We start from the raw sequence: 115,343 nt of genomic DNA, 5'->3' as shown, positions 1-115,343 counted from the left end.
GGCTTCTCGCCGCACTTCCGCCTGTTCGCGCTCGTGACGGCCGTCCGCTCGCCGTCCCGGGGCGAGGACGACGCGTGCGAGCGGCGGGCCCTCCTCGAGCAGCTCCTCGTCTGGGCCGACCTTGTCCGCGCGCTGCCGGGCGCCGGCTTCCGCGCGGCGGGGCTGCGCGTGGCGCTCTCCGACACGGCCCTCGTGCGGGCGTGCCTCGGCGCGCGCGGCGTCGACGCGGACGCGATGGCGCAGCGGGCGAAGGCGCACGAGCCCGGGTCGACGGAGGCCGCCCTGCGCGAGGCGTCGGTCGACCTGCCGCGCGCCGCGGCGGATCTCGTGGGCGCCGCGCGGTCGCTCGGCCTCGGCCCGGAGCTCGTCGCGCGGGCCGAGCGCTGGGTCGCCGAGGTGGCCGAGCCGCTCGCGCGCGCGCGGCCCGAGGTCGAGGTCGTCCACGATCTCGCGCGCCTGCAGGGGCTCGGGTACTACGCCGGGCCGTTCATCCAGCTCGTCGTGCGCCGGGACGACGGCCTCGAGCTGCCGCTCGGCGACGGCGGCGCGGTCCCTTGGCTCGGCGCGCTCCTCTCGAACCGCCGCGAGCGGATGATCGCGACCGGCCTCGGGACCGAGCTGCTCGTGAAGCTCTTCGATCGACCGACGCCGCGAGCCGGCGAGGCTCGACCGACGCCGCGAGCCGGCGAGGCTCGACCGGACACCCGACAGGAAGAACAGACGCCATGATCCTCGAGACCCCCTCCCTCACGCTCCGCCCCTTCACGCCGGCCGACGCCGACGCGCTCACGAAGAACGCGAACGACCGCCGCGTCTGGGCGAACCTCCGGGATCGCTTCCCGCACCCGTACACGCGCGCGGACGCCGAGGCCTGGATCGCGCACTGCGCGCAGGCCCAGCCCGCCGAGGCCCTGGCGATCGTCGTCGACGGCGAGGCGGCCGGCGCGATCGGGCTCGAGCGCTTCGGCGACGTGCACCGCTGCACCGCCGAGATCGGCTACTGGCTCGGCGCGGCGTACTGGGGGCGCGGGCTCGCCACCGAGGCGGTGCGCGCGCTGACGCGGGTCGGCTTCGAGCAGCTCGGCCTCGAGCGCATCCAGGCGGGGATCTTCGACTGGAACGGCGCGTCCTCCCGCGTCCTCGAGAAGGCGGGCTACGCGTTCGAGGCGCGGATGCGGCGCCACGTGGTGAAGGACGGGCGGGTGGGCGACGTGCTCCTCTACGCGCGCGTCCGGGAGGATGCCGGCGCGGCGCAGGACGGCGCGCGGCGGTGAAGCCGGGTTAGACTCCCCCCCGATGGTCTTCCGCGAGCCCGCCTTCCAGCGCGCCTCGGGCAGCGTCGTCCACGGCCCGTTCCCCATCCGCACAACGCGCCTCGTCGCCTCGATCCTGCTGCTCCTCGGCGCGATCGTCGTCTCGATGCTCGCGCTCTCCAAAGATCACCTCGCCTGCACGCCCGGCGCGCGGTGCGTCCTGACGCGCGCGATCCCCCCCAGGACGACCGGGTTCCCCGCGTCCTCGCTGCGCGACGTGCGCGTCGACATCAAGCGGGGGTCGAAGGGAGGCAGCCACGGCGTGGTCGTCCTCGTCGTGGACGGCGGCCACCAGCTCTCGTTGCAGCAGGTGAGCCCCGAGCGGGCCGCCGAGGTCGCGGCCGCCGTCCGCGCGGGCCTCGCGGGCGCGCGGCCGATCGACGTCACGCTGCGCGGCCCGTGGTGGGTCCTGCCGCTCGGGCTCGGGCTGCTCGCGATGGGGCTCACGATGGCGTACTCGTCCACGAAGGGCCTCGGGCGGTTCCACCTCGAGGTCACGCGCGGCGGCGCCGCGCTCCGCGTCCGGCGGCTCGTGCTCGCGATCCCGATCTCGTCGCGCGAGGTCTCCCTCGAGGGCGTCGCCGACGTGCGCGTCGAGGGCGGCAAGCTCGGCGAGATGTGGCTCGGCAAGGGAGAGGCGCCCACGCCGGCCGGGCGCCTCGTCCTCGTCGATCGATCCGGCGCGACGCGGCCGCTCACCGCGGCCGTCTTCCCCGGCCAGGCCGTGCACCTGCGCGCGGCCTCCGAGCTGCTGCGGATCCTCGGCCTCGAGCGCCAGCGCCACGGCGTCGAGGAGCAGCTCGCGTCGCTGCCGCGCGCGACGACGCCGATCGGGACGCGCATCGGGGCGGCGTGGATCGGCATGACCGTCGGCGCGCTCGCCGGCCTCGGGCTCCTCGGGCTCGCGGGCGTCGCGCTGGGCCTGCTCCGCACGAGCGATCCGATCGAGGCGTGGCTCTTCGCCGTCGGCGGCGGGGGCGGCTCGATCGCGGGAGTCGCCCTCGCCCTCTATCTCACACGGAGCCGGCCCCCACGCTGATCGCCCGTCATCGCAGCTCGGCTTTCGACGTCTGTCCACCGCGAGCCCGCGCTAGACTCGCCCCGCATGGATGTCGTCTCATCCTGTCCTCTCCGCGTCGCGTCGAGCCTCTGGCAGCCGCAGGCGGGCGCGTGGGCGCTCACGATCGTCTGCAAGGCGACCTACACGCTCGCGCCGGGCGAGTCGCCGCTCGCGCTGGAGCAGGACGAGCCCACGAGCGCGGACGTCTACTGGGAAGACGACGATCACCGCAGCCTGGCCCTCGGGAGCGATCTGGCCCCCTTCAAGCGGCGCGCCGACGTGCTCGTCGTCGGGCACGCCCACGCGCCCGGCCGGCTCCCGGTCACGTCGCTCCTCGCGCGGCTCGCGGTGGGCGCGCTCGACAAGTCGATCGCGGTGTTCGGCGATCGCGCGCTCACCGCCGACGGCGCGCCGGGCGAGCCCGCGCCGTTCGTGAAGATGTCGCTCCGGTGGGAGCGCGCCGCCGGCGGGGCCGGCACAGCGAACCCGGTCGGCGTACCGCCGGGCGCGGCGGCCGCGCCCAACCTCGAGCTGCCGGGCGCCCACGTCGCGGGCCGCCGCGACGTCATCGAGCCGGCGGGCTTCGGGCCGATCGCGCCGAGCTGGCCAGGCAGGGCGCACAAGCTGGGCTGGCACGCGGCGACGTGGGATCACGCGCGCTGGAGCGAGCAGCCGCTGCCCAACGACATCGACGCCGGCTACTTCAACGCGGCGCCGCCCGATCAGCAGATCGACGAGATATGCCCCGACGAGCGGATCGCGCTGGAGAACCTGCACCCGGTGCACCCGCGGCTCATCACGAGCCTCCGGGCCGCGGTGCCGCGCGCCGTCGTCGAATGGGCCGGCGGCCCCGCCCAGGAGAGGAAGCTCCGGTGTGACACGCTGTGCATCGACACCGACCGGGGGATCTGCTCGCTGACGTGGCGGGGGTACGTCCTCCTGGACCACCCGCAGCAGGCGGGCCGGGTGGTGATCACGCTCGCGGAGGAGCCGCGAGCGCAGGCGATCGCCGCGGTGCCCGGAGAGCTCGACGTCGCCGGTACGCTCCCCTCGTCGCTCGCGCAGATGCCGCGCGAGGCGCTCCCGTTCTCGGAGACCACCGAGATCCCGACCTCCGTGCCCCACGCCGCGCCGCCGCGCGAGGTGCTCCCGTTCGCCGGGACCACGGCGACCCCGACCCCCGTGCCTGACGCCGCGCCGCCGCGCGAGGTGCTCCCGTTCGCCGGGATCACGGCGACCCCGACCCCCGTGCCTCACGTCGTGCCGGCGCGCGAGGTGCTCCCGTTCACCGGGACCGCGGAGATCCCGACCCCCGTGCCTGACGCCGCGCCGCCGCGCGAGGTGCTCCCGTTCGCCGGGATCACGTGGACCCCGCTCCCCGTGCCTGACGCCGCGCCGCCGCACGAGGTGCTCCCGTTCGCCGGGATCACGTGGACCCCGCTCCCCGTGCCTGACGCCGCGCCGCCGCGCGAGGTGCTCCCGTTCGCCGGGACCACGGAGATCCCGCCCCTCTCGCCGCCGCCCGCCGAGCTCGGCGCGCCGCGCGTGCCGTCGTCGCCCCTGTGGCCGGAGCCCCCCTCGCACGATCCCGTGGGCGCGGAGGCCGTCGCGCCGAGCGTGCCTCCCCCCGTCGCGGAGCCGCCGCGGATCGGCCCGCTGGCGGCGATCGAGGCGCCGCCGCCCCCGGAGCCGCGGGAGGCGCACGCCCCGGAGGAGCCCGCGCCCGCCACACAGAGGGCTGCGCCGGCGGCGGCAGCGGACGTGCGGGAGCCGACGACGGAGGAGCTCTCCGTCGAGGCGTGCGCCGCGCTCGACGCATCGATGGCGCTGCGCCCGCACGACAAGGATCTCCTCCTGCGCGAGGGTCGGCTCGATGAGGCCGCGTGGGCGCGGCTCCGCGCCGCCTGGGCGGCGGAGATCAAGCGCGAGCTGCGGCGAGGCCGGAACGAGCTGCTCCGCAGCTACGACGCGGCCTACGTGGCGCAGCTGGAGAGAGAGCGCGGGCCCATCACCGCCGACGAGCTCGCGCGCATCACCGTGGGCGCGGAGCGCGGCGATCTCGCGGAGGCGCTTCGCGACATCGGGCTGCCGGACGAGAGCGCGATTCGCATCCAGCGGACGTGGATCGCCAGGATCGCGCGCGACGCGGCGCTCGGCGACGAGGTGCGCAAGGCGGTGACGAGGGCGCGCGCAGGGTGAGCGGGAGCCCGCGCGCACGGGCGCGTCCGGGCATTCCGCGTGCGCTCGCGCGCTTGCGACCCTAGCGCGGCTCACGTAGCATCGTCCCCCCTGCCCGTCGCGCGTCGGCGGTCCCCGGCGAACCCCAGGATGAGATGAGGTCATGACCACCCCCTCTTCACACCTCTTGTCGGTCCAGGTCGCCTCCGGCGACTCGCTCGATGTGCGACAGTTCCAGATCACCGAGCAGCTCTCGAAGCTGTTCTCGGTGTCCGTCCTCGCGCACAGCGCCAACCCGGACATCGATTTCGAAGCGATCGTGGGGTATCCCGCGTCGTTCACCGCGCACTTCGGCGCGGAGGTGCCTGCCTCGCGGACGTGGTCCGGCGTCTGCACGTCGCTGCAGCAGGTCGCGGTCGAGCCGGACGGGCTCTCCACGTACCAGATCGACATCGCCCCGTCCCTCTGGTTCCTCACGCAGCGCCGGCGCAACCGCATCTTCCAGCACCTGTCGGAGCTCGGGATCGTGGAGAAGATCCTGGACGAGTGGGGCGTCCCGTTCGACAGGCGCATCTCGCTCGAGCACAAGAAGCGCAAGTACCGCGTTCAGTACGGGGAGAGCGATTTCGCCTTCATCTCGCGGATGCTCGAGGACGCGGGCATCAGCTTCTACTTCGACGCCGCTTCCGGCGACAGCAAGCTGGTGCTCTGCGATACCCCGCAGGGCAACGAGACGCGCCGGCCGATCCGGTTCATCGATGCGCCGGGCGGCCGCGACCTGGAGCACGTCACCGCGGTGCGCGTCGGCCGCAAGGTCCGGCCGGGGAAGTACACGCTGCGCGATCAGGATTACCGCAGACCGCCGACGTACCGTCTGATGCAGTCCGGGACGGGCGGCAACGCGCCGGAGCAGGGGCTCGAGCGATATCACTACGTGCCCGGCGCGTTCCTGTTCGAGAGCGCGAAGGGGGACGACACGCCGGCCGCCGACGACAAGGGAAAGTACCGCACGGACGAGCGGGTCGGGACGGAGCTCGCGCAGAGGCGGCTCGACGCCAAGCGCGTGACGGCGCGGACCATCCAGTTCGAGACGAACTGCCTCGACGTCGCGCCGGGCGTGGTCGTCACCTTCCTCGATCACCCGAAGAGCGAGGTCTCGGCCGGCAAGCGCCTCCTCGTCACCTCGGCGGAGATCTCCGGCACCTACGGCGGGGAGTGGTCGCACGCGTGCCGGGCCGTCAGCGCGGACATGCCGTATTACCCGGCGCTCTCCACGCCCAAGCCGAAGAGCCAGGGCGTCGAGACGGCCACCATCGTCGGGCCGCCCGGCGAGACGATCCACGTGGACGAGTTCGGGCGCGTGCGCGCGCAGTTCCACTGGGACCTGGAGGGGTCGATGGACGACGCCTCCTCGTGCTGGATCCCCGTCTCCCAGACGGGGGCGGGCGGCGGCTTCGGCCACGTGAACCTCCCGCGGGTGGGCCAGGAGGTGATCATCGACTTTCTGGGAGGCGACCCGGACAGGCCTGTCGTCGTCGGCCGCGTCTACACGAACCTGCAGAAGGTGCCTTATTCGCTCCCCGCGATGAAGACGCAGAGCGGGTGGAGGAGCCAGACGATCGGCGGGGCGGGCTACAACGAGATCATGTTCGAGGACGCGCCCGGCCGCGAGCTCATGCGCGTCCAGGCCGAGCGGGACGCGACGACGCTGGTCAAGCACGACGAGTCCGTCACCGTCTGCAACGACCGCACGACGACCATCGGGAACAACGACGCCCTGACGGTCGGCAACGACCGCACCCACACGATCGGCAACAACGAGTCCATCCAGATCGGCAACTCGCAGACGGTCCTCATCGGCGTCAACCAGTCGATCACCGTAGGCGCGGATCAGACGATCACGCTCCCGGCCGGCAACCAGACCGAGACCATCACCGGCAACCGGACCTTCACGCTCACGGGCGATCTCACCGAGACGATCACCGGCAACAGCGCGCTCACGCAGGTGGGCAACCAGACAGAGCAGGTGACGGGCGACTCGTCGCGCACGCAGACAGGCAGCCAGTCGGTCACGCTGATCGGGGACCGCACGCACATCCAGCTCGGCAGCCAGACCGAGCTGCAGGCGGGGAGCCAGAGCTCGCTCCAGCTCGGCGACCGGACCGACGTGCAGATCGGCGGCCGCAGGGATTTCCAGCTCGGCAGCCGGCTCGACGTGCAGCTCGGCGGCACGACCCGCCTCGAGATCGGCGCCCTGAGCGACACGGTCATCGGCACGCGCACCGAGGGGACGAGCGCCGACTCCACCGAGAACGTCGGCGCGGCAAAGAACGTCAACGCCGCCACCTGGACCGTGACCACCGGCGCGGCGAAGATCGAGGGCGGAGCGTCGTTCGAGGCGAGCGGCGCCGCGGTCAAGGTGACCGGGGGCGCCATCAACATCGAGGCCGGTGGCGAGACCGTCATCAAGGGCAGCATCATCCGCCTCAACTGAGAGCACCGTGATTCCAGCGAGGACCCGATGAGCGCTCACGATCCGGAAGGCTCCGCCCCGCCCGCCGCCGCGCCCGACGCGGACGCGGGCGCCGCGCCGAGCACCCTCGCCCTCGCGCACGGCCACTCCCTGGTCGTCGAGGGGGGACAGGAGCACAACCGCCTCCAGCTCGTGGACCCGAGCGGCGCCGCCCACCTGGAGATCTCCATCGGTCCGGAGGGCATTCGCCTCGTCGTGCGCGGGGCCGGCCTGTCGCTGGCGACGACGGGCGCGCTGGCGATCGAGGCCGACAGCCTGTCGCTCCACGGCAAGAACGGCATCTCGCTCACGACGGAGGGGGACGCCCGCGTCGAGGCCGCCGGCCGCCTCGAGACCGTCGGCCGCAGCCAGCTCATCCGCTCGGCGCGCGGCAACGTGCGCGTCCAGGCCAACGACGACGTCGAGGTCGTTGGCGAGCGCGTCCGGCTGGGCTCCTGACGGGACGAGGCGAATGGAGCTCGAGAACCACACCCGATTTCCCGCGCGGCTGTTCCGCACGGCCATCGACGACGATCGCATCGCGGCGTCGCTCGTGACGAAGATCACCTACGACATCCGGGGGACCGAGCTCGTGCCCAGCGAGTCGCAGCCCTGGCGGATCTCGGCGGAGCCGTGGGAGAGCGAGTACGGCGTCATCGACACCGATCAGCTCTTTTACCGCGGCGGGGTCGATCTCTTCCTCTTCGGCCACGCGCGCCCCGAGAAGCCCGGGACGACGCAGTTCACCCTGTCCATCCTCGTGGGCCGCGAGTGGAGGCGGGAGGTCGTCGTCTCCGGCGTGCGGGTGTGGCGAAAGGGCGTGTCCGGTCTCTCTCCGACGTCACCGCTGCCGATCGAGGCCATCCCGCTCACGATGGCCTACGCGTACGGCGGCAGGGACGAGTGGGATGGGCTGGACGTGCCCTATCCCCTCAACCCGGACGGGATAGGCTGTTATTTCTGGCCGCACAGCGCCGAGGACAGGCCGCTCCCGAACCTGGAGGAGCCCGACCAGCTCATCTCGTCGTGGGACGACAGGCCGCTGCCCGCGGGCGTGGGCCCCTGCCCGCCCATGAGCGGCATCCGCCTCGCGCGCCTCGCCGGGCCGTCGCTGCACGCGCACGCGGCGGGCGCGCCCGACGCCGCGGCCGCGGGGCCGCCCCTCCAGTTCGACGCCACCTTCTTCAACGCGGCCCACCCGCGCATGATCGTGCCCTCGATCGAGCCGGGCACGCGCATCGCCGTCGACGGCGTGACGGGCGGGGCGCCGCTCGTCCTCGACCTGCCGGAGGCCCGGCCGCGCGCCCGGGTGCGCTTCGAGGACGAGGTGGACGAGCGCCCGCTCGCCATCGACCAGGTCGGCATCGAGGCCGACAAGGGGCGCGTCTTCGTCAGCTATCGATTCCCGTTCCGGTACGTCGTGGTCCCCGAGCAGATCCGCGAGGCGCACCTCTTTCTCTGAGGCCGATCATGTACTGCAACGTCCTCGTCCACGTGAACCCGATGATCGGCCTGGACCCGCACACGGCGCTCCCGCCGCCGGTCGGCCTGCCGATCATCCCGATCCACGCCCACATCACCGGCGCGTTCAACCACCTGGGCATCTGGGGCTTCGCCACGGCGAAGGACAGCTCCATCGTCCTGTGCGACGGCAACAAGACGATGCAGCGGGGGACGGACATCGGCTTCTTCGTCATCCACGTCCCGATACCGCTCATCCCTCACTTCCTGCTCCCCATCTGGAACACGCTCACCGGCTCCAAATCGGAGTTCGGCGTCAACGCCGTGCTCGTGGAGGAAGCGCCGGTCGCGGTGGCGGTCGCCAAGATCGTCAACCTCAACCTCAACTGCTTCGGGTACACGTCGCCGCTGCCGGGCGTGGGGGTCGTGATCACGTGGACCAGCGTCCAGGCGGCCATGTCGCTCGCCGACTTCCTGGCGGGGCTCGCCGCGGCGGTCGTCGACTGGGCGCTCCAGGCCCTCGTGAACAAGCTGACGGCGACCAAGGCGTTCGGCCGGTTCGTCGACCGGATCACCGGCCCGCTGTGGCGCCGCATCGCGCCCGGGCTCGTGGAGCGCCTGCCGGCGGGCACGATGCTCGGCTCGGCCTTTCACGCGACCGGCTGGAACCGGTCCGCCGCCTACTTCGCAGGCAACATCCCCGCCGCGGCGATCAGCATCCTGGGGCACGGCTCCCCGCTCGGGTACTCGGCCCCGTGGACCCCGGGCGGCGGCCTCAACATCGGCGGCACCTCGCATTTCGACCCGTCCGGGTGGGCGCACAGCGCTGTGTACGACTACTTCAACAGCCCCTCGGTGCCCCAGTATCCGTCCGCGCCGGCGGGGCCCGTGCCCGTGCCCGCGCCGGGCCCCGCGCCGACCCCTCCGGCGCCCTCCGCGACGCCCTCGCCCACCACCACGACGCCTGCGCCCACCGCGCCGGCGCCGCCCACAACGACCCCTGCGCCGACCCCGGGCCCGGCGCCCACGCCGACAGGTGGGCGATGAAGGAATCGTTCTCCAGCCCCGGCCCCACGGCGCGCCAGCTCTCGGCGAAGGATCCCGAGGGCGGGCAGATCCTCTCCGTTGTCTGCAAGCGGACGTACAGCGTCGACGGCCGCGGCCGCCTCTCGCGCGCGCCCGAGCAGGTCCCGCTGTTCGAGGACTTCATCCTCGACCCGGCCGCGCCCGCGGTCATCGTCCACGACACCGACCTCGTCGCCTTCAAGCCCCTCACCGACGTGCTCGTGCTGGGCCACGCGTACGCGCCCGGCCCTTCCTCCTCCGTCCTCACGGCGGTGCGCGTCGGCGAGCGCTCCAGGCAGGTGCTCGTCGTCGGCGACAGGCGCGTTGCGCTGTCGCACGCAGGGCGCCTCCTGTTCTCGGATCCGGCGCCGTTCGAGCGGATGCCGCTCGGCTACGACCGGGCTTACGGCGGCATCGACGCCGTGGCCGAGGCGCGGCTCGGCGATCCCACCGCGGCGATCAAGGCGTGCATGCCGCGCGAGGCGCAGGGCCCCGGCGCGAGCGAGTACAGCTATCCGCGCAACTTCGCGGGGAAGGGCTACCTGATCGAGGCCACGCCCGACGCGGTGGAGGCCCTGGTCCTGCCCAACCTGGAGGACCCCGAAGACCGGCTCACGCCGGAGCGGCTCGTCGTGGGCAGCACCCGGGCGTGGCCCAGGATGCCGCTCCCCGCTTCGTACGGCGCGCTGGACTACGGGTGGTTCCCTCGCCTCGCGTACATGGGGGTCGTGCCGCTCCACGATGACGAGCACGCCGTGTTCCAGGAGGTGCGGCGCGGCTTCGCGCCCGCGTCCGTCCTGAAGGAGACCTTCCTGAGCGCGGACCCCGACGTCGACTTCCGCTTCACGTGCTGCGGATCGCTGGGGTTACAGCTCCCGCACCTCGCGGGCGACGAGGAGCTCGTCCTCTACAACCTGCACCCGCGGCACCCGAAATGGGAGATCCGGCTCCCCGGCGAGCGGCCCGAGATCGCCACGGATGGCCGCAACGGCAAGATGAACAAGGCCGATCCGGTGATCCAGACGGTCACGATCGAGCCCGATCTCGATCGCGTCACCGTCGTGTGGCGGGGCGCTGCCAGGGCGATCCGCCCTTACATGCCGGCGGAGCTGGAGAAGATGCCGCTCCGCGTGGCGTGGTGAGCGTGGCCGTCGCGCGCCCGCGGCGAGGAGCCGCTCCGCGCGGCGGTGCGAGGGTGGCCGTCGCGCGTCCGCGGTGAGACGCCGCTCCGCGTGGCGTGGTGAGGGTGGCCGTCGCGCGCCCGCGGCGAAGAGCAGGCGGGTGCGCGCCTCACGCCGGGTGCAACGGTGCTCCGGCCTCCGCGGCCGCAGCCTCGCGTCCGGCCGGCTCCACGAGCGGGAGCGTGAAGCAGAACCGGGCGCCCTGCCCGGCCTGGCTCTCCACCCAGATGCGGCCTCCGTGCGCGTCGACGATCCCCTTGGCGATGTAGAGCCCGAGCCCCGTGCCCTTCTTCCCGGGCGCATCGTCCTTCCAGAACCGCTCGAAGATGCGCGCGGCGTGCTCGGCGGGGATGCCGGGCCCCGTATCGGCGACGGCGAAGCGGGCCATCGTCCCCGCCCGGTCCACGGTCAGGGTCACGCGACCGCCCTGGGGCGTGAACTTCAGCGCGTTCCCGAGGAGGTTCGACAGCACCTGGAGCACGCGCTCCCGCTCGGCGTGGATCGCGAGGCCGGGGTCCTCCACGCGCTGCTCGAACCGGATCTGCCTCGACTCGGCGAGCGGCCCGATGACCTCCAGCGTCTCGCGCAAGAGGTCGTCCACCGCGCACGGCGCCGGCGTCACGGTGAACCTGCTGGCCTCGATCGTCGTCACGTCGAGCATGGTCCGGATGAGGCGCTCCATCCGCTGGGCGACGTGCTCGATCGACTCCGCGTGATGCCGTACCTTCTCGGAATCGCTCGTCTTTCGCAGCAGGGCGGCCTTCAGCGTGATGGCGCCGAGCGGGTTGCGCAGGTCGTGGGCCACGATGCCCATGAGCTCGTCGCGGCCCGCCACCGCCTTGCGCGCGGCCTCGCGCGCCGCCCGGACCTGGCCGTACGAGCCGCCGAGGAGCTTCGTGAAGTACCAGGCGACCGCGAGGCCGGCGAGCACCAGCGCGCCGAGCAGGGTGTACAGCCGCACCTCGAGCTCGACGCGGTCCGCTCTCGCCCTGGCGTAGTGCTGCGTGAGCGCGGCCTCCTTGTGCTCAACGATACGAGCGAGCGACGCGTCGAGCTCGCGGCGGAGCGGCAGCAGCTCCGCGTCGAGCCGGCGCACGAGCGGCCGCGCGTCCTCGGATCGCGATTGCCGCCGGGCCTCGAACAGCTCTTCACGGACCCGCATGAAGGTCCTGGCCCTCTGCTCGACCTCCCCGACGAGCTGGAGGGCCGTCGGGCTGAGCGTCTCGTCGCGGAGCGCGCGGACGTTCTCGTCGAAGCGCGCCATCGATTCCTCGGCGTGTTTCAGGAACTTCTCGTCTCCGGAGATCAGGTAGGCCCTGCCGTTGACCACGGCGAGCTCGCAGTTCCACCGGAGCCGCTCCACGAGCGTGATCTCGTGCTCCTCGGCGCGGAGCCAGGCGATCTGAGCGTCCGCCACGGACGAGAACCGTCGCATCGAGAACGCCATGCCGGCCGTCAGGAGCACGGTCAGGAGGGCGTAGCCCACCCTCGCCTTGGCCTCGAAGCGCGACCGCGTCGGCATGACCCTTCGCGGAGGCCCCCTCTCAAGAACCAGGCCGCGCAGCGCGAAGGGCAAGACGCCCCCCGGACCGATGGCGGGACGGTGTCTGGCGCGCCAGCGGCGGACGGGAGCGAAGCCGGCGCCGAGGACACCTCGTGACCTCCCGAGGCGCGGGCGCCTCGTTCGCTGCCCTCTGTGCTGGATCGACACAGCGGGCGCGATGAGCCTGCCCGCGATGGGGCGTCCGCTGCGCGCCCCGCGGACGGGGCGTCGGCGTCATCGCGCCGCGCGCGCCGCCCGCGCGGGCGGCCGCGTTCGGCGCACGAGCTCAGCCCACCTCGAACTGCCCGAGGGGGTGTGCCACGCCGTTGATCATCGCGTCGATGCGGTGGCGACCGGGATAGTGGCGACGGGTCGTCATCTCCTCGAAGGAGACCTTGCCCGCTATCTCGGCCCGACCCGAGGGCGGGAGGATGAGCTTCCGCAGCTTGAAGACCCTCGGCCGGGTCGCCCCGTTTGCCTTCACGAAGTGCACGGCGCAGTCGACGAGCAGCTCCTGGTCGCGCGGCGCCGTCGACGTCAGCTCGAACGAGAAGCGGAGCTCTCCGCCGAGCTTCACCGGTCGTGGCGCCAGAGACACCCTCGCGATCTCGACCCTCGGCTCCTCCCCGAAGCCGAGCGCGTCGAGCGCGCCGCGATCGCCCTTCTTGACGAGCGAGCGCAGCGCGTGGCCCACGATCCATCGCCGCCCCGGCGGCGCATCGTCGAGCCACCGCCGGCAGAGGCTCGCCGCGATCGTCGGGTGGTCCTTGCTGATGTCATTGATGTTGTTGGCGACGGAGCGCTGCACGTACCGTTCTGGATCGTCCTTGAGGAGCTCGAGCAAGTCGATGACCGGGCCTGGGTCCTGCTGGAAGGCGCGGAGCCGCGGGGCCCACGGCAGCCGTGGGCGCGTCCCCTCGGAGACCAGCCGCCGCACGTGGACGTTCGGGTCGGCGGCCCACGCGCGGAGCCTGCGGATCGTGGCGTCGGCGTGTCGCGTCAGGAACGCGCGGATGCTGAACTCCGCGGAGAACCGCTTCGTCAGCTCGTATTGAGCGGTCATCGCTTCCTCGAAGTGATCGAGCCCGCGCTTCGCGACGTAGAACACGTGCGGCATGTACAGCAGCGGTTCGAGGCCGAACACGTCGCTCCGGGCCAGCTCGGGCCCGAGGGAGGCGACGATCACCTGCGCCGCCCTCGGAAAGGGTTGCGGCAGGTGATGGTGCATGACGTCCGCGATGTGGGACGCGCGGCCCGTGAGCTCCAGGTCGGCGAGGCCAGCGAGGCAGTCGCGGGCGAAGCCTCGCTCGTCGAGGCGCGGATGCGCCGAGCGAAGAGCGCGGGCGATCGAGCGGACGCTCCCCTCGTCGAAGAGGTTCTTCAGCCTGTCAGCCATGGGCCCCCGCCGGCGAGGGCGCCCAGGTCTTCGTTGCGTTGGACATGGGCGTTGACTAGCGTGAGACCCTGACAAAATTTGTCATCATATGTCCCGCGCCCTGCGCGTCATGGAGCTCTCCGACCTGCTTCGCGCGCGGGGAGCGACGACGGTCGGCGAGCTGGCCGCCACGCTCGGGGTCAGCGCCCGTACGGTGCGCAGGGATCTCGCGACGCTGAGGGAGCGCGGCGTCCACATCGAGGGCGAGGCCGGCCCCGGCGGGGGGATCCGGCTCGATACGGACCGGGGCGTCACCGCCGTGCACCTCTCGGTGGCCGAGATCGTGACGCTCTGGCTCGCCGCGCGCCTCTCTCAGGCCGCGAGCGATCTGCCGTGGAGCAGCGCCGCGAGCTCTGCCCTGGCCAAGCTGCTCAGCAGCCTTCCTCCCGAGCGAGCGCGGGAGCTGCGCGCCCTGTGCCGGAGGGTCATCGTCGGCGAGCCCGCGAGCGGGCCCGTGCTCGCCGGAGCCGGCGCGCCCCCCGCGGAGCTGGTGAGGCTCTTCGAGGAGTCGTTCTCCTCCGGTGTCGGCCTCGGGTTCGACTACCGCGATCGCGAGGGGAAGCCGTCGAAGCGGCGCGTGGAACCGCACGGTCTCCTGGTCCAGAGTCCTGTCTGGTACGTGCTCGCCCTGGACACGGGGAAGAACGAGCCGCGCATGTTCAGGATGGATCGCATCTCGAGGCCACGCGTCCTGCGGGAGATCGGCTTTCGTCCGAACGCCGACGTCATCTGGGCGCTCTTGCCGAAGGAGTGCGCCTGGCGGCCCCTCCTCGGCGATCGTCCATGAACGCCGGAGGGAGGCGCACGTCGATGGGCTCGCGGGCGAGCCATCAGGGGCGCCATTGCGCGGCCCCTCCACGCGTGTGGCGTCTCATCCGGCCGCTCAGGCCCTGCTGCGCGAGCCCTCCGGCGCCCGGGAGCAGGGCGGCCCGGCCGGTCGTCGCGTCGAGGGGCGCGCGAGGTGATGGCAAGCCTACTTTCCCTGGTGTAAGGGTGCGCGTCATGGCCGACCGAGCCGCGAACCGGGTGCGGGAGCAGCGCACCGGCGAGGCGAACGTCGCCGACGTCCGCCGGGTCGGGCACGCCGGGCCGATCGTGCTCATCGCCCTGTGTCTCTTGCTCGCGGCGTGCCTCGTCTGGGGCGCCGGGTGCAAGGGCTCGGAGCCGGCGCGCGGCCACCAGGGCGAGGACAGGCTCATCGTGTTCGCGGCCGCCTCGCTCCGCGACGTGTTCACCGCGCTCGGCGAGGACTTCGAGCGCGCGCACGCAGGCGTGGAGGTCACGTTCAACTTCGCCGGCACGCAGGAGCTCCGCGCGCAGCTCGAGCACGGCGCCGCGGCCGACGTGTTCGCCTCGGCGGATCAGCGCCACATGGACGAGCTGGTGAGGGCCGGGCGCGCGGCGGGCCCCGTCGTCTTCGCCCGCAACGAGCCCGTGATCGTCGTCGCGCGCGAGAGCGCCGGGGCGATCCGTGGGCTCGCGGATCTCCCCGCGGCGTCCCGGGTCGTCCTCGGCGCGCCGGAGGTCCCGATCGGCCGCTACACGCTGGCGATCCTCGATCGCGCCGCCGCGTCCCTCGGCGCCGACTTCCGCGCGCGCGTGGAGGCCCGGGTCGTCTCGCGCGAGCTCAACGTGCGCCAGGTGCTCACGAAGGTGCGCCTCGGCGAGGCGCAGGCCGGCGTCGTCTACCGGACGGACGCGCAGGCGGCGCAGGACGGCGTGGCGATCGTGCCGATCCCGCCCGACCTCAACGTCGTCGCCGAGTACCCGATCGCGATCGTCGCCGGGGCCGCGCACCCCGGCCTCGCGCGCGCGTGGGTCGACTTCGTCCTGTCGGAGGCCGGGCAGCGCGCGCTGCGGGGCGCCGGGTTCGTGGCGCCTTCCGGCGGGGGCGGCCCGGGCCCGTGAGCGCGCGCCTCCGCGCGGAGCGGGTCGTGCTGGCCTCCGTCGGCGCGGTCCTCGTGGCGTTCCTGGCCGTCCCGGTGCTGGCGCTGTTCGCGACGGCCACGGCGGCGGACGTCGAGCACGGGCTCCGCCACCCGCTCGTGGGGCCCGCGCTGCGCCTCAGCCTGCTCACGACCCTGGCGAGCCTCGCCCTCGTCGTCGTCCTCGGGACGCCGCTCGCCTGGACGCTCGCGCGGGCGGGCGGCCGGCTCGCGCGGGCGGTCGAGACGGCGGTGCAGCTCCCGATCGTGATCCCGCCCGCCGTGGCGGGGGTCGCCCTGCTCCTCGCGTTCGGGCGGCGCGGGCTCCTGGCCGGGTGGCTCTACCCCGAGGGGTGGTCGGTGACGTTCACGACCGCCGCCGTCGTCATCGCCGAGGTGTTCGTCTCGGCGCCGTTCTTCGTGCAGGCGGCGGTCAGCGCGTTCCGGCGGATCGACGCGAAGCTGCTCGTCGTGGCGCGGACCTTCGGCGCGTCGCCGCTGCGGGTGTTCTTCCGCGTGGCGCTGCCGCTCGCGGCGCCGGGGCTCGTCGCGGGGGCCGCGATGAGCTGGGCCCGTTCCCTTGGCGAGTTCGGCGCGACGCTCATGTTCGCCGGCAACCTGCAGGGCACGACGCAGACGCTGCCGCTCGCCATCTACACGGCGCTCGAGTCCGACCTGCGCGCCGCGCAGGCGCTGTCGATGGTGCTCGTCGTCGTGGCGTTCGCGCTGCTGCTGTTCGTGCGGGCGGTGGCGCGCCGCTCCGCCGAGCCCCCCGGGGCGGCGCCGTGACGGCCGCGGCGAGCCTTCGCGCGCGCGTGGCCGCGCGCATCGGGCGTTTGCGCCTCGACGTGGAGCTCGAGACCGCGGGCGGAACGCTGGCGCTCGTGGGGCCCAACGGCTCCGGCAAGACGAGCCTCCTCTCGCTGCTCCTCGGCGTGCTCCCCGCGGAGCGAGGGCGGGTGGAGGTCGGCGGCGCGGTGCTCCTCGACACCGAGGCCGGGGTCGACGTGCCCGTCGAGGAGCGCGGGATCGGCTATGTGCCGCAGGATTACGCGCTGTTCCCGCACCTGAGCGTCCGCGAGAACGTCGCGTTCGCGGTGAGGAGCGCGGCCTCGCGGCGGAGCGTGGTGGGCCGCGCGGCCCGCGTGGCCAGCGCCGAGCGCGTCGACGCGATGCTGAACGAGCTCGGCATCGCGGCGCTGGCCCGCCGCCGGACGCAGGCGCTCTCCGGGGGCGAGCAGCAGCGCGTGGCGCTCGCGCGCGCGCTCTCCGTGAGCCCGCGCGCGCTGCTGCTCGACGAGCCGCTCGCCGCGCTCGACATCCATTCCCGCCGCGAGGTCCGGACGTTCCTCGCGGGCTACCTGCGGGCGCTCGCGCTGCCGACGATCGTCGTCACGCACGACGCCGCGGACGCGCGGCTGCTCGGGCACCGCGTCGCCGTGCTCGAGGCCGGGCGCGTGACGCAGACCGGGACGTGGGAGGAGCTCGCGGCCCGGCCGGCGTCGCGGTTCGTCGAGGAGCTCGTCGCGTCGGAGCGCGGCGGCGGGGAATAGCAGCAGGGGTGGTCACCGGCCGGCGAGGCGCGCCGCGAGCTGGCCCAGCGCCTCCGGCGTACCGCGGACCGTGGCGGAGATCTCCTCGCCGTACTCCTCCCGGACCACCTGGAGCCGGTCGCGCAGCTCGGCCAGCACGCCGCGGCGACCATGGGGGATCGAGACGGTCTGCTCGACGAGGTGCTGCGCGAAGAAGGCGTCGATCCGCGCCCGGAGCGCGTCGACGTCCCGGCGATCGAGGGCGCTCATCAGGAGCGCCCCCGGGAGCTCGCCGGCGAGCGCGTCGCGCTCCTCGCGCCCCAGGCGGTCTGCCTTGTTGAGCACGAGCAGCGCCTTCGTCTCCGCCGCGCCGATGTCCGCGAGGACCTGCTCGGTCACGCGGATCTGCGCGCGGAACGCCGGATCGGCGGCGTCGACGACGTGGAGCAGGAGCCACGCTTCGCGGGCCTCGGAGAGCGTGGCGTGGAACGAGGCGACGAGCGCATGGGGCAATCGGTGGATGAAGCCCACCGTATCGGCGACGAGCACGGCCGGCGTCGCCGGCGGCGCCAGCGGGCGCACCGTCGTCCCGAGCGTCGCGAAGAGCCTGTCCTCGACGAGGACCTCGCTGCCCGTGAGCTGGCGCATGATCGACGATTTCCCCGCGTTCGTGTAGCCGACGAGCGCCACCCGGAAGCTGTCGGCGCGGGCGAGGCGGCGCTGCGCGGCGTTCGCCTCGAGCTGCTCGAGCTCCCTGCGCGCCGCCGCCATCCGGTTCCTCGTGCGCTGCTTCGCGAGCTCGACGTTCGTGTGGCCGCGGGAGGCGCGGCCGCCGCCGCCCTCGCGGTCGCCGAGCGCGTGGTCGTCGCGGATCCGCGGGAGCTCGTACTCGAGTCGGGCGAGCTCCACCTCGAGCCTCGCCTCGCGGGTGCGGGCTCTCGACGCGAACACGCGCAGGATGACGGCGGTCCGATCGAGGATCTCGACGCCGAGCGCCGCCTGCAGGTTCCGCATCTGGCCGGGGCTGAGCTCGTCGTCGGCGACCACGACGAGCTGCTCCGCCCGAGGGGGCGCGGCGCGGTCGGCCCGGCGCGCGTCAGGTCCTCTCGGGATCTCGCCCGTGCCCCCGGTGAGGGCCGCGAGCTCCCGGAGCTTCCCCTCGCCGAGGTACGCGGGGGACGAGCGGACGCTCCTCTTCTGGACGACCTCCGCGACGACGGCGATATCGAGGCCGAGCAAGAGCTGCTTGAGCTCCGAGATCGACCGATGGACCTCGGCCTCCGCGGCCTCGGGGGGCTGAACGGCGATGACGATCGCCTTGCAGACAGGGGGATTGCGACGCTCGCTGTCCGAGCGCTTCGGTGCAGGCATGACACGACCTCCGGCGAACACGTCCGAGGAGGTCGTCGAGCGCTGAGCAGGAGCAGATCGCGCCGAGGGCTACCCGGTGGCGTCCCCCCGCGTCCGCGCGCGCATCACGCCCCCGACCTCCGACAAGGGTTCAGGGACGGCTCGACAGCGCGACAGACCGGCGCGCCGGCGCGGGATGCGCGGGGCGCGACGGGAACGCGCTGTCCTGCTCAGCGAGGCCGGAAGAAGGCGAAGGCGGCAGCCATGGGTCGAGCCTATCCTGGTCCGTGGCGGCTGGCAACCAGCGAGCGAGGTCACCTCACCAGCTGGGGAGCCCCATGTCGAGAGGACTGATCACAACCACGTAGTGCGAAGGACGATGTGCCTCGGGCGGCGAGCACACCGAGATGCGGGACGCATCGGGACCAGAAGTTGACGGCCGGTCGGGTCCAATTAGCGCGGTCCGCTCCGAGGCCCTCGTCAGTCCGTCTCTCCTGCTCGCTCCAGCACCGCACGCCAGGCAGGCGCGGCCAGACGAAACCCGAACGTTTGCAGGCGCTCCAGTTCGGGACCGACCCTGTCGAGGAGCCCGCGCTCCTTTGCGACAAGGAGCACGCCAACCGTTCCGGTGAGATGCAAGCCGAGGGAGGCAGCGACTTTTCGGGCATGGCCATCGTCCAGCAGGACCAGCGATCCGGGGAGCGACCGTGAGAGCGCGATGCCCTCCGTTTCCCCTGCGCCAAGACCGTCGATCCCCTGGAGCGCATGAGCAGGGGGCGATCGCAGCTCGATCCAATCCAGGGTGGTCACGTCGGGCAGGTCCCTGCCCAGGCGAAGCCCCACATTCAGCTCTGCAACGACGGCGGGTGGAACGAGCACGTGCCGGTAGAGTTGATGCAAAATGTCGAGATGCCCGAGTCGGTGGAGGTAGCTCAGCGGACCCGTGTCACTGATCACCGCGACCGGATGCGTCATCTTGCCGCCGCCCTGGCAGCATCGACATCGGCCGGGTCGAACGCGGCGGTCGAGATGCCGACCTCTGCCAGCCGGGCGGCGAACTGAAACCGCTCCACACACGCGATCTCGGCGGCCTTGGCCAGCGACACGCGACCTTCCTCGTAGAGCCGGACCGCGGCGGCGAAGGCGATCTCGGACGCCAGCCGTTCCGCCGGCACCTGAAGCGCTCCGCAGAGGTCGTCGGGTACGGTCAGGGCGACGATGGTCATACCTCCTAGGTACCGCCGGAAGCACGCGCTGTCGAGGTTGGCTCGGACGCTACGGCCAGCTCCGCGGCGATGCGATCGTGGGCGAACGCAGCAGCTCCGTCCGCCGCTCCTCGGCTCGCCCTGGCCGCTATCCTCGCTCTAGCCCGCGCGCGCGTAGCGGCCCGGAGGCTGCCCCACGTGTCGGCTGAACGCGGTGCTGAAGGTGCTCGCCGAGCCGTAGCCGACGCGCTCGGCGACCTCGGCGATCCCGAGATCGTGGCGGCGGAGCAGATCCCTCGCGACGGCCATGCGCCAGGCGAGCAGGTATTCCATCGGCGGCAGGCCCACGGTGCGGGTGAAGCGCTCGAAGAACGCCGAGCGCGAGAGGCCCGCGGTCTTCGCGAGCTCGGGCACCGTCCACGAGCGCGCGAGCTGACCGTGCATCTGTCGTATCGCCGGCGCGAGCCGCGCATCGGCCAGCCCGCGCAGGAGCCCCGGAGGCGCGTCGTCCCCCGGAGCGAGCCGCAGCGCCTCGATGAGCAGCACCTCCACGAGCCGCGTGAGCACGAGATCGCGACCCGCCCTCTTCTCGTTCGACTCCTCGCCGACGAGCCCCACGAGCACCGAGAGCCGCTCGACGCCGCGCACGTGAACGAGCGCCGGCAGCAGCGACACGAGCAGGGCCGCGTCAGGCGAATCGAAGACGAAATAGCCGCCGAGCAGCCGCGCGTCGGGGCGCCCACCGCGCGTGCCGTGGCGGACTTCATCCGTCGGCGCGGACGTCGCCTTCGGATCGACGCGCGCTGGCCTCACCGGCTCGAAGCCCGACAGGGTGAAGCCCGGCGTCGCCGGCAGGAGCACGAAGTCGCCCGCCTCGAGCGTCACGGCGCGCTCGCCGTCGACGGCGAGGCGACAGCTGCCCTCCAGCACGGCGCAGAAGCTCGGCTGGCCGAAGTCCGAGTAGCGAACCCCCCAGCGGCCGGCGCCGCTGATGCGCTTCGAGAACACGGCGCGCGGCTGGAGCAGCGCGATGACCTCCGAGAGCGGGTCGCTCATGCCTGGACTCTAGCAAACAAAATGTGGACTACCAATGATAGATAGTCCAGCACACCACCGCTATGTTCCCCCCATGAACGCCGCGCTCACCGCGGCGATGAACTGCCGCTGACGGCAAGTTCCCATGGAGGAATGCGATGAAGACCGTGCTCATCACTGGTTGCTCTTCCGGCTATGGCCTCGAGACGGCGCGCCACTTCCACGCGCAGGGCTGGAACGTGGTGGCCACCATGCGAACGCCGCGCGAGGACGTGCTGCCTCGGTCGGACCGGCTGCGCGTCGTCGCGCTCGACGTGACGAGGCCGGAGAGCATCGCGGCCGCGCTGGAAGCGAGCGGTCCTGTCGACGTCCTCGTGAACAACGCCGGCATCGGGCTCCTGGGCGCCTTCGAGGCCACGCCGATGACCACGGTGCGCGAGGTGTTCGAGACCAACACCTTCGGCGTGATGGCCATGACGCAGGCCGTGCTGCCCCGGTTCCGCGCGCGGCGATCGGGCGTGGTGGTGAACGTGACCTCGAGCGCGACGCTCGCGCCGATGCCGCTCGTCGCCGTGTACACCGCGAGCAAGACGGCCATCGAGGGGTTCACCGCGTCGCTCGCGTTCGAGCTCGCGGACTTCGACGTGCGGGTGAAGCTCGTCGAGCCGGGCTACGGCCCGACGACGCGCTTCACGAGCAACGGGGGCTCCCGCATGGCGGGGCTGATCCCCGAGGCGTACGCGCCCTACGCGCAGCGCATCTTCGCCGCCTTCGAGCGGCCAGCGCTCGTGACCCGCGAGTCCGACGTGGCCGAGGCGGTGTGGCGCGCCGCGAACGACGCCTCGGGGCAGCTCCGCTTCCCGGCCGGCCCCGACGCGGTGGCGCTGGCTCGGGCGAGCTGAGCCCGGGCCCCCTCCGCTCGTCGAGGCAGCCGCTGGTCCCCTGTCAGCCCGCGCGCGCCGGCTGCCGGACCGAGTATTCGGTGCCCGAGCGGAAGGGCACCGTCATCGACGCGAAGCCGTGGCGCGGATCGCGCACGTAGGCGACGTAGTCGCGGTAATCGGCCCTGAAGACGCCGACGTTGTCGGTCACCACCACGGCGCCGGGACGCAGGGCCGGGGCGACGAGCTTCAGCACGTCGAGGGCCCGCAGGGGCATCCCGTCGTTGAGCATGAAATCCACCTCGCCGAGGTCGGCCCGCAGCGTCTCCGTCGCGTCCCCCACGCGGATCTCGGCGAAGGCCGCGAGCCCCGCCTCCTCCAGGTTCGCCTGCGCGCGCCGCGCCTTCTCCGGCACGAGCTCGGTGCCGATGACGCGGCCGCCGCCGTTGTCGCGCACCGCCGCCGCCAGCCACAGCGTGGAGACGCCAAAGGACGTGCCGAACTCGACGATCGTCCTGGCGCCGAGCGCCCGCGCCGTCAGGTAGCAGAAGGCGCCCTGGTCGCGCCCTATCGCGATGTACTTGTCGGCAAAGTCGAGCTCCGACCCCGGGGCATCGACGCGGCGGCCGAGGAGCATCCGCGGCAGTTGCGGCAGGAAGTGGAGGAGGACGCCCGGCACCTGCCTGTCGGCCTCGTCGTGGAGGCGCCGCAGCACGGCGCGCACCCGCCCATCGGGCAGGACGGCGAAGGGATCGGACTTCATTGTCGGCCTCCGGTCGAGGACACACACGCTCGAAGCATTCGCTCACCCTCCTCACAGGCATTGCCCCCTGCGCTGAACACCGGGGAAGCGGTGGAACGCTGGGGCCACGGAGGAGAACCTAGCGACGAGCGCCGCTGTCCGCATTGCGCAATCAGGACAAATTGTTTATCAAAACGGCCATGGCGGCGACGCGGCGGAGCTCGAGCGGGACACGGGTTGCGCATGCGATGGGCTGGACGATTCGCGGAGACGCCCAGGTGACGAGCGAGCCTCGTGGCGCGGTGGCGTCGTTCGAGTCGCTCGCGCGCCGCTTCGTGCTCGATGCGCCTGGGCGCTGGAAGACGGCTGTCGCGCGGCCGGCGAACGCGATCGGGCTCAGCATGGCGAGCGGCGAGATCGAGAGCGAGCCTCACGCGCACCGCGAATCGCAGCTCGTCTACATGGTGCGCGGCGAGATGATCTGTGAGGCGTCGAGCGCCCTCTGGATCGTGCCGCCGCAATCGGCGCTGTGGATCCCCGGTTCGGTGACGCATCGGCTGCGCGCGCGCGCGCCGCTCGAGGGCTACGGCGTCTTCCTCGATCCCGGCGCGGCGCCGAACCTCCCGCAGGATTGCTGCGCTGTGTCGGTGACGCCGCTCTTCCGCGAGCTCTTGCTGCGCCTGGCGACGCGCCCCGCGCACTACGATCTCGAAGGACCGGACGCGCGCCTCGTGAGCGTGCTCCTCGACGAGCTCGCGGCGGTCTCGATCGAGAACCACCGCCTGCCGATGCCGACCGATCCGCGGCTCCGTCGCCTGGCGGACGCGATGACCGCCGATCCGGCGATCGGCGTGACGGCGAGGACGTGGGCGAAGCGAGTCGGCGTCAGCGAGCGCACCTTGAACCGTCTCCTCGTCGAGGAGACGGGCTTGAGCTTCGGCCGCTGGCGCCAGCGGCTCCACATCGTCCTCGCCATCCAGAAGCTCTCCCGCGGCGCGACGGTGCAGAGCGTGGCGCTGGATCTCGGCTACGAGAGCGCGAGCAGCTTCGTGACCATGTTTCGCAAGGCGCTCGGGACGTCGCCCGCGCGCTACATGGCGGGCCGCCTGGCCGCGCTTGCTTGACGGCGGCGGGCCCGGTACGCATTCACCGAGGGCCCTGGAGCGGTCCCTCTCTTGCGAAGGCCCCTCCCGCGCGAACGTAGCAGTGCTCCCGTGCCCCCGAAGGAGACGACCATGCCGAGCAACACCGAGATGAGACACCTGCGCCGCTGCGTCGAGCTCGCGGCGCTGGCGCTGGAGACCGGCAACGAGCCGTTCGGCTCCGTGCTCGTCGCGGCGGACGGGACGGTCCTCGCCGAGGATCACAACCGCGTGGGCGGCGGCGATCCGACCTGCCATCCGGAATTCGCGCTGGCGCGCTGGGCGGCCGCGAACCTCGCCCCCGACGAGCGGGCCGCGGCGACGGTCTTCACCTCGACCGAGCACTGTCCCATGTGCGCCGCGGCCCATGGCTGGGTCCGGCTCGGCCGCATCGTGTACGCGAGCTCCTCGGCACAGCTGGCCGGCTGGCTCGCCGAGCTGGGCCTTCCGCCGCCTCCGGTGCGGTGCCTGCCGATCCGCGAGATCGTCCCGGGCCTGCCCGTGGAAGGCCCCATCCAGAGCCTCGAGGAGGAGGTCCGCGCGCTGTTTCGACGCTTCCATTCCGCGCGCTGAAGCGGGTGGCCGTACCGGCGGGAGGACGCCCCTGGAAGGGGTCTTTGGTCCTTCTCAGCGCTCGCTGCGCTCTCGCGTGGCGCCCCTCGGGGAGCGCGCGCGGTCCGCGGCGCGCTGCAGGAGCGGGCTCACCTCTCGCGCGCTCTCGATCAGCGCTCGCACGACGGGCGCGCCGCCGTCCTCCGCGCGCCATGCGACGACCTCGCTCAGATCGATGTGGAGATCTTCGACGGGCCGCCACAGCAACGAGGTCTGCGAGGCCATCTCCCAGAACTTCTCCGAGAGGAAGGTGACCGCGTCGCCGATCACGCAGAGCGCCATGAGCGCCTCCAGGTCGAGCACCTCCGCCGTCACGTGCAGCGTCACGCCCTGCGCGCGCGCCGCCGTGATGATGTCCGCGTGGAGCCTCGGATAGAGCTGACGCGGCTGGAGCAGCACGCGCTCGCTCTCGAGGTCTCGGAGCCGGATCTTCTTGCGCCGCGCGAGCCGGTGCTCGGCGGAGAGGAGCAGCCCGAGTCGATCGCGGGTCATCTCGAGGTGGCCGAGTGCGTCGTCATCGGGCGCGTAGGCCCCATAGCCGAAGGCGATTGTCCCCTGCCGCAGCGCCGTCCACTGCTCCAGGCTGCTCATGGGGACGAGCTGCAGGCCGACGCGGGGCGTTCGCCGACGAAACGCCGCGACGAGGGGCAGGAACGAGCCCATGAAGGTCGTGCCCGTCTCGAAGCCGATGACCGCGGTTCCGAGCCTGCCTTCCGCGATCCCCCTGGCTTCGTCGACGGCCGCGTCGACGCTCGCGAGGATGCTCCTGGCCCTCTCCGCGAAGGCCTTCCCGGCGGCCGTCAGCTTGATCCCGCGCCCCTCGGGCGCGAAGAGCTCGACGTCCATCTCCTCCTCGAGGTCCTTCATCTGCCGGCTCAATGGAGACTGCGAGACGTGGAGCCTGGTGGCGGCCCGGCGGAAGCTCTGCTCCTCGGCGATCGTGACGAAGTAGCGGAGGTGTCGGAGTTCCATGGTCTCAACCGTTGCCCTGGAGGCATCAACTCCGTGCGATCCATGCCTTGGACGGCTCGGTCCGCGAAACCTGCGCGCGACCGACTTTCATTTCTACTCGCTGAGCCAGGTACGGATGAGCCGCTGGTCACGCGGGCGGATCGTGCTGGTCGGCGACGCTGGCTACGCCGTCTCTCTGGGCACGGGGCAGGCCACCTCGGTCGCGATGGTCGGCGCTTACGTTCTGGCCAGTGAGCTCGCCCTGCACAAGGAGGATCTGGTCGGCGGCATCGCCGCGTACGAGGACGTCCTGCGCGCCAATGTGACGCGCAATCAGGACATCGCGCTGGAGCAAAGCGCGCAGGCTGACGAACGGACGGGCGAGGGGCAGCCCGCCCCCGTCGGCAGCATCCCGGACTTCGGGGCGCTGACGCTGCCGTTCGATCTCAAAAGGTACGATGGCGGCGCTGGCGGTGCCCCTCCGTAGCGGCGGGGGCCGGGGGCTTGCGATCCTCCTGGACGTCACAAGGAAAGAATGGAGAGCCCCCGCACGGCGCTCTCGGAGGAGAACATGAGCAAGACCGAACACCTACAGCGTGATCTCGAAGGCAGGGTCGCGATCGTCACCGGCGCGGCGAGCGGCATCGGTCGGGCCACGGCGCTCTTGCTGGAGGCGCGCGGCGCCGCGGTCGTGGCCGAGGACATCAACCCGGCGGTCAACGAGCTGGACCGGGGCGGCGGCCGCATCGCGCCGTTCGTCGGGGATGTCGCCAAGGAAGACACGGCCCGGCGCGCTGTCGCGCTCGCTGTCGAGCGCTTCGGGAGGCTCGACATCCTCGTCAACAATGCAGCGCGCATCATCAACAAGCTCGTTGTCGACATGACGCTGGACGAATGGAATTCGATCCTGAACGTGAACATCACCGGGGTGTTCCTGCACTCGCGCGAGGCGCTTCGGGCGATGATCCCGAACAGGCGCGGGGCGATCGTCAACATCGGCTCTTACGCCTGCTTCTTCGGGTTCCCGCAGATCGCGGCCTATGCGGCGTCGAAGGGCGCGCTGGCGCAGCTGACGCGGGTCCTGGCGCTGGAGGCCATCGACCATGGCGTCCGCGTCAACGCCGTCGGGTCGGGCGACGTCGTGACGAACCTGCTCAACGACATCCGGCCCGACGGCCGCGAGTTCTTGCGCGATCACGGCAGGGGCGCCCCCATCCGTCGCGCGGCCGCGCCCGAGGAGATCGCCGAGGTCGTCGCGTTCCTTGCGTCCGACAAGGCGAGCTTCATGGTCGGCTCCATCGTGATGGCCGACGGCGGATACTCCGTCGCCATCCAGCCGGGGGATTGAGCGCCGGCGCCCCGGCTGGCCAGCGAGCGCGCGCGCTGCCCGGCGTGGCGTCGTCGCGCGGCGCCCTCGGGCCGCCCGGGCAACTCGGGCCGCCCGGGCAACTCGGGCCGCCCGGACGCGCCCATCAAGCGTCCGCGCCACGACGGCCCGGTCGCGCCGCGCACGAGGCGGGCGTCACCCCACGTGGCGCGCGAGGTTCTCCAGCGACGCTCGAAGGCCGGCGTCGTGGTCGGCCTGGCTGATGCCGGGCGGGACGTTCTCCGCGGTGGTGGTGATGCGGGTCCCTGCGGGCAGCGGTTCGAACGACCAGGTCATCACCATCTCGCCCGCGAACGAGGCGTCCGACGACTCGAACACGACCGACTGGACGATGCGCTTGCCCGGCTCCAGCGCGAGGAAGCGCCCGGTGCTCACGTCAGTCCGCCCGGTGGTCTTGCCGCCGCCGACGGGCGCTGCCTCCTCGTAGGTCAGCTCGATGCGGTAGCGACCGCCCTCGCGGAAGTCGTAGTCGAGGACGCGACCGGTCATGCCGTCAGGCGGGAGCCACGCCATGAGCGCGTCGGGGTCGGCGAAGGCACGGTAGACCGCGTCGGGCTGAGCAGCGACGACGAGCGACGCGGTATCGGTCCGGCCCCTGGCGCCTGGGTCTCGCACCGGCACAAGCTACCATGCCGCCGGTCCTCTGGGCGCAGCGAAGGAGCTGGGCAGAGCGAAGGAGCGGCTGGCAGGGCCCCCCCGCCGAGCTGGCACCGCATCGGGTCGGCACCGCGTCGGGCCGGCACCGCATCGGGTCGAGGGGGGCGCATCGGGTCGAAGGGGGCGCATCGGGTCGGTGGGGGCCTCGGCCCGGCCTGATTCTGTGACGGCCGCGGGAGACGCCCCGTAACTCTGAGTATGAGCCCTTCTCATCCTCCGGCCGCCCCGGTCCAGCACGGCGCCTGGACATCCATGTATGCAACCGCCGTTCATGTCCTCCCTGGCATGCTCCGGTACCTCGGCGTCGCCGAGGAGGACCTCGCCGACCTGTGCCAGGAGGTCTTGCTGGGCGCCTACCGCAGCTTCCCCCGGTACGACCCTACGCGCCCTGGCAGCGCGCGCGCCACGGCCCTGCTGGGCTCGCCAGACCCCCTGGAATTCGCCGCGGCGCCTGGGCAGGCCCCCGTCGGCGCGGACAGCGCGCCGAGCGACGCACCTCGGCGCCTGCGCGGCACCTTCGCGGGCATGCCCGATCCACCTCGACCGGAGCGCCTCGGCGCGCACTGGCGGGCGGAGGCCTCGTGGCTCTTCGGGATCGCCTGGCGGCAGGTCCGCCATCACCTCGAGCGCGCCTACCGGCGCCGCGAGGTGCCGGTAGGGCTCGCCGACGCCGCCTGCTTCCAGGGGACCGACGTCGCCCCGAGCAGCGAGCATCGCATCGCCGCGAAGGAGCGGCTCGCGCTCGCGATCCGCCTCCTGTCCGAGGTCGCGCCCGAGCGCCGCGCCATCCTCGTCCTGGCCGACGCGTACGACGTCCCGGTGCGCGACATCGCGCGCGCCCTGGAGATCAACGAGAACACCGCCGCGAGCCGGCTGCGCCTCGCGCGCCGGGACTACCGCGCCGCCGAGAAGCGGCTGCGCCCCGAGGAGCGGCGGGCGCTCCGGTCCAGCGTCCTCGTGCTCCCGCTGTTCTCCGCGACCTCGTTGCGCGCGGTCTCCGAGACGATCCTGCCCGCGAGCGGCGCGGCCGCGCCAGGGTCGGCCGCGCCGGGCTCGGCCGCGCCGAGCTCGGACGCGCCGAGCTCCCGAGCGCGCCTCGAGAGGGCACGGTGGCGAGCGCGCCTCGCGCGCATCGCGCGCCCGTTCGCCCGGGCCGGCCGTCCGGCGCTCGGGTGGGGCCCCGGGTGGGGAGCGGCAGGCGTCGCCGGCGGCGTGCTCCTGGCCACGGCGCTCGCTCCAGCGCCCGTGACCTGGGCTCGCCACCTCGGGGCGGTCGCGATCCCCCTCCTCGTCGCGCGGAGCGTACACCCGGCCCCGACGCCGGAGTCGCGACCCCGGGGCGTTCTCGGTGAGGCGCCGCGCTCCGGCGACGCCGCGCCCTCCGGCGACGCCGCGCCCTCCGGCGACGCCGCGCCCTCCGGCGACGCCGCGCCCTCCGGCGACGCCGCGCTCTTCGGCGATGCCCGGGGCCTTCGAGCGTCCGCGGCGCGGACGAACGATGGGCCAGGCCAGCGCGAGCCCGCCGCCTCGGGGCGCGCCCCGGCGTCCCCAGACGAAGGCCAGGATCGGCTCGACGAGGAGCTCGCGCTGCTCGATGCGGCCAAGGAGGCGCTGTTGCACGGCGAGCGCGGCGCCGCCCTCGGGCACGTCGATGCGCACGCGCGGCGGTTTCCACGGAGCCGGCTGACGTTGCTGCGCGAGCGGCTCCGGTCGAGGGCGGAGGCGCTGCCGGCGACGGCGACCCGCGGCGCGGCGGGGCACGAGCAGCGATGAGCGCAGGGCCGTCGCTTCACGCGCGCGTCGCGTCGCCCCGCCCGCGGTGGGGGAAGCAGCCGCGGCGCGCAGCGTTCGCCTCGATGGTCGCGGCCCTTGCTGCGCAGCTCGCGGCCGCGCCGGCCCGGGCCGATCCGGGACCGCGCCGGGCCCGCGTGCGGCTCGAGCTCACGCGCGGCCCGGGCACCGAGCGCTGCCCCGACGCGCAGTTCCTGCGCGCGGCGACCGCCCGGCGCATGGGCTTCGACCCCTTCGACGCGGCGGCGCCGCTCACGATGGCGGTGTCGATAGAACAAGGGCAGGGCGAGCTCATCGCGTCGATCTACCTCCGCGATCGCCGTGGCCTTGTGCTCTGGGCCGACGGCTACAGGACCCGCGACGACTGCAAGGCGCTGGTCTCGACGGCGGCCCTGTCGATCGCCGTGCAGCTCGACGCCACGGCCGAGCTCCCGCCGCCGCAGGCAGCACCGGGCCCGCAGGAGGAACCCGCGACGGCGGCGGAGGCGCCGTGCTCCCCCGAGCGCCCGTGCGCGGGGCAGCCGGCGCCGCTGCCGGGCGAGGCGCCGGGCGGGCGCCCGCCGGGCGAGGCGCCGGGCGGGCGCCGATCGGGCGAGGCGCCGCGCGTGCGCCCGCCGGGCGGGCGCCGGTCGGGCGAGGCGCCGCGCGTGCGCCCTTCGGGCGAGGTGCCGCCCCCGAGCAGCGCGGGGCAAGGTGCGGCGGAGCGCTTCCGCTGGACCGTCGGCGCCGGCGCCGCCATGGCGCTGGGGCTGACGCCCGGCGTTGCGGTCGGACCGACGTTGGCGGTCACAGGACGCTGGCCGGCATGGTCGGTCGCGCTGGAGGCCCGCGGGCTCTCGTCGCTTTCGACCAGCGTGGAGGACGTGCGTGTGGCGACATCGGCGCTCACCGCGAGCGCGGCCTTGTGCCTTCACCGGCATGTTCTCTTCGCGTGCGGGGTCGGAGAGCTCGGCATGCTCCGTGCGGTGCCCGAGGTTCCATTGAACCCGGCATCGCTGCTGGGTCTTCACGCCGGAATCGGCGCGCGAGCGGGCGTCACGTGGCCGTTTTCAGCGAGCCTCTCCGGGTACGGAACCACCGAGGCGGTTCAGCGCCTCGTCGACTGGTCACTCCTCCGCCATCGCGGCATCACCGAATCGGAAGACCAGGTCTGGAGCGCTCGTGCGATCGGTGTGGCGTTCGGGATCGGTCTACAACTGAACCTGTGAGGGGATCCGGCAGCAAGGACATCTGCCTCCCCAAGGCAAAAAAACAATGAGAAATCTTTCGCAACCCACGGAATGCCCAAGGCTTACGGCGCTCGCCGGGAGACGCCCGTCTTGCGCTGAAGTTCATCGTTCGAGTAGGGTTCTACGCATGCGCGTGTCATGCGTTGCCCTTGCAGGAGCGATGGCGCTGTTGAGCGCTGGCTGCACCCAGGAACCGGGTATCATCTATGGCCCGTGTACGCCTGAAGAGATTGCCAACCATCGCCGCGGCTGCGAGCCGGACGCCGGCCAGGGCGGCGAGGGCGGCTCCGGCGGCGACGGCGGCCAGGGCGGCGACGGTGGCCAGGGCGGCGCCGGGGGCGAGGCGCACAGCGCGCTGTGCTCCGGCCAGTGCGTCTCCCCCGCCCCGCTCGGCTGGTCCGGCCCGGCGCTCCTCTGGTTCGGCCCGCCGGAGGCCACCCCCGACTGCCCCGCCGAGGCGCCGACGATCGGGTACGAGGGCTTCGCCGGCCTCGAGCAGGCGCCGATGACGTGCGCGACCTGCGCGTGCGACCCGCCCCAGGTCTCGTGCGCGCTCCCCACCGCGTGGGCCGCGTCGTCGTCGTCCTCGTGCCCCGGCGGCGAGCCCGACGCCGTCGCGACGTCGTTCGCCGCGCCCGACGCGTGGGACGGCGCCTGCACCGCGGAGAGCGCGATCCCCGCCGATCAGCGCTGCGACGGCGAGCCCTGCGTGCAGTCGCTGACGATCGCGGCGCCCTCGCTCGCGGCCGGCGCGTGTACGCCGCGCATCGACGTCCCGCAGCCCATCCCCCAGGAGTCGCCCCTGTGGGCGACGCGCGCGAAGGCCTGCGTCGCCGGGGCGCACACCGCGTGCGCCGACGCGACGACGTGCGCGCCGGCAGCGCCGCCGGGGTTCCTGACCTGCGTCTATCACGAGGGCGACGCCGGCTGTCCGGAGGGCTACGCCCAGCGGCATGTCTTCCACAAGGGCGTGCTCGACGGCCGCGATTGCACCCCCTGCAGCTGCGGCGAGCCGACCGGCGCCTCGTGCACGATCATGGCCTCCGTGTACCGCGACGCGGCGTGCACCGACCTTGTCGCGTCGACCCTCGTCAGCTCGAGTATCCCGTTCTGCGGGGTGACGCCGCCCGGCGTCGCCCTGGGGAGCAAGTCGGCCGCTGTCGTGGCGGTGGAGCCGGGCGCGTGCGCACCGCAAGGCGGCGCGCCCGTCGGCGAGCTCCACCCGGCCGAGCCGTCCACGTTCTGCTGCATCGCCTGAGCTCGCCGGAGCCGCGCCGCGCTCGGCCGGGTGGGCCTCGATGCTCACGCGCTCGACCAGCCCCGGACATCGGGTCTCACTCTACGCCGATTACAGGATGTTCAACCACGGCGGCGAGCGCGCTCTTCATCGTCGGCGCGGCAGCGGGGTGGCACGAAGGCAGCGGCCATGTAAGCTGTTTACAATGACACAAGACAATGAAGACGAAGACACTCCGCCGACGATCGCCCGGCTCCTGCGGTGGGGCGAGGGGTTCTTTGAAGGTATCGCGTGCCTTGAAGGGCTCCTGAGCTGGATCAGATCCGGCTCCCCTTCCATAGCGGATCTGGCAGTGGACCCTTCGGTGCTGAGCAGTCGCGTGGAGGCATTCGAGACCGCACTATCAGAACTGAAGGAAGGCGTTGCAAGCGAAGAAATGGAAGGAGGACCTCCCGTAGGCGACGACGACATCGCTCGGGCGCATCGCCTCACGACGCTGCTGAAGACCTGGACACCAGGCAGCGATCTACCATCAGAGGTCGCGACGCTCGCCGAACAGCTCATCACCAAGTTCGGCGACCATCCAGAACAAACAAATCCTGCTTAGCCGCCGATCATCTCCTGCCACCCACGTACACACAGTATGCACGCCCTGTGCTGCGCATGACGAAGCACCCGTCACCGTTCAATGGATAGTGGTACACGCAAACTTCCTTTGGCTTCTTTATGCACCCAGAAAGGTCGCCGCTACCTGCATTTCGCTTGTACGGATGCCTGTACATTGGTCGACACGAAACGCCCGCTTCGGCACACCTGATCATGCATTCCACACGATCCAGCTTCCTGCAGTTCACTAGCCATCTCAGTTCCTGGGCATCCGCTGCGACCGTCTCCTCCGTCGTAGTTGTGGGCGACGCTTCCTCTTCCGTCGTGTCCAGGGTCGACTCTTCCGCGCTTGCGATGTCCACCGCTTCCGCCTCTGGAGCGACGCTGCAAGCAGCGTAGAACAAGACCGCCAGCGGCGCCAAGCCCACGATGACAATAGCCGACCTCATGTCCCCTCCCATCCGTTTCCTCGCGGCGCACCACAGACCATCGACACATGCGGATCACACATGGTTCGACCATGCGAAGAGCAGACCAGACGCGAATTGGCAAACCCGTCAGCGTTGGCCAACAGTCATGTTGGAGACCGTCAAGGATAGTTGAACGGGAACATCCCACCCCGGCGGCTAAAGGGCGCAGGGGGTAGGTCGTGCGCCCGGCGCGTCCGTTGGCAACGGAACGTCTCTCAGTGGACGTGTTCGTCATCCGACCGGCAGCCGACGAGCGGCCGCATGGGCGAGAGCGCCGCGCCGCAGCGAAGCGGCGCCGAGCTAGCCGACAGGGCGTCCTATGAGCAGGTGCCGATGACGTGCGCGATCTGCGCGTGCGACCCGCCCGAGGTCTCGTGCGCGATCCCCACCGCGTGGGCCGCGTCGTCGTCCTCGTGCCCCGGCGGCGAGCCCGACGCCGTCGCGACGTCGTTCGCCGCGCCCGACGCGTGGGACGGCGCCTGCACCGCCGAGAGCGCGATCCCCGCCGATCTGCGCTGCGCCGGCGAGCCCTGCGTGCAGTCGCTGACGATCGCGGCGCCCTCGATCGCGGCCGGCGCGTGTACGCCGCGCATCGACGTCCCGCAGCCCATCCCCCAGGAGTCGCCCCTGTGGGCCACGCGCGCGAAGGCCTGCGTCGCCGGGTCGCCGGGTCGCCGGGGCGCACACCGCCTGCGCCGGAGCCGCCGCCGCGCTCGCCCGGGTGGGCCGCGATGCCCACGCGCTCGACCAGCCCCGGACATCGGGTCTCGAGCGACGCCAATTACGGGGTATTCAACCACGGCGGCGAGCGCACTCTTCACCGTCGGCGCGGCAGCGGGGTGGCACGAAGGCAAAGCATGCCCGCGCGACCCGAGCCGGCCCGGATCCGCCCGCGCAAGTCCGTGCTCATTGGCGACGCCCCTCCAGGGCTGCCTTGATGCCAGCGTGAAAGGCAGGGGACGCAGGGTTTTCTTCGAAGTTGACGGTCCTCAAGGTGGTGTTCCTCGCTATCGCGGTCCGCAGCGCCTCCGCACCGACGTCCCCGATGGCGTTGTTGCGCAGCCGAAGAATCTTGAGCGAGACGTTGTTGCGAAGAGCGTCGCCGACGCTCGCTGCGCCGATGTCACAGATCTGGTTGTGGTTGAGGCTGAGCGCGATCAGCGAGCTGTTGGACGCGAGCGCCTCTCCAATGGCCGCGGCGCCAGCGTCGCCGATCTGGTTGCGCCCGAGCCCCAGCTCGACCAATGAGGTGGACGAGCGGAGAGCCTCGCCGATCGCCTTGGCCCCGACATCGCCCACTCGGTTTTCGTTCAGACACAGCGTCGCGAGAGAAGCGTTCCTTCTCAGGACATCTCCAAGAGCCTCGCCGCCGACGTCCCCGATCTCGTTGTTGAACAGCCACAGCTCCTTGAGCGCGGTGTTGGCGAGGAGGGCGTCCCCGATGGCCTTGCAGCCAAGGTCTGTGATTTGGCAGCCGCCCATCCTCAGGATAGTGGTCTTGCTCGTCTCGAGGGCCTTCGCGATAGCCTCCACCTGGGTTTGCCGAAGCGCGCCGTCGACCGTGACCTCGACCTGTCCGGCGCGGAGCCGCCTCACGGCTTCCTCTGCGCCGACGGTCACGGCGTCTCTCCTGCAGACGACATTGATGAATGGGAGCGTCGCGCCATCGCCCGCAGGCTCGTCGATGTCGGAGAGCTCGACGAGCCCGTACGGACCGAACTCCCGCTTCACCGACTCGGCGTCGTAGAAGTACATCGGAAGACCGGGCAGGCGCTCGTACCAGTCATCGCCGAGCCGGGGCCCATGTCCGTACATTGGCGCCTTCTTTGAGATGATCGTGAAGATCATGTGCCCACCGGGCGCCAGCTGGCGGTAGCAGTCTCGAATGAGCTTCGCGCGACCGCGGGCATCCAGGAGGTAGACGAGCCCGTAGCAAAAGATGCCGTCGTACTGCCGGCCGTCGAAGGGCATGTCGGTGACTGATCCGTGGACGATGGGGATCTCGAGACCGAGTCGCGAGCGGGCGAGCTCGATCGCCGTCTCGGAGATCTCGATCCCCGCCACGGACATCCCGCGCTCGAGGAACGGCCTCGCGTTCCTGCCGTAGCCGATGCCGGGTATCAGGACACTCTTGACACCGGCTCGAGTGAACGTGTCGCGCGCAAGAGCAGCAGACATCGTCGGCTCCAGTCCCCACATCAGCTGCTTCTCGGCGAACGCGGTTTCCCAGAATGTGGTCACGATGGTTTGGCTCCTGCTCGTTGTGAACGACTCATGGCCTTTGGCGCACCTCCACGATGAACTTCTCCTCGACGCGCGCGCTCGTTCAGGGAGCGCACTGTCGTACGACCGGGAGCGAGCAGCGTGGCCCCGAGGAGAGCGCCCGCCCGAAGTGAGCCCCGCCGCGAGAGGTCCCCGTCGCCGTGCACGCCCTCGTCGCGCTGCGCCGCGACTGCCGGAGGGACGACGCCCACGACGAGGCGCTCGCCTTCCAAACTGGTTCTATCCATGCGTCCTCCCCCCACGACGAGCGCGACTACGAGCATCCACCCGAGTCCGCACGTCCTCGCCCAGGGCCGCGAGCGTCACCTCGCCGAGGCGCGAGAGGAGCAGCGACTCCGCAGCCTCGAACGACTTTCCAAGAGCCTCATTGACCGCCTCCTCGACGGCGCAGCCGGGCGTCTCCGTCCGGTTCCCGATGGCAAGCAGCGAGGGCGAGCCGAGCGCAGTGTAGATGTCGCGCAGGGTCACCTTCGCGAGATCGCACGACAGGGACCACCCCCCTCCATGTCCCTTCTCCGATCGGACGTATCCCTGCTCCCGGAGACCGGCCATGACGCGCCGGATCACCACGGGATTTGTGTCCATGGCTTTCGCCATCTGCTCGGACGTCAAGGGCCCCTCGTGCTGGGCCATGTGCAGCAGGACGTGAAGCACCCCGGAGAGTCGGCTGTCTCGTCTCACGCAACTTATGATGTTACGTTAGCGGAGGGTTGTCAAGGAGCACGGCCGCGGGAGCTCGGCCGTCGACCGGCGCCCAAGCGCTTCGGTGGCCTTCTCGAGGGGGGCGCACGGCCCCCGTCCCCTCGCTACGCGCCCGTCCGCCGGAGCTAGACACCCCCGGGGCGCTGGCTTTCGCGAGGAGCTCGAGGCGAGGTCGGCGGCGCCCCTCCGCGGCCGCGCGGCCGTGGCGTACGCGCCGGGGGGACCGCGACGAGCCGGAGACGAACCTGCATCCGGATCTGCTCGGGCCGTACGGAGATCTCCTTGTGCACGCGGCATCCCGGAATCAGCTGTGGATCACGACGCACTCCCGTCCGCTGGCAGAGCGGATCCGGAAGGCGACGCCCGGCGGTCTCATCGAGCTTGGCGAGAGAGGTGGAGAGACGGTGCTGGCGCGCGGCGCGGCGGAGGAGGAACGACGTCCGCCCCCGCGTGAGCCGTACGAGCGGAGCCGGCGCCGGATGGGTGCTCTAGGGTTCCCGCACGGGCTCGTCGTCTTCGTCGTCGCCGAAGAGCACGCCGACCAGCAGCGGAGTCGCCTCGAACGGCTCGGCCCGGACCTGCTCGCCGCGCTCGGCGGCGAGGATCTCGACGTAACCTTCCTGCGCCCAGCGATAGACAGCCAGGGTCTCTTCCTCGGGGTCGATGATCCAATAGTGCGGAACCTGGTGCCGGTGATAGACGCGCTTCTTCTTGATGAGATCGTTCCGCTTGTTCGTCGAGAGGATCTCGCAGATCCAATCGGGGCGCACCATGATCGGGATACCGCGCGGGCGCTCCGGGACGCGGTCTCGTCGCCAGCCGACCACGTCGGGGCGGACGGTGTTCGCGGCGTCGAGGTGGACATCGACCTCCGTGGCGAACCACCATCCCCCGGGCCTGCGCCCGCCGGGGCGCTGATCGTAGGGGTCGACGTAGGCGGAGAGCTTGCGCTGCACGGCCCCGTGCTCGCCGGTCGCGGCCCCCTTCTCGACGATGGTGCCCTCGATGAGCTCGTGGCGCCGCTCCTCCTCCGGGATCGCAAGGAGGTCCTCCAAGGTCGCGGGACGGGCGGCCTTCGGCGCGGATGGGGTCATGCCCGACGGTAGCAAATCCCCTCGGGCGGCGCCTTGTGCGACGAGCTGCCCGCTCTGCCCGCGGCACCGGCGCAGCGTGCGGCTTCGGTCGGGCCACCGCGCTCTTGCTGGAGGCGCGCGGCGCCGCGTCGTGGCAGAGGGCATCACCCCGGCGGTCAGCGAAGCTGGCCGCAGGAGCTCGGGCGGGCGGAGCTAAGGGGTCGTGGCTGCGGCGGGCGCGGCCGCCGCGGTCGCGGGCGTGGCGGGCGCGGGCGCCGCGGTCGTGGGTGCGACGGTCGCGGTCGCGGGCGCCGCCGCCGGCTTGCCGCTGGCCTCCGCCTGCTTGCCGCTGGCCTGTGCGGCCTCGGCGGCCTTGCGGGCCTTCTCGCGCCGCGCCGCCGCGCGCCGGCGCCGCTCGTAGGCGCTCGTCACCTCGCGGGCGATCTCGGGGTGGCGCCGGAAGACGTGGGCCGCTGTCTTCCGGATGGCGCCGACCCGCGCGACCATCAGGTGCAGCAGCTGGTTGCGGGTCGCGGCCGCGCCGGCCGAGGCGCCGGCCTCGGGGGCCGCCTCCAGCGCGCGCCGTTGCAGGTCCTCCGCGAGCTTCCTGGCCTCGGCGATGAGGCGCACGTCGAACGCCTCGTCCGCCTCGACGAGGCGGTCCTTGAGCGACTCCGCGAGCCCCGCGTAGTCGCGGAGCGCCTGCGACAGGGCGCTCGAGCGCTGGCCGTCCTGCGCGTGGAACTCCCGGATGCGCGCGAGCTGCGCGTCGGCCGGCTCGTCGACGTCGTCGTCGAGAAGGAACTCGAGCGCCGATTCGAGCTCATCGACCACGAACCGGGCGCGCTCGCCGAGATCGGCCACGGCCGGATCGACGATGAGCAGCAGCCGCGTCTGCGCCTCCTGCACGGCGTGAACGATGGAGAGCAGCTCCTCGCTGCTCGAGGCGGGCAGGCGGCTCTTGACCCGCTTGAGGCCCGGCCGATCGCCCTCGGGCTCCCAGTACTTCTTCACGAACGCCGCGGCGGCGACCGCCTCGCGCACGGCGATGTCGTACGGAATGTTCAGCGGGTTGTCGGTCCGCCCCAGCTCCGCGGCGGCCTTGACCCAGCGTTCGAAGTCCTTTGCTTGCTTTGCCATCCGGCTCATTGAGATTCCCCCGCTCTTCGGGCTCCAACCTGCTCGAATCCACGAAGCTGAGCGGGCCGCTCAGCACACAGCTGCACGAACTCCAGCTATTCCCGAAGAACGAGGAATTCACTCCTCACTTAGCCGAGCCAAGAACTCATCGAAGCGAGCTCCATATTGAACCTCATCATCCAGGCCGACGAATGGAACTCGAACGATCGTCGCCGGATCGGTCCGACGATCGAACGCGAACGCTTCTCCGCCGCCATCCGAGCCGAAGGCAAGCAAGTGTGGCGCAAATTCGGCGATATGGTATTGCTCATTCAGGTCAACGATGCTCGCCACGGGCCAGAGAACGAGATATCGACCATTTTCCCCAACCTGCCCCTCGGCGCCGTCAGAGCGCCGCATGAACTCGATATACCCTGGCGGGAGACTCACCTTCGACCGCGCCACCAGATCGCGCACATCCTCAGCCGATGCGGGCAGATTCCGCCTGAGTCGCGCGGTCAGCAAATCGACGTCAATCATTTGACAGCTCCCCCTTCTACGTGGATTCGCATGCGGTTCCAGAACGTCGTGAGCGGCGCATGTTCAACCTGCGTAACCGCGATCTTGTTCGACAAATCCGTGGGACTTCCGCCGAATTTGACCGGAGTAATCTCATGAATTTGCAAACCTTTCAGCGTGGAATCCGCGGCGTGCAGAGCTTGGTTCGTGGCGTTTGCTGCACTGCGAGCCGCGGCATACTCGGCGCCACTGAGCAGTCGGAATGGACCGGAAGGGCGCGGTGCGCCAGCAGGATATCCTGTCCAATCGATAATTGAGAAGGACCCCTCCGGGAGCGCCTTGGCGCCCCCCCTTGCGGCTCGCACCCCGACGGTCGATTCCTCCGCAAGCGCCCCCAGCCCTCGTCCCATCCCGAAGACGGTGGCGGCTGCGACGAGCACCGTCTTCGTCCCCGCCGCGCCCGATGCCCTGTAATCGCCCCGGTCGATCGCGAGGGCCGTATCCGCAGCGCCCCGCCCGATCTGGTAGAGCGGGTTCACCGTGTTGAGCGCAGCGAGCAGCCCGCCCTCCTCGTACCCCTCCCACGCCGCGCTGCCGAGCTCGTAGCCGCTGTAGATCCCGAACGTGAGCGCATTCAGCGCCAGCGACCGCGCGATCTCTACCGCCAGCTCGCCTGCCCCCTCCGCGGCGCCCAGCAAGCTCTGACCAACCACGGTGCCAGCGCCCGTGTGCTCCGGCGCGGTCGTCACAGGCTGCGGCACATGCCCAGAGGCGCTCCCAGTCGTGCTGACATCGACCGGCGGCGCCGCCGCGCCGACCTCCGCGGCCTCGCGCGGGCCTTCTACCTGGCTGGGCGCTGTCTTGAGGCATTCGAGCCCCATACAACCGGATTCGATGATCCGCTGGACCTCGGGATCCTCGGCGTACTCTGGATCGACGGGAAGCGGGTATTCAGCCTCGAACCCGCTCGGGTCCACGAAGTTGAGCGGACTGTTGAGCACGTAGCTGTACGGGTTCCAGCTCTGCCCGAAGAACGGGAAGGAGACCAACGGATCGGTCGTCAAGAACCGCCCGGTCTTGGGGTCGAAGAGCCGCCCTCTCATGTTCACGAGCCCGAGATCGTCCTCGCTCTCGTGCCCGGTGAACCCCAGCGTCGTCTCGCTGGAGAACGACGCCGGCGCGCGCTCCCCCCACACCGGGTTCCTGCGCTGGCCGAACGGATCGTAGCTCCGCCGCTCGATCACGTCGCCGTCCTCGTCGGTGAGCGCGTCGACGGAGCCGAGGTGATCAACATGCACGTAGCGCGTGCCGTCGTCTGGGCCTCCCCGGGTCACGATCGCCACCACGCGCTCCGGCGAGTGGACGTAGTACCGATGCGCTACGGTGCCCGACGCCGCCTCGCTGACCCGCTCGTACAGGTCGCCGAAGTAGAGCGTCTCCTGTTCCGGCGTCGTCTTGCGGATCCGCTGCTGGTCGCCGTCGTACGCGAACGTGACGGTGCTCGTGCCCTGCGCGATGTGCTCCGGCAGGTCGAACGGCGTATAGCGCACCGTCGTGCCGCCGGCGCGCGCGATCTGATTGCCGACGGCGTCGTAAGAGAAGCTGTCCGTGCCCGCGCCGGTGACCGCGTGCGGGTGCAGCGGGTCGTCATACGAGAGGGTACCGATGTCGGACTTGAAGGTGAGATTGCCGTTCGGGTGATAGTCGAAGCGGAGCGCGCAGGGCGCCGCGGCGCTCTCGACGTCGCTGAAGTACGCACAGGTCAGCCGCTGGAGCCGGTCGTATCGGAAGCGCTCCGTCGTGTTCTCTGGTTGCAGCGCGTCGGTGCGGCGCGTGAGGCTCAGGAGGTCGTCATAACCATAATCCAGGGCTTGCACCTCGCCCGCGCCGCTCTGCGTCACGATGTGCCTGAGGCGCTGCTTGTCGGCGAAATAGCTTCGCTCCGTGACGGCGCGGTTGCCGAACACCTCCTCCCGGAACCGGCCCGCCGTATCCACATCCGTCAAGCGCCAGTACGCGAGGCTCGTTCCGCGGTTGCTCACGGCGAGCACATGGCCGTGCGCGTCGCGCTCGTGGGCCACCACCAACGGCGCCGCGCCGGCCGGCGCCGGGTACGTGATCGTCTCGACGCGGCCGAGATCGTCGTAGCCCAGCCTGGCCTGTAGGGCAGCGCGCTCGCCGTCGACGCGGAGCGCGATCGTCTCGAGCTGGCTGAAGCGGGTGTACCCGTAGGTCTTTTCGCCGTCGGGGCTCGTGAGCACGTGGAGCTTGCCGATGCCGTACGGCGCGGTGTCCCAGGTCCATGTGGTCGTCGTGCGTTCGGCACCGTCCTGGTCCACGCGCGAGCGGGGTCGACCGAGCGCGTCGTACGCCCATGTGATCTCGCGTCCGAGCGCGTCGGTGGACGAGATCAGGTCGCCGAAACCGTCGTGCGTCGAGACCGTCGTGCCCCGATCGGGATCGTCGTGCTGCCGGACGCGGCCGAACGCATCGCGCGTCATGCGCGTCACCGCGCCGCCCGGATCGGTGGCCGCGTGCAGCAGGCCGAACGGGCCGTAGGTATAGCGGGTGACCCCGCTGGCCGCGTCGATGATGGTCTTCACGCGCCCCAGCGGATCCTGCTCGGTCACGGTCACGTGCTCGAGGGGGTCGGTGACGCGCACGTGCAGGCCGTCGTACTCCGTCGTCGTTACCGCGTCCCACGGCGTCGTGTGTCGCACCTCGCGGCCTACCGCGTCGTGTTCATAGCGATCGTACAGGACCTCGCGCTCGGGCGTGTCCTCGCGGACCGGCACCGAGCGCCGCTCGATGCGCTCTCCCAGCGCATCGAACGCAATCTGCTGCACGAGGCGCTTCGCCTCGCCCGAGCCTCGCGACGGATCGGGCCCGTACCACCACCACCGGATCGGGCGGCCGAGGCTATCGTATTCGACCGTGCCGTCGGCGCCGCCGGTCGTGGTGCTCCGCTGCAACACCCGCCACGCATCCTGCTCCGGACCGCCGTCCTTGGTGCGGGAGAGCGTGACCGTCGTCGTCGTGCCGTCCGGGCGCGTCTCGATGCCGAGGCGCCCGAAGCCATCGTACGACCACGTCGTCACGAGCTGATTCGGGTCGACCCGCTTGAGGAGCAGGCCGAGCGCATCGTCGAACTCCACGAGCGTTGTGTGCCCGGCCGCGTTGATGATCTCCTCGGGGAACATACCCTCCGCGTCGTACGGCGTGCTGGAAGTCCGACGATGCCCGAAGGCGTCCTCCGCCGTGACGCCGGTGATGTTCCCGAAGTCGTCGCGCGTGTAGGTGAGCTTCAGCTTCGTGTCCGGCAGCCCGTCGTCGCTCTCGGTCGCTTCGGTCTCCACTTCGCCGTAGATCGTCGTCGTTCGCGTGAGGCTCCGGCACTGTGACATCCCCGCCGCCGCGCTGCACTCGTCCTGGGTCTGGAGCTGGCCGAGGACCCAGCGGTCGGTGTCGTTCTTGAACGTGCGCGTGACCTTGAGCGTCAGGACGACGCCGTCCGTCGAGACCTCCTCAGCGCGCACGTTGCCGAACGTATCGAAGTCCGTCACCTTCGAGACCGAATCGCGCAGCAGCGTCGCGCCGTCGCCGCCACGCTCGATTTCCCGCACGTACGCATCGATCGAGGGCGGGTCGCCGCTCGGGGGCGGATAGACCCCTTGCGCTCGCCTCACACGGCGCTCGGTGGGCAGCGTGAAGTACGTCGCGCCGTCGTTCGTCGGAACGAGCGTCCGCGTCACGTCGACGAACGAGAGCTCGATCAGCTCCGGCCTGGGCTGGCTCGGCAATCCCGGCGCCCAGCGCCACGTCTTCTGTATGCGCCCCGCGAAGGGAAAGACCTCCAGCTCGTCGTCGAACGTGACGTGGTCGTACACATCGATCGTCACGGCGCCCGTATCGAGGTCGGTGACGATCCGCTCCCCGAACCCGAGGAAACCGCGGCCCAGCCGGTGGTAGCGCCCGTCGCGGTAGCCGACCTCGAAGCGCCGCGGCCGGTCCGCGCCGTTGTTGAGCGCATATGCACTGACCACCCGACGCGGGCCGGCGACGCAGCGCCGCGGGTAGCCGCAGTCGTCCGCCGCGCCGGACCGCGCGAGGTAGAGCGCGCTCCTCCGGCCTGGCTCTTCCGTCGCGCTGCCGCTCGTGACCGACGCGTCGGTCAGGTGGCCGTACGAGATGCTCACGTTGGGCACGAAGCCCGGCTCGGTCGGGTCGTGCGCGTTCATCCCGTCGGAGACCGCGACCAGGAGATCCTGATCGGCCGAGAGGTTCTGGAAGATGGTGAACACGCCGCCGAGCGACAGGATCACGTCCTGCGCGCCGTCCCCGTTCACGTCTCCCGTGCGCGGCCCGCGTGGGTCGGCGAGGGTCACGGCATCGTCGAGGCTGGCAAGGCTGGCCTCGAACGGCAGCCCCGGGTCGACGAGCTTGAAGTGCGGCCCCGCGTGGTCGCCCGTCGCCAGCAGGACGGCCCATGACGGAAGCACATCGGAGCCGCCCAACAGCATGCCTGGAGGGACGGGCATCAAGAGATCCTGCCGCCCGTCGCCGTTGAAGTCGAGCGGCACGGCGAACCGGAAGAACGCGTCTTGATCCCGGAGACCCAGCAGATCGCCGAAGCTGAACGCATCCACGGTCCGGAGCGGCGACAGCACGAACGTCGGTCCCGTGTTCAGGTACGTGTAGAGCTGCCCGCCGCTGAAGCCGGATTCGACGGCGTCGGGCAGGCCATCGCCGTTCACGTCGAGAAACGCGACGCGGCCCCCGGGCCACACGACGGGCAGCTCGGTGTCGATCACCTCCCAGCGGCCGTCGCCCCGGCGCATGATCGCGTCGTAGCTCGATCCGACGACGACCGTCCCGTCATCGAACCGCACCAGGGAGGGCACGATGAGGTCGATCGTGCCGTCGGCGTCGAGGTCGAGCGTGTGGAGCTCCGTGTTGCAGAGATGGCCGGTGAGCAGCTCGATCGACTCCCCCGTGGGATCGAACCCCGCGGGCGTCGCGCCGCGCGCAGGCCTCCACCGGTGGACGGTCCACGCGGCAGCGATCGGTATCGGCGCGGTTCCTTCGCGGTCGTGGTCCTCGCACTGGATCAGATCCGTCGCGCCATCGCCGTCAACGTCGGCGAGGTGCATCGACGCGCCGGGGGTGCTCAGAGCCGGCGGCGCGGGCGTGACCCCGAGCGGGAACGGCCGGCGGATGCCCGTGTCGTGAACCGCGAAGGTCCTGTCCGGTTGGGACAGGAGCACATGCCACGTGGTCTTGGCGCCGTAGACGTCATGGAGCAGCACGTCCGCCCGGGCGTCGTCGTTGTAATCCAGGACCGTCCCGAGCTCGGGCTGAAGGAGGGCCGGATCGGAGGGTCCAGGCGGATCGGCGATGATGGGCCATTCCTCGAGGAACGCGATCTCCGCTGGTGCCAGGTAGGGCGGAGACGCGCGCGGCCCGAGGTTTTGCGCCACCCGCCACGCGGTGATCGGATTCGCCGGTGTGCTGAGCGCCGGGTCGACGTCCGGGATCACGAGGTCGTCGAGGCCGTCGCCGTCGATGTCGAACACCATCGGGCTCGCCCGCTCGGAGACCGGCTTTTGGACGTCCGTCGCGATCCGCTCGAACCCCGGCTTCGCGTGGCTGTACTGGAAGCGCGTCGGAGGCTTGCAGACCCCATCGCTCGCGCACTCCTCGACCTGTGTCAGGAGCGTCCGGCTCGTCGTCGGGCTGAGCTCGTAGCGGAGCCCGTAGCTCCGGACCAGGGTATCGCCCCGTCCGAGCATCTGTATCTCGTCCAGCCGAAGCGACCGCTGGAGCGCCATGCCGCCCGAGTAACCGGTGCGTATGGCCGCCGGCGCCCTCGTTGCATACACGAAGCGCACCGCGCGGGAGGGCTCGAGCGACGGCGTGCCCTCGAAGCTCGTGTAGCGGATCTCATCCACCGCGTACTCGGCGGCAGCGCCGTCCTCCGCCTCGGCGACGCAATAGGCGTACGTCATGGCATTGCCGCGGCCGTCGCGCGCCTTATTCGCGAGCCACGCGCGCGGCGCGCCGCCGCGCGCGAGCGGCCTGCTGCCCTCGGTGCGCCCGTACTCGATGACGCGGCCGGACGGCAGAAACGCCTCGAAGAAGAGCGCCTCGGCGGGCGCGCCGCCCTCCGGGGGGTAGTGCCCGATCACCTTGACGAAGCTGTCCGGGAGCGTCCGGTACTCGATGAGCCCCGGCGCCTCTCCCACGGGGACGAGGCGCTGGTCGTCGAGGCAGAGCTTGTCCTCGCCGTCGTACCGCACGCCGCGAATCTCCCCGTCCTGCGCGAGGCTCTTCGGACATCGCGTGATCGCGGACAGCCCTGCGATCGAGAAGCCGGCGCCGAGCACGCCGTCGCCGCCGTCGCTGCGGTAGACGAGCTGGAGCCCAGGACCCATGCCCGCGCGCGGTGGCGGGGCGGCCAGGTCCATGGTGTACACGGCCTCCCCGGTGCTCGTGACGGAGAACGTCCCCGAGATGGTGCCGGCGGCGACGGTCTCGACCGCCGGCGCCGGGCGGGACCTGGCAGGTCGGTGCCCGCGCTCGGTCCTGCAGGCGATGAAGCCATGTGGCGGCTCCGCGGGCTCGTCGAAGATGCACTGGCATCCGCCCTGCGCGAGGACGCAGGCGAGGAACATCCAGAGCGGGATCAACGCCCGGAGCATACATCGCCGATCTGGCGCCATCGCAGCCTCCCCGGCGCACAGCAGTGCCACGACGATGCATCGCGGGTCAAGCGCTGAGCTCGCGCTGAACCGGCCCGTCCATACCGAGCTCGGGCCATTCATGAAGCATTCGTGTCGGTCCGGCGCGCACGCGGCAGGCGCCACGGCTGTGCCTCGCCGAGGTGCGATTGGCCGCCCGGGATGGAGCCGCAGCGCGGAGAGGACGAGGCGTGTGTGAAAGCGCTCGGCTCGGGCGGCGTGCACACGGCCCCGACGACCATGAGCGCGGGATTCGACAGAGGCCGATGCAGCCCGAGCTTGGAGGGCTCGATCCGGTGCGGGAGGTCTACGTGCACCCGATCCGCGCGCCGGACTTCCCGCTGCCGGTCACGAGCTTGGCAAGCTGCGCCTCGTGATTGAGATTGTTCGTGTTCGGTTCTCGGCGGCGAGGAAATCCTGTCAGGATTTCTGGCGCGCGGGGCTACGAGGTCGCGGCGGGCGCGGGCGCGGCGGTCGTTTGCGCCGCGGTTGCGGGCGCGGCGGGCGTGGGCGCCGCCCCCGCCGCCGGCTTGCCGCTGGCCTCCGCCGGCTTGCCGCTGGCCTGTCCGGCCTCGGCGGCCTTGCGGGCCTTCTCGCGCCGCGCCGCCGCGCGCCGGCGCCGCTCGTAGGCGCTCGTCACCTCGCGGGCCACCTCGGGGTGGCGCCGGAAGACGTGGGCCGCGGTCTTCCGGATGGCGCCGACCCGCGCGACCATCAGGTGCAGCAGCTGGTTGCGGGTCGCGGCCGCGGCGGCCGAGGCGCCGGCTTCGGGCGCCGCCTCCAGCGCGCGCCGTTGCAGGTCCTCCGCGAGCTTCCTGGCCTCGGCGATGAGGCCCACGTCGAACGCCTCGTCCGCCTCGACGAGGCGGTCCTTGAGCGACTCCGCGAGCCCCGCGTAGTCGCGGAGCGCCTGCGACAGGGCGCTCGAGCGCTGGCCGTCCTGCGCGTGGAACTCCCGGATGCGCGCCAGCTGCGCGTCGGCGGGCTCGTCGACGTCGTCGTCGAGAAGGAACTCGAGCGCCGACTCGAGCTCATCGACCACGAACCGGGCGCGCTCGCCGAGATCGGCCACGGCCGGATCGACGATGAGCAGCAACCGCGTCTGCGCCTCCTGCACGGCGTGAACGATGGAGAGCAGCTCCTCGCTGCTCGAGGCGGGCAGGCGGCTCTTGACCCGCTTGAGGCCCGGGCGATCGCCCTCGGGCTCCCAGTACTTCTTCACGAACGCCGCGGCGGCGACCGCCTCGCGCACGGCGATGTCGTACGGAATGTTCAGCGGGTTGTCGGTCCGCCCCAGCTCCGCGGCGGCCTGCTGCTCGTCGCCCCCGGCCTGCAGGCGCCGGTCCCCGAGCTCGAGGCCGTCGACGGTGTGGAGCCCCTGGCTGAGCGGACGCTGCGGCCGGTGGCCCACGCAGTACGTGGACCGAGCAGCGGGCGGCGTGGCTGGACATCGCGCCAGGCCTGGGTTGATCAGTTCGGCCGCCTGGACCGCACGCATCCAACCGGAACACTCGCGTCCGTTGCGACCCGATACGTGCCTGGTGTACCTCTGGCAAGGCTGGCAAGTCCCGCCAACTGCTGCTGGAGCTTCGCTCGATGACGGAAGAGATCCTCACTCTGCCAGAGGTCGGACAACTGCTGAAGGTTGCGGGGAAGACCGTCTATACGACGACCCAGAAGGGGGAGGCCGCCGATCGCCAGGGCCCCGAGGGCCCGGCCTGGCCGTTGCCCGTCGAGCTCGTGCGCCGGGCGACGGATCGCGTCGTCGACGGGCTCCTCGCGCGCCGCGAGCCGACGCTGGTGCTCGCGTGGCCCGGCGCGCTCGCGCGCTACGGCCTCGCCGGTGCGCTCCAGCGCATCGTCGACGGCGCCGAGCGCGGTGACGCGCCCGCGGTCCTCCTCGTGGTGCCGTCGCACGCCGACGGCATCGCCCCCTCCATCAACGGCCGGCTGCCCGTTCCCGCGCCGCTGCCGAGCCAGCGGCTCGTCATGCCCGACGCCTGGCTGGCGAACGCCCACAGAGCCGAGAGTTCCCCATGATCGACGAGATAACTCTCACCGATTTCCTCTCGTTCGGACCTGGTGCTCACACGCTGAAGCTGCAATCCCTCAACGTGCTGATCGGCCCCAACGGGTCCGGCAAGTCGAACCTGATCGAGGCGTTCTCGGTGCTGCGCGCGGTTCCGAAGGACTTGCCGCTGCCGATCCGCCAGGGGGGCGGCGTCGACGAGTGGATCTGGCGTGGAGGTGCTCACGAGCAGGCTGACTCCGCGGCCATCGAGATCCTCTTCGCGCCCAAGGCGGTCGCGTCCAGGGCAGTTCGGTACCGTGTCGCGTTCGGGAGCGAGGGAGGGAGCTTCGTCGTGCTCGACGAGCGTATCGAGAACCGCGACGGGTCGCCCAGGCCCTACTTCTACTTCGGCTACGAGAACGGACGCCCCATGCTGAACAGCGCGAAGACGAAGACGAAGACGCGCGCCCTCGAGCGGGCCGACATCGACCGTACGCAGTCGATCTTGTCGCAGCGTCGCGATCCCGAGAACTATCCGGAGGTCGCGGCGACGGGAGATCGGCTCAAGCAGATCCTCATCTACCGAGCCTGGAGCTTCGGGCCGCAGAGCGCGATTCGCGCGTCGTGCGGCGCCGACGTGCAGACCGACCGGCTCCTGGAGGACTTCTCGAACCTGCCTGCCCGGCTGGCTGTCCTGAAGCGCACCCCTGCGACGAAGAAGCGGCTGCTGGAGTTGCTCTCGGAGGTGGCTCCCGGCTTCACCGACGTGGAGGTCATCCCCGAGGGCGGACAGCTCCGGCTTTACCTCACCGAGGGTGAGCGCAACGTGCCTGCGCACCGGCTGTCGGACGGGACGCTGCGGTTCCTGTCGCTGCTGGCGATCCTCCTCGATCCTGGCCCCGCGCGCCTGGTCCTCATCGAGGAGCCGGAGCTCGGCCTCCACCCCGACGTGCTGCCGGCGCTGCGTGATCTGCTCGTCGAGGCGAGCTCTCGCTTCCAGCTCGTCGTCACCACGCATTCCACGCAGCTCGTCGACGCGATGACGGAGCACGCCGCCGCGGTCGTCGTCTGTGAAAAGGACGGGAGCACCTCGACGATGACTCGCCTCGACGCTGACAAGATCGCGCGCTGGAAGGAGTTCGGCTCGCTCGGTCCGCTCTGGCTCTCCGGGCGCATCGGAGGGACGCGATGGTGAAGAGCAGCCATCCCACCCCGCGGCGCGCTCGCGAGCTGTACGTCGAAGGCGGCGGCGACAGGAACCCGAGCCTCGCGAGCGAGTGCAGGAGGGCCTTCAGCAAGCTCTTCGAGCGCGCGGGCGTCACGCAGAGGCCAAGGGTCATCGCGTGTGGCGGCCGCGGGCTCGCCTACAAGCAGTTCTGTGACGCGCACGCGTCGTCGGAGGCCGACACCTGGCTGCTCGTCGACGCGGAGGAGCTCCCGAAGGCGCGGTCGCCGTGGGACCACGTGAAGTCACGAACGGGCGATGGCTGGGATCGCCCAGCCAACGCGAGCGACGACCAGCTCCACCTGATGACCGTCTGCATGGAGACGTGGCTCGCCGCCGACGTCGCTGCGATGAAGGACGTCTTCGGACCGAAGCTGGATGACAGCAAGCTCCTGGCGCTCGATCGGCTGGAGAACATGGACAAGAAAGCGATTCACGAGGCGCTCGCAGCGGCCGCCAGGCCCACAAAGGCCGGCGCGTACGCCAAGGGCTCGCACTCCTTCAAGGTACTCGAGAGGGTCTCACCCGAAGCGCTCCGCAAGCTATCGTGGGGCAAGCGCTTCCTCGACGCGATGGGAGCGACGAAGTGACCGCGAACGTGGTGTTGATGGGCGAGGCGACGATCTACATCGTGCCTCTTCTCGGAGGTGTGGACCTGGGTCGATCCGGCAGTCAGGAGATCGCGGGCGTCGCGGGCGCGGCGGTCGTGGGCGCGGCGGCGGTGGTGGGCGCGGCGGCGGTGGTGGGCGCGGGCGTCGCCGCCGGCTTGCCGCTGGCCTCCGCCGGCTTGCCGCTGGCCTGTCCGGCCTCGGCGGCCTTGCGGGCCTTCTCGCGCCGCGCCGCCGCGCGCCGGCGCCGCTCGTAGGCGCTCGTCACCTCGCGGGCCACCTCGGGGTGGCGCCGGAAGACGTGGGCCGCTGTCTTCCGGATGGCGCCGACCCGCGCGACCATCAGGTGCAGCAGCTGGTTGCGGGTCGCGGCCGCGGCGGCCGAGGCGCCGGCTTCGGGCGCCGCCTCCAGCGCCCGCCGTTGCAGGTCCTCCGCGAGCTTCCTGGCCTCGGCGATGAGGCCCACGTCGAACGCCTCGTCCGCCTCGACGAGGCGGTCCTTGAGCGACTCCGCGAGCCCCGCGTAGTCGCGGAGCGCCTGCGACAGGGCGCTCGAGCGCTGGCCGTCCTGCGCGTGGAACTCCCGGATGCGCGCGAGCTGCGCGTCGGCGGGCTCGTCGACGTCGTCGTCGAGAAGGAACTCGAGCGCCGACTCGAGCTCATCGACCACGAACCGGGCGCGCTCGCCGACATCGGCCACCGCCGGATCGACGATGAGCAGCAGCCGCGTCTGCGCCTCCTGCACGGCGTGAACGATGGAGAGCAGCTCCTCGCTGCTCGAGGCGGGCAGGCGGCTCTTGACCCGCTTCAGGCCCGGCCGCTCGCCCTCGGGCTCCCAGTGCTTCTTCACGAACGCCGCGGCGGCGACCGCCTCGCGCACGGCGATGTCGTACGGAATGTTCAGCGGGTTGTCGGTCCGCCCCAGCTCCGCGGCGGCCTTGACCCAGCGTTCGAAGTCCTTTGCTTGCTTTGCCATGATGACGTTGACCCCTCCTCCTGCGATCCGCGCCCGCAGGGGCACGACGCAAAGCGGCAAGGATGGGCTCGGTCGGAGAGATGGCCAGCACGGAGCAGGGTCTGGACGGAGGTGGGGGGAGCCGGGAGGTGAGGCGGCGGGGTGGGATGTCCAGATGGGCGGGGGGGATGTCCAGATGAGCCCTCCCCCTGTCCAGATGGGCGGACGGCGTGTCCAGATGGGCCTGCCCCCTGTCCAGATGGGCGGACGGCGTGTCCAGATGGGCCTGCCCCCTGTCCAGATGGGCGGCGGGATGTCCAGATGAGCCCTCCCCCTGTCCAGATGGGCGGCGGGATGTCCAGATGAGCCCTCCCCCTGTCCAGATGGGCGGGCGAGATGTCCAGATGAGCCCTCCCCCGTCCAGATGGACGGGCGGGCACGAGCGACGGGGCGGCGTCGGGTACCGTCAGCGCGACGATGGCCATGCCTTTCCGGTATTGCCCAAGGGCACCGGTGTCGCGGTGAGCTCCGAGGCCACGGCCGGCCCCGCGATGTAGTCCCAGGTGGCGCGCTGGGGCGCCGGGTTCGAACGCTCACGTAGCAAGACCCGGAGGCCGCTCTCGTCGATGACCTCGCTACGGCTCGCGCTCACCGGGACTAACGCCGCAGAGGCGGACGCGTCCTGGTCCTGCGTCACGAGGTCGCGAACAGCGCATCAAACTCCTGTGGCTGCATGCCGAAGAGCATCAAGGCGCGTTCGTGAATCAGCTTGGTTCGCTGCTCGAGCATCGCGAGAAACTGGCCTGGCTGAAGCAGTTTCCACGTGAGCAATCGCTCTTTAAGGTCATCATCCGAATACGGCGGCTGGTCGCCAGGCTTCTTGAACCACTCATGCGGCGCTGTATCGGACTTGTTAAGATTGTCCTTACCGCGCAGGAAGTGGAAGTTCGCATAGTGGTTCGTCTTCTCTGACGGCGTGCCCCTCGCCTCGAGGGTGGCTCTCGGGAAGATATGATCACGCTGAAGGTTCTCCGGGTTATTGTCCAACGTGATACCCCCGTGCGCAATATTCAGCGTCAGATCGAGATGGCGCGAGAGAAGATCTTCGAGCGAGCTGATACCGTAGTGCTTTGCGACTAGCTGTGTAAGCTGCACCAGTGGAAATGCCCTTCCCCTCACGCACTCCTTTCTCGCGAACGCTCCCATTCGAGCCTCGGCGCCCGCGAAAATGCCGCTCATGAGGGCTACATAGACGGCCGCCACGAGGCGCCGCTTCTCGGCGGGGCTCGGCGTAGGGTTCACGATGAAGTAGAGTACGAACGGAAGCAATGAGTTGTGGCCGCCTCGGAAGAAGCGTTCCGAAGTGATCTTGCAGTCGTCCATCAGGAGGAGAGTCAGCGACTTCCACGCGCGCTGAACGTCAGGCAAAAGCTGCGGAAGGTCGGCTGCCAGCTTCTCGACGCGCCCCCGGTCCACAACGAGACGATCGAACCGAGTCTCGGACCCCTTGGCGAGCAAGAGGCTCTTCAGCACATCGTCGCGCGTGATGTTGAACGGCCGTGCAGCATTGATCTCCTTCACGGTTCGATACAATTCAGGCTGGATGTCGTTCCACTTCAGATCCAGCAAGCTCATGAGCAAGTCGGATTTCTGCAGCACGAGCCCGCCTGAGTTGACGCGAACGAAGACTTCGAGGATTTCCTCGATCGGCATCGCCTCACCGGAATCTTCGTCGATGAGGTGGACCTGGAGAGCCGTTTTGCTGGCGAGGACCGTCGCGCATTGCAGGTAGCTGGTCGTCATGCGCGTCGTCTGCGCTGCGTTCAGGCCGAGCTCCACTGCTCGCTGCGTCGCGATGACGCCGGCCCGCGCAGGCGCCAGCTTCGTAAGGTCCTGGAACTTCACGAAAACTGCGCGCTCGGTAGCGGCGCTTCTCTCTCCGGACGACCGCGGCCACGCATTCAGATCTTTCGCCTCCTTTTCGGTCAGGAAGCGGCAGTCCCAGTAGGCATCCCCCGGGTCCTTGTCGCCCCTCTCACCGCTGAGCACATCCACGAACAGCTTCTTGCCGCCGTAGGTGCCAGTGATCGCGACGAACAGGCTCGTGAGGCGCTGTTGGCCGTCGAGAACCAGGTACCGCTCGGTCGAGTCATCGCTGTCGAAGTCGACGGTGATGCCGGCATCAGGATGCACATCCTTCTGGAACCGGCGGAACCGCTGCATCGTCGCGGTTTTCCACAGGAGCGCCGTCCCAAGAGGAAAGCCACGCAGCATGCTGTCGATGAGCTTCGTGATCCGGTCGTCCTTCCACACGAAGGGCCGCTGCATCGCCGGCAGGACGATCTTTCCGGCATCGATCTGCGCCATCACACCATTCAGCGTCGGATCAAACATGTTGTCGCCTCGTCGGTTAGGAACCCGACGGTACCACGGGAGGCTGAACAGCTGGACCGGCATGATGCCCCCGGCCAGAAGCTCGCTCCCGCTGAGCATCCACAGCGGTGGGCGACGGGGCTCCAGGAACCGGCGCGGCTCGCACCCTGGCCTCCGCCCTGCCCTCACGTCCGACACTGTCCTTGTGCTCCCGGATGAATCGAGCTACCGTCCTTCCTTGTAGCGTTGCCAACCTTCACGTTACGCTCGCAACCGATGGAGTGCGTTCACATCTTGCCCGAGGAGCCGGTCGCCATGGGGGATGAGGTCCGCATCGTCGAGGTTGCTCGGCTGATGGGAAACGTTGAAGAGGCAGTCTACGCGATGGCCCAGGACGCGGAGCTGCCGTGCATCAAGGTGCACGGGCAGTGGCGCGTCGACCTGTACGACTTCGACACGCGCCCCGCGTCGCAGGTTGCAGGCTCTGCCGGCTCGAACGAGTCGACACGAAAAGCGAAGGAGCCGGGAGGTCGTCGATGAACGAGGCGGACACGTGTCGGAAGTACGTGGTGCCGAAGCTCCAAGCCGCAGGCTGGGAGAACGAGCCGCACTCCCTCACCGAGCAGAAGTCCTTCACGGACGGGCGCATCGTCGTCGTCGGGAATAAGGCGCGACGGCAGCCGCAGAAGCGCGCGGACTACCTCCTGCGGTACACGCGCGACTTCCCGATCGCTGTCGTCGAGGCGAAGGCCGCGTACAAGTCGCCCGGTCATGGACTCCAGCAAGCAAAGGACTATGCGACGATCCTCGGCCTGAAGTTCGCCTACGCGACGAACGGCCACGGCATCGTCGAGTTCGACTTCCTGACGGGACACGAGCGCGAGCTCGACGAGTTCCCTTCGCCCGCGGACCTCTGGGCACGTCTACGCGGCGGTGAGAGGTTGAGCGATGAGGCTGCAGAACGTCTCCTCACGCCCGGCTACAGCGTGCTCGGAAAGTCTCCGCGCTATTACCAGGAAATCGCCATCAACCGCGCCGTGCAAGCCATCGTCCAGGGCAAGCGCCGCATGCTGCTCACGATGGCGACCGGCACGGGCAAGACGTTCGTAGCGTTCCAGATTTGCTGGAAGCTCTGGTCCGCGCGCTGGAACCGCACGGGCGATCACCGCAAGCCCCGTATCCTCTTCCTCGCCGATCGGAACATCCTCGTCGACGACCCCTACGCGAAGATGTTCGCGCCGTTCGGCGACGCGCGCGCGAAGATCGAGGGCGGCAACGCGGTGAAGAGCCGCGAGATGTACTTCTCGATCTACCAGGCGCTCGCCGCCGACGAGCGGCGCCCAGGGCTCTACAAGGAGTACGCGAAGGACTTCTTCGACCTGATCATCGTCGACGAGTGCCATCGAGGGAGCGCGCGCGACGAGAGCAGCTGGCGGGAAATCCTCGAGTACTTCGAGCCGGCCTACCAGCTCGGCATGACGGCGACGCCGCTTCGTGAAGACAACCGGGACACCTACGCCTACTTCGGCGATCCGATCTTCCAGTACAGCCTCAAGCAAGGTATCGAGGATGGCTTCCTCGCGCCCTACCGGGTGCACCGGGTGATCACGACGTACGACGCGGCGGGCTGGCGACCCAACGCCGGCGAGACGGACCGCCTTGGCCGGCAAATCCCCGACCGCGAGTACACGACCAAGGACTTCGAGCGCGTCGTCGCGCTTCGCGCGCGTACCGCAGCCATCGCTAACCACCTGACGGATTTACTCAAGAACACCGACCGCTTCGGCAAGACCATCGTCTTCTGCGTCGACCAGGAGCACGCCGACGAGATGCGTCGGCTGCTGTCGAACCTGAACGCCGACCTCGTGCAAAAGCATCCCGACTACGTATGCCGGGTGACATCCGACGAGGGAGACGTCGGACGCGGACACCTGAGTCGCTTCCAGGAACTAGAGAAGCAGACGCCCGCAATCCTCACGACCTCACAGCTACTCACGACAGGAGTCGACGCTCCCACTGTGAAGAACGTTGCGCTCGTTCGCGTGATCGGCTCGATGAGCGAGTTCAAGCAGATCATTGGGCGCGGCACGCGTGTCCGTGACGACTACGGAAAGCTGTTCTTCAACATCCTCGACTACACGGGCTCGGCGACGACACTCTTCGCCGACCCAGACTTCGACGGCGAGCCCGCTCGCGTCAGCGAGGAGGAGATCGACGACAAGGGCAAGCCCAAGCCGGAGCCCTACAAGGTCAAGGAGCCCGAGACGATGAAGGCCTCGGAGCCTCCGGGGCCGCCGTACGGCGCTGAGGGTGCCGATGGCGACGAGGAGGCGGCGCCGCGCAAGTACTACTTCGACGGCGGCCAGGTGCAGATCGCGGCGCACTTTGTCTACGAGCTTGACCCCGAAGGCAAGCAGCTCCGCGTCGTGAAATTCACGGACTACACGGCCGAGCGCATACGTACCCTGTTCCCGACGGCTACGGAACTTCGCGATGCGTGGGCTGCCCCCGAGAAGCGAGCGGACATCATCGAGCGTCTCGCCGAGCGCGGCATCGACTTCGACGAGCTCACGAAGGTGACGTCACAGCCGGACGCCGACCCGTTCGATCTGCTGTGTCACGTTGCGTACAGCGCTCCGCTTCGAACGCGACGCGAACGTGCCGGTCGGGTGCGGAAGGAGCGGCGCGAGTTCCTCGAGAAGCACTCCGGCGTCGCCAGACAGATCCTTGAGGAGCTTCTCGAGAAATACGCCGAGCACGGGACGGCACAGTTCGTGCTCCCCGACGTGCTGCAGGTTCCTCCCATCTCCGACCACGGCAACATCATCGAGATCGCCAGGCATTTCGGCGGCGCGGAGAAGCTCCGCGAGGCGATTCATGAGTTGCAAACCATTCTTTATGCGGCCTAGTGGCCTCCCACGAGAAACCAGCTGATGGCGAAGACGAAGACCAAGACGAGCAACGGGAACGGCACCGCTGCGAACGGCACTGCCACGGTGACGACGGCACAGCGACTCGGAACGATCCTCAAGTCCTCCCGCGACATCATGCGCAAGGACAAGGGGTTGAGCGGCGATATCGACCGCATCCCGGTCCTCACGTGGATCATGTTCCTCAAGTTTCTCGACGACATGGAGTCGATGCGTGAGGAGGAGGCGAAGCTCTCGGGAAAGAGATTCAAACCTGCGATCGAGTCTCCGTACCGCTGGCGCGACTGGGCGGCGAAGGAAGATGGGATAACGGGCGACGAGCTGATCGCCTTCATTAACCAGGAGGAGTGCCGCAGACCGGATGGCTCAAAGGGCGCGGGGCTCTTCGCGTACCTGCGCGGGCTTCGTGGAGCAGAGGGCGGCGACCGCCGTGACGTCATCGCGACCGTGTTCAAGGGCACGGTCAACCGGATGATCAACGGCTACCTGCTGCGCGATGTCATGAACAAGGTGAATGGTATCCACTTCACCTCGTCGGAGGAGATCCACACCCTCGGCAACTTCTATGAGTCGATGCTCAAGGAGATGCGTGACGCTGCGGGTGATTCGGGCGAGTTCTACACGCCGCGCGCCGTGGTCCGCTTCATGGTCGAGGTTGTCGACCCGAAGATCGGCGAGACCGTACTCGACCCTGCGTGCGGTACCGGCGGCTTCTTAGTCGAGGCGTTCTCGCACATGGAGAAGCAGTGCAAGACGGTTCAACAGCGCCGCCAGCTCCAGCAGAGCAGCATCTTCGGCAACGAGGCGAAGCCACTTCCCTACCTGCTGGCGCAAATGAACCTCCTCCTTCACGGACTCGAATCGCCGCGACTTGAGCCAGGCAACAGCCTCGCCGTGGCGCTGCGCGAGATCGGGGACAGGGATCGCGTCGACGTCATCCTCACGAACCCTCCGTTCGGTGGCGAGGAGGAGCGCGGCATCCTGTCGAACTTCCCGGAGGACAAGCAGACCGCGGAGACCGCGCTGCTCTTTCTTCAGCTCATCATGCGGAAGCTCCGTCGAGCGCCGAAGCCGGGTCGTGCGGCAGTGGTCGTGCCAAACGGTGTCCTCTTCGCGGACGGGATTGCGGCTCGAATAAAGGAGGAACTGCTGCTGGACTTCAACCTTCACACGATCGTCCGACTTCCCAACGGTGTATTCGCCCCGTACACGGGCATTCCCACAAACATCTTGTTCTTCGATCGTTCGGGCACCACGAAGGACATTTGGTATTACCAACAACCACTACCAAAGGGCCGTCGGAGCTATACGAAGACCGCGCCGCTTCAGTTCGATGAATTTCGCGACTGCCTGGCGTGGTGGATAGATCGCGAAGAGGGAGAGAACGCATGGCGAGTAGCCGCCGACGACGTGCGCGCGAACGGATGCAACCTCGACATTTCCAACCCCAGTGCTCTGCGAACGCTTGAGCAGCTTCCGGTACGTGAGCTCATTCACCGAGCAAAAGAGCACCATGCTCGGGCTGAGCAACTACTAAACGAGATCGCCGAAGAAATTGTGGGCGGGTCTGGCGGGTTCCATGAAGCCTGAGAGCTTTCCTGTCCGACCGTTGTCGGACGTACTGCGGCTAAAGTCTCCCAGTGTCGTGGTGGACGCGATAAAAAGTTACTCATTCGCCGGCGTGAGAAGCTTCGGTGGAGGAGTGTTTGCCGCGGCAGAGAGGCTCGGTTCGACCTTCTCCTACAAGAAGCTAGGCCAGGTGCGCAGCGGGGATTTCGTGTATCCCAAGTTGATGGCATGGGAGGGGGCCCTCGGCGTTGTCCCGTCCACATGTGATGGGCTAATGGTTTCTCCCGAGTTTTGCGTGTTCGAAATCGACCGAACGCGCGTATTGTCCGAGTGGCTTGCCTATTACTTTCAGCAACCGACGGTGTGGCCGAAGCTGGCGGGAGGCAGCACCGGGACGAACGTTCGGCGGCGTCGCATCTATCCTTCCGACTTTCTGAAGTTCGAGATCCCTCTGCCGGAGCTCGATCGGCAGAGGGCGATCGTCGAGCGTATCAGCACTCTACTCGCGAAGCTCCAAGAGGCGCAGCGGTCGCAGATACGTGCGCACGACGCAACAGCGGCGTTCCTTCCGTCTCTGCTCAATGAACTGCTCGGCGACGTCTACGCATCACAATCGGGTCAGCTCCGAGCGGAAGTGCGTCGGCTCGGCGATGTCGTGACGGACGTCGCCGACGGTCCGCACGTCACACCGCAGTACCAGGAACGAGGCGTTCCCTTCGTCACGGTGCTGAACATTACGAGCGGTCGGGTTGATTTCGCGGGCGCGAAGTTTATAAGCGAGGAAGATCATCACCTCTACATGCGACGAGCGCGTGCAGAGCCGGGCGACGTTCTTCTCAGCAAAGACGGAACGATCGGCGTCCCGTGCTTCGTTGATCGACCCGAGCCGTTCAGCTTTTTCGTGTCCGTCGCGCTAATCAAGCCGGTACGGGGTGTGCTCGACGGTGAGTACCTGTCCTGGGTGCTGCGCGCTCCAGCGCAACAGGCTCGGATGGTCGAGCGGTCTCGCGGAGACATGATCCGGCACCTTGTTCTTCGTGAGATCAGGGAGCTGCGTGTGCCTGTGCCGCCCATCGCCGAGCAGCGTCGGTTTGTCCATCGCTTCCGTTCTCTAGGCCAGAAAGTGGCGAGCCTACGCTTAGAGCAGGCGACGATGGACGAGTACCTCCGAAGCGCGTCGCGAAGCGTTCTGGGTGCCGCGTTCAGTGGCACCCTGTAGAACGTTCGTCGCCTCGGTCAGTCCCCGGCTACGGAAGGGAGACCGCGATGCGCGTACAGAACGCCCCCATCGCGCGCTCCTTCACGCCCGCGGTGCTCTCTGCTCGAACGCTGTTCACGTGCGCGTCGTGCTCGCGGAGCGCCGAGCGCACGCGGAAACGACCGCTCGGCGGCGTCTCGTCCGCGCGCTCGAGGAGCGGCTCGCGAGGCGCCGGGCTGCGTCTCGGCGCGACGCCTGAATGTGCCCCTCATGCGCGGTCGCTGGCGATGCGCCCGTCGACGATCTCGATCACCCGGTCGCACCGCTCCGCAATGCGCGGATCGTGTGTCACAATGAGGAACGTCGTCCCCATCTCCCGGTTGAACCGCCGCATCAACCCGAACACCTCCGCCGACGACTCCGTATCGAGGTTCCCCGTCGGCTCGTCCGCGAGGACGAGCGGCGGCCTTCGCGACAGCGCGCGCGCGATGGCCACGCGTTGCTGCTGGCCGCCCGAGAGCGCGGTCGCCTTGAAGTTCATCCGTTCGGCGAGCCCCACCGCCTTGAGCAGCTCGGCCGCGCGCTCCTTCATGATCGCCGAAGGGAATCCCTCGTCGCCCCAGGCGGGCAGCATCACGTTCTCGAGCGCGGTGAACATCGGCAAGAGGTGATGGAACTGGAACACGAAGCCGAGCGTCCGCGCGCGAAGCCTGGTGAGGTCCGCCTCGTCGAGCCCTGTCGTGTCCTTGCCGTCGACGACCACGCGTCCGCGCGTCGGCCGATCGAGCAGGCCGATCACATTGAGCAGGGTGCTCTTGCCGGAGCCGGACGGACCGATCAGCGCGGCGAACTCGCCCTTCTCGATCCGGAGATCGACTCCATCGAGGGCGCGCGTGACGACGGCCTGGCCGTATTCCTTCACCGCGCCTTCGACGACGAGCAGCGGCTCAGCCATTGCGGATCGCCGACGCCGGGTCGAGCCTCGAGGCGCGGTGTGCGGGGAGCACGGCGGCGAGGAGCCCCACGCCGACCGCGAGGACGCTCGCGAGCACGAACAGCTGCAGATCGAGCTGCACAGGGAACTTCGGGGCGCCGTCGGGCCCGCGCACGAGGCCCTCGAAGAGCTTCGACAGGAGCGCCCCGAGCGCCGATCCGACGAACGACCCGAGGAGCCCGAGGACCGCGCCCTGGATCAGGAAGATGCGCAGGACGCGGCCCCGCGACGTGCCGACCGCGCGGAGGATGCCTATCTCCCGCGACTTCTGGACGACCGACACGATGAGCACGCTCGCGATCCCCAGCGCGACCGCGAGCACGACGAAGAACTGGATCATGCTCTTCGAGCTGCTCTGCGCCGAGAGGCCGGTGAGCAGCTCGGCGTTGATCTTCATCCAGCTGTCCGCCTTCAGCCCCGTCCTTCCGCGCAGCTCGCCGGCGACGGCCTCGGCGGCGAACACGTCGGCGACCTTGAGCTCGATCGACGTCGCGCCGCCGGGGAGCGCGTAGAGCGTCTGAGCCCTGCGGAGCGACGTGATCACCCACGTCTTGTCGACAGCCTCGTTGCCGAGCGAGAAGACGCCCGTGATCGCGACGACATCGTCGATCCCCTCGGTCGTCGTGATCCGGATCTTGTCGCCGACGCCGACGCCGAGCTCGTTCGCGAGCACGACACCGATGACCGCATCGCCCCCGGCGACGTCGAACCGCCCCGCGCGCATGCGCTTCTTGACGTCGATGATCGCGAGGAAGCGCTCGGGATCGACGCCGCGCACGACCACGGCGTTCTTCGCCTCGGCGCGGACGGCGAAGCCGGCGCCCACGATGGCCGGCGACGCGGCGATGACGCCGGCGGTGCGCTCCGCGTCGGCCATGACGAGCGGCCACTGGTCGATGGAGCGAAGGCGCTGCGGCGCGGGCTGCACCGAGCGCGCGACGGCGCGATCGTGCGAGGGGTCGACGAGCGGACGCGCCGCCTCGCGCTGCACCTGCAACGTGATGTGCGGCTGCGAGCCGAGCGTCTTGTCGATGAGCGACACCTGGAGGCCGTTGATGAGCGCGGAGAGGAAGACAATCACGCTCACGCCCACCGACACCGCCGCGAGGATCAGCGCGGTCTGCCCCTTCGCGTCGCGCAGGTAACGGAGCGCCACGAACCACTCGAACGGCATCTCAATCGAGCTCCGTGCGCACGCGCTGGCCCGGCGCGTGGACCCGTCCGTCGGGCAACACGACGACGCTCCCCTCGGCGAGGCCCTCCACGACCTCGACGGCGCCCTCTCCGCGGATGCCCAGCTTCACGTCCTTGCGCACGAGGCGATCGCCCTCGACCGCGAACAGCCAGGGCGCCGGCGTCGCCGCGTCGCGCACGGCGTCGCTCGGGACGACGAGCGCATTCTCCCGCCGGGCGACCAGGAGATCGACGGAGACGGTCATGTCGGGCAAGAGAAAGGGTGGCGCGCTCGGCACCGCGAGGCGCACCTCGACACTGCCCCTCTGCGGATCGATGGAAGGCGCGATGTAGCTCACCTCGGCGTCGAACACCTGTTGGGGATAGGCGTCCGCGGACGCGCGCGCCTTCTGCCCCAGCGCGATCCACGCGAGGTTCCGCTCATCGGGCTGGAAGACGAGCTGCGGGCTCCCGTCCGCGGCGAGCACCATCAACGTTCGCGCCGGCTGCACGACGTCGCCGGGCTCCACGGAGCGCGTGAGCACGACGCCGTCCTGGCGCGCCACGATCCGCGTCTGCTCGAGGCGAACGGTCGCGCCGACGTGCTGCGCCTGCGCCTGGAGGAGCGCGGTCAGCGCGACGCGGGAGTCCGCGCCCATCGGGGTGGACGCGATGCGCTGCGCCTCCGCCGCGACCTTCTGCGCGCGCGCGAGCTCGACGCTCTGTCGGGCGTTGTCGAGCTCGGCCTGAGCGACCGCCCCCGACGCCGAGAGCTCTCGCACCCGCGCGAGCTCGACCTCGGCGCGCTCGAGGTTCGTCTCCGCCTGGCGAAGCGCCTCCGTCGCGACGATGGCGCCGACGCGGCGGAGCTGCTCGACGCGCGCGCTCGCCTGGTCGACGGCGGCCTTCGCCTGCGACACCGCCGCGCGCGCCTCGGCGTCGTCGATCTGCACGAGGAGATCCCCCGCCTTCACGCGTTGCCCCTCGATCGCGCCGACCGCGACGACGAGGCCCGGGACCTGCGCCGCGACCTGAACGCGCGTCGGCACCCTTACCCGCCCGCTCGCGACGACGCGCTGCTCGAGCGCCTTTCGAGCGGCCACGGCGACCTTCACCTCGGGTCCACGCGCGCGCACCGCCATCACGAGGGTGGCGGCCGCGAGCAACGCGATCAGGATCCAGAGCCCGGGGCGCCGGAAGAGCGTCCGCATCGGCCGAACGGTCTACCACCGAACCGGTGCGGCCTGCGAGACCCGTCACGCGGAACGGAGGCGCGGGAGAAAAGACGGAGCCCCCACCGGAGGCCCGCTTGACCATCGCGCGAGGTTCCGGCCCGGGAGGGCGGAGCGTCGGTCAAGGGCGGCGCAGCCGGCTCGCGTCGCGAGCGCACCCTTGACCCGCGCGAGCACTCCCGGATGCTGACTGCGTGCTGGGCCGACCTCACCGATTTTCTTCACCGCCTTTCCGCGCAAGTACGAGCTCACCAACATCATGCCCGGAACCAGCGCGATCGGCGCGCCTCGCGCCAACGTGAGGGCTCTCGGGGCGCTCGCGCGGGAGAGTGCCCCGTTGGTCATCAGTCACGCCCTGCGTGGCCAGTGAAACGTCAGCGGCTCCGTCCCGCCCGAAGGCCCTCCGCTGTTAAACGCTCTCGGGTTCTCTCCCCGCCGGCCAGAACAGAGAGCGCAAACGCCTTCCAGAACGCCCTCGGCGCGCGCTCCTTCACGCCCTCAGCGCTCTCTGCGCGAGCGCTGTCCACGCGTGCGTGGTGCTCGCCGAGCGCCGAAGGTCGCGGAAACGTGGGGGAGAAGCGCGACGGCCCCGGAGATCGCTCTCCGAGGCCGGTGCTAAATGACGCCGCTTTTCGCGCGGTCAGTCGGATTTGGGCCCCTGAGGTCCCCCTTTTGGCGCCTTCACCGAGGCGCTGTCGAGAGAGCTCCACTTCCAGGCGATGCCGCGACGACCGTCATACAGGATGCCGGCCATCACGACTCGCGCTGAGACTGGAGGGCGACCTCCCTTCGGCTTCGGCGGCTCCGCTCGTATCAGGGGCTCGATCTGACGCCACAGAGCGTCGGGCACGTCGGCAAACTTGGCTTCCACAAAGCACTGTAGCTCACGCTCGATCCGACCTTTCAAGAGGTTTTAGGCTCGACTCTTGGCAGCCTAGAACTGACTGAAGAACTTCCAAACCTCTTGCGGTTGCCAACGTTGACCACCCTCTTGCGGCGGATCAGGCGTGTGCGGTCCCACGAAGGAGCAGAACTCGACCGGATAACCCGTCTTGCAGCCCATGAAGTTGGTGCACACGTGGTTTCCGGTGGCCCTTGTCGGCTCCTTCCAGGTGCAACCGTTCAGCCCGGCGTACGTCTGCGCCATCGAGACACCGGCGCTGTACTGAAGGACGTTGTCGTTGGTGCCATGGGATGCGTAGAAGGCGACCGCTTCGCTCGGCCTGCAGTTGCCGGCACTGAGCTGCGCCATTCCGTTGTAGACGGCGACGGCGCGGACACCCCAAGTGCCGGTTCCATCGAGTGGACGCGAGCAAGCCGTCCGGTAGGACATGCTGCCGCCGTAACTCCAGCCGTTTGCGAAGATCTTGCTCTTGTCGATACAGAAATTTTGCTCGACCTGCTCTACCACGGCGTCCGCGAGTGCCACGTTCGAGCCGCTTGAGTCGGGCCACCCGCAGCCGCTTTCCCCGTTGCCATTCCCGGTGCACGGCGTTCCGTTCTTCTCCCCGTTGGGAGCCACGAAGATCGTACTGCTGGCGGCGTCGGGGATGTCCTTCAGCCAGTAGTAGTTCTGCTGATACATCTGCTTGTCGTTTCCATCGAGCTGATGCCAAGCGATGACCAATCTGTACGGCTTCGTATTGTCGTAGTTGGCCGGCACGCTCAGGATGTATCGACGTTGCCGATTCGCCGCCATAATCGAGATCGGGTTGCCGTTATTGTACATGCTGGCGGGAATGGTCGGCGCTTTGCCGCACCCGGCGGACAACGTACCCGTGTCCGAGCCTCCACCAGCGCCACCACCGGACCCGGCCCCGCCGGCTCCGCTACCACCTGAGCCAGCAGCCTCGCCCGTGCCCGAGCCGCCGGTGCCCGAGCCGCCCGTGGCCGAGCCGCCCGTGCCCGAGCCGCCCGTGCCCGAGCCGCCCGTGCCCGAGCCGCCCGTGGTCACGGCACCGGTGCCTGCGGAACCATCGGGAGCGCTACCTCCAGAGCCCTGCGTGTCGCCCGAATCGGACGAGCAACCGACGAGCGCCGAGGCACACGCGAACGAGGTGAGAATGACGACGAGGGAAGCGCGGTTCATTAGGCCTCTCCATCAAGGGGACGTACGGGTTTACCTACCGTTTGTAAGTACCGGAGTCACGGTCTAGAAATTTATTCCTTCGCTGTTCGCTCCCTCGGTCCGATCCGCGGGTGAGCACGTGGGCGCTCGTGGGCGACGCCGAGCTGGCGCGGGCTGGATGCACTCCGCCATTCGCGAGATGCTGCGAAACCCAAAGTACGTCGAAGTCTTCCACCAGGTCCATCAGCTGTCTCCGTCAGTCTCGGGGCTCTCGGGCAGGGCCAACACCAGAACCAAGCTCGACGGCCAGTACGCGATCACCGGGAGCCTCGCCGCAGCCACCCTCGCGCCGCTCGCCCCTACTCGCCTCGCGACGATCTGGATGCCCGCCGCCAACGCAGCCGCAACGAGCCTCGCGCTTCGTCCGGCCGATGCGGGCGCCAACGTGGTGCTCGCGGAAGCTCCCGATGGGCACCGTCTTCGACGGTGCGGCTCAGCGCGAGGGGCTTTGGTACGCGGCCCCCACCCAGGTTGCGCTAGACCTGCTCACCAGCCCCGGGCGCGGCCCACAGGAGGGCGAGGAGCCTGAGCAGCTCGGCATCGAAGCCGGCTTCGACTCGCACGCGAGGAGGTCGCGCGACTCGATGAAGAACATCGGAGTCACGACACCAGGCACCGGGAGCTGCTGACCACGAAAGGCCGGCAAGAGGGCAACGTCAGCGAGACTGCCCGCCGTCTCGACGAGGTCGAGGAAACACCACCTATCGTCTCGTCCGCAAGATGACGGCCGACGGGCGTGAGGAGGTGCTCGTCAGCGGCCGTCGGACGAGGGCTGAGGCGTGAACTGGCGATCCGAGGCGGCCCGTCTCGCTCTCTTGGAGCTACTCGTTCGCGGCTCGCTCAAGCGACGACGTGCGCAAGCGTCCGCCTGGGATGCCCTGGACGAACTACCTTGGACACGACGCACGGGGCGACGTGACGAAGTGGGCCTTGTCGAGGAACGGCGACATGAGCTTGTCGCGCTCCTCGGGCGCGTCTGGCCGGAATGGGGCGAGGTGCTCACAGCGCTGACGGCGCGCGGGCTCGCGCCCACCCCCGACGGCTGGAGCGAGCTCGAAGACGCGCAGCGTGCCGAGGGGCTGCCGCAGCTTCCAGACCAGCTCAACCGGCGAACCGCGGCCGCGCTCGTCGCGCCGCACTCGAAGGCGACGCTCACGGATCGCCGCCAGGCGGCGCTCGGCGACGCGGAGGCCACGCACGACGGTTCGGTGCGTCTCGTCTTCGCTCTCCCCGCGAGGACGCGCGGAGAGCGAAGACGCCGTCCCGCACGACGGAAAGTCTCACCGTACGTTCTCTCGGCGCTCTCCGCGCGAACGCTGTCCCGGCGCACGCGGAGTGCGGAGCACGCGGAAACGTGGCGCGAAAAAGAAGCGGTCCCGAGGATCGCTCCTGGGGGCCGCTGTTCACTGTGCGGTCAGCGAAATTCGCACGATCGATGAAATGGCTCCAGCTGCTGGACTCGAACCAGCGACCCGGCGGTTAACAGCCGCCTGCTCTACCAACTGAGCTAAGCTGGAATGCGTCGGAGACGGGCGCGAGGATAGTCAGCGATGCCTTCCCGTCAAGCGAATCCGCACCGCCGCTGAAGTTTACGTGACGCCCCGGTGTGCTCGCCCGCTCCGCGCGAGATTGCCCGCCCGGCGTGCTTCTGCGACAACGCCGCCGTGCAGCGCGCCGCCGTGCCCTTCCCGCCGCAGCCGCCGGACGCTCCGGCCCCCTCCGCCGCCCGCTCCGCCGGCCGCGGCGGCCTCGCCATCGCCGTCGCCAAGGTCTCCTTCATCCTCTTCGGCTTCGTCCAGCAGCTCATCCTCCCCCGGCTGCTCGGCACCGACGGCTACGGCGCCGTCTCCGTCGTCTTCGCCGGCGTCGGCGTCGTCAACAACGTCATCGTCGCGACGGGCATCCAGGGCGTCTCCCGCGCCGTCTCCAGCGTCGCCGAGCACCAGGCCGCCGAGGCCTTCCGCCGCACCCTCGCCCTCCACGCCGTCCTCGCCATCGCCGTCTCCTCGGCCTTCGCGCTGCTCGCCGACTCCATCGCCGACTTCTCCGAGGCGCCGCACGTCGCCGGCCCGCTGCGCCTCGCCGCCGCCATCGTCCTCCTCTACGGCCTCTACGCCCCGCTCGTCGGCGCCCTCAACGGCCAGCGCCGCTTCCTCGCCCAGGCCGGCTTCGACATCGGCTACGGCGCGCTCCGCACCGCCAGCGTCGCCGCCGGCGCCCTCCTCTTCCTCCGCGCCGGCCAGAGCGGCGTCCTCGGCGCCATCGCCGGCTTCGTCGCCGCGGCCGGCATCATCGTCCCCCTCGCGGCCCTCAAGACAGGCTTCGGCCGCCGCGGCAGCGCCGGCCCCTCGATCCGCGAGCACCTCGTCTTCCTCCTGCCGCTCGCCGTCTCGCAGACCTTCCTCAACTTCCTGCTCCAGACCGACTTCTTCCTCCTCCGCCGCTTCCTCGGCCAGGCCACGAGCGGCCTCGCCCTCGGCGCCAGGGCCGCCGACGACCTCATCGGCGTCTACCGCGGCGCGCAGCTCTTCGCCTTCCTGCCGTACCAGCTCCTCCTCTCGGTCACGTTCATCCTCTTCCCGATGCTCGCCCGCGCGCACGCCGAGGCCGACAGCGCCGCGGTCCGCCGCTACACGATGACCGGCGTCCGCCTCTCGTTCCTGCTCACCGGTCTCCTCGTTGCCCCCATTGCGGGCCTCGCGCCGCACGTGCTGCGCTTCGCCTTCCCCGTCGAGATCTGGAGCCGCGGCGGCGACACGCTCCGCGTCCTCTCGCTCGGCATGGGCGCCTTCGCCGTCCTCGGCGTCGCCTCGGCCGCGCTCACCAGCCTCCACCGCGAGCGCATCGCCGCCGCGCTCACCGCCGCCACCGTCGTCCTCGTCGCGATCGGCTGCTCCGTCGCCGTCCCGCGCGCGTCCTTCGGCCCCGACATGCTCGTGAGCTCCGCGACCGCCACCTCGCTCGCGCTCGCCACCTCCGCCGTCGTGGCCGGCGTCCTGCTCCACCGCGCCGCCGGCGGCTTCGTCCGCGCCGCGACGGCGCTCCGCGTCGGCGTCGCGATCGCCGCCGCCATCGCCGTCGGCGCGCGCCTGCCGTGGCTCGGCAAGATCGCCGTGCTCGGCGAGGCGCTCCTCGTCGGCCTCGTCTACGTCGCGATCCTCGTCGCCACGCGCGAGGTCGGCCGCGACGACCTCGCCACCTTGCGGCAGGCGTTCGGGCGCGGCGCGCGCCGGGCCTAGCGCCACGCACCACGCGTCCGGCCAGGGATCCGGAGGCGCCCGGCGCGCCTCTGCCCGCCTGCCCGCGCCGGCTCGCGGCGCCCGCCTCGGCCGCCCGCCTCCGGGCCCTCTTGACCGTCAGCCGTCGATCTCGCATACGGGGCCTCTCCTCCAGCACGGCCAGCGCCGCGCCCGCTCGAAGGCCGAGCGGCGGCACGCGGCGCGCCGGCACCCACAGGCAGGCGAAGACGTGGCCCCTCAATTCATCTTCACGATGCAGGACGTCCGGAAGGTGCACCCCCCGAACAAGGAGGTGCTGAAGGGCCTGTGGCTCTCCTTCTACCCGGGCGCGAAGATCGGCGTCCTCGGCGCCAACGGCGCCGGCAAGAGCACCCTGCTCCGCATCATGGCGGGCGTCGACAAGGAGTACCTCGGCGAGGCGAAGCCCGCCGACGGCATCCGCATCGGCTACCTCGCCCAGGAGCCGCAGCTCGAGGCCGGCAAGACCGTCCAGGAGCACGTCGAGATGGCGGTCCACGACGTCCGCTCCCTCGTCCAGCGCTTCGAGGAGATCGGCGCCAAGCTCGGCGAGTCGCCCCCCGACATGGAGGCCCTCCTCGAGGAGTACTCGGCGCTCCAGGACAAGATCGAGGCCGCAGGCGGCTGGGAGATCGACCGCGTCGTCGAGCGCGCCATGGACGCCCTCCGGCTGCCCCCGCCCGACGCCGACGTCACCAAGCTCTCCGGCGGCGAGCGCCGCCGCGTCGCCCTCTGCCGGCTCCTCCTCGAGAAGCCGGACATCCTGCTCCTCGACGAGCCGACCAACCACCTCGACGCCGAGAGCGTCGCCTGGCTCGAGCGCTTCCTCCACGAGTACCCCGGCACCGTCGTCGCCGTCACCCACGACAGGTACTTCCTCGACAACGTCGCCGGCTGGATCCTCGAGCTCGACCGCGGCGCCGGCATCCCGTACGAGGGCAACTACACGGGCTGGCTCGAGCAGAAGAAGAAGCGCCTCGAGCTCGAGCAGAAGCAGGAGTCCGCGCGCAAGCGCACCCTCGAGCGCGAGCTCGAGTGGGTGCGCATGGCCCCCCGCGCCCGCCAGGCCAAGAGCAAGGCCCGCCTCGCCGCCTACGAATCGCTCCTCGCCGAGGACAAGTCGAAGAAGGTCGAGGAGAACGAGATCCACATCCCCGCCGGCAAGCGGCTCGGGAACGTGGTCGTCGAGGCCGACCACCTGCGCAAGGGCTTCGGCGACCGTGTGCTCATCGAGGACCTCACCTTCTCGCTCCCGCGCGGCGGCATCGTCGGCGTCATCGGCCCGAACGGCGCCGGCAAGACGACGCTCTTCCGCATGATCATGGGCCTCGAGCAGCCCGACGGCGGCGCGCTTCGCATCGGCGAGACCGTGGAGCTCGCGTACGTCGACCAGTCGCGCGACGCGCTCAACCCGAACAACAACGTCTGGCAGGAGATCTCCGGCGGCGAGGACCGGCTCGTCGTCGGCAAGCGCGAGGTCAACTCGCGCGCCTATGTCGCGAGCTTCAACTTCGCCGGCAGCGACCAGCAGAAGAAGGTCCGCGACCTGTCCGGCGGCGAGCGCAACCGCCTCCACCTCGCCAAGCTGCTCCGCCGCGGCGGCAACGTCCTCCTGCTCGACGAGCCGACGAACGACCTCGACGTCGACACCCTCCGCTCCCTGGAGGAGGCGCTGCTCAACTTCGCCGGCTGCGCCGTCGTCATCAGCCACGATCGCTGGTTCCTCGACCGGATCGCGACGCACATCCTGGCCTTCGAGGGCGACAGCAAGGTCGTCTGGTTCGAGGGCAACTACGCCGACTACGAGGCCGACCTGAAGCGCCGCCTCGGCGCCGACGCGGCCGAGCCCCGCAAGATCCGCTACCGCAAGCTCACCGCGAGCTGACCCCGCGGCGCACCGCCGGGCTGCTCCGGATTCCAGCCCCAGAGCATGTTTCCGGTCTGGTGCGACGCGGAGGCCCGCAGGAGCTACCTTCCAGCATGCTCCGGAGCTCCCTTCGCGAAGGGCTCGCCGTCGCCGCCGCGGCGGGCGCGCTCGTCCTCGTGACCGCCGCCGGCTGCCGCGACGCCGCCGAGACCCGCTCGCCGTTCGGGGTCGCCCCGTCGAGCGGGGTCGGCGGATCGGAGGGCCACGGCGGCGCGGGCCACGGCGGCGCGGGCGGCCAGGGCGCCGGCAGCTCCAGCGGCGCGGGCGCCGGCGGCTCCGGCAGCTCCAGCGGCGCGGGCGGCCAGGGCGCGGGCGGCTCCGGCAGCTCCGGCGGCCAGGGCGCCGGCGGCCACGGCGCGGGCGTCTCCACGGGCGGCGGCACGCCCGGCGACCCGCCGCCGGACGCCGCGCCGCTCGCGGTCGTCACGTGGAACACGAAGGACTTCTTCAACGACCGGGACGACACCGAGGGCTCCGAGGAGACGGTGCTCACCCCCGCGCGCTACCGCGCGAAGCGCGCCGCGGTCGCCGCGGTGCTCGAGCAGCTCGCGCCCGACGTCGCCGTCCTCCAGGAGGTCGAGCACCTCGACGTGCTCGAGGACCTGAACCGCCTCGACCTCGGCGGCGCCTACCCCCACGCCGCGCTCGTCGAGGCCTACGACCCGCGCGGCATCGACGTCGGCGCGATCTCGAAGATCCCCTTCGACAGGGTCGTCTCGCACCGGGACGACCGCTTCACCCTGCGCGGGACGCAGGGACCTGTCTATACGTTCACGCGCGACTGCCTCGAGCTCCACCTCACCCGGAACGGCCGCAAGGTCATCCTGCTCGGCGTCCACTTCAAGGCGAAGTCCCCGCCCGACAACCCCGACCGCCGCCTCGCCGAGGCGCAGCGCGCCCGCGCCATCGCCGACGCCCTCGCCGCCGAGCACCCCACCGCCGCGATCGCCGTGCTCGGCGACTTCAACGACCTGCCCGGCTCACCCCCCGTCGAGGCCGTCGCCGGCGCCGGCGGCGTCCTGTTCGAGAACGTCGCCGCCGCCGCGCCGCCCGCCGACCGCTGGACGTACGACTTCAACGGACAGCTTGAGCTCATCGACCACCAGATGGTCAACCCGCTGCTCCGGGACATGCTCGACCCGGCCTCGGTCCAGATCCCGCACGGCCCCTCGATCGACGACGCGAGCGATCACGCGCCAGTTTTTTCCGTGTACAGGATCACCCCGCCCACGTAAGCGTCCGTCGGCGCTTCAGCTAAGCTTCGCCCCGATGCACGGCACGAGGAGAAAAGGCTCCCCGCCGAGAGCCCGCAGGGACTGGGGGCGTCTCTTCGTGCGCGTGCTGTGCGTCGTGTTCGCCGTCATCGGCGCCGTCCCGCTCGCTCTCGGCGTCCTCGTGCGGACCCAGACGGTGCGGGCCTGGGCGGCGCGCGAGACGGCCGCGCTGCTCGAGCGCGAGCTCGGCATCACGGCCCGCTACGACGTGCGCGTCCAGGCCTGGCCGCTCATGGTCGGCCTGAACCGCCTCGTCGTCGACTCGTCCGACGGCGGCGCGCCGTTCCTCGAGCTCGAGCGCGTCGCCATCCGCCCGCGCCTCTTCTCGCTGCTGGCGGGGCACATCGACGCCGGCGACGTCGAGATCATCGGCCCCCGCATCCGCGCGGTGGTGAAGGACGGCGAGCTCCGGAACCTCAAGCTCCCCAGCACGAAGAAGAGCAGCGACGGGGGCGGGCTCGACAGGGCGCCGCTCTCCTCGGTGGCGATCACCGACGCGCGGCTCGACCTCACCATCGACAACCTCCGCGTCCAGGCGCGCGAGGTCGACGTCGACGTCTCCGCCGAGCCGTCCGACGCGTTCGAGATCGCGATGCGCTCCGGCCCCGTCTCGGTCGTCCACACGCACGCCGCGCCCGGCCGCGAGGCCGAGGAGGACAGCGTCGACGAGGACGTCGTCTGCCGCTTCGACACGCGCGTCCGCGTCGAGCCCGGCCGCGCGCTCGTCCGCCGGCTCATCCTGGAGGGCGCCGCCGACTTCGACCCGGATCCCGGCACCGCGCCGCCCTGCGCGCTGCCCGACGGCGACTGGCGCCGCGTGGAGCTCGAGCTCGGCGCCCTGCGCGTCGTGGGCCTCGGCGGCGGCATGCCCCACCACATCGAGGGCCGCGTGCGCGCGCGCCTGCCGGTGCCGATCGTCCACCGCTTCGTGGACCTGCCGCCGGCGTCCGGCTCGGTCGCGATCGACGTCGCCGCCGAGTACGACGCCGCGTCCGCGCCGCTCGGCCTCGCGCTCCCCCGCGTGAAGGGCACCCTCGCGCTCGACCGGCCGGGCCTCGACGGCAGGGTCTTCGTCACGCGGCTCTCCGGCCAGGTCTCGACGACGCCCGACGCCGTGCAGCTCGCGGACGCCGACGTCGCCTGGGCCGACGGGACGCTGAAGATCGCCCACGCGGAGCTCAAGCCGTTCGAGAAGGGCATGCCGCTCCGGGCAGGGCCGATCGACCTCGCCAACATCGAGCTGCCCGGCCTGCTCCGCGACCTCGCCGTGCACCCGCAGGCGCACGTCGCCTGGACGCTGCGCGAGGGCCGCTTCGACCACTTCCGCGGCACGCTCGCCCCGCTCGCGCTCGAGGGGCCGCTCGAGGTGCAGACGCACGGCTTCGAGATCTTCGATCGCCCGACGAAGGACCCGGCGCGCCAGCGCCTCATGGGCGTCCGGGAGGGCTCGGTCCGCGGCTCGTTCCAGGTGCGGCAGAACGCCGTCGTGCTCTCCGGCTTCTCCGTCGACACGCCGAGCTCGCACCTGCGGACCACCGTCTCGCTCGGCTTCAACGACCAGCTCGGGGTCGAGGTCCACCCGGGCTCGCGCGTCGACCTCGCCGAGGTCTCGCCGCTCGCCGCGCTCGAGCTCGGCGGCGTCGCCACGATGAAGGCGACGATGCGCGGCCCCTACGAGCACCCGAAGCTCACCGGCGAGGTCGGCATCGAGAAGTTCGTGTTCTCGGGCTTCCCCATCGGCGACCTCGAGCCCTCGCCGGTCGCGTTCGAGCCGCTCTTTTTGACGCTCGAGAACGCGCGGGTCCGGCACGGGGCGAGCCGCATCCGCGTCCCGTCGATGAAGATCGACTTCGATCCGGCGGGCAACCTGCCGAAGGGCCGCCCGCTCGACAGCGCGTCGGGCGTCGTCGTCGTCGACGCGACCGTCGACACGCGCGAGGCGCCGCACCTCGCCGCGCGCGACCTGCTCGAGATGCTCCGCCTCGACAAGGACCCGCGGTTCGCCGCCTACAAGGCGACGGCGAGCGGCACGGCGCGCGCCCACTTCGCGCTCGGCGGCCCGGAGGACCGCTGCGGCGGCGGCTACCTCGCCGTGAGCGCCGGCATGCGGCTCAGCGACGTGGAGCTGCTCGAGGAGCGCTTCGACGAGGGCGACGTCGACGTCAACCTCATCTGGGACGACCAGGCCGCGGGCGCCGACGGCATGCGGCTCGACGTCCGCTCGGCGTCGCTGCGCAAGGGCACCGGCTCGGTGCTGGCGAGCGTGTCCGTGCAGCACGGCGGCGCGATCAAGGGCAACGTCATCGCGAGCGGCCTCCCGCTCGCGCGGGTGGACGCGCTCGGGCCGGCGGCGTCGCTGTTCGACGGCTCGGTGTCGCTCGTCGCGAACCTGGGCGGCACCATGAGCCGGCTCGCCGGGTTCGCGGACGTCCACGTCTCGCGCGTCGGCATCCGCCGCTCGCACGCGAGCCTGCCCCCCTCGCGCGTCGAGCTCACCATCGTGCCGAACGACAGGGCGCCGAAGGTCCTCGGCAGGACGCCTGTCTGCGGCAATGCCGTGAGCGCGCCGTTCGATCCGGCGGAGTACGAGCGCGACCTCCCCGACGGGTCCTTCGTCGCGAACGGGTCGCTCTTCGGCGGGCAGGTCGCGCTCGACGGGCTCCGCGTCACGCGCCAGCAGCGCAAGATCGTCGACGGCAAGGTGCGCGTCGACGCGCTCGACCTCGGCACGCTCGCGAACCTGATCCCGGGCGTCGCGTTCTCGGCGGCGCCGCCGAAGGGCACGCTGACCGCCTCGCTCGACATCGAGCGGCTGCCGCTCGCCGACTTCCGGCAGGCGGCGCTCACGCTCAAGGTCGACGCGCTCAAGCTGGAGCGCGCGGGCCAGGGGCTGACCCTCACGAGCCCGAGCGGGCCGATCCGCCTCGCGGGCAACGCGGTGGCGGTGCCGGAGCTCCGCCTCGAGGCGCACACCGCCTCGCGCCTGTCCGCCGCGTTCACCGCGTCCGGCGAGGTGAAGCGGGTGTTCACCGCGCCGGACCTCGACGTCGCCATCCGCGTGAGCCCGACGAACCTGTCGCGGCTCAGCGCCGACATCCCGCAGATCCGCCACGCGCGGGGCACGGTGCAGGCCGAGGTGCAGGTGACCGGCCCGCTCGCGGGGCTGCGCTACGCGGGGTCGGCGACGCTCAAGGAGGGGGAGCTCGACGTCGTCGGCCTGCCGGTGTCGCTCGACGACATCGACGTGGAGATCGCGATCGGCGGCGACCAGGTGCGCCTCACGCGGGCGACGGCGCGGGTCGGCTCGGGCACGGTGACGGCGGTCGGGCACATGCCGGTGCGCGGCCTCTCGCTCGGCACGGCCACGGCCTCGATCGTGGCGACCGGCGTGAAGCTGCCCGTCGCGGAGGGCGTGAACCTCACGGCGAACGCGAACCTCACCGCGAGCTTCCGCCCCGGCGTCGCGGACGACGAGGCGGGCGAGAAGAACCTGCCGAGCGTCAAGGGGACGATCACGCTCACGTCGTTCAGCTACACGCGGCCGATCCTGATGAGCGTCGACCTCGACGACCTCACGGGCCGGCAGCGGACGACGGTGCAGACCTACGACCCCGCGGCCGACGTCGTGCGGTTCGACGTCACGGTGCTGTCGCCGAACCCCCTCCGCTTCTCGAACGATCTCGCGGACATGCGGCTCGAAGTCTCGCCGACCGGGCTCGCGCTGTCGGGCACGAACCAGCGCTTCGGCGCGCGCGGCTCGCTGCGCATCCTGCCCGACTCGAAGCTCATGCTCAGGAGCACCGAGTTCGAGGTCCGGGAGGGGTACGTGCGGTTCGACGACCCGTTCCGCATCGCGCCGAAGGTCGACGTGCGCGCCGAGAGCGAGTACCGCCGCTACACGTCGGCGAGCAGCGCCGCGGCCGACCCGGCGTCCGGCGCGGAGGCGGCGGCGGCCGCGGGCCTCGGCGCCGGCGCGAACCCGAGCGGGCAGTGGCGCATCAAGCTGCACGCGCAGGGCGACGCCGACAACATCCGGCTCAACCTCTCGAGCGATCCGCCGCTCAGCCAGGAGGACATCGTCCTGCTCCTCACGCTCGGCATGACGCGCGCGGAGCTCAACCAGGGCGTCGTGTCGTCGCTCGGCGAGACGGTGGGCCTCGAGGCGCTCTCGTCGCTGACGGGCGCCGACAAGGCGGTGAAGACCATCGTCCCGATCATCGACGAGTTCCGCTTCGGCACCGGCTACTCGTCGAAGAACGGCGCCCCGGAGCCGACCGTGACCCTGGGCAAGCGCATCACGGACGCGGTCCGCGCCAACGTCACGACGGGCCTGTCGCAGGGCAGCCAGGTGCGCGCGGGCGTCGAGGTGAAGCTGAGCGACCGCATGAGCCTGCAGGGGTCGTACGACAACGCGAACGACGCCTCCTCGAGCTCGCCGCTCGGCAACGTGGGCGCCGACCTCCGCTGGCGGCTGGAGTTCGAGTGAGCCCGGGGGACGTCGGGTAGCCGGGCGCCGGTGGCCCGGCGCCCGCGCGGCTCAGGTGACCGCGGCGAGCGCCGCGTCGAGGGCGCCGTAGCGGTCGTCGCGGCCGGCGACCCACTGCCTGTGGCCCATGAGCTCGAAGATGCGCCGGTGCTTCGGGTTCTTCCAGGTCATGCCGAGCAGCACCCGCTGGAACGCCTCGGCCTTCGCCTCGGGCAGCGCCGGCAGCGCGTCGAACATCGCGAAGTCGTAGGCCGGCGTCGTCCAGAGGACGTCGACCCGGCGGAGGTCGATGTGGCCGTTCGCCTGCTCGGAGAGCCACACGGCGTCGCCGACCGCCGCCGCCTGGGCCTTGCCCTCGTGGAGCGCCGCGAGCGCCTGGATCTCGCTCGTCGCCGTGTCCCCGTGCTTGCCGACGTCCACCTCGAACGGCATGAGCTGGATCTTCTCCACCGCAACGCCCGCCTGCTGGAGGAAGTGAAGCGGCAGGATGCGCGCGTGCGCCGAGTCGGCGCTCCCGACGGCGAGGACCTTCCCCTCGAGGTCGCTGAGCGACCCGACCGCGGCGTCGCGGCGGACGAGGAGCTTGCTGTGGAAGTCGCGGTCGATCTCGCGCATGGCGAGCGAGCGGGACCGGCCCTCGGTCTGCCGCTTCACCCGCACGTGCGCCATCGCGCTGTTCCAGGCGACGTCGACGTGCCCGCGGACGAGCGCCTCCACCTGGCGCTCGTAGGTGGAGAAGAGCGCGAAATCAATCAGGATTCCATGCTCGCGGAAGTGCTCGCGCAGCAGCTCCCACAGCGTGACCACCTTGGCGTCGTGCGCCACGGCGCCGACGAGCATCGCCAGGTTCTTCATCCGGTGCCTCGCACGGGCGGCGACGCTAGCACGAGGTCCGCCCGCCGAGAGCCCCACGTCTCGCACATCGACGCCCCCCCGGAGCGCGCTCCGGTCCGGCCGGGCCGAGGCCTGGAGCCCGCGCGGCCCGCGTTGGCGCGCGAACCTCGGCGGCCGCGCGGGCGGCGCGCCGGCAAGAGAACGCCGCGCGGGCGGCGCGCCGGCACGAACGCCGCGCGGGCGGCGCGCCGGCACGAACGCCGCGCGGGCGGCCTCTTGCCCTCCGGCCGCCCAAACGGGCTACGCTGCGCGCCTCGTGCACGCCGGCGGCGGTTCGTTTCGATCTCGTCCGCCGGCGCTCCGCGCCTGATGGCCCGCTTCCGTTCCACCCTCGTTCCCATCCTGCTCGGCCTCTTGCCGTTCGGCGCGACCGCCATCGACGCGCGCGCCGCCCAGCCGCCCGCTGGCCGGGCCCAGGCCGACCAGCCGGATCCACACCAGGTCGCGGCCAACCCCGGCAACCAGGTTCAGCCGAACCCCGGCCAGGTCGAGGCGCGCCCCGCGGGCGCGGCGAGCACCGAGGCCACCGACGTCCCGTCGCTCCAGCCGCCGCTCGCCCTGGGAGCGCTCGTCGGCAAGCCCATCGTCCGCATCGACGTCGTCGCGCAGGGCGACCGCTGGCAGACCGTGGCGCCTGTCACCAGCGTCGAGCTCGGCGAGCCGCTCAGCCCGGACGCCGCGCGCCGCGCCATGCGCGAGCTCCTCGCCTCCGGCAACTTCGCCCGCGCCTCGGCCGAGGCGAGCCTGCTGCCCGACGGCGCCGCGCTCCGGATCGTCGTCGTCCCGCGCCGGCGCGTCGCGACCATCCAGATCACCGGCGGCGCGCTCGACCGCCAGGACACCCTCCGGGCCGCCGGCATCGCCGAGGACGGCGAGATCACCGCCGTCGCCCTCGCCGAGATCGGCCCCAGCGTCCGCGCCTTCTACGCGCAGCACGGCTACCCCGCCGCCGCGGTCGCGGTGCGCGCCGTCGACACCGACGACCCGACCCAGGTCGTCCTCGCCGTGAACATCGACCCCGGCGCCCCGCGCCTCGTCTCCCAGCGCGTCTTCGTCGTGGATCCGCGCGCCGACCGCGAGCTCGGCTCGCTCAGGGACGGCTACCCCCTCGGCGTCGGCGCCCGCGTCGACGAGCCCGCGCTCGCCGAGGCCGACCGCGCGATGATCGAGCTGCTCCGCCGGAGCGGCTTTCACTACGCCCAGGTCTCCCACCGCGTGCTCGCGGTCGGCCCGAACAACTACCTCTACGTCTACCTCCAGCCCGGCGCGCGCATCGTCCCCGCCTTCGACGGCAACCGCGCCTTCGACGACGACGCCCTCGAGGACGCGCTCGGCCTCGGCGAGACGACCGACACGAAGCCGGACGACCTCGTAGATCGGCTCCGCGCGTTCTACGTCGCGCGCGGCTTCCTCGACGCCGAGATCACCCACGCCCTCGGCGGCAAGCCCGACGACCCCGTCCGCTACCTGACCTTCACCGTCCGCGAGAACGAGCAGGTGCGCGTCACGAAGCGCGTCTTCCCCTGCCTCACGGGCGACCTCAGCGCCGACGACCTCGGCCGCGAGATCGAGAGCTTCCTCGAGGAGGACCTGCCCGGCGACGACTTCACGCTCCCCGACCCGCGCGGCGTCGCGGATCTGTTCGGCCCGACCCGCGGCGCCGGCGGCCGCGCCCGCCCGGTCGAGCTCATCCCGGCGATGACCTACGCGCCGGAGACCTACGACCGCGCCCTCAAGCACCTGCGCGATCTCTACTTCAGCAAGGGCTACCTCAACGCCGTCGTCGGGCCCGTCTCCGTGCTCCGCGCCACCTGCTCGCGCCGCTCTCCGCCGGGCGTCTGCGTCCCCGAGCCCGTCGCCGAGCGCGTCACGGCCCAGTGCCGCACCGACGCGCTCGGCCTCCCCCTCCCCGAGCCGCCCGTCCCCGCGGCCCTCAGCTGTCGCCCCGACCCCGCGCGGCACGTCACGTGCGCCCCCGAGGTGACGCTCCGCATCCCGGTCCACCCCGGCCCGCAGACGGTGCTCTACGACGTCGCCTTCGAGGGGAACAAGGGCTTCTGCGGGCAGGCGGGCCTGAACGAGCGGGACCGGACCTTCTGCGCGGACGAGCGGCCGTTCAGCGAGCGATGGCTCAGCGACATCGCCGATCTGGAGCTCGGAAAGCCGCTCTCGACGCTCGCCCTCGACGCCGCGCGGCTGCGCATCCTCGATGCCTACCGCGATCTCGGCTACGCGTTCGCCGAGGTCCGCGCCGCCATCGAGCCGTCGCCCGACCGCACGCGCGCCCGCGCGCGCTTCATCATGTCGGAGCGGGATCGCGTGTTCGTCACCGGCATCGTCGTCAAGGGGGCCGTCCGGACCGACGAGCAGCTCATCCTCCGCCGCGTGCTGCTGCGCGAGGGCGCCCCGTTCCGGCAGGCGCAGGCCCGCCTGAGCGAGGAGCGCATCGCGACGCTCGGGCCGTTCTCCAGCGTGTCGATCTCGCTCGAGGACCCGGACGTCCCGCAGAAGAACAAGCGGGTCATCGTCCACGTGGTCGAGCAGCTGCCGCAGTACCTCAACCCGCAGATCGGGTTCTCGACCGGCGAGGGCGCCCGCCTCGCCTTCGAGTACGGACACCGCAACATCGGCGGCCTGGCCATCGGCCTCACGATGCGCGTCCAGCTCAGCTACCTGTTCGAGTTCATGATCGTGGACCCCGCCGCGCGCCGCCACTACGAGCAGCTCGAGGGCGACGAGCGGCTCGAGCGCCGCAACACCGTCTCGGTCACGCTCCCGGACATCGGCCTCGGCCCGCTGGTCAGCCTGTCGCTGTCGGGCATCGAGATGCGCGACAACCAGCTCGACTTCGGCTTCGCGAAGCAGGCGATCATCCCCGCGCTCACGTACCGGCCGCGGCGCTCCGTGACAGCGCAGCTCGCCGTCTCCACCGAGCTGAACAACGTCGGCTTCTTCCAGAGCGAGAACACGACCGGCGACCCGGAAGAGGCGGCCAGCAACAAGCGGGACATCCTCGATCAGCTCCGCATGCCCGAGGGCCGCACCATCGCCCTGGCGCAGCGGCTCGACGTATCCTGGGACACCCGCGACGTCCCCTTCGCCGCGACGCGCGGATTCCTGCTCTCCGGCGGGGTCGAGCACGTCGACGCGTTCGACGTGTTCGACTCGGGCGAGTCCCAGTCGAGCTTCCCCGAGAGCCACTTCCTGCGGTTCACGGGCCGCCTGTCGGGCTACATCCCGCTCGCGCGCCGGGGGCCGATCCTCGCGCTGAGCCTGTCGGGCGGGTACATCCACCCGCTCGTGGCCAGGAGCGGTACATACCCCGACCGCCTGTTCTTCCTCGGCGGCGTCGACTCGCTCCGCTCCCACCTGGCCGAGTCGCTGTACCCCGAGGACGGGCTCGACGAGGCGAGGAGGGCGCTCGAGGACAACACCCAGGGCATGGGCGCCGAGGAGCAGGACGTCCAGATCTCGACCGACGACATCCCCCGCGGCGGGACGGTCATGGTGAACCCGCGCGCCGAGCTGCGCGTTCCGCTGACGGATCTGCTCCAGCTCGGCTTCTTCCTCGACGCGGGCAACCTCTGGATCCGGGCGAGGAACGTCAACCTCGACCCGCGGCGGCTCCGCTACGGGCTCGGCGCGGGCCTGCGGGTGAACACCCCCATCGGCCCCCTGGCCTTCGACTACGGCTTCAACCTGGACCCGCGCGAGGAGCTGAACGAGATCGACGGCGCCCTCCACTTCTCCGTCGGGCTCTTCTGACAGGCGCCCACCGCGGGTGGCCCGGCGCCGCGCTGCGGGTGCGCCGCGCGCCGCGCTGTTCAGCCCGCCACGGGCCCGGCCGGCGCGCGCCTCTCGTGTCTCGTCATCTCGCCCCTCTCCCTTCATCGCACGTCATCGCGATGGCTTGCCCGGTGGCCCCGCAGCAACGCTGGAACAACAGACGGGTTGAGCCCGCCTGAAACGAGCAGACTCTCGAACCGCCAAGGCGCCAAGGACGCCAAATCATCGTCTTCTTCTTGGCGTCCTCGGCGTCTTGGCGCTTCATTTCTCGCTCGATCAACGCGATCGGTGCTCTAGAATCGTTTGCCTTCACTGCACTCGACACGTTCGACGGCTCGGCGGCGGTGCGGGCGCCAAGGCAACTCCTCTCAGCTCACGACGACGAGGCTCCCCTGATGAACCGTTCTTTCCGTGGATGTGCGCTGCTCGCCCTGACACTGGCGCTGGCTGTCTCCGGCTGCGGGGACGACAGCGCCGCGCCGAGCAGCACGGCGAGCGCGTCCGCGGGCGGCGGGGAGGGGGGCCAGGGCGGTCACGGCGGGACGGGCAGCGCGACGGCCGGCGGCGGCGCGGCGGGCGGCGGCGCGACGGGCGGCGGCGCGGCGTCGACCGGCTCCGGCGGGGCGGCGGTGTGCGGCGACGCGCGGTGCGACGCCGGCGAGGCGTGCGAGAGCTGCCCCGGCGATTGCGGGGCGTGCGCGGCGACCTGCGGCGACGGCGCGTGCGAGGCGCCGGAGACGTGCGCGTCGTGCGCGGGCGACTGCGGCGTGTGCCCGCCGGTCTGCGGCGACGGCGCCTGCGAGCCCGGGCGGGAGACCTGCCATGCGTGCGCCGCCGACTGCGGCGAGTGCCCGGTCGGCGAGTGCAGCCACGACCCCTGCAAGGAGGGAGATCCCCTCGTCGCCGGCTGCGACCCGTGCGTGGCCGCGCTGTGCACGCGGGACCCGGCGTGCTGCATGAGCGCGTGGGGCCCCGCCTGCGTCGACGGCCTCGCCACCGCCTGCGGGCGGGCCTGCGGCTGCCCGCACGTCCTCTGCGAGACGGGCGCGCCGCTCGATCCGACGTGCAGCACCTGCGTCGAGGCCGTGTGCGACGAGGACGAGGGGGACAGCTTCTGCTGCAGGTTCGACTGGGACGAGGGGTGCATCGCGCTCGCGCAGCTGCGGTGCGGCGTCACGTGCCCGTGAAGATGCGATGCGGCCTCACGTGCCTGTGAATCGGCGCGCCGCCCGCCGCGGCCGCAGCGCGCCGTGGCCGCCTGCCGCGGCCGCGGCGGCGCCGCTCAGCGCGCCGTGGCCGCCTTCATCTCGCGGACGAAGCTCGCCACCGAGCGCGCGGCCGCCTCGGGATCGCCGAGGTTCGCCGCGACCCGCTGGACGACCGCGGAGCCGCTGACGACGCCGAACGCCCCGGCGGCGAGGGCGTCGCGCACGTGCTCGGGCTTCGAGATGCCGAAGCCGAGGATCGCCGGCGGCGCGCCGAACCGGCGCAGCGTCTCGAAGAGCGCCCCGTGGCCGAGGCGGAGCTCCTCGTCGGCCCCGGTCACGCCCTTGCGCGTCACGCAGTAGGTGTACGCGGCGCACCGCTCCGCGAGCATCTGCAGCGTCGCCTCCGAGGCGTTGAGCGGCGCGATGAGCACCGGCGCCACGCCCGCCGCGCGCGCCGCCGCGACGTACGGATCCGACTCCCGCACGGGCACGTCGGCGACGAGCACGCTGTCGACCCCGGCCGCGGCGACCGACGCGTAGAACCCCTTGAGATCGCGGTGCTTCACGAGGTTCGCGTACGTCAGGATGCCGACCGGCACCTCCGGCGCCTCCGCCCGGAACCGCGTGAGCAGCTCCAGGCAATCGGCCGGCCGCACGCCCGCCTCGAGCGCCCGCACGGCGGCGGCCTGGATCGTCGGGCCGTCCGCGATCGGGTCCGAGAACGGGATCCCGACCTCGATCGCGTCCGCGCCCCCCTCCACCGCCGCGCGGAGCAGCCGCGCGCTCGTGGCGAGGTCGGGATCCCCGAGCATCAGGAACGGGATGAACGCCCCCTCCCCCCGCTGCCTCAGCCGATCGAATGCGCGATCGTAGCGCGTCGTCATCGCTCCCCGACTCATCTCGACCTCCCGGGATCGAGCAGCTTCTGCGCCTGCTCCATGTCCTTGTCTCCGCGCCCCGACAGGTTCACGACGAGCACCGTCTCGCGCCCTGCCTGCGACGCCTCCGCCGCCATCTTCAGCGCGTGCGCGATCGCGTGCGCCGACTCGAACGCCGGGATGATGCCCTCGCTCCGCGCGAGCATCTGGAACGCGTCGAGCGCCTCGTCGTCGGTCGCCGCCACGTACGTCGCCCGGCCCGACGTCATGAGGTGCGCGTGCTCCGGCCCGACGCCGGGGTAATCGAGCCCCGCCGAGACCGAGTGCGTCTCGGCGACCTGCCCGTGCTCGTCCTGGAGGATGTAGGTCTCCGACCCGTGCAGCACGCCCGGGCGGCCCTTGAGCAGCGTCGCGCCGTGCTTGTCGGTCGAGAGCCCGTGGCCGGCGGGCTCGACGCCCACGAGCGCGACCTCCTTGTCCGGGATGAACTCGGAGAAGATGCCCATCGCGTTGCTGCCGCCGCCCACGCACGCGACGACCGCGTCGGGCAGGCGCCCCTCCGCCTGCTGGATCTGGGCGCGCGCCTCGCGGCCGATCACCCACTGGAAGTCGCGCACGATCGTGGGGAACGGGTGGGGCCCGGCCACGGTCCCGATCAGGTAGTGCGTGTCCTCGTAGCTCTCGGTCCAGTAGCGGAGCGCCTCGTTGAGGGCGTCCTTCAGCGTCTGCGTGCCCGAGGTCACCGGCACCACCTCGGCGCCCATGAGGCGCATCCGGAAGACGTTGAGCCGCTGCCGCTCGACGTCCTTCGCGCCCATGTAGATGCGCGTGGGCATCCCGAGCAGCGCCCCGATCATCGCCGTCGCGACGCCGTGCTGGCCCGCCCCGGTCTCGGCGATGAGCCGCTTCTTGCCCATGCGCCGCGCGAGGAGCCCCTGGCCGAGCGCCTGGTTCGTCTTGTGGGCGCCGCCGTGGAGCAGGTCCTCGCGCTTGAGATAGACCTTCACGCGCGGGTCGCCGGTCAGGTTGCGGCACAGGGTGAGCGGCGTCGGGCGCCCCGCGTAGGTCGTCAGCAGCGAATCGAACTCCGCCGCGAACGACGGATCGCCGCGCGCCTCGAGGTACGCGCGCTCGAGCTGCTCGAGCGCGGGCACGAGGATCTCCGGGACATAGGCGCCGCCGAAGGCGCCAAAGCGGCCGCTTTGCTGCATGGTGATTGCCTCGATCGTCGGTGTGCGTGGTGCGTTGTGCGTCGTGGGAGGTTCGGTCATGGCGAAGCGCGGTCCGCCGGGGCCGCGGGGTCGGGGTCGTGGCGCGAGGGGCCGCGCGCGCCCTCGAACAGCCGCAGGAGCAGGTCGGCGCACTTCGCGCCGGGCGCGCTCTCGACGCCCGAGCTCACGTCGAGCGCCCACGCCCCCACCCGGCGCGCCGCGGCGATGTTGCCCGGGTTGAGCCCGCCCGCGAGCAGGCTCCGGGCCCGCGCCGGGTGGCCCTCGATCGCGCCCCAGGCGAACGTCTTGCCGGTGCCGCCGCGCGCCTCGGCGGTGCGCGTGTCGAAGACGAGCCGGTCGGCGCGGCGCTCGACCTCGGCGCCCCCGCCGGCCGCGCCGGCGTCGCCGGCCGCGCCGCCCGCCGCGACGGGGCTGCCCGCCTCGCCGGCGGGCGCCATCGGGACCGCCTTCCAGACCTCGCAGCCGTCGGGCAGCGCGGGCCGCAGCGCCTCGACGAACGCGGCGTCCTCGTCGCCGTGGAGCTGGACGGCGCGGAGCCCGAGGGCGCGCGCCGTGTCGGCGACGAAGTCCACGGATTGATTGAGGAAAATGCCGGCGAAAGGCAGCCCCGCCGCGGTGGCGATCACCACCTCGGCCTGCTCGCGGGTCACCCGCCGCGGCGACGCCTCGGCGAAGACGAGGCCGCCGAAGCGGGCCCCGAGCCGCTCCACCTCGCGCGCGTCCCCCGGCCGGGTCAGGCCGCAGACCTTCACGCGGCCGTTCACGAGCGCGCGCGCGGCGTCCGCGATGTCGGGGCTGCGCATGAGCGACGTGCCGACGAGGAACCCGTCGACCGAGCGCGCGAGCCTGTCCACGTGGGCGCGCGACTCGACCCCCGACTCCGCGATGACGATCCGGTCGCGCGGCACGCGCGGGGCGAGCCGCTCCGAGACGGCGAGATCGACCTTGAGCGTCTTCAGATCGCGGTTGTTGATGCCGATCACGGGCGCCGGCAGCGCGAGCGCGCGGTCGAGCTCCGCCTCGTCGTGGACCTCGACGAGGCAGTCCATGCCGAGCGCCTCGGCGGCGCCGAGGCACACGAGCGCTGTCGCGTCGTCCAGCACCGACAGCATGAGCAGGATCGCGTCCGCGCCGTGCGCCCGCGCCTCGACCACCTGGTAGGAGGTCACGACGAAATCCTTGCAGAGGATCGGGACGTCGAGGACCTCGCGCACGGCCTGGAGGATCTCGAAGCTGCCCTGGAAGAACGGCTCGTCGGTCAGCACGCTGACCGCGTCGGCGACGCCGTAATACGCGGCGGCGACGGCGTGCGGGTCGAAGTCCGGCCGGATCAGCCCCTCGGACGGGGACGCCTTCTTGCACTCCAGGATGAACCGCGCGCCCGGCGCGGACAGCGCGCGCCGGAGGCTCCGCGACGTGGGCGGGGCCTTCGCCCTGAGGTCGGCGAGCGGGGTCCGCCGCTCGCGCTCGGCGACGTCCGCCCGTTTCCGCTCCACGATGCGCGCGAGGACATTGCTCTTCTCAGCCATGATGCGCCTCCTTCCGCGCTTCCTGGGCCGCTTCCCGGCTCACCGCCACGAAGCGCGCGAGCCGCTCGGCCGCCCGGCCCGACCGGATGGCGTCGAGCCCCATGGCCGTCCCCTCGCGCAGGCTGTCGGCGCGCCCGCCGATCCAGAGCAGCGCGCCCGCGTTGATGGCGACAGCGTCGGCGTGCGCGGGCTCGCCGCGGCCGGCGAGGAGGTCGCGGAGCCAGGCCGCGTTGGCCTCCGGGCCGGCGCCCCGGAGCGCCTCGATCGGCGCGGGCGCGACCCCGGCGTCCGCCGGCTCGATGGTGAGCTCCTCGACGACCCCGTCGCGGAGCCGGGCGGCGCGGGTGGGGGCGTGCAGGGCGATCTCGTCGAGCCCGCCGCCGTGGACGACGAGGGCGGCCTGACAGCCGAGCATCCCGAGCGTGCGCGCGGCCGGGACGACGAGCTCCGGATCGTAGATGCCCATCACCTGGATGGGCGGCGCGCTCGGGTTCACGAGCGGGCCGAGCAGGTTCATGATGGTGCGCACCCTGAGGGCGCGGCGCACCGGGATCGCGTGGCGGAGCCCGGCGTGGTACTGCGGCGCGAAGAGGAAGCAGAAGCCGACCTCGTCGAGGGCGCGGCGCGAGGCCTCGGCCGGGGCGTCGATCCGGGCGCCGAGCGCCTCGAGCACGTCGGCGGAGCCGCACTGGGAGGAGACCGAGCGGTTGCCGTGCTTGGCGATGGGCAGCCCCCCCTCGGCGGCGACGAAGCCGACGGCGGTCGACACATTGACGGTGGACTGCCCGTCGCCGCCGGTGCCGCAGCAGTCGGCGTACGCGTAGCTCGGCCGCGCGAACGGCGCCGACGCCCCCCGCAGGGCGCGCGCGGCGCCCGCGATCTCGGCGGGGGTCTCGCCCTTCGCCTTGAGCGCGACGAGCAGCGCCGAGAGCTCGATCTCGGTCAGCGCCCCCGCGACGACGTCGCGGAAGAGCGCCTCCGCCTGCTCCGTGGAGAGGTCCACGCCCGCGCAGAGCGCATCGATCACTGCATGCATCATGGTTCGCTCCTCATGTTCACGGCCGTTCTGGCAGACACTGCTCCTCGAGACTCGAACGTCGGACTGCGGCGCCCTGCATAGCGGACAAAAACGAAAAGGCCCACCGTTGTTCGGCGGGCCCTCTTTCTTCTTCCTTCAGGTCGGCCTCCCCGCAGGGAGGCGCGTCACCCGTCGTGAGGGCCCGCCTCGGTAGACCACCAGCGCCACCAGCGAAGCCCGGCCGCGCGCACGGCGGCGCCGAGGACGAGCGCCTCGGAGCCGGAGCGAGCGCAGGACGCGGTGAGCGCGCGGGGCATGCGGGAAACATAGCTTGCGGCCGCGAGCCGGGTCAAGCGGGTTCGCGGCGGCTCCGCTGGTTCCCGCTTCGCTGGGTCTGCCGGTCTTTCGATGGATCGTCCCGCGGCGGGGCGGCGCGCGGCTCGGGTGCGGCGGTGTCCTGTCGCCCTGCACGATCGGGCGATGTCCTCGCGGAGGGGACGCCGGTGTGCGGGACAGACGCGGTGACAAGGATCGTATGCCGAAGATATCCATGCCAGGCGCGCCACGGAGGCGCGCCGGCAGCGTCAGGGGGCGACGGTCCGGGAGATGCGGATTCGCCTCCGAGGAGCCAGCGCGAGCGCGGGCTCACGCGCTTTCGGGTCGAGCTCGCCCCGAGGTCGTCCGGGCTACCTGGAGATCACGAGCCACGTCAGCTCGTCGATCCCGGAGCGCGGCGCCGTCCTGACGACCGCGCCGTCGGCCTCGCCCGCGGTCGGCGCCGAGAGCGTGCCGTCGTACTCGCTCACGGTCCGGAAGCGCACAGGCGTCCCCGGCGCCAGATCGGAGGGGGCCTGAACGGCGATCGGCGAGCCGCTCGTGGTCGCGAACGGGTAGAGCGCGTAGACCGCCACGATCTCCTCGCCGCCGAGCTCGGGGAACGGCGGGACGCGATCCGGCGGGATCCTCCGCGCCGCGATGTCGTGGAGGGACGAGCCGAGAGGCGCGATGAGATCAGCGCGGCTCAGCGTGAGCTGGAGGCCGTCGCCGACCTCGAGGACCTGCGGATCGCCGCTGCTCGGGCCGAGGACGGCGCCCGCGGGCAGGTCCGGCACGAAGAGCGATCCGACGTCGACGGTGACCGCTTCGACGAAGCGCAGCGGGACCATGGCGACGCCCCGGCGCGGCGTGGTCCCCGCGTCCTCCATCGCCTTCACGACGAAGTCGACTGGCACCTTCGCATCGCAGAGGAAGGTGAAGCGGCCGTCCGCCGCCGTGCTGTCCGAGTAGCAGACCCTTGTATTGCAAAACAGCACCGGGGCGCCGCCGATGGGCTGCCCGGCTTCGTCCGCGAGCACGCCCGTCACGCCCGGCCCGGCCGGAGCACCGCCCGCGCCGGGATCGCCCGCCGCGCCGCCCCCGCCCCCGCCGCCGCCTGCCGCCGCGCCGCCATCCCCTTCCCCACCGCCGCCCGACGTCGCGCCGCCGCCCGACGTCGCGCCGCCGGCGCTCCCCGCCCCGCTGGTCGCGCCACCGCCTCCAGCGCAAGCGGACGCGACGAGCGCCGCCAGCAGGAGCAACGTGCGGCCCGTCATTCAGCCAGCGCCTGCTCGATGACCGCCGTCATGGCGTCGGGGTCGTATTCGTGGCTGGCGTACCGGACGATACCGTCCTTCCCGACGATCACGTCGACCGGGAACGGGTTGGGTCCAGGGAAGCTGGACGTCACGGCGGCGTAGGTGCTCGCTGTCTCCTCGATCCCGAGCGGGAAGGTGACCTTGATGTTGTCGCAATACGCCTGGACCTGCCCGATCTGGTCGACCGACTCCCTCGGGTTGAGGGCGACGATCTGGAGCCCCTGATCCTTGTACTTCCGCCAGAACCGCTCCTCGGTGTCCGGCAGGTGGTTCGCGCAGACCGGGCAGAAGGTGGCGAAGTAGGTCAGCAAGAGCACGCTCCCGGCCGACTCCTCCGAGGTCCAGGTCGAGCCGTCCAGCATCGTGCCCACGGTCGCGGGCAGCGGCGCCCCGACGCTCACGCCGGGCGCGTTGCCGACGAGGTACGCCTTGCGCACCGGCGCCGCGGGGTCGTCCGAGACGATGTGGAGATAGCCGATCTCCTGGTCTGCCGCCGACGCCCGGTAGGTCAGCGCGAGCTCGATCGTCTCTCCGGGCTGGATCCTTGCCTGTCGCGGCTCGACGCTGAACGCCGGGCCGCTGATCCAGCTGTCCACGAGCGTGAGCGGCGCCGTCCCCTGGTTCGATACCTCGAGCGGGACGGTCTTCGTTTTCCCGGCGGCGACCGGGCCGAAGTCGATCCGGGCGGCGGATTCCGGGAGGCGGATGTTGGGGGCGACGCGGTCCGGCTCCAGGCGGTAGGAATACGGGTTCTCCCAGGTGCCGATGAACACGTCCTGCCCCCGGGCGGCGACGCCGAAGGTGCGCATCGTCGGGAGCTCGCGATCCGGATCGTCGTACTCGAACGGCCTCGGAATGCGCACGGCCGCAAGGAAGGTGGGGCTCGCGGGCGTGGACACGTCGTAGACGCGCACGTCGTTCCACGCGGCGACGAAGAGGCGGCCCTCGGAGTACGCGAGGCGGAGCGGGGTCCCGGGCATCTCGGCGCGGCCGACGACGACCGGGTTCTCGAGGTCCGAGATGTCGACAATGGCGACGCCCGCCGAGCCCGCCGCCACGTAGGCGAAGTCGCCTTCCACGACGACGCCCTTGGCCTGGCCGCCGGTGGCCACGCGCCCGAGCTCGACCGGCTTCGTCGGATCCGTCGCGTCGACCGTGACGAGCCCGTCCACGCCGTCGGCGACGAAGACGTGGTTATCGCGCGCGGCGACGCCCCACGCATTGGTGAGGCCGCCCAGGCTCCCGACGCGCGTGAACCCGCTCGCGCTGTCGTAACTGTAGACCCCGAGGCCGTTGCCGTGCAGCCCCACGAAGATGTTGTGGTTCGCGACGTCGACGCCCTCGTAGCTGACCCCCGGCTCCTGCAGCACGTGGAGCTGCACAGGCGCCTCGGGATCGCGGATGTCCCAGCCGCTGAGGAAGGCCGGGTTCCGGATGTTGCCGAGGTGCGTCGTGAAGACGAGATCGCCGTCCCACGCGAGGTGCTTGCAGCCGGGAGCGCGGGTATCGTCGGGGATCGCGTGCCTGAGCCCCCCGGCGAGCACCTCCATGTCGGCGGGGTCATTGGCGTCGATGACATTGAACGTGTAGCTGCAGTTGAGGAGCAATCCGTCCTCGCGGAGGCGCACCTCGTCCGTGTGGCTACCGACCTCGTGCAGGTTCTGGAGCTGCACCAGCGGGCTCAGGAAATGACCTGGCTGGAGCGCGGTCGGGACGCATTCCCCGCCGACGTCCTCCGTGCCCTCGCCGCAGGTGACGCCGGGGCTCGCCGCCGCCGGCACGCACGCGCCGTCGACCTCCTTCGTGCCCTCGCCGCAGGTGACACCGGGGCTCGCCGCTGCCGGCACGCACGCGCCGTCGACCTCCTTCGTGCCCTCGCCGCAGGAAAGCCCGGCCCCGCTCGCAGGATCGTCGTCTGCGCACGCGGACGAGGCGAGCATGACAAGCGCGGGGAGGACGGCGCGACGTCGTAGCAGCGTCATCAGAAGCTCCTTGGATTGCGGCGAAGATCGCGTTCGCTCACGCGAGCGCGGGGAAGCGTCACGCCGAAGGATACGGGTCGCTCGGGGGGCCCGGGCAAGGAGAAACCCCGCTGCCGCCCCGTTGAATTCCTGCGCTATTCGTCGTCCGGGTCGTCCCCGAAGAGCACGCCGACCGACAGCGCGATCGCATCGAACGGCTCTGCCCTGACCCGCTCGCCACGCTCCGCGGTGAGCACGTTCAGATAGCCATCCGGCATCCATCGATGCACCGCGAGCACCTCGTTCATCGGATCGACGATCCAGGTTTGAGGCACCTGGCACCGCTGGTAAGTGCGCTGCTTCTTCACGAGATCGTTGCGCGTGTTCGAGCGGCTCAGCACCTCGCAGACCCAGTCGGCCGAAGACAGCGGCATCCACGGCGGGCGACCTCGACCCCCCGGAGCGCGATCGCTCGCCTCCCGCGCCCCCGGCTCATCCGCTCCCGCAGGATACTTTCCGGCCCCGTACTCCGATGGTAGGCCCGGGGCACCACCCCGGGGCGCGCGACCTCGCGGCCAGGCGCGACAGGCCCGCGCGAGCCCCCGCGCGGCCCTCCCCCCTTGCGTGCCCATGATCACCGCCGAACCAGGTCCCCCGCCGCCGCCGAGCGCCGCCGGCGCTCATGACAGCGTACCGCCGCGATCGCCGAGCGGGCCGCCCCCCAACGCGGGCGCGCCGCCGGCGCGGTCCGCCCCCCCGCCGGCGCGGTCCGCCCCCCCGCCGCCGCCGCGCCGCAGCGCCTGGACCACCCGCCTCGGCGAGGCCTGCGTGCTCGGCCTCGGCGTCGCGTCGCTCTCCGCCGTCCCGACCGCGCTGCGCACCGCCCGCGCCGGCGCGTCGTTCCTCGACGGGCTCCTCGTCGGCACCGCGGTCCTGCTCCCGCTGGTCACGCTCGCGCTCATCCTCTCGCGCGCCGCCGGCCGCGGCTTCCGCGGCATCGTCGGCGCCGGCGGCGAGCGGCTCGCCGTCCTCCGCGTCGCCCTGTGGATCGGCGTCGCCATCCCCGTGCTCGCCGCCCTCGCCGCCCTCCTCAAGGCCGTGACCCACCACCGCGGCCTCGCCGGCGCGACCTTCGGCGTCCTCGGCCTCGCCGGCGTCGCGGCCGCGGCGCTCCTCACCCAGCGCCTCGTCGCCCTCGGCGACCGCCTCGCCGCCCGCGGCGTGAAGCCGTGGATCCTCGCCGTCGCCGGCGCCGCCATCGGCGTCCTGCCCCTCGTCGCCGCCTTCGCGCCCCTCGCCGCCTTCGCGGGCAGCGCGACAGGCGACGCCGGCGCGGCCGGCGACGCCGTGCGCGCCGCCATCGTCGACGGCGCCATCGCGCTCGTGGCGACCGCCCTCGTCTCCAGCGTCGACCTCAGCGCCGCGGTCGGCCGCGTCGCCGGCCTCGCGGGCGTGCCGCTCGCCGCCCTGGTCCTCATGACCGCGACGGCGCGCGTCGAGTCGTTCCCCCCGCTCGGCCAGGCCGTGCGCGCCGGCGGCGGCCTCGCGGCCACCTTGTTCGGCGCGCTCGAGCGGTGGACCGACCGCGACGGCGACGGCATGGGCTCGCACTTCGGCGGCCTCGACTGCGACGAGGGCGACCCCACCCGGTACCACGGCGCGCCGGACATCCCGGGCGACGGCATCGATCAGGACTGCGGCGACGGCGCCCCGGCCGGCGCCCCGCGCCCCGCCGCGGCGCTCGCGGGCCTCTCTGCGGGCGCCCCGCCGGCTGCCCCCGCCTCCCCGACCGCGCCCACGCGCGCGGCCACCGCGCCCGCGGCCCGCGAGGATCGCGACGCGGTCGTCCCGGCCGTCCTGACCCGGACCACAGAGGCCGGCACCTCCCCCGGCGTCACCACGCCGGCCGCCGCCGTGGTTGCCGCCGCCGCGGCGCCCGCCGCCCCTTCCGCCCAGCAGCGCCCCGACATCCTCCTCGTCACCCTCGACACGGTCCGCGCCGACCACACGTCCGCCTACGGCTACCACCGCGCCACGACCCCGCGCCTCGCCGAGCTCGCGTCCCGCGGCGCGCTGTTCGAGCGCGCCTACGCCGCCTCGAGCGAGACGCAGCGGGCGATCTCGCCGCTCGTCACCGGCCGCCGCCTGAACCGGGCGGCGCGCGACCGCCGCGCGTGGCCCACGCTGCTGCCCGAGAACGACACCCTCGCGGAGCGCATGAAGCGCGCCGGCTACCTCACCGCCGCGGTCAGCTCGTTCACGTGGATCAGCCGGGAGCGCGGCTTCGATCAGGGCTTCGACCGCTTCGAGAGCGTGTACGGCGACGCCCACCCCGAGCGCGAGGCGACCGGCCACCTCGCCGTCAAGAAGGCCATCGACCTGCTCGCGGCCCACGCCCAGCGCGCCGAGCCCGTCTTCCTCTGGCTCCACCTCTTCGACGCCCACGAGCGCTACATCGCCCACCCCGGCATCCGCTTCGGCTCCGGCAGGACGGCCGCCTACGACGGCGAGATCGCCTACGTCGACCGCCAGCTCGGCGCCCTGCTCGACGCCGTGGCCGCGGGCCCGCGCGCAGGCCGCACCGCGGTCATCGTCCACGGCGCGCAGGGCGAGGGCCTCGGCGAGCACGGCCCCGTCGGGCACGGCGTCGAGCTCTACGAGGAGGTGATCCGCGTCCCGCTCGTCGTCGCCCTCCCCGGCGCCGCCCCGGGCCGCTACCCCCACCCGGTGAGCACCGTCGACATCGCGCCCACCGTCCTCGACCTCGGCGGCGCCGAGGCCACGGCCGTCGAGGGCAGCTCCCTCGCCGCGATCGCCGCCGGCGCCGAGCGCGCGCCCCGCGGGCCGGTGTTCGCCCGCACCGCCCGCCGGTCGGCGCTCGTCGACGGGCACCTCAAGCTGATCGTGGCGCACCGCAAGAAGCGCGACCGGCTCTTCCTCTTCGACCTCGAGCGCGACCCCCGCGAGACCCGCGACCTCTCCGGCGAGCGCCCCGACGACCTCGCGCGGCTCCGAGAAAAGTTGCCTGCCTTCGAGTCCCCCGCGCAGTAAAGTCTACGCGAGGGATCATGCACCGATCTGCCCGTCCGACGCGCCATCCGACGGGGAAGCCCGCGCCTGCCCGCGCGACGCTGCTGCGCGCCGCGACCGCCGTCGGCTTCGCGCTGGGCCTCGCCTCGCTCGCGCTGCTCGTCGCGCGCCTCGCGCGGGCGCCCTCGGTGCCGCTCACGCTCGGCGCGGGCGCCATCACCGGCGCGTTGCCGCGGCGCCCCCGCTTCGAGTGGCGCCTCGTGCGCGACCGCCACTGGCAGATCGCGTCGTCCCCCGCCGAGTCGCGCGACGCGACCGACCAGATCGAGGGCAACCGCGGCGTCTGTCCGACGGGCATGGTCGAGGTCTCCGGCCTCATGAAGCTCGACCCGACGCCGCGGTCCCAGGGCGACCTCCGCACCATCGACGAGATGCAGCGCTCCACCTGCAAGCACTGGATCAGCCGGGACTACCCGGAGCGCTGCGCCGAGTTCGACCGCGAGCGATGGCTGGAGCTCTCGAGGGATCTCGACACGAGGCCGATGCACTTCTGCATCGATCGCTACGAGTATCCCAACCAGAAGGGCGTCTATCCGGTCATCCTCGTCTCGTACTACGAGGCGGCAGAGCTCTGCGCCGAGGAGGGCAAGCGCCTCTGCGACGAGGCCGAGTGGACCTTCGCCTGCGAGGGCGAGGAGGCGCGCCCCTACCCCTACGGCTACGTCCGCGACCCCGAGGCGTGCGTCGTCGACCAGCCGTGGAAGCCGTACATCGAGACCGCGCTCCGCCCGCGGGGTGGCCCGGCCGCCATGGCCGAGATGGATCGCCTCTGGCAGGGCAAGCCGTCCGGCGCGCAGCCCCGCTGCCGGAGCCCCTTCGGCGTGTACGACATGACCGGCAACATCGACGAGTGGACCCGCTCCGTCCGCGAGGGCGAGCGCCCTTCCATCCTGAAGGGCGGCTACTGGGGTCCGGTCCGCACGCGCTGCCGCCCCTCGACCCGCTCGCACGACGAGAACCACATGTTCTACCAGCAGGGCTTCCGCTGCTGCGCCGACCACGACGCGGCGCGCGCCGCGCCTGCGGAGCGCGACGTCTCCGGCGACCCGGCCGCCGCCCCGCTGCCCCGCGAGCTCCGCTGAAGCGCTCGCCGGCGCCTGCGGCTCACGTCGGGCGCCTGCGGCTCACGCAGGGCGCCTGCGGCTCGACGTCGGGCGCCTGCGGCGGCGCCTGCGGCTCACGCAGGGCGCCTGCGGCTTGACGTCGGGCGCTTGCGGCGCACGCAGGGCGCCTGCGGCGCACGCAGGGCGCCTGCGGCGCACGCAGATCACCTCGAGGCGGCGTGCGGTCGACCTGGCTCGCCGCAGCGCGTATCCTCTGCGCTGATGGACGATTCCTCCGCCGGACAGGGCGCCTCGCCCGGCCCCCGCGACGCACGCGCAGCGCCCGCCGGCGCGCGCCCTGCTGCGCCGGCGGGGACGCCCCCGGGCGACGCGCCCGCGCGCCGGCTGGACCGGCTGACCGGGCTCGTGCTCGTCGCCGCCGCCGCCGTCGCGCTGTCCCCGACGGCGCCGCTCCTCCTGCGCGCCGTCCTCGGCGAGCGGCCGCCCATGCAGGCCGCCGGCCGGTTCGCGCACCTGCTGGAGCGCCGCTCCCCGGACGACGACGGCGCGCGGGCGCCCACGCACCCCCGGTTCCCGTTCGACGCCGACCCGGACGACGACGACCCGCGGTCGCCGCACGGCGCCCTTCCCGGCTTCGACGAGGAGGGCGACGATCCGGACGCCCCTGCGCGCCCTCAGATCGGCGTCGCCTCGCGCGGCCTCACGCTCGTCGACGAGCCGCGGGCGGACGGCGCCCGGGTCGCCGCGGTCGCCGCCGGCGAGCTCGTGATGATCGTGCGCGAGGCGGGCGGCTGGGCGCTCGTCGCCAAGCACCAGCAGGGAAACCTCGTCGTGGGCTGGGCGCGCCGGAGCGAGATCGCCGTCCGATGAGCGCGCACCGGCCGCCGCGCGCCTACCGCGGGCGCCTGCTCACCCCGGTCGCCGCCCCGGCGGGCGGCGCCGCGGTCCGCTACCTGGACGACGCGCTGCTCGTCGTCGACGAGCGCGGCCGCATCGCGCAGGTCGCGCCGTTCGCCCCGGGGGCCTTCCGCGGCCCGGTGCTCGATCTGCGCCCTGCGGTGCTGATGCCCGGCTTCATCGACGCGCACGTCCACTTCCCGCAGACCCGCATCATCGGCAGCGCCAGCGGCCCGCTGCTCGACTGGCTCGAGCGGTCCGTCTTCCCCGAGGAGGTCCGCTTCCGCGACGACGGCTATGCTGCCCTCGTCGCCGGCGAGTTCACGTCCCGCCTCCTCGCGTCGGGCACGACCACCTGCGTCGTCTTCTCCAGCTCGTGCCCCGGCGCGACCGACCAGCTCTTCGGCGCCTTGCAGCGCGCCGGCCTGCGCGGCATCGCCGGCCTCACGCTGATGGACAGGAACTGCCCCGAGGCGCTCTGTGTCCCCCATGACGAGGCCATCCCGGCGGCCCGGGATCTCGTGCAGCGCTGGCACGGCGCGGGCGGCGGCCTTCTCGAGTTCGCGATCACGCCCCGCTTTGCCCCCAGCTGCTCGCGCGCCTTGATGGAGGCGGCCGCGCGGCTCGCCCGGGATCACGACCTCCTCGTGCAGACGCACATCGCCGAGACCCCGGCCGAGGCCGAGGCGACGCGGCGCGAGCACCCGTGGGCGCGCGATTACCTCGACGTCTACGATCGCGTCGGCCTGCTCGCCGGCCGCACCCTGCTCGCGCACGGCGTTCATCTCTCGTCGCGCGAGTGGGATCGCATCGCCGAGGTGGGCTCGTCGGTCGTCCACTGTCCCGACTCGAACTTCTTCCTGGGCAGCGGGCGCATGCGCCTCGCCGACGCGCGCGCCCGCGCCGTCCCGGTGGCGCTCGGCAGCGACGTCGGCGCCGGCCGCAGCTTCGACATGCGCCGCAGCATGTCGAGCGCCTTCGACAACGCCCTCTGTCACGGCGAGCGCCTCACCCCTGCCGATCTGTTCTTCACGGCCACGCAGGGCACGGCCGACGCCGTGGGCCTTGGCCGCGTCATCGGCAGCCTCGACCCTGGCAAGGACGCCGACTTCATCGCCGTCCGTCTCCCCGAGCACGCGCTCGGCGAGCCGGAGGTCCTGAATCACCTCGTCTTCGCCTCCGACGCAGCCGCCGTCCAGCGCGCCTTCGTCCGCGGCACCCCCGTCTATCCCTGACCCGTGGCGACCCGTCCCGCCCCTACTCGGCGGCCTCGTAGACCTCGAGCTCCCAGACCAGGATCTCGAAATCGCGCCGCAGGATGTACCGCGCCCCGTCGTCCCCCCGCACCTTGAAGTAGAGGTGATCGACGCCCGGCCACCTGTCGAGGATCTCGGTCACCCGCACGCGCCGCTCGCCCAGGGAGAACGCCACGGGCTCCTCGCTTCCGCCGTGCCCGGCACCGCACGTCACGTCGACCCGCATCTGTCGTTCGCGCAGGATAGCAGGCCTCGGCCCCCGGCTCCCGCGCCCTCCCCGAAGGAGGCTCGCCGGCCGGCCGGGCGCCTCGACACCGCCGCGCGCCGGCCGGCCGGGCGCCTCGACACCGCCGCGCGCCGGCCGGCCGCAGCGCCCGCGGGCGCCTCCTCGCTCAGAGCGGCTCGACCGAGCAGCCGTACAGCAGGTTCATGGCCGCCGTGTTGTCCTGCACCGCCATGGAGCACGTGTCCGGACACAGCCGGATGAGCCCCTCCTCGATGTAGAACGCCGACGGCTTGCACTCCTCGGGGGTCTTCACCTGGGAGAAGGTCTGCTTCTCCCCGCCGTTGCTCGGCGTGTACTCGATCTGCACCGTGTCCAGATCGATGGAGTGCCCGCCTGGCGCGTCTGGCACGTCGATCTCGCACGACAGCTTCGCGCCCGAGATCACGCTGTCCGCGATCGCCTGGAACACGGCATCATAGGTGTCGTACTGGTTGATCGGATACCGCAGACCGCCGGTCATGACGCTGAGGCTCTGGTACGTCGTCCCGGGGTCGACCGAGCCGGGGCGGCACTGCTCCCAGGTGGCGGGCAGGTCCGGCGGCCAGGGCATCGTCGGCGGGGTGTTCTCCTTGATTCCCACGAAGCTGAAGAACATGTAGTTGCGATCGGCCGGCGTCCCGAAGAGCTCTGGCGCGACCGACGTCAGGGCCGCGTCGAACACCTCCGCCGACCGGGCTCCCCCCTCGACGTTCCTGTTCTCGTCCAGGTCGTCGTCGAGATCGTACAGCGTGATATCCCCCTCATCGACCATCGTCTTGTTCGTGCCGAGCGATCGCGTCGAGCAGTCGACGCCGTCGTCGGTGATCTCGACGAACACCTTGAGCGAGTCCGGCCGCAGCCACTGCGACCACCCCATCGACGTCGCCTCGCCCCGGGGCGTCATATCCCCCTTCAGGCTGTCGATCGCGATGCAGAGCGAGTCGAGGCTGCCGACCTCCAGGTTGTACTGATAGAAGTGCGGCGGGTTCGAGTTCGGCGTCGACGGCACCGGCGAACAGCTCCCGCTGCCGAGCGGCGCCTCGATACATACGGACTGCTCCAGCGACGAGCTGCCGTGCCTCGAGAGCATGATCACGCGGTAATCGATCCCGCTCCTGTCGATGATCGACGCGAAGTTCTGGTTGATGTTCCGCTGAACGCTCTCGATCTCCTCCGTCATGCTCTCGGAGTTGTCGATGATGAAGATGATGTCTGCCGGACGCTGCTCGTAATCGGCCTGCAAGCTGGTCGCGACGCACGCCGTGTCCGGGTTGAGCGTTCCGGTGGACATGGCCCCGGTGCCGGCTGGTGTGAAGTCGCCGCCGCTCCCGCTCCCGCTGCTGCTCCCGCTGCCGATCGTATCGCCGCCGCCGCTCCCGCTTCCGCTGCCTGAGCCGTTGTCTCCGGAGCTCGCCCCACCGTCCCCGCCGGAGCACCCACCGATGGATGCCACCGACGCAAGCAAACCCAAACCGACCAGCCCAACAAGCTTCTTCCTCGAGAGCTTCAAAATGACCTCCCAATTGGGGGGCGCGACAGTGCGCAACGACGGATGTTACCAGAGTCACGTCCGCGTGGATGCGATCAGCATGAACTATTTGAATGCGACCGGAGGTAGACAACCAACCACCGTTGTCGCCCCATGTGCCTTGTCTGCGACGCTCGACTCGCGATCTGGGAGAGGCTCCCCCAAGGGACGAGGACATGGACGAACACGGGTGGACGGGCGCGCCGCGCCGCGAGGGGGGCCCGCGCGGCCCGGCGGGACCACCCTCGGGCACACGCGACGAGCGCCGCGCACCCGCCGGCGCCGCCGTGGCGCAGCGCGGATCTAGGCCGAGGCCCTCGACGCGACGATGTCGCGCGCGGCCGCGAGAAGGCGCTCGGGCGTGTTCGCCTCGGGCTCCTCGGTGACGAGCTCGACCAGCCGCTCCAGGATCTCCCCGACGAGCCTGCTCGGCGGAATGCCGAGCTCCTTCATCAGCACGCTCCCGTTCACCGCGAGGTCCTTGGCGGACAGCGCCGCGCCCGCCGCGAGCATCGCCTCCACGCGCTCCCGGAGCCGCCCTATCGAGGCGATGTCCTCCGACGCGTCCCGCCCCTTGCCGAGCGCGTCCGCGAAGCCGATCTCGTAGAGATCCGGCGCGAGGGCCGGCGTCACCCGCCGGAGCCACCGGCGCACCGCCGCGTCCGTCCAGGTCTCGTCGTAGCAGATCAGGTGGTGTCGGATCAGCGCCACGATCCGCGCCCGCTCGTCGTTCGAGAACCGCAGCCGCGCGAGGATCGGCTCGGCCATCTCGGCGCCGACCCGCTCGTGCTCGTAGAACGTGTAGTCGCGCGTCTTGTCCGAGAACGCGCGCGTCCGCGGCTTGCCGATGTCGTGCATCAGCGCCGCCACGCGGAGGATCGGCTCGGGCTTGCACGCGTCGAGGCAGGCCATCGCGTGCCCCCACACGTCGAACGCGTGCCAGCGGTTCTGCTCGCAGCCGACCGACTCGATCATCTCCGGGCAGGTGATCGCGAGCAGCTCCGTCCGGCGCATGATCTCGAACGCCACGCTCGGGCGGCGCGCGCGCATCGCCTTGAGCCACTCGTCGCGCACCCGCTCCGCGCTGACGCAACGGAACGTCTGGTGCGACCGCGCCGTCCCCATGGCCCGCTCCGTCTCCGGCTCGATCGACCCCTCCAGCGTCGCGGCGAAGCGCGCCGCGCGCAGCACCCGCAGCCCGTCCTCCGCGAAGCGCTCGTTCGGGTCGCCGACGGCGCGGATCACGTTCGCCTCCAGGTCCTTCTGGCCGCCGAACGGATCGATCAGGTGCCCGTCCACCGGATCGATCGCGATCGCGTTCATGGTGAAGTCCCGCCGCGCGAGGTCGGCCGTGATGTCGTCGACGAACTCGACCCGGTCCGGCCGCCGCCCGTCCGTGTACGTCCCGTCCCCGCGCAGCGTCGTGACCTCGTACGGCACGCCGCGCACGAGGACGGTCACCGTCCCGTGCTGGATCCCGGTCGGGATCACCTTCCTGAACGAGGCCACGATCTCGTCCGGCCGCGCGTCGGTCGCGACGTCCCAGTCCTTGGCGGGCTCGCCGCGGAGCAGGTCGCGCACGCAGCCGCCCACGATCCAGCCGCGCTTGCCGCGCTCGCGCAGGCGGCGACAGATGCCGAGCACGTCCTCGGGGACGAGGGTGATGAGCTGATCTACCTGGGTCACCCTGGCGGCTTATCACGGAGCCCGCAGAGCGGGCCACGCGGCGCGCGCTGGCTCACTTCTTCTGGTTCTGCTCGGCCCAGGGGTCGCGGACGTCCGAGCCCTTCGGCGTGCGGGTCGTCGACGGCGTCGCCGGGGGCCGCCCCCCGCCGGGCCTCGCCCTCGGCGCGCCCTTGTCGTCGACCTCGACCAGCTTCACCAGCTTGCTCTGCTCGGTGCCGTCGAGCACCACCGTGCTGGGGACGTACCCCTCGGCCCGGATGTCGATCGTCACCGTCTGCCCCTTCTCGACGTCGATGCTCGCCGGCAGCCTCAGCTCCACCCCGTTGCGGTAGCCGACCGCCGTCTCCGGCACGGCGGCCAGCGCCACCACCGTCTTCTGGACCGGCGGCGGCTCGGGCGCCGGCCTCGCCGCGGGCGCCTCGGTGGCCGTCGGCTTCGGCGGCGCCGCGGTGTGGCTGGCGGACCCGCTCGCGCCGATCACGAAGATCGCCGTCACGATCCCGACCGCGGCCGCCGCGCCCGCGACCCACACGTAGCGCGGCCACGGCGAGCGCGGGGGCGACGGCGGCGTCGCCGGGACGATCACCTTCGACGTCTTGAAGTAGTCGTGCGGCACGTTGAAGCCGCCCGACCGCGCCATCATCTCCGCGACGGCGCCCGGCACCCCGCCGCCCTTCACGCGATCGAGGTCCGCGTGGAGCTCGCTCATCGTCTGGTAGCGCGACTCTGGCTTCTTCGAGAGGCACTTCAGGATCACCGCCTCGAGCCCGGGCGGGCAGTCCGGCCCGCCGACGAGCGCGCGGATGGGGACCGGCGCCTTGTACATGTGCTGCGTCAGGATCCCCATGAAGTTGTCGGCGTTGAACGGCAGCTGCCGGCTCACGAGCTCGTAGAGCATCACGCCGAGCGAGTAGATGTCGGTCCGGTGGTCGATGGGCGCGCCCGCGGCCTGCTCCGGGGACATGTAGTGCGGCGTCCCGAACACCGCGCCCGCGCGCGTCAGCTTCGTCGTCGTGCTCGTCGACACCTTCGCGATCCCGAAGTCGAGGATCTTCACGAAGTTCGGGTCGCTGCCGCGCGACACGACGAACACGTTGTCCGGCTTCAGGTCGCGGTGGATGATGCCCGCCTCGTGCGCGGCGGCGAGCCCCGCGGAGAGCTGCAGCGCGATGTGGCAGATGCGGTCCATCGGCAGCTCGTTCGGCGAGTCGATGAGCTGCGCCAGGCTCACGCCTTCCAGGTACTCCATCACGAAGTACGTGGAGCCGTCCGGCAGGTCGCCGAAGTCGGAGATGTCGACGATGTGCGGGTTGCCGATGCTCGACGCGGCGCGCGCCTCCTGGACGAAGCGCTCGAAGATCTCGCGGTCCCGCGCGAGCTCGGCGCGGAGCACCTTCACGGCGACGCGCTTGTCGATGACCTTGTGGCGGGCGAGGTAGACGTACCCCATCCCGCCCTCGCCGAGCAGCCGCTCGATCTTGTACCGGTGGTCGAACGTGGTCCCGATGTACGGGTCCTTGGCGCCGGGCGGCCGCCGCTCGCGCGGCTCGACCTCGTCCGGCGGCGGGATCTCCAACGACGGCTCGGCCTCGCTGACCGGCGCCCCGCTCGTCCGCCCGCCCATCTCGTCGGCGTCGGGCTCGCTCTGCCGCGCGAAGCGGGGGGTCTTCTGGCGGAGCGGCGGCGGCGCGGCGAAGCCCGGCGCCTCGCTCGCCGGCCCCTCGACCCAGCCCGACCTGGATGGCCTGGACGACGCGTGGACCTCGACATCGACGGACACGTCGTCGCCGGCGCTCCCGGGCTCCCCGGAGTCCACGGACGGCATGGTCTCGGCCCGGACGCCGGACGAGCGCACCCCGACCGACGGGCTTGTGGGGCGCGACACCGGCGCCTCCTCGAGCGCGCCCTCCTCGTCGTTGACGACCCTGCTGCGCGCGGTGTGGTGCTCGTTCTTGGTGGCGCTCATGAAAAGCTCGCGGGCAGAGGTACACGCCACATGCCGCCGTCTGCGGCAGGGCTGGATTCTAGCAGGCGTTCGGTCCGAGAAGCGAGGCCCTGCGCGCGCCGCGCGAAAGTCCGCCCGCGCGCGGGCTCGTCGACGGCGGCGGCCCAGCGTGCCGCGCGCGCCGCGTTCTGCTAGGAGGGCACCGCGATGAGCTACCCCATCGAGGTCGCGCTGCGATACCTCGGCTCCAAGAAGCGCGCGTTCATCTCGGTCGGCACCATCTTCGCGATCCTCGGGGTCGCGCTCGGCGTCGCGGCGCTCGCGACCGTGATGAGCGTGACCGGGGGTTTCCAGGCGGAGTTCCGCGAGAAGGTCCTGGGCGTCAACGCCCATGTCCTGGTGATCAAGTACTCCACGGATTTCCGGGAGTACCGCTCGGTCATGGATCAGGTCGCCAAGGTGCCTGGCGTCGTCGGCGTCGCGCCGTTCAGCATCAATCCCATGATGTTGACGCACGGCGACGCCACGGCGACCGGCGTCCTCGTGAAGGGGGTTGACCCGGCCCGGAGCCTCGGCGTTGGCGCCGACGGCGCTGCCGCGCCCGTGCTCGACCTGCCGCGCCACATCCTCCCTGGCGGCGATCTCAGCGGCCTGCGTCGCCCTGGAGCGAAGCCTGCCGAGCGCTCGGCGCCGCCGTCCTTGCCGGACGTCCCTGCCCTCGACGCGGACGCGGGCGTGACAGGCGCGCTCGAGCCGCCGGACGCGGGCGGCGAGATCGATCTCCTGAAGGCCTACGAGGCGCGCATCCTGGAGGACGAGCGCGCCGCCGCCGCGCGCGCCGCCGCGCAGGACGCCGGGGCCGAGCCGGCCCCCACGGCGGTCGACGTCGAGGGCGCGGCGGAGGCCGGCGCGGGCGAGGCGGGCGAGCCGTCGGACGCCGAGGTCGTGGTCGCCGAGGGGGCCCCGCGGGGCTCGATCGAGCCCGAGGGTGGTTACGGCAGCGTGCTCCCCGAGGACGACGAGCTGCCCGCCGACGTCGATCCCGACCCCTGCGCCGACAAGGAGCAGATCGCGAGGATGCCGGGCATCGTGGTCGGCGCGGCGCTCGCGAAGAACCTGTCGCTCGAGATCGGCGAGTGCGTCACGGTGACCTCGCCGACCATCGGCTTCTCGTTCTCGAACGGCGCCATCAAGCCCCCGGTCGCCAAGCGGTTCCGGGTCATCGCCATCTTCGAGGCCGGCTTCGAGCAGTACGACACGAAGCTCGCGTACGCCGATCTCTACGAGACGCAGGCCTTCTACGACCATGGCGACACGGTGACCGGCGTCGAGATGAAGGTCGACGACATCGACAACGCCAGCAGCATCGCGCGCGAGATCACGAACCTCCTCAGCAACGGGCTTTACTACACGATGGACTGGGAGGAGCTGAACCACGGGCTCTTCACGGCGCTGCGCATCCAGCAGATCGGCATGAGCGCGGTGCTGGCGCTCATCATCGTGGTCGCCGCGTTCACGGTCATCGCGACGCTGATCATGGTGGTGCTCGACAAGAAGAAGGAGATCGCGGTGCTCAAGGCGATGGGCGCGACCGACGGCGCCATCCTGCGCATCTTCCTTTACCAGGGCGGCATCATCGGCGTCGCCGGCACCACGCTCGGCCTCCTGCTCGGCGTGGCGGTGTGCAAGGGCCTCCTGGTCTACGGTTTCCCGCTCGATCCGAAGGTCTACTTCATCTCCCGGCTCCCCGTGCAGGCGCGACCGCAGGAGTTCCTGATCACCGGCGCCATCGCCATCCTGATCTGCCTCGCGGCCACGATCGTCCCGAGCCTCTACGCCGCCCGCCTCCGCCCCGCCGAGGGCTTCCGCGCGCAGTGATCTCCTGGCCCCCTCCGGCTCGTTCCCTCCCCCGGACTCGTTTCCTGCTCTCGCGCCCACGGTAGCTCCGTGGTCTCGCGATCACCGTGGGCCCGTGGTCTCGCGGTCACCGCAGGCCCGTGGTCTCGCGGCTACCGCCGCGCGGCCGCGTAGAGCTTCTGCTCCCCGTCCCTGTCCGAGGCGATGTACAGCGTGCACTCGTCGGGCGAGAGCGACGGCGTCATGACGGCGCGCGTCGGCTCCACGGTCGTCAGCAGCATCCTCGCCATCTCGCCGTTCACGGGCAGCCCGTCGTCCCCGAGCTTCACGTAGAAGCTCCGCAGCACCGACGCCCCCATGCAATCCCCGCGCGGGCTGTACGGCGCCTGGAAGAACAGAACGCCGCCGTCCGGCGTCACCCACGGGGCGAGATCGTCGCCCTGCGCCGGGCAGTTGCCGGGCAGGGTGATGTTGAGCACCTGCGGCACCGCGTCGTGGGCGCGCACGGTCACGAGCTGGCTCGTGATCCCCTCGCTGTCCTGGTGCTTGTTCATGAACCAGTACCGGTAGGGGCGAGCGGCGTGGGCGACCGCCACCGAGTGGCTCCCCCAGTCGCGGTTCAGCGTCTCGAACTGCATCGCGGTGGCCGCCTCGATCTTGTCCGCGACGAGCACCTTCTGCGGGCTGCCCGGCCCGGCGAGGACGCGATCGAAGAGCAGCGAGCCCTCCGGGAAGTCGACGAGCGGCGAGAGCGCGTCCACCGGCAAGAGGAGCGGCCCCGACTCCCGCTGCGGCGTGTTGACCATCGCGCTCGCGACGACCGCGCCCCCCGTCCACGGTCGCCCGATGGCCGTGGCGATCTGCCGATCGCTCGCGGAGCCGAAGCTCGCCACGTAGACGAGCCGCAGGTCTGCCCCGCCCTGGCCGCCCGCGCCGCCCGCGCCTCCACCGCCCGCGCCGCCGGCGCCGCTCGCGCCGCCTGCGCCGCCTGCGCCGCCTGTACCGCCCGCGCCGCTCCCGCCGGGCTCGGCGCGCACGCGCGGGAACGCCGGCGACGCCCCATCGACCTCGATCTCCTCCAGCGCGCCGTACGACAGCACGCCGACGCGGTCGGTGCAGCGCACGCACGTCTCGCTGGCGGTGCAGAACTCCCCGTCCTTGCAGGCGCCGCAGCCGCCCTCGCCGCCCCCGCCCGAGGTCGACGTGGACGACGACGTCGTCGTGGCGCCGCCCTCCCCGCCCGCGCCGCCCTCCCCGCCGGCGCTGCCGGTCCCCGAGGTCGACGACGTCGACGTGGCGGACGCGGGGCCCGCCGCGAAGGGCTCGCCGCAGCCGGACAGCGCCCACAGCGCGGCCATCGAGAGGGTTCCGTAGAAGCGAAGCGTGCGCACCCGAGCTGCCTCCTGCCGTGTTCCCGCCGCGCGGAGCAGGCGCGCGTCCGGGTCAAGATGACTTGTTGTAGTCCGTGTCCTCGAGAAGGATGACGTTCGTCTTCGAGCGGGTCTCGCCGACGCTCGTCACGTAGACGGCCGGCTTGTCCTGCACCGGGCACACCTTCTCGCACGCCCCGCAGCCGATGCACAGCGAAGGATCGACGTGCGGACGCTGCACGTGGACCATCTTCATCGGCGGCTCCTTGCCGTGCTCCGCGGCGACGGGCTCCCGCTTCGGGATGTCGACCTCCTCGACCCAGATCGCCTTGGGCGACGTCGGGCAGAACTCCTCGCAGACGATGCACGGCACGCTCATCGACCACGGCAGGCAGCGCCCCTGGTCGTAGAACGCGGTCCCGATCGAGATCGGCTTCTGGCCGATCCCCATCTTCTGCTCCTCGGTGATCTTCTGGATCGCGCCGGTCGGGCAGACGTCGCCGCAGAGGACGCAGGAGTGCTCGCAGTACCCGATGCGCGGGATGACGATCGGCGTCCAGATGCCCTCGATCCCGGCCTCGAAGAACGCGGGGTGGATGGCGTTGTTCGGGCAGACCTTCATGCACTCGGCGCACCGGATGCAGCGCTCGAGGAACTCGCGCTCCTCGACCGAGCCCGGCGGCCGGATGACGCGGTGGTCGTAGTTCGCGTCGAGCACGTCGGCGATGCGCGCCGTCGGGATGATCACCGCGCCGGCGGCGGCGGTCGCGAGCGCGGTGCGGCGGCCCGTGTCGGGCTTGACGAGGGCGCTCTTCCGGTCCGGCAGGAAGCGGAACTTGATGACGTCCTCGGGGCACGCGTTCTCGCAGTTGAGGCACATGTGGCACTCGTCCTGCCGCCACTTCACGCCCCCCTGGGGCGAGTCGGCGCCCTGGCAGTTCACGAGGCACAGGTTGCAGTCGGTGCACTTCGCGTGGTCCTTCTGCATCCCGAAGAGCGCGAAGCGCGCGAACACGCCGAGGAAGGCGCCGAGCGGGCAGAGCACGCGGCACCAGAACCGCGGGATGAAGCGGTTCATGAACAGGATCGCGATGAACAGGATCCCGACGAACCACGTCTGGTGGAAGTAGAACTGCTTCGTCTGCCACACGCTCGAGGCGAGGAAGTCCTGCGCGTGGTCGGCGGCGAACTGCACCGGCCGGCTCCCGGTCCCGGTCGCGGCGCCGGTCACCACGCTGGCGACGTACTGCACCGCCGGGATCACGGCGAGGCCGATCGCGCGGACCGCCACGCAGATCGGGTCGAACAGCCCGCCGATCACGCTGCCGGCGACGCTCGCCGCGAGGAAGGCGTACATCAGGTAGTACTTCACCCGCTGCCGCGCGTACGTCTTGTTCGCCTCGACGCGCTTGCCGCCCTTGCCGTAGCGCGACGGGAAGATCCACCCGAAGAAGTGGTGGAGGGTCCCGAACGGGCAGATCCACCCGCAGAACACGCGCCCGAAGACGAGCGTCAGCGCGAGGATCCCGAGCGACCAGAGGAGGCCCCGGTAGACCGTGTGCGTCGAGAGGAGGGTCATCGCGCCGACGAACGGGTCGGCGAGGAGGAAGGCCTCGACGGGCAGCGGCAGGCGCACGCGCGCCTCGGACGACGCGAACGTCCCGCGGAAGCCCGTCTGGAACAGGAAGTAGAGGAACAGCCCGAGGAAGCCCGCCTGCGCGACGCGGCGCACCCAGACGAGCACCTGGATGGTCTTGCGCGCCGGCAGCCCCGAGCCGGGCCGCCGCTTCGGCGTGGGCCGGACCATGGCGCTGGCCTTGCGCAGCAGCGCCGTCCAGGGGGCCACCCGCGCGGCGGTCGCGGCGGTCGCGGCGGGACGCGCCGCTGCCGCAGCGGGCGCCGCCGCAGCGGGCGCCGCCGCAGCGGGCGCCGCCGCAGCGGGTGCCGCCGCGGCGGGCACCGCCGCAGCGGGTGCCGCCGCGGCGGGTGCCGCCGCGGCGGGCGCCGCCGCGGCAGGGGTCGCCGCTCCCGCGGCGGGGGTCGCCGCTCCCGCGGCAGCGGCCGGGCCATGCGCCGGCGGGGCCGGCGTCCGATCGGGATTTGCCATGAGTACTACACCTCGGCGAGCCGCAGGTTCTGCCAGTGCATCGTGCCCAGGCCCCGCTCGTGGCCCATCTTGATGTACGGGATCTCCTCGGGCTTGCGCCCGAGGAGCTGGCACCCGTACGCGTCGGCGGCGACCTGGTCGGTCGTCGCGATGACCGTGTGCATGTCCTTCGCGTCGGCGACGTTCCCGCCCTGCGGCCCGTTGCGCATGAGCACGCGCACGGCGTCCACGATCGTGAGCGTCGGCTGGATGAACGTCGCGAGGTCGGCGATGGAGACGTCGATGTTCTGGTGGAGCCGGTTGCGCCGCCCGCCGAGCGCCCCGTACCAGTTCTTCATGGCGGCGGTGTACTTCGACAGGTTGTGGTGCTTCGCGATCGGGACGTTGATCACCTTGTCCGCGTTGACGAGCGGCGTGTAGACGGGCCAGTCGTCGAGCACCTCGCCCTTCAGGCGCATGCCGCGGAAGCGGTGCGCCGCGGGGATGACGACCTCGGCGCCGACGTCGTACGCGGCCTTCCAGATGCCGGAGCGCTGGAAGCAGCGGTTCGGCTCGTTGCACGAGGCGTCGGTCACGATGACGCTCTTCGCGCCGGCGTCGTACGCGAGGCGCACCACCTCGGCGACGACCTTCGGGTTCGTGTTCGCCGCGTGGATGGGCGTGCGATCCCAGCCGATGTTCGGCTTCACGACGACGACGTCGCCGCGCGAGATGAAGCGGCGCATCCCGCCGAGCGCGTCGACCGCCTTGCGGACCAGGGCGGCCGGGTCCGGGCTGCCCACGGCGAGCGCCTCGGCGCCGGCGCGGGCGACGACGAGCTGCGGCAGATCGGCGGGCGCATCGCGGAGCCGGTAGTCGCGTGTCTGCGGGCGCTCGGCCGCGACGGCCGCGGCGCCGCCGCGGTCCCACCGGGCGGCCGCGACCCCGGCCGCGCCCCCGAGGACGAGGCCCGCTGCGCCAAGCCGACGCAGCACTTCACGTCGAGAGATATCACCCATGGCCCTCGCCTTCCCTGGCCCTACGGATAGCCTCCCCTGGCGGTCGCCACAAGCAGAGGCGGCCTGGCCACAACGGCCTCCATCGCCTCCCTCGCGCCTCCGCGGGAAGCGCTCAGGCCCATCGCTCCCCTCGCGCCTTCCAGCGGAGGCGCTCAAGGAGGAGCCGCGGTGGACGGCGCGGAGGCCGCTGGGCTCGCGGACGCGCTCAAGGAGGAGCCGCGGTGGACGGCGCGGAGGCCGCTGGGCTCGCGGACGCGCTCAAGGAGGAGCCGCGGTGGACGGCGCGGAGGCCGCTGGGCTCGCCGTCGCCGCCGGGCTGCCCGTGGCCGCGGCCGGGGCGCCCGCGCTCGCCGCAGGCTGCGCCGGCTGCGGCGGCGCGCCGCTCGCGGCGGCCGGCGCAGGCGCCGCCGGCGAGGGCGGCGGGTCGTAGGGCTCGGCCGCCTCGGCCCTCAGGCGGTCGCGCTCCGCGGCGCAGCTCGCGCGCTCCGCGTCGCAGGCGGCGCGCGCCTGCGTGGCGGTGGCGAGCTCGGCGGCGCGCTGCTCGGCGAGCGCCCTCGCCTCGTCGCGCTCGGCGACGATCGCCGCGCGCGCCTTCTCGACCTCGGCGAGCCGCTCGCGGCTCGCCTTCTCCGCGGCCGCGGCGCCGTCCTCGCACGTCTTGAGGCGCGCCGCCTGGGTCGCGTGCAGCGACTGGATCTGGCGGGCGTGCTCCGCCTCGCTCGCGGTGCCGCTCTTCTGCAGCGCGGCGAGCGTCTCGTTGAACTCCGCGCGGTCCTGCTCGCGGGCGTCGCGGCACGCGACCGCCTCGGACTGGGCGATCTGGTGGGACGCGATGCAGGTGTCGAGCTTGTCGAACGACTCGGCCCCCATCTGGCGCGCGCGATCGAGCTCGCTCGCGAGCCGCAGGGTCTCGCGCTTCGAGAAGCCGAGCAGCACGACGGCGCAGCCGACGAGGGTCATCGCGCCGGCCGCGATGCGCACGCGCAGGTACGACGTCTTCTGCTTGATGCGCAGCCGCTCGGCCTCGCGCTCGGCCTCGCGCTCCGGCTCGAGCAGCACGTCGAGCTCCTCGGCGAGCTGGGTCATCGTCGGGCGCTCGTGCGGGTCGATCGCGAGCCAGCGCTTGAGCGCCTCCTGGAACAGCTGGCGCGGGCGCCCGGTGAGGTCGGGCAGCGCGTTGTCGGCGAGCGGCTTGTCGGCGCGGATGTCGTGGGCCTGGACGAGGTCGGTGCGCGTCTGCGCCGACTCGCCCGGGAAGTCCCTGGGGTTCACGAGCGAGTAGAGGAGCGTCGTGGCGAGCCCGTACGTGTCCATCTTCTCGGTCAGCGGCACGACGCCGGGGAAGCCGTTCAGCGCGCGGATCTGCTCGGGCGAGGCGTAGAGCGCGGTGCCAGCGCAGAACGTGGCGTTGCGCTCCGCGGCCACGCCGAGGTCGAGCAGGATGGGGTGGACGCGCCCCGCGAACTTCGCGAGGAAGATGTTGTCCGGCTTGACGTCCTGGTGCCGGAGCCCCGCGGCGTGGAGCGCCTCGAGGCCGCGCGCGACGGGGAGGAAGATGTCGTACGCCTCGCGCATGCCGAGGGGGCTGCGCTCCAGGCGCTGCGCCAGGGTCTCGCCCTCGTAGACGGGCATGGTGAGCCACACGTAGTCGGCGTTCATGCCGTGGTCCTTGAGCTGGACGACGTGCGGGTGGCCGACGGTGGCGAGCATGACGAGCTCGCGCTCGACGTTCCGCATCGCGTAGAGCGAGCGGGGCATGAGCTTGAGGGCGACCTGGTGCTCGGGGACGTCGACGCGCTGGGCGACGTACACCTTGCCGAACATCCCCTTCCCGAGGAGGCGTCCGAGGCGGTAGAGCCCGCCGACGATCTGGCCGACGTCCGGGAGGATGGAGGGGCCGCGGCTGGGCCTGTCGGGATCGTCGGTCCCGCCCCGGGACGTCGTGCGCACCAGGCCCGACGGGTCCGCCACGGTGACGGCGAACGCGTGGACGATCGTGGTGCGGAGGTTCGGGTCGACGATCGGCACGGCGGTTGCCAAGGGTAGCGGAAGGGTCGCGCGCTGAGAAAGAAGCCGGCGGACTGCAGACGGCGGGCGCCGGCATTTTATTCGCGGGACCGGGTGGTTCGCGGTCAGGTGGCGGCTCCGGCACGGGGGAGGCGCCGATCGCGGCGGAAGCCACGGCGCCCCGGTGAGCCGGTGTGTGCTCGCGTCATCCGCGCGCCGGCTCGAGGCGCGCGATCTCGGCCAGGACATCGTCCGCGTCGATCGTCCCTGGCCGGCGGGTCACACCCCGAGGGGCGCGTCTGGCACGGCCGGCGAGGATGTCGCCGGCGAGGGCGCTGCCGGCGAGGATGTCGCCGGTGCGGATGTCGCCGGCGACGGCGCCGCCGGCGAGGGCGTTGCCGGCGAGGGCGTCGCCGGCGAGGGCGTCGCAGGCGACGGCCCCGGCTGCGCCTTGGTCCGGCGGGCCGCGGCGCGCTTGCGGCGCTCGTAGGCGCTCGTCACCTCGCGCACGATCTCCGGCCGGCCGCGGAACACGAAGCGCGCCGCGGACCGGACGAGGCCCATGCGCTCGATCAGCAGCGCCGCCAGCCTGTTGCGGAGCAGCAGGGCCTCCTGCGCTTGCCTGGAGATCGCCTCCGCCTGCGCCGGCCGGCTCCGCAGCTCGGCCGCCACGGCGCGCGCCTCGTCGAGGTGCTCCGCCTTGAAGCCGCCGAGGCCGTCGAGCGCGTCGCGGTGCTTCTCCCCGAGGAGCGCGTAGTCGTCCAGCGCGCTGGCCAGCGCGTCCGCCGTGTCGGGATCCGCCGCGTGCGCCGCGTCCATCCGGGCCAGCATCTGGTCCTTCTCGTCCTCGACGCCGTCGTCGAAGTAGAAGCTCAGCGTCGTCCGGATCTCCCCGAGCAGGAACTTCGCCCGCTCGCGCGGGCTCTTGTTCGTGTCGACGGTCAGCAGATACCGCGTGTGCGCCTCCTGGGTGGCGCGCTGCAAGGAGAGTATCTCGTCCCCCGTCCTCGGCCCGAGGCGCGCCGCGTCTCCCTTCTTGCTGTCCTTCGGGACCGCCGACTCGAGGCCCAGGCGGCTCACCCGCTTCTGGGCGTCGATCTCGGTCTTCCAGTACTTCTCGAAGAACTTCGCCACGTCCACCGCCTCCCCGAGGAGCACGTGGAACGGCAACGTGCTCGCCGGAAGATCGGCGGCGTTCATCTGCTGCACGACGTCGGACCACCGCTCGATATCGCTCTTCTTCGTCATGTCGACCTCCCCTGGGCTGCGGCGCCGGCCATCCCGTCCCGGCCCGCCATCCCGGGCATCCATTCCGGAGAGCCCTGGTCGGGCTCCCCCTTCACGAGGACCTCATCGCGCGACTCCCGATCTTTCTCGCCCCGCAAGCATCCCAGGATGGAGTTCGAAGGGCGCGGGGCGCGGAAGCTGCGCGACAGGCGACGGAGATCCAAGCGCCGTGCCCGGACGGCGGCGCGCCAGGGACACGCGAAGGCGCGCCGGGGTGTCCCTGGCGCCTCTCCTCCTGTCCCTGGCGAGGCGCCCCGTGTCCCTGACGCCTCGCCGCCTGTCCCTGGCGACGGCCCACGTGTCCCTGGCGCCTCGCTCCCTGTCCCTGGCGACGGGCCCCGTGTCCCTGGCGCCTCGCCCCCTGTCCCTGACAACGGTCTTCGCGTCCCTGACGAGGCGACCGCCGGTCGCGCTCGACGTTCCGGCTTGTCCCTGGCGGCGCGCTCGTTGTCCCGGACCGTTCGTTGCGTGTCCCTGGCGCGATCCGACGAGCAACGCGCCGCTGCGGCAGTCGATCGGATCGTGTTGCCCTGGTGGAAACTTGCCGTGATGGCTGCCAGCTCCGCGACACCGCCTCGCGATGGGAAGAGCACGCGCGCGAGCGCGCGGCCGGAGTTGCCGTCATCCGATGCGCAACAACGCAATCCTTTGCGCAACGAGTCTGCGCAACGAGGCAGAGGCGCTCCCTGGGTCGTCGCGGCCGCCACATGCCCGAAGAGCAAGAACCTGGCGGAGGGCGTTGGGCGCGCGATCATGCGTCGGCGGCGGTCTCGGTGGATCGTGCCGCGGAGGGGGATGCGGCGGGCTGGAGCGACAACGGGTTGAACCCGCCTGAAACGAGCAGAACTGCGAACCGCCAAGGTGCCGAGGACGCCAAGACATTGTCTTCTTCTTGGCGTCCTCGGCGCCTTGGCGGTTCATTTTTCGCTCGCTCATCGTCGTTGTTCTGGCGGTGGAGGCGCGTTCGCGGAGCGGGACGGCCGAAGGCCTGGCGCCGCGCTCCGAGCTGCGCGCGCCCCGGATTCAGGCGCAGCGTCGCAGGGATGGCGGCACACGCGCGTTCACGTCCAGCAGGGGCACACGACGCCGGGAGGCCCCGATCACGGCAGGTCCCGGTGGAGCCGGGGCTTCACGGCGCGCGCGGGCGACCGCGGCCGGGCCCGAGCGGCGCCGCTTCCGCGCACGGAGGGCGCCGGCCAGGCTGGCCTGCCCGATGCACTGCGCTGCTCCAGGCGCGCGGCCGTGATCGACGGTTCCACCGGCGCGCCGCGAGACCGGGAATCCACGCAAATGCTCGCCAGAACCGCGCTCGTGATCGTCTGTCTGGAGCTCGCCGGGTGCGCCGCGTTCCGATCGCCGGCGCCGCCGCCCGAGCTCGACCGCGCCCGGGCGGCGATCCACGCGGCCGAGCGGGAGGGCGCGAGCGCCGACCGGCGCGCGGCCATGCACCTCGCGCTGGCGAGGAGCGAGCTCGCGCAGGCGCGGCGGCGGCTCTCGGTGGGCGACCTGGAGGGCGCGCGCTGGCTGCTGCGGAGGGCCGAGGTCGACGCGGAGCTCGCGGCGCTCCTCGTGAGGGAAGCGGGGCTGCGCGACGCCGCGGGCCGCACGCTGGACCAGGCGAGCACGCTCGCCGAGGCGAAGAAGGGGAAGAAATAGTGGGCCGCATGCGCGCCGGGGCCCCCCTCGCGATGGCGCTCGCGCTCGCGGGCTGCGCGAGGAGCGCGGCCGCGCCGCCCCCCGAGCTGCTCACGGCGCGCGCGGCCGTCGTGCAGGCGCAGGAGAGCCCGCTCTCGCCGCTCGCGATCGACGAGCTGAGGCAGGCGGAGGAGGCGCTCGCGATGGCCGAGCGCGCGGAGCGCGAGCGCCCGCGCTCCGCCATCGCGCGCGACGCGGCCTACGTCGCGCGGCGGCGGGCGCAGTGCTCGCTGCTCTCGTCGCTCGTGCGCGCGAACCAGAGCGCGCTCGAGCGCGCGCGGCGCACCGCCGCGCGGAGGCCGTAGCCGCTCCGAGGCGCGCCGCCGGAACCGCGACAGGACACGGCGAATCGCCGCGCGCGCCGCCGGAACCGCGACAGGACCGCGGCGAATCGCCGCGCGCGCCGCCGGAGCCGTGACAGGACCACGGCGAATCACCGCGCGCGCCGCCGGAGCCGTGACAGGACACGGCGAATCACCGCGCGCGGCGTACCGCCCCGGGCGTCCCCCCCGCGCCCTGGCGGCGCAGTTTGTCCTGGGATCGACCGGTGTTTGGATCCAAGATGCGCGCGACACGCCTCCGCCGGCGGCGAGAGCATCCCGGGGGCGGGCGACGAGCGAAGGGACGCCCGGTCCCGCGGGCGAGGAGAGCGCGATGAAGGCAGGCGCGAACGTGATTCTGGTCCCCGTCGACTTCGAGGAGGCCTCGCTGAAGGCCATCGAGCTGGCGAAGGACCTCGGCGCGAAGCTGGGGCGCGAGGTCGTGCTGCTGCACGTCTACCAGCTCCCGGTGTACACGTACCCCGGGCTCGAGCCGGCGCTGATGCCCGGGTTCCACGCCGAGGTGAGCGCCGCCGCGTCGCGCGCCGTCCAGCAGCTCTCCGCGCAGACGGGGGGGCTCCGGGCGCTCCTGCGCGACGGCGACCCGGCGAACGAGATCCTTGCGGCCGCCGAGGACGAGCGGGCGGCGATGATCGTCATGGGCACGCACGGCCGCCGGGGGATCTCGCACCTGTTCCTCGGGAGCGTCGCCGAGAAGGTGATCCGCAAGAGCAGCGTCCCCGTGCTCACCGTGCGCGTGGCCGGCTGATCCGGCGCGACGGCCGGCGCCCAGGCCAGGCCGGCGCTGCTGCCGGCCTGGGCGCCGGCCGTCGCGGCCGCGCTCGACGCGAGCCAGGACCATCCGGCTGCTGCGGCGCACCTGCGCCGCAAGGGACACCTCGCCATGCCGACCCTGTCTGCACGCGATCTCGCGCTCCCGCCGAACCTGATGAGCCTGGCCCGGCTGCCGCTCGCGGCGCTGTTCCCGTTCGTGGCCACGCACCCGGGGCTCGCCCTCGCCGTCCTGTGCTGCGCCGGGATCACCGACGTGCTGGACGGCTGGCTGGCCCGCCGCTCCGGTCAGGTGACCCGCATGGGCGCGATCGTCGATCCGATCGCCGACAAGGTGTTCGCCCTGGCGGTGGTCGGCACGCTCCTGCACGGCGGCGTGCTCCCGCTGTGGGGCATCCCGGCGCTGCTCGCCCGCGAGATCCTCGAGCTGCCGCTCGCGCTCTGGATCACGATGAGCCGCCGCTTCCGCGGCGCGCGCCTCTCGACGGCGAGCGCGAACATCCCGGGCAAGCTCGCCACGACGGTGCAGTTCGCGGCGGTCCTCGCCGCGATCGCGCTCCCCGCGGCGCTGGCTCCCATGCTCGCCGCGGCGGCGGGCGCGGGCGGCGCCGCGGGCATCTCGTACTGGGTGCGCCAGCTCCGCCGCGCGCCCGGCGCGGCGGAGGCCCCGCCCGGGCCGGGCGCGTAGGCCCGGGCGTCGATCGAGGGCAGCGCGCGGTGGTCGGCCGGTCCGGCGCGGACGATGGCCGCGCGGCGCGCCGCCTGCGCCGGGCCGCGCGGCGCGCCGCCTGCGCCCTGGTGTAAGGTCGATCGAGGCAGCGCGTTCTGCGGCTGTCACCGGCTCCACGCTCCGAGGAACCATGCGAAGAACGCTGCCCTCCTGGGCTCTCCTTGCCTTGCTCGCGGGCGCCTCCGCCTGCGCATCCAGCCGCTCCAGCGCGAGCGACGCCGCGAGCGCGCCGGTGCCGATGGTCGCGCCGGCGGCCATGGCCACGGGGATGCCGCCGCAGGATCCGACGACGAGGATCGCCCTCTCGGACGGCGACGCGCGCGAGGAGTCGTTCATCGAGTCGTCGTCGGCCGGCCTCGACACGACGGTGACCACCGCGGAGCTCGCCAAGGCCGTGCCGCCGGCGACGGCGGCCTCCCCGGCGTCGCCACCGCCGACCGCGCGGCCGGCGCCGGGCTCCACCGCGCCGGTCGCGGGGACGGCCAGGCCGGCGCCGACCGGCCAGGCCGTCGCCGCGACGGCGCAGGCCGGCGCGTCCCCGCAGGGCGCCGCCGCGGCCCCGCAGGGCGCCGCCGCGGTGAGGACGAGCGCATCGCCCGCGCCGCTCCTCGTCTACACGGCGCAGATCGCGATGGCGGTGTTCGAGGTGAGCGCGTCGCTCGGCAAGGTCGAGGCGCTCGCGCAGGAGCTCGGCGGCTTCCTCGCCCGCCGCGACGACCAGGCGATCACGATCCGCGTCCCCGCCGCCCGGTTCGACGAGGCGCTGAAGCGCCTCGAGGGGCTCGGCGACATGCTCCAGCGCAACGTGGTCGCGGAGGACGTCACCGAGGAGTTCCTCGACCTCGGGGTCCGCATCCGCAACGCGAGGGCCGTCCGCGATCGGCTGGAGAAGCTGCTCGACAAGGCGACGAAGGTCGAGGAGTCGATCCAGCTCGAGCGCGAGCTCGCGCGCGTCACGAGCGAGCTCGAGCGCCTGGAGGGGCGCCTCAAGTACCTGCGCGACCGGATCGCGTTCTCGACGCTCACCGTCTCGTTCCAGCCGCGCTCGACGGAGGCGATCGCGCCGTCGGGCCCGCGGCTCCCGATCGACTGGCTCAACGAGCTCGGCCTCTCGCGGCTCCTCAACCTGTGACCTGGGCGCCTCCGATGATGCACTCCCTCCGCCACGCCTTCGTCCTCGCCGCCGCGCTCGGCTTCGCGGCGGCGCTGCCCGGCTGCGGCCGGCCCTTCGTGCCCGCGACCCCGCCGGGCTTCGTGGACCTCGGCGATCGCTACGGCGACGACGAGTACCGCGCGACGACCGCCGAGGGGGTGGTGATCGGGATCCGCGCCTTCGAGAACGATCCGGAGGGCGACCTCGCCTTCTGGTCCCGCGTGATCGAGAAGCGGCTGCGGGAGGGCGGCGGCTACGCGCTGCTCGGCAAGGCCGACGTGAAGAGCCGCGATGGCCTGCCGGGCGTCCAGCTGCGCTTCGGGCACGACGAGGGCAAGGAGGCGCACCTTTATTACCTCACCGTCTTCGTCAACGACGATCGCGTCTTCCTCCACGAGGCGGGCGGAAGGAAGGAGCTCGTCGAGCGGCATCAGCAGCAGATCGACTGGGCCGTCCGCAACTTCCTCCCCGAGTGACGCGCGCCGTGGCCGCGCGCGGCGCCGCGGCCGGCCGCGCGGCGCCGGCGGCCGAAGGCCGCCGCGCTTGCTCGCGGAAGCCCTGTTTGCTACCTGGCGGACGTGCGTTCCCGCCCCATGCTCCGCGACGCGCGGCGACGCCGGTCGCCCTGCGCGCTGCTCCTCGCCCTGGCGGCATCGCTCGGCAGCGGCGCTGCCCTGGCGCACGGCGAGGGCGAGCGGCCGCTCGCCGCGGTGCCCGCGCCGCCGCCCGGCGACGGCGCGAGGGCGATGCAGATCCTCCGGGAGATCGAGGCGCGCGCCGCGCAAGCGCCGTCGCCCGCCGCGGGCGACAGGACCGCCGCCACGGGCGACAAGGCCGCCGCCGCGGGCGACAAGGCCGCCGCCGCGGGCGACAGGACCGCCGC

The 115,343-nt window shown here is 71.7% G+C and carries 90 protein-coding genes, 1 tRNA gene and 1 pseudogene (2 of these 92 running past the window's edge); 49 read left to right on the top strand and 43 right to left on the bottom strand.

Features of this window, described 5'->3' with window-relative positions; all coding sequences use genetic code 11:
* The 9 genes from WMF24_RS06555 to WMF24_RS06515 all read left to right on the top strand — a co-directional run.
* Positions 1–729, top strand: partial view of a hypothetical protein gene (locus WMF24_RS06555; protein WP_437735494.1) — the 3' portion only. The gene continues 552 nt to the left of window position 1, outside the view; 729 of the gene's 1,281 nt are visible here — the last part of the coding sequence; its start codon lies beyond the left edge, outside the window; it ends in the stop codon at positions 727–729.
* Positions 726–1,274, top strand: coding sequence for a GNAT family N-acetyltransferase (locus WMF24_RS06550; protein ID WP_437735493.1), 549 nt, complete (start codon positions 726–728; stop codon positions 1,272–1,274). The genes WMF24_RS06555 and WMF24_RS06550 overlap by 4 nt, the downstream gene beginning before the upstream one ends.
* A 22-nt stretch (positions 1,275–1,296) precedes the next feature.
* Positions 1,297–2,352: a hypothetical protein gene (locus WMF24_RS06545; protein ID WP_437735492.1), complete on the top strand. Its 1,056-nt coding sequence runs from the start codon at positions 1,297–1,299 to the stop codon at positions 2,350–2,352.
* A 66-nt stretch (positions 2,353–2,418) separates the two neighbouring features.
* A complete protein-coding gene (locus WMF24_RS06540; RefSeq protein WP_437735491.1) occupies positions 2,419–4,572 on the top strand; it encodes a DUF2169 domain-containing protein in 2,154 nt (717 codons plus the stop codon).
* A gap of 142 nt (positions 4,573–4,714) precedes the next feature.
* Complete coding sequence (locus WMF24_RS06535; RefSeq protein ID WP_437735490.1) at positions 4,715–7,045, top strand: type VI secretion system Vgr family protein; 2,331 nt, start codon at positions 4,715–4,717, stop codon at positions 7,043–7,045.
* Positions 7,046–7,072: 27 nt separating this feature from the next.
* Positions 7,073–7,522, top strand: a complete 450-nt coding sequence (locus tag WMF24_RS06530) for a hypothetical protein (RefSeq protein ID WP_437735489.1) — start codon at positions 7,073–7,075, stop codon at positions 7,520–7,522.
* Positions 7,523–7,535: 13 nt separating this feature from the next.
* A complete protein-coding gene (locus tag WMF24_RS06525) occupies positions 7,536–8,525 on the top strand; it encodes a DUF2169 domain-containing protein (RefSeq protein WP_437735488.1) in 990 nt (329 codons plus the stop codon).
* Positions 8,526–8,533: 8 nt separating this feature from the next.
* Positions 8,534–9,571 (top strand): hypothetical protein, encoded by a 1,038-nt coding sequence (locus tag WMF24_RS06520; protein WP_437735487.1) that lies wholly within the window; start codon positions 8,534–8,536, stop codon positions 9,569–9,571.
* Complete coding sequence (locus WMF24_RS06515) at positions 9,568–10,731, top strand: DUF2169 family type VI secretion system accessory protein (RefSeq protein ID WP_437735486.1); 1,164 nt, start codon at positions 9,568–9,570, stop codon at positions 10,729–10,731. Before WMF24_RS06520 ends, WMF24_RS06515 begins: the two co-directional genes overlap by 4 nt.
* A 148-nt stretch (positions 10,732–10,879) precedes the next feature.
* Here the strand turns inward: WMF24_RS06515 and WMF24_RS06510 are convergent, their stop codons facing one another.
* Positions 10,880–12,292 (bottom strand): sensor histidine kinase, encoded by a 1,413-nt coding sequence (locus WMF24_RS06510; protein ID WP_437735485.1) that lies wholly within the window; start codon positions 12,290–12,292, stop codon positions 10,880–10,882.
* A 307-nt stretch (positions 12,293–12,599) separates the two neighbouring features.
* A complete protein-coding gene (locus WMF24_RS06505) occupies positions 12,600–13,709 on the bottom strand; it encodes a DNA alkylation repair protein (RefSeq protein WP_437735484.1) in 1,110 nt (369 codons plus the stop codon).
* 88 nt (positions 13,710–13,797) lie between these two features.
* On the opposite strand from WMF24_RS06505, the gene WMF24_RS06500 reads away from it, so the two are divergent.
* The 4 genes from WMF24_RS06500 to WMF24_RS06485 all read left to right on the top strand — a co-directional run bounded on the left by WMF24_RS06500 (position 13,798) and on the right by WMF24_RS06485 (position 17,226).
* Positions 13,798–14,535, top strand: a complete 738-nt coding sequence (locus WMF24_RS06500) for a helix-turn-helix transcriptional regulator (RefSeq protein ID WP_437735483.1) — start codon at positions 13,798–13,800, stop codon at positions 14,533–14,535.
* Between the two features lie 215 nt (positions 14,536–14,750).
* Entirely contained in the window at positions 14,751–15,656 is a 906-nt protein-coding gene (modA, locus tag WMF24_RS06495) for a molybdate ABC transporter substrate-binding protein (RefSeq protein WP_437735482.1), read from the top strand.
* Positions 15,653–16,462: an ABC transporter permease gene (locus WMF24_RS06490; protein ID WP_437735481.1), complete on the top strand. Its 810-nt coding sequence runs from the start codon at positions 15,653–15,655 to the stop codon at positions 16,460–16,462. The genes modA and WMF24_RS06490 overlap by 4 nt, the downstream gene beginning before the upstream one ends.
* Before the next feature lie 59 nt (positions 16,463–16,521).
* Complete coding sequence (locus tag WMF24_RS06485) at positions 16,522–17,226, top strand: ABC transporter ATP-binding protein (protein WP_437735480.1); 705 nt, start codon at positions 16,522–16,524, stop codon at positions 17,224–17,226.
* A 12-nt stretch (positions 17,227–17,238) separates the two neighbouring features.
* On the opposite strand, the gene hflX is transcribed toward WMF24_RS06485, so the two are convergent.
* From hflX to WMF24_RS06465, 4 genes are all read right to left on the bottom strand, one after another.
* Positions 17,239–18,576, bottom strand: a complete 1,338-nt coding sequence (gene hflX, locus WMF24_RS06480; protein ID WP_437735479.1) for a GTPase HflX — start codon at positions 18,574–18,576, stop codon at positions 17,239–17,241.
* Positions 18,577–19,035: 459 nt separating this feature from the next.
* Positions 19,036–19,530, bottom strand: coding sequence for a DUF3368 domain-containing protein (locus tag WMF24_RS06475; protein WP_437735478.1), 495 nt, complete (start codon positions 19,528–19,530; stop codon positions 19,036–19,038).
* Positions 19,527–19,781, bottom strand: coding sequence for a UPF0175 family protein (locus WMF24_RS06470; protein WP_437735477.1), 255 nt, complete (start codon positions 19,779–19,781; stop codon positions 19,527–19,529). The genes WMF24_RS06475 and WMF24_RS06470 overlap by 4 nt, the downstream gene beginning before the upstream one ends.
* A 138-nt stretch (positions 19,782–19,919) precedes the next feature.
* Positions 19,920–20,816, bottom strand: a complete 897-nt coding sequence (locus WMF24_RS06465) for an AraC family transcriptional regulator (protein WP_437735476.1) — start codon at positions 20,814–20,816, stop codon at positions 19,920–19,922.
* 137 nt (positions 20,817–20,953) lie between these two features.
* Between WMF24_RS06465 and WMF24_RS06460 the strand changes: the two genes are divergently transcribed.
* Positions 20,954–21,697 carry an SDR family oxidoreductase gene (locus WMF24_RS06460; protein ID WP_437735475.1) on the top strand — a complete coding sequence of 248 codons (744 nt, stop codon included), beginning with the start codon at positions 20,954–20,956 and terminating at the stop codon, positions 21,695–21,697.
* Between the two features lie 43 nt (positions 21,698–21,740).
* Here WMF24_RS06460 and WMF24_RS06455 read toward each other — a convergent pair whose 3' ends face one another.
* On the bottom strand, positions 21,741–22,439 hold the full coding sequence (locus WMF24_RS06455) for an O-methyltransferase (RefSeq protein WP_437735474.1): 699 nt from the start codon (positions 22,437–22,439) through the stop codon (positions 21,741–21,743).
* Positions 22,440–22,696: 257 nt separating this feature from the next.
* On the opposite strand from WMF24_RS06455, the gene WMF24_RS06450 reads away from it, so the two are divergent.
* Together WMF24_RS06450 and WMF24_RS06445 are read left to right on the top strand one after the other, a co-directional pair.
* Positions 22,697–23,542: an AraC family transcriptional regulator gene (locus tag WMF24_RS06450; protein WP_437735473.1), complete on the top strand. Its 846-nt coding sequence runs from the start codon at positions 22,697–22,699 to the stop codon at positions 23,540–23,542.
* Between the two features lie 111 nt (positions 23,543–23,653).
* Positions 23,654–24,133, top strand: a complete 480-nt coding sequence (locus WMF24_RS06445) for a nucleoside deaminase (RefSeq protein WP_437735472.1) — start codon at positions 23,654–23,656, stop codon at positions 24,131–24,133.
* A gap of 54 nt (positions 24,134–24,187) precedes the next feature.
* Here WMF24_RS06445 and WMF24_RS06440 read toward each other — a convergent pair whose 3' ends face one another.
* Positions 24,188–25,144 (bottom strand): LysR family transcriptional regulator, encoded by a 957-nt coding sequence (locus WMF24_RS06440; RefSeq protein ID WP_437735471.1) that lies wholly within the window; start codon positions 25,142–25,144, stop codon positions 24,188–24,190.
* Between WMF24_RS06440 and WMF24_RS06435 the strand changes: the two genes are divergently transcribed.
* Positions 25,143–25,610, top strand: coding sequence for a hypothetical protein (locus tag WMF24_RS06435; RefSeq protein ID WP_437735470.1), 468 nt, complete (start codon positions 25,143–25,145; stop codon positions 25,608–25,610). The genes WMF24_RS06440 and WMF24_RS06435 overlap by 2 nt on opposite strands.
* Positions 25,611–25,694: 84 nt before the next feature.
* On the top strand, positions 25,695–26,471 hold the full coding sequence (locus WMF24_RS06430) for an SDR family NAD(P)-dependent oxidoreductase (protein WP_437735469.1): 777 nt from the start codon (positions 25,695–25,697) through the stop codon (positions 26,469–26,471).
* Positions 26,472–26,645: 174 nt separating this feature from the next.
* Here the strand turns inward: WMF24_RS06430 and WMF24_RS06425 are convergent, their stop codons facing one another.
* A complete protein-coding gene (locus tag WMF24_RS06425; protein ID WP_437735468.1) occupies positions 26,646–27,125 on the bottom strand; it encodes an SRPBCC domain-containing protein in 480 nt (159 codons plus the stop codon).
* 240 nt (positions 27,126–27,365) lie between these two features.
* Here WMF24_RS06425 and WMF24_RS06420 point away from each other — a divergent pair, with 240 nt between their 5' ends.
* The 4 genes from WMF24_RS06420 to WMF24_RS06405 all read left to right on the top strand — a co-directional run bounded on the left by WMF24_RS06420 (position 27,366) and on the right by WMF24_RS06405 (position 32,031).
* Positions 27,366–28,940 carry a sigma factor-like helix-turn-helix DNA-binding protein gene (locus tag WMF24_RS06420; protein WP_437735467.1) on the top strand — a complete coding sequence of 525 codons (1,575 nt, stop codon included), beginning with the start codon at positions 27,366–27,368 and terminating at the stop codon, positions 28,938–28,940.
* Positions 28,937–30,166, top strand: coding sequence for a hypothetical protein (locus WMF24_RS06415; RefSeq protein WP_437735466.1), 1,230 nt, complete (start codon positions 28,937–28,939; stop codon positions 30,164–30,166). Before WMF24_RS06420 ends, WMF24_RS06415 begins: the two co-directional genes overlap by 4 nt.
* 181 nt (positions 30,167–30,347) lie before the next feature.
* Positions 30,348–31,445 (top strand): hypothetical protein, encoded by a 1,098-nt coding sequence (locus WMF24_RS06410; protein WP_437735465.1) that lies wholly within the window; start codon positions 30,348–30,350, stop codon positions 31,443–31,445.
* A 184-nt stretch (positions 31,446–31,629) separates the two neighbouring features.
* Positions 31,630–32,031 carry a hypothetical protein gene (locus WMF24_RS06405; protein WP_437735464.1) on the top strand — a complete coding sequence of 134 codons (402 nt, stop codon included), beginning with the start codon at positions 31,630–31,632 and terminating at the stop codon, positions 32,029–32,031.
* 786 nt (positions 32,032–32,817) lie between these two features.
* On the opposite strand, the gene WMF24_RS06400 is transcribed toward WMF24_RS06405, so the two are convergent.
* From WMF24_RS06400 to WMF24_RS06365, 8 genes are all read right to left on the bottom strand, one after another.
* Positions 32,818–33,093 carry a hypothetical protein gene (locus WMF24_RS06400; RefSeq protein ID WP_437735463.1) on the bottom strand — a complete coding sequence of 92 codons (276 nt, stop codon included), beginning with the start codon at positions 33,091–33,093 and terminating at the stop codon, positions 32,818–32,820.
* 313 nt (positions 33,094–33,406) lie between these two features.
* Entirely contained in the window at positions 33,407–34,741 is a 1,335-nt protein-coding gene (locus WMF24_RS06395) for a methyltransferase domain-containing protein (protein WP_437735462.1), read from the bottom strand.
* A 261-nt stretch (positions 34,742–35,002) separates the two neighbouring features.
* Complete coding sequence (locus WMF24_RS06390) at positions 35,003–35,464, bottom strand: Rrf2 family transcriptional regulator (RefSeq protein WP_437735461.1); 462 nt, start codon at positions 35,462–35,464, stop codon at positions 35,003–35,005.
* Between the two features lie 509 nt (positions 35,465–35,973).
* On the bottom strand, positions 35,974–36,540 hold the full coding sequence (locus WMF24_RS06385) for a Uma2 family endonuclease (protein WP_437735460.1): 567 nt from the start codon (positions 36,538–36,540) through the stop codon (positions 35,974–35,976).
* A gap of 231 nt (positions 36,541–36,771) precedes the next feature.
* A complete protein-coding gene (locus WMF24_RS06380) occupies positions 36,772–37,698 on the bottom strand; it encodes a hypothetical protein (protein ID WP_437735459.1) in 927 nt (308 codons plus the stop codon).
* Positions 37,699–37,815: 117 nt separating this feature from the next.
* Complete coding sequence (locus tag WMF24_RS06375; protein ID WP_437735458.1) at positions 37,816–38,217, bottom strand: SMI1/KNR4 family protein; 402 nt, start codon at positions 38,215–38,217, stop codon at positions 37,816–37,818.
* On the bottom strand, positions 38,214–44,915 hold the full coding sequence (locus WMF24_RS06370; protein WP_437738772.1) for an RHS repeat-associated core domain-containing protein: 6,702 nt from the start codon (positions 44,913–44,915) through the stop codon (positions 38,214–38,216). Before WMF24_RS06370 ends, WMF24_RS06375 begins: the two co-directional genes overlap by 4 nt.
* A gap of 460 nt (positions 44,916–45,375) precedes the next feature.
* Positions 45,376–46,344 carry a hypothetical protein gene (locus WMF24_RS06365; protein WP_437735457.1) on the bottom strand — a complete coding sequence of 323 codons (969 nt, stop codon included), beginning with the start codon at positions 46,342–46,344 and terminating at the stop codon, positions 45,376–45,378.
* Between the two features lie 185 nt (positions 46,345–46,529).
* Here WMF24_RS06365 and WMF24_RS06360 point away from each other — a divergent pair, with 185 nt between their 5' ends.
* Genes WMF24_RS06360 through WMF24_RS06350 form a run of 3 tightly spaced genes read left to right on the top strand, consistent with a single transcriptional unit; the run spans position 46,530 to position 48,759 of the window.
* Positions 46,530–46,973 (top strand): hypothetical protein, encoded by a 444-nt coding sequence (locus tag WMF24_RS06360; protein ID WP_437735456.1) that lies wholly within the window; start codon positions 46,530–46,532, stop codon positions 46,971–46,973.
* Complete coding sequence (locus WMF24_RS06355; RefSeq protein WP_437735455.1) at positions 46,970–48,139, top strand: AAA family ATPase; 1,170 nt, start codon at positions 46,970–46,972, stop codon at positions 48,137–48,139. The genes WMF24_RS06360 and WMF24_RS06355 overlap by 4 nt, the downstream gene beginning before the upstream one ends.
* A complete protein-coding gene (locus tag WMF24_RS06350; RefSeq protein ID WP_437735454.1) occupies positions 48,133–48,759 on the top strand; it encodes a DUF4276 family protein in 627 nt (208 codons plus the stop codon). The genes WMF24_RS06355 and WMF24_RS06350 overlap by 7 nt, the downstream gene beginning before the upstream one ends.
* An 82-nt stretch (positions 48,760–48,841) precedes the next feature.
* Here WMF24_RS06350 and WMF24_RS06345 read toward each other — a convergent pair whose 3' ends face one another.
* Together WMF24_RS06345 and WMF24_RS06340 are read right to left on the bottom strand one after the other, a co-directional pair.
* Complete coding sequence (locus WMF24_RS06345) at positions 48,842–49,753, bottom strand: hypothetical protein (RefSeq protein ID WP_437735453.1); 912 nt, start codon at positions 49,751–49,753, stop codon at positions 48,842–48,844.
* Between the two features lie 672 nt (positions 49,754–50,425).
* Positions 50,426–52,126: a DUF262 domain-containing protein gene (locus WMF24_RS06340; RefSeq protein ID WP_437735452.1), complete on the bottom strand. Its 1,701-nt coding sequence runs from the start codon at positions 52,124–52,126 to the stop codon at positions 50,426–50,428.
* Between the two features lie 294 nt (positions 52,127–52,420).
* On the opposite strand from WMF24_RS06340, the gene WMF24_RS06335 reads away from it, so the two are divergent.
* The 4 genes from WMF24_RS06335 to WMF24_RS06320 are packed head-to-tail and all read left to right on the top strand — an operon-like array spanning position 52,421 to position 57,823.
* Positions 52,421–52,645, top strand: coding sequence for a hypothetical protein (locus WMF24_RS06335; protein ID WP_437735451.1), 225 nt, complete (start codon positions 52,421–52,423; stop codon positions 52,643–52,645).
* Complete coding sequence (gene hsdR, locus WMF24_RS06330; RefSeq protein WP_437735450.1) at positions 52,642–55,014, top strand: EcoAI/FtnUII family type I restriction enzme subunit R; 2,373 nt, start codon at positions 52,642–52,644, stop codon at positions 55,012–55,014. Before WMF24_RS06335 ends, hsdR begins: the two co-directional genes overlap by 4 nt.
* Positions 55,015–55,038: 24 nt before the next feature.
* Positions 55,039–56,625, top strand: a complete 1,587-nt coding sequence (locus tag WMF24_RS06325) for a type I restriction-modification system subunit M (RefSeq protein ID WP_437735449.1) — start codon at positions 55,039–55,041, stop codon at positions 56,623–56,625.
* Complete coding sequence (locus WMF24_RS06320; RefSeq protein WP_437735448.1) at positions 56,615–57,823, top strand: hypothetical protein; 1,209 nt, start codon at positions 56,615–56,617, stop codon at positions 57,821–57,823. The genes WMF24_RS06325 and WMF24_RS06320 overlap by 11 nt, the downstream gene beginning before the upstream one ends.
* Positions 57,824–58,070: 247 nt before the next feature.
* On the opposite strand, the gene WMF24_RS06315 is transcribed toward WMF24_RS06320, so the two are convergent.
* The 5 genes and pseudogenes from WMF24_RS06315 to WMF24_RS06295 form a co-directional block, all read right to left on the bottom strand.
* Entirely contained in the window at positions 58,071–58,757 is a 687-nt protein-coding gene (locus WMF24_RS06315) for an ABC transporter ATP-binding protein (protein ID WP_437735447.1), read from the bottom strand.
* Complete coding sequence (locus WMF24_RS06310; RefSeq protein WP_437735446.1) at positions 58,750–59,970, bottom strand: ABC transporter permease; 1,221 nt, start codon at positions 59,968–59,970, stop codon at positions 58,750–58,752. Before WMF24_RS06310 ends, WMF24_RS06315 begins: the two co-directional genes overlap by 8 nt.
* Before the next feature lies 1 nt (position 59,971).
* Positions 59,972–61,180: an efflux RND transporter periplasmic adaptor subunit gene (locus tag WMF24_RS06305; RefSeq protein WP_437735445.1), complete on the bottom strand. Its 1,209-nt coding sequence runs from the start codon at positions 61,178–61,180 to the stop codon at positions 59,972–59,974.
* A 739-nt stretch (positions 61,181–61,919) separates the two neighbouring features.
* Positions 61,920–62,051, bottom strand: a pseudogene (locus WMF24_RS06300) (transposase); the annotation flags it as partial.
* Between the two features lie 84 nt (positions 62,052–62,135).
* Entirely contained in the window at positions 62,136–63,290 is a 1,155-nt protein-coding gene (locus WMF24_RS06295; protein WP_437735444.1) for an alpha/beta hydrolase family esterase, read from the bottom strand.
* A 446-nt stretch (positions 63,291–63,736) separates the two neighbouring features.
* Between WMF24_RS06295 and WMF24_RS06290 the strand changes: the two genes are divergently transcribed.
* Both WMF24_RS06290 and WMF24_RS06285 read left to right on the top strand, forming a co-directional pair.
* On the top strand, positions 63,737–63,958 hold the full coding sequence (locus WMF24_RS06290) for a hypothetical protein (protein WP_437735443.1): 222 nt from the start codon (positions 63,737–63,739) through the stop codon (positions 63,956–63,958).
* A 294-nt stretch (positions 63,959–64,252) separates the two neighbouring features.
* Positions 64,253–64,768, top strand: a complete 516-nt coding sequence (locus WMF24_RS06285) for a hypothetical protein (protein WP_437735442.1) — start codon at positions 64,253–64,255, stop codon at positions 64,766–64,768.
* A 2-nt stretch (positions 64,769–64,770) separates the two neighbouring features.
* On the opposite strand, the gene WMF24_RS06280 is transcribed toward WMF24_RS06285, so the two are convergent.
* Positions 64,771–64,846 (bottom strand) — tRNA-Asn (locus WMF24_RS06280).
* An 87-nt stretch (positions 64,847–64,933) separates the two neighbouring features.
* On the opposite strand from WMF24_RS06280, the gene WMF24_RS06275 reads away from it, so the two are divergent.
* The 4 genes from WMF24_RS06275 (at position 64,934) to WMF24_RS06260 (ending at position 74,273) form a co-directional block, all read left to right on the top strand.
* The gene (locus WMF24_RS06275) at positions 64,934–66,568 is read left to right on the top strand and encodes a lipopolysaccharide biosynthesis protein (protein WP_437735441.1); all 1,635 of its coding nucleotides are present in this window, start codon (positions 64,934–64,936) and stop codon (positions 66,566–66,568) included.
* 229 nt (positions 66,569–66,797) lie between these two features.
* Positions 66,798–68,471, top strand: a complete 1,674-nt coding sequence (ettA, locus tag WMF24_RS06270) for an energy-dependent translational throttle protein EttA (RefSeq protein ID WP_437735440.1) — start codon at positions 66,798–66,800, stop codon at positions 68,469–68,471.
* Positions 68,472–68,566: 95 nt separating this feature from the next.
* Positions 68,567–69,748, top strand: a complete 1,182-nt coding sequence (locus WMF24_RS06265) for an endonuclease/exonuclease/phosphatase family protein (RefSeq protein WP_437735439.1) — start codon at positions 68,567–68,569, stop codon at positions 69,746–69,748.
* Between the two features lie 34 nt (positions 69,749–69,782).
* A complete protein-coding gene (locus WMF24_RS06260) occupies positions 69,783–74,273 on the top strand; it encodes a translocation/assembly module TamB domain-containing protein (RefSeq protein WP_437735438.1) in 4,491 nt (1,496 codons plus the stop codon).
* Positions 74,274–74,324: 51 nt separating this feature from the next.
* On the opposite strand, the gene WMF24_RS06255 is transcribed toward WMF24_RS06260, so the two are convergent.
* On the bottom strand, positions 74,325–75,128 hold the full coding sequence (locus tag WMF24_RS06255; RefSeq protein WP_437735437.1) for a phosphate/phosphite/phosphonate ABC transporter substrate-binding protein: 804 nt from the start codon (positions 75,126–75,128) through the stop codon (positions 74,325–74,327).
* Positions 75,129–75,476: 348 nt separating this feature from the next.
* Here WMF24_RS06255 and WMF24_RS06250 point away from each other — a divergent pair, with 348 nt between their 5' ends.
* The gene (locus tag WMF24_RS06250) at positions 75,477–78,932 is read left to right on the top strand and encodes a BamA/OMP85 family outer membrane protein (RefSeq protein ID WP_437735436.1); all 3,456 of its coding nucleotides are present in this window, start codon (positions 75,477–75,479) and stop codon (positions 78,930–78,932) included.
* Positions 78,933–79,348: 416 nt separating this feature from the next.
* Positions 79,349–80,140, top strand: coding sequence for a hypothetical protein (locus tag WMF24_RS06245; RefSeq protein WP_437735435.1), 792 nt, complete (start codon positions 79,349–79,351; stop codon positions 80,138–80,140).
* 95 nt (positions 80,141–80,235) lie between these two features.
* Here the strand turns inward: WMF24_RS06245 and trpA are convergent, their stop codons facing one another.
* From trpA to WMF24_RS06205, 8 genes are all read right to left on the bottom strand, one after another.
* Positions 80,236–81,045 (bottom strand): tryptophan synthase subunit alpha, encoded by an 810-nt coding sequence (gene trpA / locus WMF24_RS06240; protein ID WP_437735434.1) that lies wholly within the window; start codon positions 81,043–81,045, stop codon positions 80,236–80,238.
* A gap of 11 nt (positions 81,046–81,056) precedes the next feature.
* Entirely contained in the window at positions 81,057–82,250 is a 1,194-nt protein-coding gene (gene trpB, locus WMF24_RS06235) for a tryptophan synthase subunit beta (RefSeq protein WP_437735433.1), read from the bottom strand.
* Positions 82,251–82,306: 56 nt separating this feature from the next.
* Positions 82,307–83,800 (bottom strand): bifunctional indole-3-glycerol-phosphate synthase TrpC/phosphoribosylanthranilate isomerase TrpF, encoded by a 1,494-nt coding sequence (trpCF, locus tag WMF24_RS06230; RefSeq protein WP_437735432.1) that lies wholly within the window; start codon positions 83,798–83,800, stop codon positions 82,307–82,309.
* Positions 83,793–84,836: an anthranilate phosphoribosyltransferase gene (gene trpD / locus WMF24_RS06225; protein WP_437738771.1), complete on the bottom strand. Its 1,044-nt coding sequence runs from the start codon at positions 84,834–84,836 to the stop codon at positions 83,793–83,795. Before trpD ends, trpCF begins: the two co-directional genes overlap by 8 nt.
* 167 nt (positions 84,837–85,003) lie before the next feature.
* The gene (locus WMF24_RS06220) at positions 85,004–85,135 is read right to left on the bottom strand and encodes a hypothetical protein (protein ID WP_437735431.1); all 132 of its coding nucleotides are present in this window, start codon (positions 85,133–85,135) and stop codon (positions 85,004–85,006) included.
* A 369-nt stretch (positions 85,136–85,504) separates the two neighbouring features.
* A complete protein-coding gene (locus tag WMF24_RS06215; protein WP_437735430.1) occupies positions 85,505–86,410 on the bottom strand; it encodes a hypothetical protein in 906 nt (301 codons plus the stop codon).
* A complete protein-coding gene (locus tag WMF24_RS06210) occupies positions 86,407–88,434 on the bottom strand; it encodes a redoxin domain-containing protein (protein WP_437735429.1) in 2,028 nt (675 codons plus the stop codon). The genes WMF24_RS06215 and WMF24_RS06210 overlap by 4 nt, the downstream gene beginning before the upstream one ends.
* 134 nt (positions 88,435–88,568) lie before the next feature.
* The gene (locus WMF24_RS06205) at positions 88,569–88,847 is read right to left on the bottom strand and encodes a Uma2 family endonuclease (protein ID WP_437735428.1); all 279 of its coding nucleotides are present in this window, start codon (positions 88,845–88,847) and stop codon (positions 88,569–88,571) included.
* A 196-nt stretch (positions 88,848–89,043) separates the two neighbouring features.
* Between WMF24_RS06205 and WMF24_RS06200 the strand changes: the two genes are divergently transcribed.
* From WMF24_RS06200 to guaD, 4 genes are all read left to right on the top strand, one after another.
* Complete coding sequence (locus WMF24_RS06200; protein ID WP_437735427.1) at positions 89,044–91,464, top strand: sulfatase-like hydrolase/transferase; 2,421 nt, start codon at positions 89,044–89,046, stop codon at positions 91,462–91,464.
* A 17-nt stretch (positions 91,465–91,481) separates the two neighbouring features.
* A complete protein-coding gene (locus WMF24_RS06195; protein WP_437735426.1) occupies positions 91,482–92,585 on the top strand; it encodes a formylglycine-generating enzyme family protein in 1,104 nt (367 codons plus the stop codon).
* A 243-nt stretch (positions 92,586–92,828) separates the two neighbouring features.
* Positions 92,829–93,437, top strand: a complete 609-nt coding sequence (locus WMF24_RS06190; RefSeq protein ID WP_437735425.1) for an SH3 domain-containing protein — start codon at positions 92,829–92,831, stop codon at positions 93,435–93,437.
* Positions 93,434–94,699: a guanine deaminase gene (guaD, locus tag WMF24_RS06185; protein WP_437735424.1), complete on the top strand. Its 1,266-nt coding sequence runs from the start codon at positions 93,434–93,436 to the stop codon at positions 94,697–94,699. Before WMF24_RS06190 ends, guaD begins: the two co-directional genes overlap by 4 nt.
* 22 nt (positions 94,700–94,721) lie before the next feature.
* On the opposite strand, the gene WMF24_RS06180 is transcribed toward guaD, so the two are convergent.
* The 4 genes from WMF24_RS06180 to WMF24_RS06165 all read right to left on the bottom strand — a co-directional run bounded on the left by WMF24_RS06180 (position 94,722) and on the right by WMF24_RS06165 (position 100,165).
* Entirely contained in the window at positions 94,722–94,895 is a 174-nt protein-coding gene (locus WMF24_RS06180; protein ID WP_437735423.1) for a hypothetical protein, read from the bottom strand.
* 217 nt (positions 94,896–95,112) lie between these two features.
* Positions 95,113–96,438, bottom strand: a complete 1,326-nt coding sequence (locus WMF24_RS06175; protein ID WP_437735422.1) for a hypothetical protein — start codon at positions 96,436–96,438, stop codon at positions 95,113–95,115.
* 378 nt (positions 96,439–96,816) lie between these two features.
* A complete protein-coding gene (locus WMF24_RS06170) occupies positions 96,817–98,199 on the bottom strand; it encodes a CCA tRNA nucleotidyltransferase (protein WP_437735421.1) in 1,383 nt (460 codons plus the stop codon).
* Positions 98,200–98,251: 52 nt separating this feature from the next.
* Positions 98,252–100,165, bottom strand: a complete 1,914-nt coding sequence (locus WMF24_RS06165; protein ID WP_437735420.1) for a protein kinase domain-containing protein — start codon at positions 100,163–100,165, stop codon at positions 98,252–98,254.
* Between the two features lie 186 nt (positions 100,166–100,351).
* Here WMF24_RS06165 and WMF24_RS06160 point away from each other — a divergent pair, with 186 nt between their 5' ends.
* Positions 100,352–102,022 (top strand): ABC transporter permease, encoded by a 1,671-nt coding sequence (locus WMF24_RS06160; protein WP_437735419.1) that lies wholly within the window; start codon positions 100,352–100,354, stop codon positions 102,020–102,022.
* Positions 102,023–102,153: 131 nt separating this feature from the next.
* On the opposite strand, the gene WMF24_RS06155 is transcribed toward WMF24_RS06160, so the two are convergent.
* From WMF24_RS06155 to WMF24_RS06135, 5 genes are all read right to left on the bottom strand, one after another.
* Complete coding sequence (locus tag WMF24_RS06155) at positions 102,154–103,392, bottom strand: hypothetical protein (protein ID WP_437735418.1); 1,239 nt, start codon at positions 103,390–103,392, stop codon at positions 102,154–102,156.
* A gap of 52 nt (positions 103,393–103,444) precedes the next feature.
* Positions 103,445–105,217, bottom strand: a complete 1,773-nt coding sequence (locus tag WMF24_RS06150) for a 4Fe-4S binding protein (protein WP_437735417.1) — start codon at positions 105,215–105,217, stop codon at positions 103,445–103,447.
* Positions 105,218–105,483: 266 nt separating this feature from the next.
* The gene (locus tag WMF24_RS06145; RefSeq protein ID WP_437735416.1) at positions 105,484–106,476 is read right to left on the bottom strand and encodes a DUF362 domain-containing protein; all 993 of its coding nucleotides are present in this window, start codon (positions 106,474–106,476) and stop codon (positions 105,484–105,486) included.
* Between the two features lie 258 nt (positions 106,477–106,734).
* Positions 106,735–108,504, bottom strand: a complete 1,770-nt coding sequence (locus WMF24_RS06140; protein WP_437735415.1) for a protein kinase domain-containing protein — start codon at positions 108,502–108,504, stop codon at positions 106,735–106,737.
* A gap of 258 nt (positions 108,505–108,762) precedes the next feature.
* A complete protein-coding gene (locus tag WMF24_RS06135; RefSeq protein ID WP_437735414.1) occupies positions 108,763–109,731 on the bottom strand; it encodes a hypothetical protein in 969 nt (322 codons plus the stop codon).
* Positions 109,732–111,060: 1,329 nt separating this feature from the next.
* On the opposite strand from WMF24_RS06135, the gene WMF24_RS06130 reads away from it, so the two are divergent.
* The 7 genes from WMF24_RS06130 to WMF24_RS06100 form a co-directional block, all read left to right on the top strand.
* Positions 111,061–111,426, top strand: a complete 366-nt coding sequence (locus tag WMF24_RS06130; RefSeq protein ID WP_437735413.1) for a DUF4398 domain-containing protein — start codon at positions 111,061–111,063, stop codon at positions 111,424–111,426.
* A gap of 8 nt (positions 111,427–111,434) precedes the next feature.
* Entirely contained in the window at positions 111,435–111,770 is a 336-nt protein-coding gene (locus WMF24_RS06125) for a DUF4398 domain-containing protein (protein WP_437735412.1), read from the top strand.
* Between the two features lie 349 nt (positions 111,771–112,119).
* Positions 112,120–112,554, top strand: a complete 435-nt coding sequence (locus tag WMF24_RS06120) for a universal stress protein (protein ID WP_437735411.1) — start codon at positions 112,120–112,122, stop codon at positions 112,552–112,554.
* 135 nt (positions 112,555–112,689) lie between these two features.
* Positions 112,690–113,265, top strand: a complete 576-nt coding sequence (locus WMF24_RS06115) for a CDP-alcohol phosphatidyltransferase family protein (RefSeq protein WP_437735410.1) — start codon at positions 112,690–112,692, stop codon at positions 113,263–113,265.
* A gap of 172 nt (positions 113,266–113,437) precedes the next feature.
* Positions 113,438–114,439: a DUF4349 domain-containing protein gene (locus WMF24_RS06110; RefSeq protein WP_437735409.1), complete on the top strand. Its 1,002-nt coding sequence runs from the start codon at positions 113,438–113,440 to the stop codon at positions 114,437–114,439.
* 14 nt (positions 114,440–114,453) lie between these two features.
* The gene (locus tag WMF24_RS06105; protein ID WP_437735408.1) at positions 114,454–114,936 is read left to right on the top strand and encodes a serine/threonine protein kinase; all 483 of its coding nucleotides are present in this window, start codon (positions 114,454–114,456) and stop codon (positions 114,934–114,936) included.
* 102 nt (positions 114,937–115,038) lie between these two features.
* Positions 115,039–115,343 carry the 5' end (the start) of a hypothetical protein gene (locus tag WMF24_RS06100; RefSeq protein ID WP_437735407.1) on the top strand. Its footprint extends 613 nt past the window's final position, so only the first 305 of its 918 coding nucleotides appear in the window; the start codon lies at positions 115,039–115,041; the stop codon falls past the right edge of the window.

Source organism: Sorangium sp. So ce1335, assembly GCF_051521615.1.
Lineage (GTDB): Bacteria > Myxococcota_A > Polyangia > Polyangiales > Polyangiaceae > Sorangium.
Note: the sequence above shows the minus strand (reverse complement) of the source record. Positions and strands in the feature narration are given on the sequence as shown.

Excerpts from the sequence above, each read along its gene's own strand:
- WMF24_RS06165 (WP_437735420.1), bottom strand. The coding sequence starts at position 100,165 with ATGAGCGCCACCAAGAACGAGCACCACACCGCGCGCAGCAGGGTCGTC.
- WMF24_RS06515 (WP_437735486.1), top strand. The coding sequence starts at position 9,568 with ATGAAGGAATCGTTCTCCAGCCCCGGCCCCACGGCGCGCCAGCTCTCG.
- WMF24_RS06190 (WP_437735425.1), top strand. The coding sequence starts at position 92,829 with ATGGACGATTCCTCCGCCGGACAGGGCGCCTCGCCCGGCCCCCGCGAC.
- WMF24_RS06445 (WP_437735472.1), top strand. The coding sequence starts at position 23,654 with ATGCCGAGCAACACCGAGATGAGACACCTGCGCCGCTGCGTCGAGCTC.
- WMF24_RS06105 (WP_437735408.1), top strand. The coding sequence starts at position 114,454 with ATGATGCACTCCCTCCGCCACGCCTTCGTCCTCGCCGCCGCGCTCGGC.
- WMF24_RS06410 (WP_437735465.1), top strand. The coding sequence starts at position 30,348 with ATGGCGCTGTTGAGCGCTGGCTGCACCCAGGAACCGGGTATCATCTAT.
- WMF24_RS06535 (WP_437735490.1), top strand. The coding sequence starts at position 4,715 with ATGACCACCCCCTCTTCACACCTCTTGTCGGTCCAGGTCGCCTCCGGC.
- WMF24_RS06540 (WP_437735491.1), top strand. The coding sequence starts at position 2,419 with ATGGATGTCGTCTCATCCTGTCCTCTCCGCGTCGCGTCGAGCCTCTGG.
- modA (WP_437735482.1), top strand. The coding sequence starts at position 14,751 with ATGGCCGACCGAGCCGCGAACCGGGTGCGGGAGCAGCGCACCGGCGAG.
- WMF24_RS06115 (WP_437735410.1), top strand. The coding sequence starts at position 112,690 with ATGCCGACCCTGTCTGCACGCGATCTCGCGCTCCCGCCGAACCTGATG.
- WMF24_RS06265 (WP_437735439.1), top strand. The coding sequence starts at position 68,567 with ATGCTCCGGAGCTCCCTTCGCGAAGGGCTCGCCGTCGCCGCCGCGGCG.
- WMF24_RS06245 (WP_437735435.1), top strand. The coding sequence starts at position 79,349 with ATGAACCGTTCTTTCCGTGGATGTGCGCTGCTCGCCCTGACACTGGCG.
- WMF24_RS06325 (WP_437735449.1), top strand. The coding sequence starts at position 55,039 with ATGGCGAAGACGAAGACCAAGACGAGCAACGGGAACGGCACCGCTGCG.
- trpCF (WP_437735432.1), bottom strand. The coding sequence starts at position 83,800 with ATGGCTGAGAAGAGCAATGTCCTCGCGCGCATCGTGGAGCGGAAACGG.
- trpB (WP_437735433.1), bottom strand. The coding sequence starts at position 82,250 with ATGCAGCAAAGCGGCCGCTTTGGCGCCTTCGGCGGCGCCTATGTCCCG.
- WMF24_RS06470 (WP_437735477.1), bottom strand. The coding sequence starts at position 19,781 with ATGACCATCGTCGCCCTGACCGTACCCGACGACCTCTGCGGAGCGCTT.
- WMF24_RS06415 (WP_437735466.1), top strand. The coding sequence starts at position 28,937 with ATGAGCGCAGGGCCGTCGCTTCACGCGCGCGTCGCGTCGCCCCGCCCG.
- WMF24_RS06460 (WP_437735475.1), top strand. The coding sequence starts at position 20,954 with ATGAAGACCGTGCTCATCACTGGTTGCTCTTCCGGCTATGGCCTCGAG.
- WMF24_RS06475 (WP_437735478.1), bottom strand. The coding sequence starts at position 19,530 with ATGACGCATCCGGTCGCGGTGATCAGTGACACGGGTCCGCTGAGCTAC.
- trpA (WP_437735434.1), bottom strand. The coding sequence starts at position 81,045 with ATGACGACGCGCTACGATCGCGCATTCGATCGGCTGAGGCAGCGGGGG.
- WMF24_RS06305 (WP_437735445.1), bottom strand. The coding sequence starts at position 61,180 with ATGCGGACGCTCTTCCGGCGCCCCGGGCTCTGGATCCTGATCGCGTTG.
- hsdR (WP_437735450.1), top strand. The coding sequence starts at position 52,642 with ATGAACGAGGCGGACACGTGTCGGAAGTACGTGGTGCCGAAGCTCCAA.
- WMF24_RS06120 (WP_437735411.1), top strand. The coding sequence starts at position 112,120 with ATGAAGGCAGGCGCGAACGTGATTCTGGTCCCCGTCGACTTCGAGGAG.
- WMF24_RS06530 (WP_437735489.1), top strand. The coding sequence starts at position 7,073 with ATGAGCGCTCACGATCCGGAAGGCTCCGCCCCGCCCGCCGCCGCGCCC.
- WMF24_RS06220 (WP_437735431.1), bottom strand. The coding sequence starts at position 85,135 with ATGCCCCGCGCGCTCACCGCGTCCTGCGCTCGCTCCGGCTCCGAGGCG.
- WMF24_RS06380 (WP_437735459.1), bottom strand. The coding sequence starts at position 37,698 with ATGGCAAAGCAAGCAAAGGACTTCGAACGCTGGGTCAAGGCCGCCGCG.
- WMF24_RS06290 (WP_437735443.1), top strand. The coding sequence starts at position 63,737 with ATGGGCACCGTCTTCGACGGTGCGGCTCAGCGCGAGGGGCTTTGGTAC.
- WMF24_RS06400 (WP_437735463.1), bottom strand. The coding sequence starts at position 33,093 with ATGCGCGGCGTACACGCGCCGGCCGCGATCGAGGGCGCCGCGATCGTC.
- WMF24_RS06125 (WP_437735412.1), top strand. The coding sequence starts at position 111,435 with ATGCGCGCCGGGGCCCCCCTCGCGATGGCGCTCGCGCTCGCGGGCTGC.
- WMF24_RS06160 (WP_437735419.1), top strand. The coding sequence starts at position 100,352 with ATGAGCTACCCCATCGAGGTCGCGCTGCGATACCTCGGCTCCAAGAAG.
- WMF24_RS06520 (WP_437735487.1), top strand. The coding sequence starts at position 8,534 with ATGTACTGCAACGTCCTCGTCCACGTGAACCCGATGATCGGCCTGGAC.
- WMF24_RS06250 (WP_437735436.1), top strand. The coding sequence starts at position 75,477 with ATGGCCCGCTTCCGTTCCACCCTCGTTCCCATCCTGCTCGGCCTCTTG.
- trpD (WP_437738771.1), bottom strand. The coding sequence starts at position 84,836 with ATGCATGCAGTGATCGATGCGCTCTGCGCGGGCGTGGACCTCTCCACG.
- WMF24_RS06420 (WP_437735467.1), top strand. The coding sequence starts at position 27,366 with ATGAGCCCTTCTCATCCTCCGGCCGCCCCGGTCCAGCACGGCGCCTGG.
- WMF24_RS06430 (WP_437735469.1), top strand. The coding sequence starts at position 25,695 with ATGAGCAAGACCGAACACCTACAGCGTGATCTCGAAGGCAGGGTCGCG.
- WMF24_RS06545 (WP_437735492.1), top strand. The coding sequence starts at position 1,297 with ATGGTCTTCCGCGAGCCCGCCTTCCAGCGCGCCTCGGGCAGCGTCGTC.
- WMF24_RS06360 (WP_437735456.1), top strand. The coding sequence starts at position 46,530 with ATGACGGAAGAGATCCTCACTCTGCCAGAGGTCGGACAACTGCTGAAG.
- WMF24_RS06255 (WP_437735437.1), bottom strand. The coding sequence starts at position 75,128 with ATGAAGAACCTGGCGATGCTCGTCGGCGCCGTGGCGCACGACGCCAAG.
- WMF24_RS06370 (WP_437738772.1), bottom strand. The coding sequence starts at position 44,915 with ATGGCGCCAGATCGGCGATGTATGCTCCGGGCGTTGATCCCGCTCTGG.
- WMF24_RS06350 (WP_437735454.1), top strand. The coding sequence starts at position 48,133 with ATGGTGAAGAGCAGCCATCCCACCCCGCGGCGCGCTCGCGAGCTGTAC.
- WMF24_RS06510 (WP_437735485.1), bottom strand. The coding sequence starts at position 12,292 with ATGCCGACGCGGTCGCGCTTCGAGGCCAAGGCGAGGGTGGGCTACGCC.
- WMF24_RS06135 (WP_437735414.1), bottom strand. The coding sequence starts at position 109,731 with ATGACGAAGAAGAGCGATATCGAGCGGTGGTCCGACGTCGTGCAGCAG.
- WMF24_RS06505 (WP_437735484.1), bottom strand. The coding sequence starts at position 13,709 with ATGGCTGACAGGCTGAAGAACCTCTTCGACGAGGGGAGCGTCCGCTCG.
- WMF24_RS06200 (WP_437735427.1), top strand. The coding sequence starts at position 89,044 with ATGATCACCGCCGAACCAGGTCCCCCGCCGCCGCCGAGCGCCGCCGGC.
- WMF24_RS06465 (WP_437735476.1), bottom strand. The coding sequence starts at position 20,816 with ATGAGCGACCCGCTCTCGGAGGTCATCGCGCTGCTCCAGCCGCGCGCC.
- WMF24_RS06130 (WP_437735413.1), top strand. The coding sequence starts at position 111,061 with ATGCTCGCCAGAACCGCGCTCGTGATCGTCTGTCTGGAGCTCGCCGGG.
- WMF24_RS06550 (WP_437735493.1), top strand. The coding sequence starts at position 726 with ATGATCCTCGAGACCCCCTCCCTCACGCTCCGCCCCTTCACGCCGGCC.
- WMF24_RS06205 (WP_437735428.1), bottom strand. The coding sequence starts at position 88,847 with ATGCCGCTGTCTTCGGCCGACTGGGTCTGCGAGGTGCTGAGCCGCTCG.
- WMF24_RS06525 (WP_437735488.1), top strand. The coding sequence starts at position 7,536 with ATGGAGCTCGAGAACCACACCCGATTTCCCGCGCGGCTGTTCCGCACG.
- hflX (WP_437735479.1), bottom strand. The coding sequence starts at position 18,576 with ATGCCTGCACCGAAGCGCTCGGACAGCGAGCGTCGCAATCCCCCTGTC.
- WMF24_RS06500 (WP_437735483.1), top strand. The coding sequence starts at position 13,798 with ATGTCCCGCGCCCTGCGCGTCATGGAGCTCTCCGACCTGCTTCGCGCG.
- WMF24_RS06260 (WP_437735438.1), top strand. The coding sequence starts at position 69,783 with ATGCACGGCACGAGGAGAAAAGGCTCCCCGCCGAGAGCCCGCAGGGAC.
- WMF24_RS06195 (WP_437735426.1), top strand. The coding sequence starts at position 91,482 with ATGCACCGATCTGCCCGTCCGACGCGCCATCCGACGGGGAAGCCCGCG.
- WMF24_RS06355 (WP_437735455.1), top strand. The coding sequence starts at position 46,970 with ATGATCGACGAGATAACTCTCACCGATTTCCTCTCGTTCGGACCTGGT.
- guaD (WP_437735424.1), top strand. The coding sequence starts at position 93,434 with ATGAGCGCGCACCGGCCGCCGCGCGCCTACCGCGGGCGCCTGCTCACC.
- WMF24_RS06335 (WP_437735451.1), top strand. The coding sequence starts at position 52,421 with ATGGGGGATGAGGTCCGCATCGTCGAGGTTGCTCGGCTGATGGGAAAC.
- WMF24_RS06405 (WP_437735464.1), top strand. The coding sequence starts at position 31,630 with ATGACACAAGACAATGAAGACGAAGACACTCCGCCGACGATCGCCCGG.
- WMF24_RS06215 (WP_437735430.1), bottom strand. The coding sequence starts at position 86,410 with ATGACGGGCCGCACGTTGCTCCTGCTGGCGGCGCTCGTCGCGTCCGCT.
- WMF24_RS06440 (WP_437735471.1), bottom strand. The coding sequence starts at position 25,144 with ATGGAACTCCGACACCTCCGCTACTTCGTCACGATCGCCGAGGAGCAG.
- WMF24_RS06375 (WP_437735458.1), bottom strand. The coding sequence starts at position 38,217 with ATGATTGACGTCGATTTGCTGACCGCGCGACTCAGGCGGAATCTGCCC.
- WMF24_RS06340 (WP_437735452.1), bottom strand. The coding sequence starts at position 52,126 with ATGTTTGATCCGACGCTGAATGGTGTGATGGCGCAGATCGATGCCGGA.
- WMF24_RS06320 (WP_437735448.1), top strand. The coding sequence starts at position 56,615 with ATGAAGCCTGAGAGCTTTCCTGTCCGACCGTTGTCGGACGTACTGCGG.
- WMF24_RS06435 (WP_437735470.1), top strand. The coding sequence starts at position 25,143 with ATGGTCTCAACCGTTGCCCTGGAGGCATCAACTCCGTGCGATCCATGC.
- WMF24_RS06295 (WP_437735444.1), bottom strand. The coding sequence starts at position 63,290 with ATGAACCGCGCTTCCCTCGTCGTCATTCTCACCTCGTTCGCGTGTGCC.
- WMF24_RS06145 (WP_437735416.1), bottom strand. The coding sequence starts at position 106,476 with ATGGGTGATATCTCTCGACGTGAAGTGCTGCGTCGGCTTGGCGCAGCG.
- WMF24_RS06210 (WP_437735429.1), bottom strand. The coding sequence starts at position 88,434 with ATGACGCTGCTACGACGTCGCGCCGTCCTCCCCGCGCTTGTCATGCTC.
- WMF24_RS06345 (WP_437735453.1), bottom strand. The coding sequence starts at position 49,753 with ATGGCAAAGCAAGCAAAGGACTTCGAACGCTGGGTCAAGGCCGCCGCG.
- WMF24_RS06315 (WP_437735447.1), bottom strand. The coding sequence starts at position 58,757 with ATGGCTGAGCCGCTGCTCGTCGTCGAAGGCGCGGTGAAGGAATACGGC.
- WMF24_RS06455 (WP_437735474.1), bottom strand. The coding sequence starts at position 22,439 with ATGAAGTCCGATCCCTTCGCCGTCCTGCCCGATGGGCGGGTGCGCGCC.
- WMF24_RS06310 (WP_437735446.1), bottom strand. The coding sequence starts at position 59,970 with ATGCCGTTCGAGTGGTTCGTGGCGCTCCGTTACCTGCGCGACGCGAAG.
- WMF24_RS06110 (WP_437735409.1), top strand. The coding sequence starts at position 113,438 with ATGCGAAGAACGCTGCCCTCCTGGGCTCTCCTTGCCTTGCTCGCGGGC.